This is a genomic window from Paenarthrobacter sp. NPDC058040 (assembly GCF_042885775.1).
Classification (GTDB): Bacteria; Actinomycetota; Actinomycetes; order Actinomycetales; family Micrococcaceae; genus Arthrobacter.
On the sequence record NZ_JBHVRN010000011.1, the window covers coordinates 57,672 to 170,950 of the forward strand.

General features: G+C 64.2%; 108 protein-coding genes, 1 tRNA gene and 3 riboswitches (2 of these 112 cut by a window edge). Of the genes, 28 read left to right on the forward strand and 81 right to left on the reverse strand.

The features are described 5' to 3' along the window. Positions 1-2,436, forward strand: the 3' portion of a protein-coding gene (locus tag ACFVSJ_RS16270; protein ID WP_387437964.1) for a chitobiase/beta-hexosaminidase C-terminal domain-containing protein. The gene continues 462 nt to the left of window position 1, outside the view; 2,436 of the gene's 2,898 nt are visible here — the last part of the coding sequence; its start codon lies off the left edge, out of view; the stop codon is at positions 2,434-2,436. Positions 2,437-2,716: 280 nt separating this feature from the next. Here ACFVSJ_RS16270 and ACFVSJ_RS16275 read toward each other — a convergent pair whose 3' ends face one another. The 4 genes from ACFVSJ_RS16275 to ACFVSJ_RS16290 form a co-directional block, all read right to left on the reverse strand. After that, positions 2,717-3,739 carry a Gfo/Idh/MocA family oxidoreductase gene (locus ACFVSJ_RS16275; protein WP_387437965.1) on the reverse strand — a complete coding sequence of 341 codons (1,023 nt, stop codon included), beginning with the start codon at positions 3,737-3,739 and terminating at the stop codon, positions 2,717-2,719. Next, positions 3,736-4,650 carry an ATP-binding cassette domain-containing protein gene (locus ACFVSJ_RS16280; RefSeq protein ID WP_387437967.1) on the reverse strand — a complete coding sequence of 305 codons (915 nt, stop codon included), beginning with the start codon at positions 4,648-4,650 and terminating at the stop codon, positions 3,736-3,738. The genes ACFVSJ_RS16275 and ACFVSJ_RS16280 overlap by 4 nt, the downstream gene beginning before the upstream one ends. 12 nt (positions 4,651-4,662) lie before the next feature. Beyond that, positions 4,663-5,721, reverse strand: a complete 1,059-nt coding sequence (locus tag ACFVSJ_RS16285; RefSeq protein WP_387437969.1) for an ABC transporter permease — start codon at positions 5,719-5,721, stop codon at positions 4,663-4,665. A 65-nt stretch (positions 5,722-5,786) separates the two neighbouring features. Further along, positions 5,787-6,782 (reverse strand): substrate-binding domain-containing protein, encoded by a 996-nt coding sequence (locus tag ACFVSJ_RS16290; RefSeq protein WP_387437970.1) that lies wholly within the window; start codon positions 6,780-6,782, stop codon positions 5,787-5,789. A gap of 316 nt (positions 6,783-7,098) precedes the next feature. Between ACFVSJ_RS16290 and ACFVSJ_RS16295 the strand changes: the two genes are divergently transcribed. Together ACFVSJ_RS16295 and iolB are read left to right on the forward strand one after the other, a co-directional pair. Further along, a complete protein-coding gene (locus ACFVSJ_RS16295) occupies positions 7,099-7,839 on the forward strand; it encodes a GntR family transcriptional regulator (protein WP_387437971.1) in 741 nt (246 codons plus the stop codon). Positions 7,840-7,855: 16 nt separating this feature from the next. Further along, a complete protein-coding gene (gene iolB / locus ACFVSJ_RS16300) occupies positions 7,856-8,749 on the forward strand; it encodes a 5-deoxy-glucuronate isomerase (RefSeq protein WP_387437972.1) in 894 nt (297 codons plus the stop codon). A 57-nt stretch (positions 8,750-8,806) separates the two neighbouring features. On the opposite strand, the gene ACFVSJ_RS16305 is transcribed toward iolB, so the two are convergent. From ACFVSJ_RS16305 to ACFVSJ_RS16370, 14 genes are all read right to left on the reverse strand, one after another. Further along, complete coding sequence (locus ACFVSJ_RS16305; RefSeq protein ID WP_387437973.1) at positions 8,807-9,676, reverse strand: sugar phosphate isomerase/epimerase family protein; 870 nt, start codon at positions 9,674-9,676, stop codon at positions 8,807-8,809. 10 nt (positions 9,677-9,686) lie between these two features. Beyond that, positions 9,687-10,700 carry a Gfo/Idh/MocA family protein gene (locus ACFVSJ_RS16310; protein WP_387437974.1) on the reverse strand — a complete coding sequence of 338 codons (1,014 nt, stop codon included), beginning with the start codon at positions 10,698-10,700 and terminating at the stop codon, positions 9,687-9,689. A gap of 42 nt (positions 10,701-10,742) precedes the next feature. Then, positions 10,743-11,660: a sugar phosphate isomerase/epimerase family protein gene (locus tag ACFVSJ_RS16315; protein ID WP_387437975.1), complete on the reverse strand. Its 918-nt coding sequence runs from the start codon at positions 11,658-11,660 to the stop codon at positions 10,743-10,745. A gap of 27 nt (positions 11,661-11,687) precedes the next feature. Then, positions 11,688-13,199: a CoA-acylating methylmalonate-semialdehyde dehydrogenase gene (locus tag ACFVSJ_RS16320; RefSeq protein ID WP_387437976.1), complete on the reverse strand. Its 1,512-nt coding sequence runs from the start codon at positions 13,197-13,199 to the stop codon at positions 11,688-11,690. A gap of 52 nt (positions 13,200-13,251) precedes the next feature. Beyond that, entirely contained in the window at positions 13,252-15,201 is a 1,950-nt protein-coding gene (gene iolD, locus ACFVSJ_RS16325) for a 3D-(3,5/4)-trihydroxycyclohexane-1,2-dione acylhydrolase (decyclizing) (protein WP_387437977.1), read from the reverse strand. Between the two features lie 6 nt (positions 15,202-15,207). After that, positions 15,208-16,164: a deoxyribose-phosphate aldolase gene (locus ACFVSJ_RS16330; RefSeq protein WP_387437978.1), complete on the reverse strand. Its 957-nt coding sequence runs from the start codon at positions 16,162-16,164 to the stop codon at positions 15,208-15,210. Beyond that, entirely contained in the window at positions 16,161-17,183 is a 1,023-nt protein-coding gene (gene iolC / locus ACFVSJ_RS16335; RefSeq protein ID WP_387437979.1) for a 5-dehydro-2-deoxygluconokinase, read from the reverse strand. The genes ACFVSJ_RS16330 and iolC overlap by 4 nt, the downstream gene beginning before the upstream one ends. Before the next feature lie 163 nt (positions 17,184-17,346). Further along, complete coding sequence (locus tag ACFVSJ_RS16340; RefSeq protein ID WP_387437980.1) at positions 17,347-17,751, reverse strand: tautomerase family protein; 405 nt, start codon at positions 17,749-17,751, stop codon at positions 17,347-17,349. Between the two features lie 174 nt (positions 17,752-17,925). Then, entirely contained in the window at positions 17,926-18,828 is a 903-nt protein-coding gene (gene sucD, locus ACFVSJ_RS16345; RefSeq protein WP_387437981.1) for a succinate--CoA ligase subunit alpha, read from the reverse strand. A 12-nt stretch (positions 18,829-18,840) separates the two neighbouring features. After that, positions 18,841-20,010 carry an ADP-forming succinate--CoA ligase subunit beta gene (gene sucC, locus ACFVSJ_RS16350; protein WP_387437982.1) on the reverse strand — a complete coding sequence of 390 codons (1,170 nt, stop codon included), beginning with the start codon at positions 20,008-20,010 and terminating at the stop codon, positions 18,841-18,843. Between the two features lie 265 nt (positions 20,011-20,275). After that, positions 20,276-20,965 (reverse strand): hypothetical protein, encoded by a 690-nt coding sequence (locus ACFVSJ_RS16355; protein ID WP_387437983.1) that lies wholly within the window; start codon positions 20,963-20,965, stop codon positions 20,276-20,278. Between the two features lie 23 nt (positions 20,966-20,988). Beyond that, positions 20,989-22,377 carry a putative Ig domain-containing protein gene (locus tag ACFVSJ_RS16360; RefSeq protein ID WP_387437984.1) on the reverse strand — a complete coding sequence of 463 codons (1,389 nt, stop codon included), beginning with the start codon at positions 22,375-22,377 and terminating at the stop codon, positions 20,989-20,991. Positions 22,378-22,504: 127 nt separating this feature from the next. Continuing rightward, positions 22,505-25,027, reverse strand: a complete 2,523-nt coding sequence (gene pcrA, locus ACFVSJ_RS16365; protein ID WP_387437985.1) for a DNA helicase PcrA — start codon at positions 25,025-25,027, stop codon at positions 22,505-22,507. 87 nt (positions 25,028-25,114) lie between these two features. Continuing rightward, the gene (locus ACFVSJ_RS16370; RefSeq protein ID WP_387437986.1) at positions 25,115-25,960 is read right to left on the reverse strand and encodes an inositol monophosphatase family protein; all 846 of its coding nucleotides are present in this window, start codon (positions 25,958-25,960) and stop codon (positions 25,115-25,117) included. 33 nt (positions 25,961-25,993) lie between these two features. Between ACFVSJ_RS16370 and ACFVSJ_RS16375 the strand changes: the two genes are divergently transcribed. Beyond that, the gene (locus ACFVSJ_RS16375) at positions 25,994-26,641 is read left to right on the forward strand and encodes a hypothetical protein (protein WP_387437987.1); all 648 of its coding nucleotides are present in this window, start codon (positions 25,994-25,996) and stop codon (positions 26,639-26,641) included. Here the strand turns inward: ACFVSJ_RS16375 and ACFVSJ_RS16380 are convergent. Next, a complete protein-coding gene (locus ACFVSJ_RS16380; protein ID WP_387437988.1) occupies positions 26,607-27,398 on the reverse strand; it encodes a DUF998 domain-containing protein in 792 nt (263 codons plus the stop codon). The two genes, ACFVSJ_RS16375 and ACFVSJ_RS16380, sit on opposite strands and share 35 nt — an antisense overlap. A 199-nt stretch (positions 27,399-27,597) precedes the next feature. Further along, positions 27,598-28,362 carry a DUF998 domain-containing protein gene (locus tag ACFVSJ_RS16385; RefSeq protein ID WP_387437989.1) on the reverse strand — a complete coding sequence of 255 codons (765 nt, stop codon included), beginning with the start codon at positions 28,360-28,362 and terminating at the stop codon, positions 27,598-27,600. A gap of 108 nt (positions 28,363-28,470) precedes the next feature. On the opposite strand from ACFVSJ_RS16385, the gene ACFVSJ_RS16390 reads away from it, so the two are divergent. From ACFVSJ_RS16390 to ACFVSJ_RS16400, 3 genes are all read left to right on the forward strand, one after another. Beyond that, a tRNA-Arg gene (locus ACFVSJ_RS16390) sits at positions 28,471-28,543 on the forward strand. 1 nt (position 28,544) lies between these two features. Next, positions 28,545-28,988, forward strand: coding sequence for a DUF6314 family protein (locus ACFVSJ_RS16395; RefSeq protein WP_387437991.1), 444 nt, complete (start codon positions 28,545-28,547; stop codon positions 28,986-28,988). Then, positions 28,985-29,383: an NUDIX domain-containing protein gene (locus tag ACFVSJ_RS16400; protein WP_387437993.1), complete on the forward strand. Its 399-nt coding sequence runs from the start codon at positions 28,985-28,987 to the stop codon at positions 29,381-29,383. Before ACFVSJ_RS16395 ends, ACFVSJ_RS16400 begins: the two co-directional genes overlap by 4 nt. A gap of 1 nt (position 29,384) precedes the next feature. On the opposite strand, the gene ACFVSJ_RS16405 is transcribed toward ACFVSJ_RS16400, so the two are convergent. Together ACFVSJ_RS16405 and ACFVSJ_RS16410 are read right to left on the reverse strand one after the other, a co-directional pair. Continuing rightward, positions 29,385-31,298, reverse strand: coding sequence for an ABC transporter ATP-binding protein (locus ACFVSJ_RS16405; protein ID WP_387437994.1), 1,914 nt, complete (start codon positions 31,296-31,298; stop codon positions 29,385-29,387). Further along, entirely contained in the window at positions 31,295-32,962 is a 1,668-nt protein-coding gene (locus ACFVSJ_RS16410) for an ABC-F family ATP-binding cassette domain-containing protein (RefSeq protein ID WP_387437996.1), read from the reverse strand. Before ACFVSJ_RS16410 ends, ACFVSJ_RS16405 begins: the two co-directional genes overlap by 4 nt. A 205-nt stretch (positions 32,963-33,167) precedes the next feature. Here ACFVSJ_RS16410 and ACFVSJ_RS16415 point away from each other — a divergent pair, with 205 nt between their 5' ends. The 5 genes from ACFVSJ_RS16415 to ACFVSJ_RS16435 all read left to right on the forward strand — a co-directional run bounded on the left by ACFVSJ_RS16415 (position 33,168) and on the right by ACFVSJ_RS16435 (position 37,102). After that, on the forward strand, positions 33,168-33,890 hold the full coding sequence (locus ACFVSJ_RS16415; RefSeq protein ID WP_387437998.1) for a hypothetical protein: 723 nt from the start codon (positions 33,168-33,170) through the stop codon (positions 33,888-33,890). Beyond that, positions 33,887-34,594: a hypothetical protein gene (locus tag ACFVSJ_RS16420; protein WP_387437999.1), complete on the forward strand. Its 708-nt coding sequence runs from the start codon at positions 33,887-33,889 to the stop codon at positions 34,592-34,594. The genes ACFVSJ_RS16415 and ACFVSJ_RS16420 overlap by 4 nt, the downstream gene beginning before the upstream one ends. Before the next feature lie 242 nt (positions 34,595-34,836). Continuing rightward, positions 34,837-35,655 (forward strand): amino acid ABC transporter substrate-binding protein, encoded by an 819-nt coding sequence (locus ACFVSJ_RS16425; RefSeq protein WP_387438000.1) that lies wholly within the window; start codon positions 34,837-34,839, stop codon positions 35,653-35,655. After that, positions 35,656-36,315 carry an amino acid ABC transporter permease gene (locus ACFVSJ_RS16430; protein WP_387438002.1) on the forward strand — a complete coding sequence of 220 codons (660 nt, stop codon included), beginning with the start codon at positions 35,656-35,658 and terminating at the stop codon, positions 36,313-36,315. After that, positions 36,302-37,102 (forward strand): amino acid ABC transporter ATP-binding protein, encoded by an 801-nt coding sequence (locus ACFVSJ_RS16435; RefSeq protein WP_387438004.1) that lies wholly within the window; start codon positions 36,302-36,304, stop codon positions 37,100-37,102. Before ACFVSJ_RS16430 ends, ACFVSJ_RS16435 begins: the two co-directional genes overlap by 14 nt. Positions 37,103-37,137: 35 nt before the next feature. Here the strand turns inward: ACFVSJ_RS16435 and ACFVSJ_RS16440 are convergent, their stop codons facing one another. From ACFVSJ_RS16440 to ACFVSJ_RS16485, 10 genes are all read right to left on the reverse strand, one after another. Then, positions 37,138-40,164: an alpha-mannosidase gene (locus tag ACFVSJ_RS16440; protein ID WP_387438006.1), complete on the reverse strand. Its 3,027-nt coding sequence runs from the start codon at positions 40,162-40,164 to the stop codon at positions 37,138-37,140. 148 nt (positions 40,165-40,312) lie between these two features. Continuing rightward, positions 40,313-41,209, reverse strand: a complete 897-nt coding sequence (fdhD, locus tag ACFVSJ_RS16445; protein WP_387438007.1) for a formate dehydrogenase accessory sulfurtransferase FdhD — start codon at positions 41,207-41,209, stop codon at positions 40,313-40,315. Between the two features lies 1 nt (position 41,210). Beyond that, positions 41,211-43,517: an FdhF/YdeP family oxidoreductase gene (locus ACFVSJ_RS16450; protein WP_387438009.1), complete on the reverse strand. Its 2,307-nt coding sequence runs from the start codon at positions 43,515-43,517 to the stop codon at positions 41,211-41,213. Between the two features lie 55 nt (positions 43,518-43,572). Continuing rightward, a complete protein-coding gene (locus ACFVSJ_RS16455) occupies positions 43,573-44,928 on the reverse strand; it encodes a molybdopterin molybdotransferase MoeA (RefSeq protein ID WP_387438010.1) in 1,356 nt (451 codons plus the stop codon). Beyond that, positions 44,925-45,812, reverse strand: coding sequence for an NTP transferase domain-containing protein (locus tag ACFVSJ_RS16460; protein ID WP_387438012.1), 888 nt, complete (start codon positions 45,810-45,812; stop codon positions 44,925-44,927). The genes ACFVSJ_RS16455 and ACFVSJ_RS16460 overlap by 4 nt, the downstream gene beginning before the upstream one ends. Positions 45,813-45,854: 42 nt before the next feature. Next, positions 45,855-46,355 (reverse strand): HNH endonuclease, encoded by a 501-nt coding sequence (locus ACFVSJ_RS16465; protein ID WP_387438014.1) that lies wholly within the window; start codon positions 46,353-46,355, stop codon positions 45,855-45,857. A 231-nt stretch (positions 46,356-46,586) separates the two neighbouring features. Continuing rightward, the gene (locus ACFVSJ_RS16470) at positions 46,587-47,360 is read right to left on the reverse strand and encodes an NlpC/P60 family protein (protein WP_387438016.1); all 774 of its coding nucleotides are present in this window, start codon (positions 47,358-47,360) and stop codon (positions 46,587-46,589) included. A 97-nt stretch (positions 47,361-47,457) separates the two neighbouring features. Further along, positions 47,458-48,189 carry a C40 family peptidase gene (locus tag ACFVSJ_RS16475; protein ID WP_387438017.1) on the reverse strand — a complete coding sequence of 244 codons (732 nt, stop codon included), beginning with the start codon at positions 48,187-48,189 and terminating at the stop codon, positions 47,458-47,460. A 4-nt stretch (positions 48,190-48,193) separates the two neighbouring features. Beyond that, a riboswitch (cyclic di-AMP (ydaO/yuaA leader) is annotated at positions 48,194-48,352 on the reverse strand. A 146-nt stretch (positions 48,353-48,498) separates the two neighbouring features. After that, positions 48,499-49,329, reverse strand: a complete 831-nt coding sequence (locus tag ACFVSJ_RS16480; protein ID WP_387438018.1) for a M23 family metallopeptidase — start codon at positions 49,327-49,329, stop codon at positions 48,499-48,501. Between the two features lie 4 nt (positions 49,330-49,333). Next, a riboswitch (cyclic di-AMP (ydaO/yuaA leader) is annotated at positions 49,334-49,575 on the reverse strand. Positions 49,576-49,805: 230 nt separating this feature from the next. Beyond that, on the reverse strand, positions 49,806-50,501 hold the full coding sequence (locus ACFVSJ_RS16485) for a metal-dependent transcriptional regulator (protein ID WP_387438019.1): 696 nt from the start codon (positions 50,499-50,501) through the stop codon (positions 49,806-49,808). 301 nt (positions 50,502-50,802) lie between these two features. On the opposite strand from ACFVSJ_RS16485, the gene serC reads away from it, so the two are divergent. Further along, positions 50,803-51,933, forward strand: coding sequence for a phosphoserine transaminase (gene serC, locus ACFVSJ_RS16490; RefSeq protein ID WP_387438020.1), 1,131 nt, complete (start codon positions 50,803-50,805; stop codon positions 51,931-51,933). 88 nt (positions 51,934-52,021) lie between these two features. Here serC and ACFVSJ_RS16495 read toward each other — a convergent pair whose 3' ends face one another. Both ACFVSJ_RS16495 and ACFVSJ_RS16500 read right to left on the reverse strand, forming a co-directional pair. After that, positions 52,022-52,660 (reverse strand): DUF3027 domain-containing protein, encoded by a 639-nt coding sequence (locus ACFVSJ_RS16495; protein ID WP_387438021.1) that lies wholly within the window; start codon positions 52,658-52,660, stop codon positions 52,022-52,024. 7 nt (positions 52,661-52,667) lie between these two features. Beyond that, a complete protein-coding gene (locus ACFVSJ_RS16500) occupies positions 52,668-53,051 on the reverse strand; it encodes a cold shock domain-containing protein (protein WP_347109968.1) in 384 nt (127 codons plus the stop codon). A 191-nt stretch (positions 53,052-53,242) separates the two neighbouring features. Between ACFVSJ_RS16500 and ACFVSJ_RS16505 the strand changes: the two genes are divergently transcribed. The 5 genes from ACFVSJ_RS16505 to ACFVSJ_RS16525 all read left to right on the forward strand — a co-directional run bounded on the left by ACFVSJ_RS16505 (position 53,243) and on the right by ACFVSJ_RS16525 (position 60,417). After that, positions 53,243-53,458 carry a hypothetical protein gene (locus ACFVSJ_RS16505; protein WP_387438022.1) on the forward strand — a complete coding sequence of 72 codons (216 nt, stop codon included), beginning with the start codon at positions 53,243-53,245 and terminating at the stop codon, positions 53,456-53,458. Between the two features lie 111 nt (positions 53,459-53,569). Next, positions 53,570-56,035: a helicase-associated domain-containing protein gene (locus tag ACFVSJ_RS16510; RefSeq protein ID WP_387438023.1), complete on the forward strand. Its 2,466-nt coding sequence runs from the start codon at positions 53,570-53,572 to the stop codon at positions 56,033-56,035. Between the two features lie 25 nt (positions 56,036-56,060). Next, positions 56,061-57,722 carry a DNA repair helicase XPB gene (locus ACFVSJ_RS16515; protein ID WP_387438024.1) on the forward strand — a complete coding sequence of 554 codons (1,662 nt, stop codon included), beginning with the start codon at positions 56,061-56,063 and terminating at the stop codon, positions 57,720-57,722. 208 nt (positions 57,723-57,930) lie between these two features. Further along, entirely contained in the window at positions 57,931-58,401 is a 471-nt protein-coding gene (locus ACFVSJ_RS16520; protein WP_387438025.1) for a hypothetical protein, read from the forward strand. 12 nt (positions 58,402-58,413) lie between these two features. Continuing rightward, the gene (locus ACFVSJ_RS16525; RefSeq protein ID WP_387438026.1) at positions 58,414-60,417 is read left to right on the forward strand and encodes a multicopper oxidase family protein; all 2,004 of its coding nucleotides are present in this window, start codon (positions 58,414-58,416) and stop codon (positions 60,415-60,417) included. Between the two features lie 19 nt (positions 60,418-60,436). On the opposite strand, the gene ACFVSJ_RS16530 is transcribed toward ACFVSJ_RS16525, so the two are convergent. Together ACFVSJ_RS16530 and ACFVSJ_RS16535 are read right to left on the reverse strand one after the other, a co-directional pair. Beyond that, the gene (locus tag ACFVSJ_RS16530; protein ID WP_387438027.1) at positions 60,437-60,655 is read right to left on the reverse strand and encodes a hypothetical protein; all 219 of its coding nucleotides are present in this window, start codon (positions 60,653-60,655) and stop codon (positions 60,437-60,439) included. A gap of 80 nt (positions 60,656-60,735) precedes the next feature. Beyond that, entirely contained in the window at positions 60,736-61,647 is a 912-nt protein-coding gene (locus ACFVSJ_RS16535) for a LysR family transcriptional regulator ArgP (protein WP_387438028.1), read from the reverse strand. Positions 61,648-61,715: 68 nt separating this feature from the next. Here ACFVSJ_RS16535 and ACFVSJ_RS16540 point away from each other — a divergent pair, with 68 nt between their 5' ends. The 4 genes from ACFVSJ_RS16540 (at position 61,716) to ACFVSJ_RS16555 (ending at position 64,993) form a co-directional block, all read left to right on the forward strand. After that, a complete protein-coding gene (locus ACFVSJ_RS16540) occupies positions 61,716-62,345 on the forward strand; it encodes a LysE/ArgO family amino acid transporter (protein WP_387438029.1) in 630 nt (209 codons plus the stop codon). 93 nt (positions 62,346-62,438) lie between these two features. Then, positions 62,439-63,149 (forward strand): response regulator transcription factor, encoded by a 711-nt coding sequence (locus ACFVSJ_RS16545; protein WP_347109954.1) that lies wholly within the window; start codon positions 62,439-62,441, stop codon positions 63,147-63,149. A gap of 2 nt (positions 63,150-63,151) precedes the next feature. Further along, positions 63,152-64,597: an ATP-binding protein gene (locus ACFVSJ_RS16550; protein ID WP_387438030.1), complete on the forward strand. Its 1,446-nt coding sequence runs from the start codon at positions 63,152-63,154 to the stop codon at positions 64,595-64,597. A gap of 105 nt (positions 64,598-64,702) precedes the next feature. Beyond that, complete coding sequence (locus ACFVSJ_RS16555; protein WP_387438031.1) at positions 64,703-64,993, forward strand: WXG100 family type VII secretion target; 291 nt, start codon at positions 64,703-64,705, stop codon at positions 64,991-64,993. A gap of 66 nt (positions 64,994-65,059) precedes the next feature. On the opposite strand, the gene ACFVSJ_RS16560 is transcribed toward ACFVSJ_RS16555, so the two are convergent. From ACFVSJ_RS16560 to ACFVSJ_RS16580, 5 genes are all read right to left on the reverse strand, one after another. After that, complete coding sequence (locus ACFVSJ_RS16560; protein WP_387438032.1) at positions 65,060-66,091, reverse strand: RNase H family protein; 1,032 nt, start codon at positions 66,089-66,091, stop codon at positions 65,060-65,062. Positions 66,092-66,233: 142 nt separating this feature from the next. Continuing rightward, on the reverse strand, positions 66,234-67,859 hold the full coding sequence (gene groL, locus ACFVSJ_RS16565; protein WP_387438033.1) for a chaperonin GroEL: 1,626 nt from the start codon (positions 67,857-67,859) through the stop codon (positions 66,234-66,236). A 297-nt stretch (positions 67,860-68,156) separates the two neighbouring features. Further along, positions 68,157-68,360 carry a cold-shock protein gene (locus ACFVSJ_RS16570; protein WP_217376272.1) on the reverse strand — a complete coding sequence of 68 codons (204 nt, stop codon included), beginning with the start codon at positions 68,358-68,360 and terminating at the stop codon, positions 68,157-68,159. A 156-nt stretch (positions 68,361-68,516) separates the two neighbouring features. Then, on the reverse strand, positions 68,517-69,137 hold the full coding sequence (locus ACFVSJ_RS16575; RefSeq protein ID WP_387438034.1) for a LytR C-terminal domain-containing protein: 621 nt from the start codon (positions 69,135-69,137) through the stop codon (positions 68,517-68,519). 49 nt (positions 69,138-69,186) lie between these two features. Next, positions 69,187-69,522, reverse strand: coding sequence for a DUF3263 domain-containing protein (locus ACFVSJ_RS16580; protein WP_387438035.1), 336 nt, complete (start codon positions 69,520-69,522; stop codon positions 69,187-69,189). Between the two features lie 131 nt (positions 69,523-69,653). Here ACFVSJ_RS16580 and ACFVSJ_RS16585 point away from each other — a divergent pair, with 131 nt between their 5' ends. Both ACFVSJ_RS16585 and ACFVSJ_RS16590 read left to right on the forward strand, forming a co-directional pair. After that, positions 69,654-70,421, forward strand: a complete 768-nt coding sequence (locus ACFVSJ_RS16585) for a uracil-DNA glycosylase (RefSeq protein ID WP_387438036.1) — start codon at positions 69,654-69,656, stop codon at positions 70,419-70,421. Positions 70,422-70,604: 183 nt separating this feature from the next. After that, a complete protein-coding gene (locus ACFVSJ_RS16590; RefSeq protein WP_387438037.1) occupies positions 70,605-71,444 on the forward strand; it encodes a siderophore-interacting protein in 840 nt (279 codons plus the stop codon). Here ACFVSJ_RS16590 and ACFVSJ_RS16595 read toward each other — a convergent pair. The 9 genes from ACFVSJ_RS16595 to ACFVSJ_RS16635 all read right to left on the reverse strand — a co-directional run bounded on the left by ACFVSJ_RS16595 (position 71,441) and on the right by ACFVSJ_RS16635 (position 83,768). Then, positions 71,441-72,928, reverse strand: a complete 1,488-nt coding sequence (locus ACFVSJ_RS16595) for a threonine/serine exporter ThrE family protein (RefSeq protein ID WP_387438038.1) — start codon at positions 72,926-72,928, stop codon at positions 71,441-71,443. The genes ACFVSJ_RS16590 and ACFVSJ_RS16595 overlap by 4 nt on opposite strands. A gap of 19 nt (positions 72,929-72,947) precedes the next feature. Beyond that, a complete protein-coding gene (locus ACFVSJ_RS16600) occupies positions 72,948-74,267 on the reverse strand; it encodes a peptidoglycan bridge formation glycyltransferase FemA/FemB family protein (RefSeq protein ID WP_387438039.1) in 1,320 nt (439 codons plus the stop codon). Positions 74,268-74,364: 97 nt separating this feature from the next. Next, positions 74,365-75,453, reverse strand: coding sequence for a lipid II:glycine glycyltransferase FemX (locus tag ACFVSJ_RS16605; protein WP_387438040.1), 1,089 nt, complete (start codon positions 75,451-75,453; stop codon positions 74,365-74,367). A gap of 132 nt (positions 75,454-75,585) precedes the next feature. Beyond that, positions 75,586-76,407 carry a DNA/RNA non-specific endonuclease gene (locus ACFVSJ_RS16610; RefSeq protein WP_387438041.1) on the reverse strand — a complete coding sequence of 274 codons (822 nt, stop codon included), beginning with the start codon at positions 76,405-76,407 and terminating at the stop codon, positions 75,586-75,588. Positions 76,408-76,841: 434 nt separating this feature from the next. Then, positions 76,842-78,254, reverse strand: coding sequence for an L-serine ammonia-lyase (locus ACFVSJ_RS16615; RefSeq protein ID WP_387438042.1), 1,413 nt, complete (start codon positions 78,252-78,254; stop codon positions 76,842-76,844). Between the two features lie 203 nt (positions 78,255-78,457). Next, the gene (gcvH, locus tag ACFVSJ_RS16620; protein ID WP_387438043.1) at positions 78,458-78,844 is read right to left on the reverse strand and encodes a glycine cleavage system protein GcvH; all 387 of its coding nucleotides are present in this window, start codon (positions 78,842-78,844) and stop codon (positions 78,458-78,460) included. 33 nt (positions 78,845-78,877) lie between these two features. Next, on the reverse strand, positions 78,878-80,011 hold the full coding sequence (gcvT, locus tag ACFVSJ_RS16625; RefSeq protein ID WP_387438044.1) for a glycine cleavage system aminomethyltransferase GcvT: 1,134 nt from the start codon (positions 80,009-80,011) through the stop codon (positions 78,878-78,880). A 9-nt stretch (positions 80,012-80,020) separates the two neighbouring features. After that, positions 80,021-82,867, reverse strand: a complete 2,847-nt coding sequence (gene gcvP, locus ACFVSJ_RS16630) for an aminomethyl-transferring glycine dehydrogenase (protein WP_387438045.1) — start codon at positions 82,865-82,867, stop codon at positions 80,021-80,023. A gap of 169 nt (positions 82,868-83,036) precedes the next feature. Further along, a riboswitch (glycine riboswitch) is annotated at positions 83,037-83,133 on the reverse strand. A gap of 95 nt (positions 83,134-83,228) precedes the next feature. After that, the gene (locus ACFVSJ_RS16635) at positions 83,229-83,768 is read right to left on the reverse strand and encodes a TetR/AcrR family transcriptional regulator (RefSeq protein ID WP_387438046.1); all 540 of its coding nucleotides are present in this window, start codon (positions 83,766-83,768) and stop codon (positions 83,229-83,231) included. A 72-nt stretch (positions 83,769-83,840) separates the two neighbouring features. Between ACFVSJ_RS16635 and ACFVSJ_RS16640 the strand changes: the two genes are divergently transcribed. After that, a complete protein-coding gene (locus ACFVSJ_RS16640; protein WP_387438047.1) occupies positions 83,841-85,394 on the forward strand; it encodes an MFS transporter in 1,554 nt (517 codons plus the stop codon). Positions 85,395-85,444: 50 nt separating this feature from the next. On the opposite strand, the gene ACFVSJ_RS16645 is transcribed toward ACFVSJ_RS16640, so the two are convergent. Beyond that, entirely contained in the window at positions 85,445-86,260 is an 816-nt protein-coding gene (locus ACFVSJ_RS16645) for a sigma-70 family RNA polymerase sigma factor (protein ID WP_387438048.1), read from the reverse strand. Between the two features lie 224 nt (positions 86,261-86,484). Between ACFVSJ_RS16645 and ACFVSJ_RS16650 the strand changes: the two genes are divergently transcribed. Then, entirely contained in the window at positions 86,485-86,982 is a 498-nt protein-coding gene (locus ACFVSJ_RS16650) for a flagellar protein FlgN (protein WP_387438049.1), read from the forward strand. A gap of 129 nt (positions 86,983-87,111) precedes the next feature. Here ACFVSJ_RS16650 and csrA read toward each other — a convergent pair whose 3' ends face one another. From csrA to ACFVSJ_RS16780, 26 genes are all read right to left on the reverse strand, one after another. Continuing rightward, positions 87,112-87,354, reverse strand: coding sequence for a carbon storage regulator CsrA (csrA, locus tag ACFVSJ_RS16655; protein ID WP_387438050.1), 243 nt, complete (start codon positions 87,352-87,354; stop codon positions 87,112-87,114). Positions 87,355-87,358: 4 nt separating this feature from the next. After that, entirely contained in the window at positions 87,359-88,267 is a 909-nt protein-coding gene (locus ACFVSJ_RS16660) for a hypothetical protein (protein ID WP_387438051.1), read from the reverse strand. Further along, positions 88,245-90,290 carry a flagellar biosynthesis protein FlhA gene (locus tag ACFVSJ_RS16665; RefSeq protein WP_387438052.1) on the reverse strand — a complete coding sequence of 682 codons (2,046 nt, stop codon included), beginning with the start codon at positions 90,288-90,290 and terminating at the stop codon, positions 88,245-88,247. The genes ACFVSJ_RS16660 and ACFVSJ_RS16665 overlap by 23 nt, the downstream gene beginning before the upstream one ends. Next, a complete protein-coding gene (locus ACFVSJ_RS16670) occupies positions 90,287-91,372 on the reverse strand; it encodes a flagellar biosynthesis protein FlhB (RefSeq protein ID WP_387438053.1) in 1,086 nt (361 codons plus the stop codon). The genes ACFVSJ_RS16665 and ACFVSJ_RS16670 overlap by 4 nt, the downstream gene beginning before the upstream one ends. Next, entirely contained in the window at positions 91,372-92,130 is a 759-nt protein-coding gene (locus ACFVSJ_RS16675; protein ID WP_387438054.1) for a flagellar biosynthetic protein FliR, read from the reverse strand. Before ACFVSJ_RS16675 ends, ACFVSJ_RS16670 begins: the two co-directional genes overlap by 1 nt. Before the next feature lies 1 nt (position 92,131). Continuing rightward, positions 92,132-92,407: a flagellar biosynthesis protein FliQ gene (fliQ, locus tag ACFVSJ_RS16680; protein ID WP_387438055.1), complete on the reverse strand. Its 276-nt coding sequence runs from the start codon at positions 92,405-92,407 to the stop codon at positions 92,132-92,134. Next, the gene (gene fliP, locus ACFVSJ_RS16685) at positions 92,407-93,261 is read right to left on the reverse strand and encodes a flagellar type III secretion system pore protein FliP (protein ID WP_387438056.1); all 855 of its coding nucleotides are present in this window, start codon (positions 93,259-93,261) and stop codon (positions 92,407-92,409) included. The genes fliQ and fliP overlap by 1 nt, the downstream gene beginning before the upstream one ends. Beyond that, entirely contained in the window at positions 93,258-93,761 is a 504-nt protein-coding gene (gene fliO / locus ACFVSJ_RS16690) for a flagellar biosynthetic protein FliO (protein ID WP_387438057.1), read from the reverse strand. Before fliO ends, fliP begins: the two co-directional genes overlap by 4 nt. Beyond that, positions 93,761-94,465 (reverse strand): flagellar motor switch protein FliN, encoded by a 705-nt coding sequence (gene fliN, locus ACFVSJ_RS16695; protein WP_387438058.1) that lies wholly within the window; start codon positions 94,463-94,465, stop codon positions 93,761-93,763. Before fliN ends, fliO begins: the two co-directional genes overlap by 1 nt. Then, positions 94,462-95,346 (reverse strand): flagellar motor switch protein FliM, encoded by an 885-nt coding sequence (locus tag ACFVSJ_RS16700; protein ID WP_387438059.1) that lies wholly within the window; start codon positions 95,344-95,346, stop codon positions 94,462-94,464. Before ACFVSJ_RS16700 ends, fliN begins: the two co-directional genes overlap by 4 nt. A gap of 52 nt (positions 95,347-95,398) precedes the next feature. Further along, positions 95,399-96,220 carry a flagellar motor protein MotB gene (locus ACFVSJ_RS16705; RefSeq protein WP_387438060.1) on the reverse strand — a complete coding sequence of 274 codons (822 nt, stop codon included), beginning with the start codon at positions 96,218-96,220 and terminating at the stop codon, positions 95,399-95,401. Further along, complete coding sequence (locus ACFVSJ_RS16710) at positions 96,217-96,990, reverse strand: motility protein A (RefSeq protein ID WP_387438122.1); 774 nt, start codon at positions 96,988-96,990, stop codon at positions 96,217-96,219. The genes ACFVSJ_RS16705 and ACFVSJ_RS16710 overlap by 4 nt, the downstream gene beginning before the upstream one ends. 49 nt (positions 96,991-97,039) lie before the next feature. Next, positions 97,040-97,321, reverse strand: coding sequence for a flagellar FlbD family protein (locus ACFVSJ_RS16715; protein ID WP_387438061.1), 282 nt, complete (start codon positions 97,319-97,321; stop codon positions 97,040-97,042). A 78-nt stretch (positions 97,322-97,399) separates the two neighbouring features. Next, on the reverse strand, positions 97,400-98,572 hold the full coding sequence (locus ACFVSJ_RS16720; protein ID WP_387438062.1) for a flagellar hook protein FlgE: 1,173 nt from the start codon (positions 98,570-98,572) through the stop codon (positions 97,400-97,402). 39 nt (positions 98,573-98,611) lie between these two features. Further along, on the reverse strand, positions 98,612-99,034 hold the full coding sequence (locus ACFVSJ_RS16725; protein WP_387438063.1) for a flagellar hook assembly protein FlgD: 423 nt from the start codon (positions 99,032-99,034) through the stop codon (positions 98,612-98,614). 18 nt (positions 99,035-99,052) lie between these two features. Continuing rightward, the gene (locus ACFVSJ_RS16730; RefSeq protein WP_387438064.1) at positions 99,053-100,882 is read right to left on the reverse strand and encodes a flagellar hook-length control protein FliK; all 1,830 of its coding nucleotides are present in this window, start codon (positions 100,880-100,882) and stop codon (positions 99,053-99,055) included. A gap of 23 nt (positions 100,883-100,905) precedes the next feature. Continuing rightward, the gene (locus tag ACFVSJ_RS16735) at positions 100,906-101,523 is read right to left on the reverse strand and encodes a C40 family peptidase (RefSeq protein WP_387438065.1); all 618 of its coding nucleotides are present in this window, start codon (positions 101,521-101,523) and stop codon (positions 100,906-100,908) included. Beyond that, positions 101,520-101,945: a flagellar FliJ family protein gene (locus ACFVSJ_RS16740; RefSeq protein WP_387438066.1), complete on the reverse strand. Its 426-nt coding sequence runs from the start codon at positions 101,943-101,945 to the stop codon at positions 101,520-101,522. The genes ACFVSJ_RS16735 and ACFVSJ_RS16740 overlap by 4 nt, the downstream gene beginning before the upstream one ends. Next, positions 101,942-103,261, reverse strand: a complete 1,320-nt coding sequence (locus ACFVSJ_RS16745; RefSeq protein WP_387438067.1) for a FliI/YscN family ATPase — start codon at positions 103,259-103,261, stop codon at positions 101,942-101,944. Before ACFVSJ_RS16745 ends, ACFVSJ_RS16740 begins: the two co-directional genes overlap by 4 nt. Beyond that, a complete protein-coding gene (locus tag ACFVSJ_RS16750; RefSeq protein ID WP_387438068.1) occupies positions 103,258-103,857 on the reverse strand; it encodes a hypothetical protein in 600 nt (199 codons plus the stop codon). The genes ACFVSJ_RS16745 and ACFVSJ_RS16750 overlap by 4 nt, the downstream gene beginning before the upstream one ends. Next, entirely contained in the window at positions 103,847-104,869 is a 1,023-nt protein-coding gene (fliG, locus tag ACFVSJ_RS16755; protein ID WP_387438069.1) for a flagellar motor switch protein FliG, read from the reverse strand. Before fliG ends, ACFVSJ_RS16750 begins: the two co-directional genes overlap by 11 nt. Then, positions 104,866-106,500, reverse strand: a complete 1,635-nt coding sequence (gene fliF / locus ACFVSJ_RS16760) for a flagellar basal-body MS-ring/collar protein FliF (RefSeq protein ID WP_387438070.1) — start codon at positions 106,498-106,500, stop codon at positions 104,866-104,868. The genes fliG and fliF overlap by 4 nt, the downstream gene beginning before the upstream one ends. Then, positions 106,500-106,799, reverse strand: a complete 300-nt coding sequence (gene fliE, locus ACFVSJ_RS16765) for a flagellar hook-basal body complex protein FliE (RefSeq protein ID WP_387438071.1) — start codon at positions 106,797-106,799, stop codon at positions 106,500-106,502. Before fliE ends, fliF begins: the two co-directional genes overlap by 1 nt. Further along, on the reverse strand, positions 106,799-107,191 hold the full coding sequence (locus tag ACFVSJ_RS16770; RefSeq protein WP_387438072.1) for a flagellar basal body rod protein FlgC: 393 nt from the start codon (positions 107,189-107,191) through the stop codon (positions 106,799-106,801). The genes fliE and ACFVSJ_RS16770 overlap by 1 nt, the downstream gene beginning before the upstream one ends. After that, positions 107,188-107,532, reverse strand: a complete 345-nt coding sequence (locus ACFVSJ_RS16775; RefSeq protein WP_387438073.1) for a flagellar basal body rod protein FlgB — start codon at positions 107,530-107,532, stop codon at positions 107,188-107,190. The genes ACFVSJ_RS16770 and ACFVSJ_RS16775 overlap by 4 nt, the downstream gene beginning before the upstream one ends. A gap of 146 nt (positions 107,533-107,678) precedes the next feature. Next, the gene (locus tag ACFVSJ_RS16780; RefSeq protein ID WP_387438074.1) at positions 107,679-108,320 is read right to left on the reverse strand and encodes a cyclodeaminase/cyclohydrolase family protein; all 642 of its coding nucleotides are present in this window, start codon (positions 108,318-108,320) and stop codon (positions 107,679-107,681) included. Between the two features lie 501 nt (positions 108,321-108,821). Between ACFVSJ_RS16780 and ACFVSJ_RS16785 the strand changes: the two genes are divergently transcribed. Both ACFVSJ_RS16785 and ACFVSJ_RS16790 read left to right on the forward strand, forming a co-directional pair. Beyond that, a complete protein-coding gene (locus ACFVSJ_RS16785; protein ID WP_387438075.1) occupies positions 108,822-109,025 on the forward strand; it encodes a 4-oxalocrotonate tautomerase family protein in 204 nt (67 codons plus the stop codon). Between the two features lie 251 nt (positions 109,026-109,276). Beyond that, entirely contained in the window at positions 109,277-110,491 is a 1,215-nt protein-coding gene (locus ACFVSJ_RS16790; protein WP_387438076.1) for an amidohydrolase, read from the forward strand. Positions 110,492-110,600: 109 nt separating this feature from the next. On the opposite strand, the gene ACFVSJ_RS16795 is transcribed toward ACFVSJ_RS16790, so the two are convergent. From ACFVSJ_RS16795 to ACFVSJ_RS16810, 4 genes are all read right to left on the reverse strand, one after another. Then, positions 110,601-110,882, reverse strand: a complete 282-nt coding sequence (locus tag ACFVSJ_RS16795) for a hypothetical protein (RefSeq protein ID WP_387438077.1) — start codon at positions 110,880-110,882, stop codon at positions 110,601-110,603. Then, positions 110,872-111,300 (reverse strand): flagellar export chaperone FliS, encoded by a 429-nt coding sequence (gene fliS, locus ACFVSJ_RS16800; RefSeq protein ID WP_387438078.1) that lies wholly within the window; start codon positions 111,298-111,300, stop codon positions 110,872-110,874. The genes ACFVSJ_RS16795 and fliS overlap by 11 nt, the downstream gene beginning before the upstream one ends. A gap of 2 nt (positions 111,301-111,302) precedes the next feature. Further along, the gene (gene fliD, locus ACFVSJ_RS16805) at positions 111,303-112,685 is read right to left on the reverse strand and encodes a flagellar filament capping protein FliD (RefSeq protein ID WP_387438079.1); all 1,383 of its coding nucleotides are present in this window, start codon (positions 112,683-112,685) and stop codon (positions 111,303-111,305) included. A 90-nt stretch (positions 112,686-112,775) separates the two neighbouring features. Further along, on the reverse strand, positions 112,776-113,279 hold the 3' portion of the coding sequence (locus tag ACFVSJ_RS16810) for a flagellin (protein WP_387438080.1). The gene runs 333 nt beyond the window's last position; only the last 504 of its 837 coding nucleotides appear in the window; the start codon falls outside the window, past its right edge; its stop codon occupies positions 112,776-112,778.

Consider the following 113,279-nt stretch of genomic DNA (forward strand, 5'->3'; position numbering starts at 1 on the left):
CCCGATGGTTTCCCTAATGGCGACGGCAGCGCTGCCTACAACGACCAGAGCATCCTCAAGCTCTGGGACGGGCGGCTTTCCTCCATCCGGCCCGTGGACAACGCGGCGACGTTCACCAAGACGCAGTTCCAGAACGCCCTGAACCGTTTGGTGGCCAACTTCCAGCCCACCACCTTCCGCACGCAGGACTGGACCGGAAACTTCAACAGCCCCTACGACCACAGCGACCACTGGGCCACAGCCAAGTTCGCCCAACTGGCTACCCGTAGCTACACCGGGCCGCACACGTCCATCGCCTATGACGCGTACGTGATCGACGAGTACCCGCAGAACGTGACAGGTGCTGAGCTGACGGCCAAGGTGGATACCTTCGTGCGGTTCGCCGATTTCGATATGTACATCTGCAGCAGCCCAGGCGAGGGCTGCCCGGATTCACCGTACGATGAGTGGCTCAAACGCCAATATGTCACAGCCATTGAGTGGGTAGGAAACGCTGCCAAATCAACGGGAGCCACTGTTACAGCGTCATCGCAGAAGGCTGCTGCGCAGAGCCCGGAAAAGGCACGCGACGGCTATTTCTGGGGAGCGCCCATGGACGCTTCCCGCGAATGGGTTACGGCCGGCGAGAAAGCAGGCAGCTGGATCCAGTACAACTTCTCCCCCACCCGCACCATCAATTCCGTGACCCTGGCGGACCGTCCGATCCTCAGTGACCAAGTCACAGGCGGCAACCTGCTGTTTTCCGACGGAAGCACAGTTGCAGTTCCGGCACTGCCAAACAACGGCTCCGGGCTGACAGTCAATTTCCCTGCCAAGACCGTGAGCTCAGTGCGCTTCAACATCACTTCGGTCAGCGCCAGCACCACCAATGCCGGGCTCGCGGAGTTCGAGGCCTACCTGGCGGCGGATACTGTAGCCCCCGTGGTCACCGCAACACCACCGGGCGGAACGTACACCGCAGGCCAGGCCATCACGCTCGCAGCCAACGAGACCGCAACCATCTACTACACGGTGGACGGCAGCACGCCCACCACGGCAAGCCCGAAGTACACAGCGCCGATCACCCTTAACGGGGCAATGACGCTGAAGTACTTCGCGGTGGATGGTTCGAACAACTCGTCCGCCGTGGCCACCCAGACCTACTCCACCGGGCCTGATGTCACCAAGCCCGTAGTGACGGCGAACCCGGCCGGTGGCGCCTATGCCGCGGGGACAAAGATCGCCTTGACGGCCAACGAGCCCGCCGAGATCCGGTACACCACCGACGGCACGGATCCGCTGACCGCAGGCCTCGTCTACAGTGCACCCATCACCTTCAGCGGACCCGGTCCCATGACGCTGAAGTACTTCGCCAAGGACACGGCGGGCAATACCTCCGACGTCGCCACCCAGACGTACACGGTGCCGCCGGACACCACGGCTCCCGTGGTCTCGGCCAGCCCCACCGGCCGTGCCCTGGCCAGCGGCGCCACCATTTCTCTCAGCGCCAATGAGCCGGGCAGCATCTACTACACCACCGATGGCAGCACTCCCACGGCGTCAAGCACCAAATACACGACGCCGATCGTCATGGGCAGCTCCACGCTGACGCTCAAATACATCGGGGTGGACACGGCTGGAAACACCTCGGCCGTGGGAACCCAGACCTACACGGTTCCCGCAGCCGGACCGCCGTCGGCCCATGACTTCAACGGCGACGGACGCGCCGACGTCCTGGCGGCCGATACGGCAGGCAACCTCTACCTGTACCCAGGCAACGGTTCCGGCGGGTTGCTGCCACGGCAACTGTCCCTCGCAGCTCCCGCATGGTCCTCCATCACGGACACCATCACGCCAGGGGACTTCAACAGGGACGGCAAGAATGACCTGCTGGCCCGTTCCGGCGACATCCTGTACTTCTACCCAGGCGACGGGGCAGGCAGTTTCGGGGCGCGGGTACAAGTGAGCACTGGCTGGAGCACCATGACCCAGCTCTTCTCCCCCGGCGATTTCAGCGGCGACGGAATCCCTGACTTCATGGGGCGGCGCAGCAACGGCGAGCTCCGGCTGTACGAGGGAAACGGAACCGGCGGGCAGCGCACGCCGTACACCGTTGGCACCGGCTGGGGCATCATGAATGCCATCTTCAGCACCGGCGATTTCAACGGCGACGGCAAGGCAGACGTACTGGCGCGGCGCACGGATACAGGCGCATTATGGCTGTATCCGGGCAATGGCTCCGGTGGCTGGCTGCAGTGGAACCAGATCGCGACGGGTTGGAGTACCCGCACTGCACTCGCCGGTCCCCGGGACCTTGATGGCGACGGCAAGAACGACGTCCTGGGCCGCATAGGAGACAACTTGTGGCTCTACCCCGGATCGGGAGGCGGAACTCTGGGAAACGTGCCGCCGATCAGCCTGGGCACGGGTTGGCAGGGGATGAAGGTCATCGCCTGAGCAACCCCCTATGAACCTGGCGCGGGTCGGAGTTTTCCCCCAGACTCATCCGGCCCGCGTCAGCCACGTCCAACGCTCTCTCACCAAACCACCCCTTCCCACCGACCCTCTCTCACCAAACCACCCCTTCCGGCCAACGCTCTCTCACCGCCACGACGGCCGACGGCGGCACTCGCGCGGGTGCCGCCGTCGTGCGGGACGGCAGGTGATAGAGCATCGGGTTGAAGGTGCGGTTTGGTGAGAGAGCGTCAGGGTGAAGGTGCGGTTTCGTGAGAGAGCGTCAGGGGGTTACTTTGACGGGGACGCCCGTTTCGAGTGACTCCTGGGCTGCGTCCGCCACGCGCGAGGCAGCCACCGCATCTTCCGGAGTGCACGGGTTCTTCCGCTGTCCCAGGATCACTTCCACGAACGCGGCCACCTCCGAACGGTAGGCCTGGTGAAAGCGCTCAGCGAAGGTCTTGTGCGCCGCGCCGGCAGGAAACGCGATCCCCAGTTCGGCGGAACGGACGGCCATCTGATGGTCCATGCCCACCAGGATGGAACCCTCCGAACCCTGGAGTTCCAGCCGGACATCATGGCCGGCACCGTTGTAACGGCTGGCCGAGACCGTTCCTACCGTGCCGTCGTCGAACGTCACCACTGCCAAAGCGGTATCGACGTCGCCAACCTCGCCGATGGCCGGGTCGCCGTTGTTGGAACCCTTGGCGTAGACCTCAACGATTTCCTTGCCGGTCAGCCAGCGGAGGATATCGAAATCGTGGACGGAGCAATCCCGGAACAAACCGCCGGATGTGGCGAGGAACTCCACGGGTGGCGGGGTCATATCGCAGGTGACGGCGCGCAATGAGTGGATCCACCCGAGCTCGCCGGCGTCGTAGGCCCGCTTGGCTTCCAGGTAGCCCGCGTCGAAGCGGCGCTGGTGGCCGATCTGAACCGTACCGCCCTTCTCCCGGATGTACTCGAGCACCGGCAAGGACTCGGCCACATTGACAGCCACGGGCTTCTCGCAGAACACCGGGATCCCCGCGTCCACGCCGGCACGGATCAGATCCGGATGCGTGGCCGTCCCGGTTGCGATGACCAGGCCGTCGATGCCGGAGGCAATCAGTTCCTCCACCGTGGCCAGGAACTCCGCCCCGAAATCCGCGGCAACCGAGCGGGCATGCTCCTCGGCGACGTCCGTCAGCTTGAGCCGAAGCTGCACGCCGTCAGGGTTGAGGACCTCGTTCAATGCGCTGATGTTCCTGGCGTGCATGACGCCGATCCGGCCCACACCTACCAGGCCGAGCGTTACTTCCTTCATGGTTTCTCCGGGGCGGCTTCTGCCACGTCGGCTACTTCGGCTTTGACCTCGTTGAGGGCTTCAGTGTGTCCGCCGAGTTGTTCGAGCTCGTGGGCGAGTTCGGCCAGTTCGGCGCCGCCTGCCATTTGGGCGGTGAGTTCCTCGAGGGTGATGTCCTTCTTCTCGTAGTAACCGATGGACTTACCGCGCTTGAGCAGCAGGAACCGGTCACCGACGGGGAACGCGTGGTGGGGGTTGTGGGTGATGAAGATGACGCCGAGGCCGCGGTCGCGGGCCTGCAGGATGTAGCGGAGTACGACGCCGGACTGCTTGACTCCCAGCGCGGCGGTGGGTTCGTCGAGGATCAGGACCTTCGCGCCGAAGTACACGGCGCGGGCGATTGCCACACACTGGCGTTCACCGCCGGAGAGCTGCCCGATGGGCTGCTCCACGTCGCGCAGGTCGATGCCCATGTCCGCGAGTTCCTTCTTAGTGATGTCCTTCATCTTCTGGACATCCATCCGGCGGAACGGGCCCACCCCGGTGGTGAGTTCGGAGCCGAGGAAGAAGTTCCGCCAAATCGGCATGAGCGAGACGACGGCGAGATCCTGGTACACCGCCGCGATGCCGGCGTCGAGCGCCTCACGGGGTGAGCCGAGCTTGCGGTCCTCGCCCATGATCTTGAACGAACCCTCATCGTGCTGGTGCAGGCCGGCGATGATCTTGATCAGCGTTGACTTGCCGGCGCCGTTGTCACCCAGGACGCACGTGACACGGCCGTTGTCCACGGCCATCGTTACGTCCCGCAGGGCGATGATGTTGCCGTAGTGCTTGCCCACGGCTTCGAGGGAAAGCAGGTGCACGGGCGTGTGGGTCAAGGGGTCCTTCTCGTCTTTCAGCAGGGTTTGCTGGTCGATCTGTTGTGCATTCATTGGTCCGGCCCCTTACTTCAGCTCTGCCCGGCGTTTGACGATGAGGTTGACGATGGTGGCCAGCAGCAGCATCAAGCCCAGGAAGAACTTGAACCAGTCCGGATTCCATTGTGCGTAGACTATGCCCTTGTTGGCCATGCCAAAGATGAAGGCACCGATCGCCCCACCGACAGCCGAGCCGTAGCCACCGGTCAGGAGGCAGCCACCGATCACTGCGGCGATGATGTAGAGGAACTCGTTGCCCACGCCTTCGCCGGACTGCACGGCGTCGAAGGCGAACAAATTGTGCATGCCCAGGATCCAGCCGCAGAAACCAACAGCCATGAACAGGCCGATCTTGGTCTTGGTCACCGGGACACCCACGGCGCGGGCAGCGTTGGCGTCGCCACCGACCGCGAAGATCCAGTTACCGATCCGGGTCCGCAGGAGCACCCAGGAAGCAATCAAGACCAGGACGATCCAGAAGAAGACCGTGATCTTTACTTCCACGCCGCCGATCCTGATGGAGGAGGCAAAGACCGCGCGGGCGGAGTCGAAGCCGTCCAGTTTGGAGATCGACGGCGACGAAACAGAGCCGCCGATAAGCCGGGTCAGTGCCAGGTTCAGGCCGGTCAGCATGAGGAACGTGGCAAGGGTGACGATGAAGCTGGGCAGCTTGGTCTTGACCAGGATCCACCCGTTGATGAAGCCGATGCCCAGGGAGACGACCAAAGCCAACGCCACGCCAACCCATGCGTTCATGGAGAAGTACCAGCTGAACAACGAGGCCGTCAATGCGGAGGAGATGACCGCAACACCGGTGGAGAGGTCGAACTCGCCACCGATCATCAGCAGCGACACTCCAACGGCCATGATTCCGATCGTCGAGGAACCGTACAGGACCGTGGCAAGGGCGTTCGGCTGCGTGAACGTCTGGGAGACCGATGCGAAGAAAATGAAGAGGACGACGGCTCCGACGAGGGCGCCGACTTCAGGACGGGCCAGGAACTTCTGGAACGGATTGCGGCGTCCGACCCGTTCATCACCGGGCGCCGAAGCCGGTGCCGGTGGCAGGGTTGCTGTGTTTGCCATAGGAATGACTCCTTGTTGGTCTGGCTGCGCGGCGGGGCGACCGCCGCGCAGCCGGATTCCTGGTTCTAGCGGACGCCCTGCTGGGCGAACTTGAGGACGTCGGAAGCGTTGGACTTGTCCACGATGGTGGGTCCGGTCAGGACGGGCTGGCCGCCACCGATCTTGAAGCCGCCGCGCTTGGCCTGCCACAGGGCGTCAACGGACATGTAGCCCTGGAGCCACGGCTGCTGGTCGACGGTGAAGATCACGTTGCCATCGACGATTTTCTGGGCGAGTTCGGCGTTGAGGTCGAAGCTGGCCACCTTGGCCGAGCTGCCGGCATCGGATACCGACTTCAGGAGGGTGAGCGTGATGGGCGCACCGAGGCCGATGATGACGTCGGCGTCCTTGGAGGCCTGGAGCTTGGCCGTTGCGGTGGACTGCACGGCGGTCATGTCCTTGCCGTCAACGTAGAGGATTTCGGTTGCGGGAACCTTGGCCTTCACACCGGCACAGCGGGCTTCGAGGCCCACGTGGCCTTGCTGCTGGATCACACAGACGGGGTGCTTGTAGCCTTCGGCCGCGAGCCTGGTGCCGACTGCCTCACCGGCGAGTTGTTCGTTGGAACCGAAGTGGGTGAACGCGCCGAGCTTTGCCGAGACGGATTCGCCTGCGTTGAGGCTTACCACTGGGATGCCTGCGTCCGTGGCCTTCTTCAGTACATCCTTGAGGGCGTCCGGGGTTGCGATGGTCACGGCGATGCCGTCCACCTTCTGGTCGATGGCCTGCTGGACCAACTGGGCCTGGCGGCCTGCTTCGGGGTCGGACGTGTACAGGAGTTCAACGTTGTCCTTCGAGGAAGCCTCCTCCGCACCCTTGCGGACGATGTCCCAGAAGGTGTCGCCTGCCGCGGCGTGGGTAATCAGGGCGACCTTGATGCGGTCCGTGGAGGCTGCCTGGCCGGCCGCGGCACCGCCGCCGCTGTCTGCGGGCTTTCCACCCTGGCTCGAACAGGCGCTCAGTGCTATCAGGGGAACCACTGCTGCGGCGAGTGCCGCTTTGCGCCACGAGAATTTTGCCACCGTTATCTCCTTTGATGTCAGCTTGGGTGTCCGGAGACTCGTATCCGGATCAGCCACTACTCAGATCATGGTGACTGACCTCACACTTTGTCAACACTTTGTCCTGACATTAGGATGTTTTTACGTAAATGCTTCTTAATGACGGCGCCCCACACCCAGACGCGCCCCTTTCCTTGACGGCCGCAACCCGGCTGCTATGATCAAAAAAGGCAGTATGTCCTATCAAGAGAACATGAGCGGACAAACTCATCCATCCGGCAGAGGAGCCGAGACCCTGCTCCCCGGTCGGCCTTTCGCAGCCGTCTAGGAGAAACCAGTGGCGAACCAACTCAGCCTCAGCATCGATCGTTCGTCCCCAGTGCCTCTCTACCACCAAGTGGTCCAGGGCATCGAGGCCGCCATCCACAGCGGCCTCCTGGAACCGGGCAGCCGCCTCGACAACGAGATCGACCTCGCGGCACAGCTCAACCTGTCGCGTCCCACCATGCGCAAAGCCATGGATGAGTTGGTCCGCGCGGGCCTCCTGGTCCGCAAACGCGGCGTGGGCACGCAGGTCGTGGCAAGCCAGGTCCGGCGGCCACTGGAGCTCTCCAGCCTCTTCGACGACCTCAGCAACAACGGCAAGAAACCGACCACCGACGTCCTGAGCTTCTCCCACGTGGAGGCAGACGCTGCCACGCTCGCGGCCCTGCAGCTCCCCGCCGGATCGAAGGTCTACCACTTCACGCGCCTGCGCAAAGTAGGTGGCAAGCCTTTGGCCCTCATGGAGAACTGGGTCCGCGACGACATCACCAGCATGGACGAGGCACAGCTCTCCAGCGAAGGCCTCTACGCCATCCTGCGGCGCGGCGGCGTTAACTTCCGCCTCGCCTCGCAGCGGATCGGCGCCATGATCGCCAACGACTACCAGGCTCCCCTCCTCGAGGCCGAGGTGGGATCGGCCCTGGTCACCATGGAACGCACCGCAGTGGACGACACCGGACGTATGGTCGAAACCGGCCACCACGTCTACCGCGCCGATTCCTACAGCTTTGAAATGACCCTCGTACAGCGCTAACGCAAGGACTTAACTTATGGCCAACTGGGTATACCCGCTGGGAACCGCCTCCGACGGCAAGTGGGACGTCTCCCTCGGCACCTCCGATTCGAGCCTCGCGGTTGACGGCTGGGCCCATACGGGATTCAAGGCCGCAACGCTCGCCCCGGGTGCCGCCGTCGAACTTTCCGCCGCCGCCGAAGAGCGCATCGTGGTGCCGCTGAGCGGCTCCTTCACGGTAACGGTCGACGGCGAGGCGTACAGCCTCGCTGGCCGGCAGTCCGTTTTCCACGGCCCCAGCGACGTCCTCTACACCGGTATCGACAAAGCGGTCACCATCAGTTCGAACGACGGCGGCCGGGTCGCCGTCGCGACCGCCCCCGCCAAAGCCGCGTACCCCACCAGGCTGGTCACCGCCGCCGAGACCCCCGTGGAACTGCGCGGCGCAGGCAACTGCTCCCGCCAGGTGCACAACTTCGGCACCCCGGCAGCCCTGGAAGCCGACCGCTTCATTGTCTGCGAAGTCATCACCCCCGCCGGCAACTGGTCCTCCTACCCTCCGCACAAGCACGACGAGGAAAAAGAAGGCGAAACCAGCCTCGAGGAAATCTACTACTTCGAAACCCGCGTGGCCCCCGGCTCACCGGCTCCGGAAAACGCCGACGCGTTCGGCCACGCCCGCGTCTACGCCTCCGACGAACGTCCCATCGACGTCTCCGCAGAAGTCCGCACCGGAGACGTGGTCTTGGTCCCCTACGGCTGGCACGGCCCCGCCATGGCAGCCCCCGGTTACGACCTCTACTACCTCAACGTCATGGCCGGCCCCGGACGCGTCCGCGACTGGCTCATCAGCGACGACCCCCACCACGGATGGATCCGCCAGACCTGGGAAGGCCAGGACGTAGATTCCAGGCTCCCGTTCACTGCCTGATTCCGAACACAAAGAAAGCCCCTGCGATTCGCAGGGGCTTTCTTATCGTGTCGGCTACTAGGCCTGGGCGATGTAGTCCGTCATCGTCTTGAGCTGGTAGCGGGACACGTCCTCAGCATTCTCGTCCTCGGCGAAGACGCTGGAGACCATCACGGTGTTCTCCTTGTCCAGGAAGCCGATCTCCTTAAGGCCGCCGAAGAACTCGTCCCAGTTGACGTCGCCGTCGCCGATCTTCAGGTGCTGGTGGACGCGTACGGCATTGCCGGGCGGGTTGGTGATGTAACGCAGGCCGTGGGAAGCGTGGTGGTTCATCGTGTCGGAAACGTGGACCAGGCGAAGCTTGTCACCGGCCGCCCGCATGATCTCCAGCGGCTTGTTGCCCATGTGGAAGGTGTGCGAGGCAACGTAGACCATGCCGATGTTCGGGGAGTTCACGCCACGGATCACACGCAGCGCGGCCAGGCCATCTTCCACGAAGTCGTCGGGGTGCGGGTCGATCAGCACGTCAAGGCCCTCGCGCTCGATGATCGGCACGAGCTCCTCCATGGAACGGTAGAAGGCCCGCTCGGATTCCTCGGCCTTTTCGGGGCGGCCGCTGAACTCGGTGTTCATGGTCTGCACGCCAAGGTCCACCGCGATCTGGATGGCGCGCTTCCAGTACCGGACAGCGGCTTCGCGGGCGTCCTCGTCCGGGCCCGACCAGCGCAGCACGGGCAGCACCGAGGCGATTTCGACGCCGGCATCCTTGCATGCCGCTTTCAGCTTGCCCACGAGTTCGTCGTCGGCTTTGGGGTGGTTGAAGAACGGGATGAGGTCCGCGTGCGGGGTCATCTGCAGGTACTTGTAGCCGAGCTCGGCCGCAACGCGCGGGAATTCCAGCAGGCTGTGGCTGTGATGGAAGGGTGTGGGATCCAGGGCGATCTTCATGGTCAGTCCCCTACTTGTAAAGGTCCGGCTTGGTGTTGAGCTGCACCTTGACCTTCTCGCCCGACTTCTGAGCCTCGACGCCGGCCTCGCAGCAGGCCGCGGTGGCGTAGCCGTCCCAAGCCGTCGGGCCGCCGATGTCGCCGCGAAGTGCCGCGTCAACCCAAGCCTGCACCTCGACGTCGTAAGCGGCACCAAAACGGTCCTCGAAACCGGGGGTGACGTTGCCGCCCCACTTGCCCGCGGACTGTACATACGGACCGCTGTCACCGCCGATGCTCACGATGCCGTCTTCGAAGGACGCCTGCGTGGCCACCTGGTAGCCGAACTTGGCGTTGACGTAGATTTCGACGTCGGCCAGCACACCGGATTCGGTCTCGATGAGGACGTGCTGCGGATCGTGCTGGCCGTTCGGGGCGTTGCGCGTTGCCTTGCCCAGGCGGACCTGAACGGACGTGATTTCCTCACCCGTGAAAAAACGGATCGCGTCGAACTCGTGGACCACGGAGTCGTTGATCAGCATCTCGTTCGTAAAGCCCTCGGGCGTTGTGGGGTTCCGGTGCTGGTGGTGCAGCATCAACAGCTCCCCCAATTCGCTGTTGCGGATGATGGAACCCAGAGCCGAGTATTCGGCGTCGAAACGGCGCATGAACCCCACCTGGATACGCTTGTGACCCAAGGCCCGCTCCGCCTGGACAACCTTCCAGGCGCTCTCGGCGTCCGGGGTCAGCGGCTTTTCGCACAGGATGGGGAAGTCCTTCTCCAACGCCTTGTAGAGGATCTCCTCGTGAAGGAAACCGGGCGTAGCGATCAGCACGGCGTTGACGTCGCCGTTGTTGAGGGCCTCGTCGGCGCTGGCCAGGGCCACCGCACCGTCAATGCCTTCGATGGCGGCTTGCGCACGGGCCAGGTCGACGTCGACGACGGCGGCCACTTCAGCGCCGTGGATGCGCGTGCTGAGGCGCTTGATGTGGTCCGCACCCATGCGGCCTGCGCCGATGACGGCAACGCGGAGAGTGTTAGTCACTGTTTCTATCCTTTGGTGAGTGTGGTTGGCTACGGGTCGCTGCTACTGGACGCGGGTCCGGGAGCCGCAAGAGAGCAGGTAGTTGCGGGTGCGCTTCGCAATGGGCATCGGCACATCGAAAGCAACCGGATACATGTCCTGCTCCACGATGCCGAAAATCGGCTTGTTCAGCCCTTCGACTGCTTCGATGACTGCACGCAGGTCCGGGAGGCCATTCGGCGGTTCGGTCATGACGCCAGCCAGGTTGGCGGCTGCCCAGGTCATGTTCTTCTCGTTGACCTCGGCCAGGACCTCGGGGTTGATCTGCTTCAGGTGCAGGTAGCCGATGCGGTCCGGGTAGTTCTTGATGAGCTCAAGGCTGGAGGCTCCGCAGTATTCGGCGTGGCCGGTGTCCAGGCAAAGGTTCAGGTACTCCGGATCCGTGGCGGCCAGCAGGGTTTCAATGTCCTTCTGGGCTCCGACGTGCGAGTCCGCGTGGGAGTGGAACTGCTGGTGCAGGCCGAAGTCCTCCAGGAGCACCTTGCCCATGCGGTTGTGGCCCGCGAAGAGGTCAGCCCACTGCTCGTCGGTCAGCTCGCCGTTCTCCACGGCCTCACCGGTGACGTCGTCCCGCCACATGGCCGGGATGACGACGATGTGCTCGCCGCCCATGGCCGCGGTCAATTCAGCGACCTTGCGCGCCGGCTCCCACGCTTCGTCGTATTGCTTGGCGCCGCGGTGGAAAGCGGTGAAGACCGTTCCGGCGGTGACCTGCAGATCGCGTTGCTTCAGTTCCTCAGCGAGGCGGGTGGGATCGTTCGGCAAGTAGCCGTAGGGTCCCAGTTCGATCCACTTGTAACCGGACTCGGCAACTTCGTCCAGGAAACGTTCCCACGGTGTCTGCTTGGGGTCATCCGGAAACCAGACACCCCAGGAATCGGGGGCGGTGCCAATGATGAGCTTGTTCTCGACGTCAGTCATGACAGCGTTGTCTTTCTCTGCAGCGGTTCAGTTGGAGGGGAAGTTGTAGGAGGCGCCGGAGGCGTGGTGGGTTTCGGGCCAGCGGGAGGTGATGACTTTGCCGCGGGTGTAGAAGGAAACGCCTTCGGGGCCGTAGATGTGCTTGTCGCCGAAGAGGGAGGCTTTCCAGCCGCCGAAGGAGTGGTAGGCCACCGGGACGGGCAGGGGGACGTTGATGCCGATCATGCCCACGGTGACCGAGCGCTGGAACTTCCGTGCCGCGGCGCCGGAGGAGGTGAAGATCGCGGTGCCGTTGCCGTAGGGGTTGGAGTTGATCAGCGCGATGCCCTCTTCCAGGGTGTCGACCCGGACGACGACCAGGACGGGCCCGAAGATCTCTTCCTGGTAGGCGCTCATTTCGGTCTTGACGTGGTCGATCACGGTGGGGCCTACCCAGAAGCCTTCTTCGTGGCCCGGGACGACGAGGTCGCGGCCGTCCACGACCATGGCAGCACCAGCTTGCTCTGCTTCGGTGACGATCTTCAGGATGCGTTCCTTCGAGGCCGGGGTGATCACCGGACCCATCTCGGCGCCGGGCTCGGTGCCGTTGGTGACCTTCACGGCCAGGGCACGTTCTTCGACCTTCTTCACCAACAAATCGGCGGCGTCCCCGACGGCCACGGCAACGGAGATCGCCATGCACCGCTCACCCGCGGAACCGAACGCGGCAGCGGCGAGGTGGTCCGCGGCGTTGTCCAGGTCAGCGTCCGGCAGCACGATCGCGTGGTTCTTCGCCCCACCCAGGGCCTGGACCCTCTTGCCGTGCTTGGTAGCGGTTTCGTGGACGTACTGCGCGATCGGGGTGGACCCCACGAAGCTGATACCGTCCACGTCCGGGTGGGTCAGGAGGCCGTCGACGGTTTCCTTGCCGCCGTGCAGGACCTGGAACACACCATCCGGCAGGCCGGCGTCCTTCCAGAGCTTGGCGAGCAGCAGAGACGGGGACGGGTCACGTTCGGAGGGTTTGAGGATGAACGCGTTGCCCGTGGCGATCGCCATCGGGGCCATCCACAACGGCACCATGACGGGGAAGTTGAACGGGGTGATACCGGCCACCACACCGAGGGGTTCGCGGAAGGAGAACACGTCGATGCCGGTGGAGACCTGGTCCGAGTAGTCCCCCTTGAGCAGCGACGGGATGCCGCAGGCGAACTCGATCACTTCCAAGCCGCGGCCGATCTCGCCCTTGGCATCGGAGAGGACCTTGCCGTGCTCGGCCGTGATCAACTCGGCCAGTTCGTCCACGTGCGCTGCGACGAGCTCACGGAATTTGAACAGGACCGCGGTGCGCTTTGCCAGGGAAATATCACCCCAGGAATCAGCGGCTTTGCGGGCAGCGGCCACGGTGGTGTTCAGGTCGTTCTCGTTCGCCAGGCGCAGCTCGGCGGTGACCTGCCCGGTCGCGGGGTTGTAGACCGGCTGCGTGCGGTCGCCCTCGCCCGTGGTTTCGGCACCGTTGATGAAATGGTTGATAGTGGTCAAAGTGGTCGTCGTCGACATGTGTGGACTTCCTTGTCGGTAGAGCTGTCAGGGCTGAAGTGTGCGGGGTTGCTTAGCCGAGCAGTTTGCGCTGGCGGTTCTTGTGGTCGGTGTAGGTCTTGAAGGCCTGTTGCGTGGATTCCAGTTCGGAGACCTGCGAGACCGGCACGTCCCACCAAGACTCGGAGGACGGTGCGTCCAAGAGCGGGTCGGACTCGACGTGGATCACGATCGGTCCGGTCTCCTCCGAAGCTGCTTTCGCGTCGCGGATGGCCTGTTCGAGTTCGGCGATGACCTTCTCGCCCGGTTCGATCCGGATGACCTTCGCACCCAACGATTCGGCATTGGTGGCCAAATCGATGGGCAGGTTCTCGCCGGCGTCGAAGGAGTGCTGTTCCTTGTCCAGTACCCGGTACTGGGTACCGAAACGCTGTGACCCGAGGGATTCGGACAGGGATCCGATGGAGGCGTAGCCGTGGTTCTGGATCAGGACCACGATCAGTTTGATGCGTTCGGCGACGGCGGTGACCAGTTCGGTGTGCATCATCAGGTACGAGCCGTCCCCGACCATCACCACGACGTCGCGTTCCGGACCGCCTGCCGCGGCCTCGGCCAGCGCGGCGCGCTTCACGCCCAGCCCACCGGGGATTTCATAACCCATGCAGGAGTACGCGTATTCGACGTGGTAACCGAAGGGGTCACGGACACGCCACATCTTGTGCAGGTCACCGGGCAGCGAACCGGCTGCGCAGATCACCACGTCCTGGGCGTCCATGGCCTTGTTCGTGGCACCGATAATCTCGTTCTGCGCCGGCAACGGCGTGTAACGGGTCTCGAAGGCCTCATCCACAATGCCGTTCCAGCGCTGCTTCTCGGCGGCGACCTTTTCTTCGAGGTCAGCTCCGACGCGGTAGCCGCCCAGGGCCTGGTTCAGCTTGACCAGGGCCTTGCGCGCATCGGCCACGATCGGCAGGTGCGTGCCGTGCTTGTAGGCATCGATCGCGGCGACGTTGATGTTCACGAACTTCACGTCAGGGTTCTGGAACGCGGTCCGGGACGCCGTGGTGAAGTCCTCGTAGCGGGTTCCGATACCGATGATCAGGTCCGCCTCGGCAGCGATGGCGTTCGCCGCCGTCGTGCCCGTGGACCCGATCGCACCCAAGGAGTGCTGGTGGTCCCACGGCAACACACCAACACCGGCCTGCGTGTTGCCCACCGGAATGCCGGTCAACTCCGCGAACTTCGCCAACTCATCATTCGCGTAGGCGTAGAGCACGCCACCGCCAGCGATGACCAGCGGCCGCTTCGCAGCCCGGATGGCCTCGACGGCGCGGCGGATGTCATCATCCTCGGCCTCCGGGCGGCGGATCCGCCACTCACGCTCGGCCAGGAACTCCTCCGGGACCTCGAACGCCTCGGCCTGGACATCCTGCGGCAGCGAAATCGTCACCGCACCGGTTTCGGCCGGGTCCGTCAGAACACGCAGGCCGTGATGGAACGCGGAGAACAACTGCTCCGGGCGGGAGACCCGGTCAAAGAACTTGGACAACGGCCGGAACGCATCATTGACCGTGATGTCATACGCATACGGCAACTCCAACTGCTGCAGCACCGGGTCAGCGGCACGGGTCGCGAACGTATCCGAAGGCAGCAGCAACACCGGGAGGCGGTTGGTGGTGGCCAACGCAGCACCGGTCAGCAGGTTCGAGGAACCCGGCCCGATCGAGGTGCTGATCGCGAAGGTCTGGCGGCGGCGCGTGTGCCGGGCATACCCCACGGCCTGATGCACCTGGGCCTGCTCGTTCCGGCCCTGGTAATACGGCATGATCGTGGGATCAGCGGCCTGGTACTGCTTCAACGCCTGGCCCACACCTGCCACATTGCCGTGACCGAAGATACCGAACGTGCCCGGAATCAGGCGCTCACGGAACTCCACACCATTAACCGAATCAACGGTGTACTGCTTGGACAAGAACTCGACCACGGCCTGCGCCACAGTCATCCGACGGGTTACGGATCCCATTGGTAGCTACTCCGATACTTTCACGGGAATACGGTCTGACGAGATGTGCCCGGCCGCGGCAGCGGGCGACGCGTTGTTCAGCAGCGAGGCGGCCGTCGCTACGGCACCTGCCACGTCGCCGTCGTGCGGGTAAAGCAGCGTGCGCCCAACGGTGAGGCCCTGCACGCCCGGGAGGGCCAGGGCTGCTTGCCAGGAAGCGAACACTTCGTCCTGGCTGCCGTCCGGGTCCCCGCCCAGCAGCACCGTGGGCAGGGTGGTGGAAGCCATGACCCGTTCCATCTCGGCCACCACGGGAAGCTTCATCCAGGTGTAAGCACTCGTGGATCCGAGGCCCTCGGCGATGCCGACGGACTTGATCACGGCGTCGGCACGGAGGTCGTTGCGGACCTTGCCGCTGGCGTCACGGACGGACAGGAAGGGCTCCACCATGGCGATGAGCTTCCGCTCGGCCAGGGAATCGATGGCCTTCGCGGTTGCCTCGAGAGTGGCCACCGTGTCCGGGTCGCCCAGGCATATACGGGTGAGCATCTTGCCACCATCAGCACCCAAGGCTTCAAGAGCGGCAGCGGTGTGACCCGTGAAGCGGTCATCGAACTCGTTCACCAGGCCGGCGAGTCCGCCACGGTTCATGGAACCGAACACGAGTTTGCCCTCCAAGGCTCCGAGGAGCAGCAGGTCGTCCATGATGTCCGGGGAGGCCAGGATGCCATCCACCGCAGGATTGGCCAGGGCGATCTGGAGCCTGTCCAGCAGGTCCCGGCGATCGGCCATGGCCATCGGATCGGTGCCGACGGAGAGGGCGCCACGGGCCGGGTGGTCGGCGGCGACGATGAAGTTCTGCACGCCGTGCTTCAGGCCAGGATGACGACGGCGGGTGGCGGCTGCGCGGGCAACGGCCTCCGGGTCCTCCAATCGGATACGGCTCAAGTGTTCGTAGCGGCGGGGGTCATCGTTGATGCTCAACGCACTGCTCCTTCTTCGACGGGGACGGCTGCGCGGGTGGCAGGAGCGCCAGGGACGGGACGGCCACGCTCAGCCAGCAGCGAGGTGACCTCATCCGGCGTCGGCATCGCATCGGCGCAGGACAAGCGCGAGGCGACAATCGCACCCGAGGCGTTCGCGTAGTCGAGAACCTCCGACAGCGGCCAACCGGAAAGCAGTCCGTGCACGAAGGCTCCACCAAAGGAGTCACCGGCGCCCAGTCCGTTGACCGTCTCCACCGGAACGGGAGCAGAAACTACGCGCTCGGTGCGAGTCTTCGCCATCACACCTTCGGGTCCAAGCTTGACGACGGCGATCTCCACCCCGGCGGCCAGGAGGCGGTCCGCCTGCTCATCAGGGGTCCCCTCCCCCACAGCCACCGCGCATTCCTTGTCATTGCCGATCGCGACCGTCACGTGCGGCAGGACCTTGGCCACCTCGGCGCGGGCTTCCTCTTCCGAAGCCCAGAACATGGGCCGGTAGTCCAGGTCCAGGATGGTGAACTGCCCCGGCTTCAGCCCGGTACGTGGGCGGGCCTCATGCGCCGCGATGTGTGCGCTGCGGGACGGCTCCTGGCACAGGCCGGTCACGGTGGACCAGAAGATCCCGGCGTTCTTGATGGCGTCCAGATCCAGTTCCTCGGCCTTGATCTGCAGGTCCGGGGCTGTGGGGAAACGGCCGTAGAAGTACAGCGGGAACTCGTCCGTGGCCGGCTTGATCGCACAGAAAGTGGCCGGCGTTTGTCCCGGCGCGGGCGAGACGAAGGAATCGTCCACGTTGAACTTGCGCAGTTCGCGGTGCAGGAAGCTGCCGAAAGGATCATCGCCGGTCCGGGTAATCACACCTGTGCGGCGGCCATGGCGGGCGGCGGCAACGGCCACATTCGACGGCGAGCCTCCGAGGTACTTGCCGAAGGACGTCACGTCCTCCAGGTCGACTCCAATGTCGTTCGGGTAGATATCAACGCTGATGCGCCCGATCGTGAGCAGTTCGTGGGTCACGGTACTCGTGGACCTTTCTCTTATGAACTCTGAACCTTTGAGCGCTGGGCCCCAATGCCTTGCTACCCCTCAGTGAGCGGGGCCACATGACTACTTTGCACCAGATTTAATGTCCTGTCAAAGGTTTGTACTGACATATTTACAACGTGACACACTCCACGTTTCACTTGCTCGGAACAGCCAACTCGCCCGTGACATATTGGCTGCGTCCGAAGCCGAAGGACCAGTCACTTGCAGTGTTCTCCACGTACCCGATGAAGACGTCCTCACCGGCAATCCCAGCGTCGGCCAAGCCGGAGCCGATGGCCTCAAACAGCGAACTCTTGGCCACTTGGCTGCGTCCACCCTGCGTGAAGATCTGGATCATCACCACCGCGGAACTCCGCTCAAAACCCAGTCCGGCATCCTGGGCAACAATCTGCCCCTGCGGATGCTCGGTGAGGATGTGGAAGTAGTCCCGCTCCGGGATTCCATATTCGTTCAGGATGGCGTCGTGGATGGTCCGGCTGATGGCGGCCAAATCCTCGGGCGAGCGGCCTTGGTTGACGTCGATGCGAACAAGAGGCATTGCGGATCCTTTCCAAGCACTTTGTCCTAACATACTAACAAACTTGCGCGATTCTGGATACAGCAAAGTCCCGCCGGAAGCTCCCGACGGGACTGACATGCTTAAAGTACGACGGCGGCCCGGCACCTTCCGCGGGGAAGGTACCGGGCCGCCGTCGAGCGTTGTTTGAAAAACCTAGAGCGCTGCGAAAACCTCGCGCAGCAGCGTAGCGGTCTCGGACGGCGTCTTGCCGACCTTCACGCCTGCAGCTTCGAGGGCTTCCTTCTTGGCCTGGGCCGTGCCTGCGGAGCCGGACACGATGGCGCCTGCGTGGCCCATGGTCTTGCCCTCAGGAGCTGTGAAGCCGGCAACGTAGCCAACAACCGGCTTGGTGACGTTGGCCTTGATGAAGTCGGCTGCGCGCTCTTCAGCGTCGCCACCGATTTCGCCGATCATGACGATTGCCTTGGTCTCCGGGTCGGCTTCGAACGCAGCCAGGGCGTCGATGTGCGTGGTGCCGATGATGGGGTCGCCACCGATACCGATCGCGGTGGAGAAGCCGAGGTCGCGGAGTTCGTACATCATCTGGTAGGTCAAGGTACCGGACTTGGACACGAGGCCGATGGGGCCCTTGCCCGTGATGTTTGCCGGGGTGATGCCAACCAGGGCCTCGCCCGGAGTGATGATGCCGGGGCAGTTCGGTCCGATGATACGGGTGATCTGCTTGCCTTCAGCGTCAACCTTGGACTGTGCGAGGGCCCAGAATTCAGCGGAGTCCTGGACCGGCACGCCTTCGGTGATCACAACAACGAGGCCGATTTCGGCTTCGATGGCTTCAACCACGGCGTCCTTGGTGAATGCCGGCGGAACGAAGACGATGGAGACGTCTGCGCCGGTTTCAGCGATGGCTTCCTTGACGGTGCCGAAGACATTGATTTCCTTGTCGCCGTGCAGGACCGTGGTGCCGGCCTTACGGGCGTTGACGCCACCAACAATGTTGGTGCCAGCCTTGAGCATCAGGGCAGTGTGCTTGGTGCCTTCGCCGCCGGTGATGCCCTGAACGATGACCTTGGAGTCTTTGTTGAGGTAGATAGACATTGTCGCGTCCCTTTACTTAGCGGCGTTGGCGAGCTCGGCGGCCTTGTCGGCGCCCTCGTCCATGGTGGCGGCCAGGGTAACCAGCGGGTGGTTGGCCTCGGTCAGGATGCGGCGGCCCTCTTCGACGTTGTTGCCGTCGAGGCGAACAACCAGCGGCTTGTTTGCGGAGGTACCGAGCTCTGCCAGTGCACCGACGATGCCCTTGGCGACTGCGTCACAAGCGGTGATGCCGCCGAAGACGTTCACGAAGACGCTCTTGACCTGGGAGTCGCCAAGGATGACGTCCAGGCCGTTGGCCATGACCTCGGCGGAAGCTCCACCACCGATGTCAAGGAAGTTGGCGGGCTTCACGTTGCCGTGGTTCTCGCCGGCGTAGGCAACGACGTCGAGGGTGGACATCACAAGACCGGCGCCATTGCCGATGATGCCAACTTCGCCGTCCAGCTTCACGTAGTTGAGGTCCTGCGCCTTTGCCTTGGCCTCAAGCGGGTCAGCTGCGTCCTTGTCTTCCAGCGCACCGTGGTGCACGTGGCGGAAGTCGGCATTTTCGTCCAGGGAGACCTTGCCGTCGAGGGCAACGATGTCGCCTGCGCCCGTGCGGACCAAGGGGTTGACCTCAACCAGGGTTGCGTCTTCCTTCTTGAAGACGTCCCAGAGCTTCAGAATGACATCGGCGACTTTGCCGCGCAGTTCCTCAGCGAAGCCGGCAGCTGCGACGATCTCGTCAGCCTTGGCCTGGTCGATGCCTACAGCGGGGTCGATGGCGATCTTGGCCAAGGCCTCGGGACGCTCAACGGCCAGCTGCTCGATTTCCATGCCGCCTTCAACCGAGCACATGGCCAGGTAGTTGCGGTTGGCGCGGTCCAGGAGGACCGAGAAGTAGAATTCCTCGGCGATGTCCGCACCCTGGGCGATCATCACCTTGTTGACGGTGTGGCCCTTGATGTCCATGCCCAGGATGTTGGTGGAGTGCTCAAGTGCCTCGTCAGCAGACTTGGCAACCTTGACGCCGCCAGCCTTGCCGCGGCCACCAACCTTAACCTGTGCCTTTACGACAGTAACGCCGCCGATCTTTTCAGCAGCTGCCTTCGCTTCTTCAGGAGTGTGCGCCACGATGCCGGCGAGCACGGGTACACCGTGCGCTTCGAACATATCGCGCGCCTGATATTCAAACAGGTCCACGGTTTAGTGTCCTTCTACGTCGAAGTAGTTTCTGTCCAGCCGGAACCGCGATGACCGCGAATAGCCAGCTGCGGAGAGTACGCGGTAGACAACCAGGGTTCATACCCGGTCACATTGCGTAAGTTCCTCTCGGAACTTTAGTCCTTTGAGGAGTCCCGCCACTCCCACAGTACCGGTTAAGTGAGTAAGCTTACACTTCTATCGGACGTAGAAAAACCGCAGGATTGCGCGGTTTTTTGGCCCGCGGCGGCGCGCATGCTGGCGATCAGGACGCCTCCTTCAAGTTCCCACGGACGGTCTTCCCGCCGTCGGAAATCAACTGGTAGCCCTCGCGGCTGACGAAGAAGGCCACACCCCCTGAGACGTTTCCGCAGGCAACGCCGTCGTTGTACGCGGAGCACCGCAGTCCGTTGCGTTCAATGTTCTGGCCATCGGCCAGTTCGCGAAGCTTGGAGACAGGACCGTTCCGCGTCCCTTTCGGCCCATACTCGGACTCCATTTGTGTTACGCCGGATCGACACGAGCCATAGACGGCCTTGTCCGGCGACAACAGCACCGTTCCGCCCAGATATCCCAGGCCGGTGGCGGCGCAATCGTCGGCAATGTCATCGGCTGCCGGCTTGGCATACGCGGCGAGCTCGCAGTGCACAACAGGGACCACGGCGAACTTGTTGTTGGCTGCGTCCGAGTACGTGTTGGGCTCGTAGGGCAGGTTGAGGTGGCCGCCCCTCGACGATGTCATGGAACACACGATGTTCCGGTCAGGGGTCACGAACGCCGTCACGTCATCGCCCGCGGCGAGCGAGGTCTGTTCCGTGACTGGCACCTGCCTGAGCTGTTCCAGTGGAGGCAGCGGCGCCGGGGGAACGTAGTTGGGGTCCTTGGTGGAGAACGAACAAGCCGTGCTTGATACCAAGAGCAAGGCGGCAAGAATCCCCAATACAGTCCGTCGCATGGCACCAATTATGCCGTGGTGCTTCAGGCGGCCCTGCCATGCCTCCAGCGGCGATGGGCTGCAACGGCGATCAGCGAGCCGGCCGCAAGGAGACCTCCGGCAGTCCATAGGAGCGCGTTGAGGGTTCCGGCTTGCAGGCCGGTCGCCGCCAGTTCACCGTACGACGCCGGCTGCACCCCGCCTGCCGGCAGCACCGCTGCCGGAGCTGCTCCGCCAGCGGCCGGCGGTTGCGTTACGGGCGGCTGCTCGACGGCGGGTGGCCGGGTTTCGAGGACGGTCACAGTGGTCCAGAAAATGTCCTGCGTCAAGGCGTCGCCGTCGCGGACGTACACGCGGATCCGGAAGGTACCGGCCAGGGTTGGTATGCCGGAAAGGTACCCATTTGCGTCAATGTACAGCCCGTCCGGCCCAGGGTCACTTGAGCTGAGGCCGCCGGCAAAGTGGCGCTGCGTCGCATACCCAAATACATAGGGCGCCACGCCGCCACTGGCCGATGCGATCTTGGCGGAGTAAGGCTCGCCGAGGACTGCCTGTGGCACGGGATATCCTGCCGTCTCCATGCCCAGCGCATGAACAATGATGGTGAACGTCATATCCCTGAAGCCGTACCGGTCCTGGACCCTGAGCGTGAAGTTGTAGGTGCCAGCCGACGTGGGCACGCTGTGAACCCTTTCCGGTGCCAAGTTCAGGCCGGGCGGGAGCTGACCTGAAAGCAGTGAAACCGTGGTGTTCTCAAGGTCGGATCCGGTGTAGCCGAGTGCAACCTCGTACTGCCTTCCCACCACCCCGTCAGGAAAGCCCGCATATCCGGGTGGCAACTCACCATAAGCCGGGTACACCGAGGGTTCCCAGTAAGTAGCGACGTCGATGTAAACGTACGTCTCCACCGTCTGCTGAGGTTGCGAAGAATCAGTCACCGATATGGTCACCAGGGACCCTGAATTGGTGGGCGTACCCGAGAACGACAGAGTTGCCGGATCGAAAGACAGGCCTTCCGGGACGTTGTCCGCTGACGCCGTGTACGGAGCGCTCCCTCCTGAAATCGTCACCGACGCTTCGAAGCTTATGCCCTCAAACGCGCGCAATCTGGTGGGTGACACGGTGATGGGCTCTGCTGCTTCTGCCGCATTGTCGGGGTGGGGCGTCTCCGGAAGTGGCACCACTTCCGTCGGAACGGCTTCGGGCGGCGCGGGGGTGGATTCTGGTGCCGCTTCGGTGGCGGTGGGTTCAGGCGACGGGATGACGGGGGTGGATGCTGATCCCGGCTCAGTGACGGTCGGTTCCGGCGCGGGCTCGCTGGCTGCGACGCCGGGAGAGGCCAGCTGCAGTGCCAGTCCACCGGCCAAGGCCGCAGCCAGGACCAGCCTCCCCATTTTGCCGACAAATCCACGTTCCCCAAGCATGGCGCCCATGCGCGTCCTCCCCCAAAAGAATGCGAAACCCCCAAGCGCAGCGCCCTCCGGGACCAAACCACCGAAAGCGCAAACGCCCGGCCAGTCTAGGACGCCCTAAGGTTCCTGACAATGGGCAGGCTGTGCCTCAGGCATCAAGTTTGGTCAGCGGGGCGTAACGCAGCAGCAGGCGCTTCTCGCCGACGTCGAACTTCACCTTGGCCACTGTCTTGTCGCCAGCGCCTTCGACACCGAGCACCACGCCGTTGCCGAAGCTGGTGTGGTTGACCTTGTCCCCCACCGACACCGATATGACTTCCTTCTGTGGCTGGACCCTGGTGCGTGCGACGGCGGCAGGAACGTCGGCGTCAAACCCGGCGGTTGGGCTGGCGGCAGCCCCCCGGGAAGTCCCGGCACCCCAGAACGAACCACCGTAACGGTTGGAACCAATCGGCGCTCCACCCCAGCCACCGGCTTGGCGGCTCATGCCTTCGCGTTTCCAGTCCAACAACTCGGAAGGGATTTCTTCCAGGAACTGGCTGGCCGGGTTGTACTGGCTTTGGCCCCACATACTGCGGACTTCGGAGCGCGTTACATAAAGGCGTTTGCGGGCACGCGTCAGGCCCACGTAAGCCAAGCGGCGCTCTTCTGCCAGTTCCTTGGGGTCCGTGGCCGAGCGCTGGTGCGGGAAGATCCCGTGCTCCATGCCGGTCAGGAACACCACGGGGAACTCGAGTCCCTTGGCCGTATGCAGGGTCATCAGCGTGACGACGCCCAAGCGCTTGGCTTCGGCAACGGCGGCATCGATGTCGGCTCCGGGGGCATCAGGGATCTGGTCGGCGTCCGCCACCAGGGAAACCTGCTCCAGGAACTCCCCCAACGAGCCCTCTGGGTTGTCGCGTTCGTATTCGCGCACCACGGCAACGAGTTCGGCAAGGTTCTCCACGCGCGACTCGTCCTGGGGATCGTTGCTTGCACGCAAGCCTGCCAAGTAGCCGGTTTGTTCCAGTACAGCTTCCAAGGCCGCTGAGGCTCCGGACCCGGAAGCGACCTCGGCAAGGTCGTCGAGCAACTTCACGAAGCCCAACACGGCATTTACCGAGCGGGTGGCCATGGCGGGAGCCTGTTCGGCGCGCCGGGCAGCATCCATGAAGGACGTCCGGTCCCGTTCGGCAAGCGCGGCGATGGCGCCCTCAGCCCTGTCACCGATACCCCGCTTGGGTTCGTTCAACACACGGCGGAGGTTGACGTCGTCGTCCGGGTTCACCAGCACGCGCAGATAGGCAAGGGCGTCCTTGATTTCCTTGCGCTCGTAGAACCTGGTGCCGCCAACAACCTTGTACGGCAAGCCCACGCGGACCAGGACGTCTTCAATGGAACGCGACTGGGCGTTGGTGCGGTAGAAGATGGCGACGTCGCCGGGACGCAGCCCCTCCTCATCCTGCAGCCGGTCGATCTCCTTGGCGATGAACTGGGCTTCGTCGTGCTCGTTTTCACCAACGTAGCCAACGATCTTCTCGCCGTCGCCTTCGGCCGTCCACAACCGCTTTTCCTGCCGGTTGGGGTTCCTGGAGATCACCGAGTTGGCGGCGCTGAGGATGTTCTGGGTGGAACGGTAATTTTGCTCCAACTTGATGGTCCGGGCATTGGGGTAATCGTGCTCGAACTCCACGATGTTGCGGATGTCCGCGCCGCGGAAGGCGTAGATGGACTGATCGGAGTCGCCGACCACGGTGAGTTCGCTCGGCTGCACCTCGGTGTCGGTACCCAAGCCCACGATTTCCCGAACCAGCGCGTACTGGGCGTGGTTGGTGTCCTGGTACTCGTCAACCAGGACATGGCGGAACCGCCGGCGGTACGACTCTGCGAGCGCGGGGAAGGCCCGGAACATGTACACGGTCTGCGCAATGAGGTCGTCGAAGTCCATGGCGTTGGCCTGCCGCAAGCGCTGCGTGTAGCCCTTAAAGACCTCGGCGACTGCGGTTTCAAAAGGCTCGTTGTAGTTGGCTGAGGACGCAAAGGAATCGTCGTCAATCAACTCGTTCTTGAGCGCGGAAATCTTGTGCTGGATGGCCTTGGGTGGGAACTTCTTGGGGTCGAGGTCCAGGTTCTTCGCCACGAGCGTGATGAGTCGCAGCGAGTCCGCGGAGTCGTAGATGGAGAAGTTGGAGTTCAGCCCCACGTTGGCGGCCTCGCGCCGAAGGATGCGCACGCAGGATGAGTGGAAGGTGGAAATCCACATGGCCTTGGCCCGGCCGCCAACCAGCGCTTCGATGCGTTCCCGCATTTCGGCAGCGGCCTTGTTGGTGAAGGTAATGGCCAGGATTTCCCCGTGGTGCGCACGCTTGGTGGCAATCAGGTAGGCGATCCGGTTACTGAGCACGCGCGTCTTGCCCGAACCCGCTCCTGCGACGATCAGCAGCGGACTCCCGGAGTGCTTGACCGCCTCTTCCTGCTGGGGGTTCAGGCCTTGCAGCAGGGCGTCGGCCGATGGCAGGCCGCGCGAGTCATGATGGCCCCATCCACCGGAACCCGGCCCACCGTTGTCCTCGCCCACCGTGGCACGGCCAGCACCTCCGCCGGCGTGCGAAAGCTCCGGGGCAGCCTTGACTGCGGCCCGCGGGCCTGCGTTGAAGGGTCCGTCTGCGTAGGGGTCAAACAACATATCCATGGTGCCTACCAGTCTAGGCGGTGGGTCTGACACTCCTTCGACCGGCGCCCGGGATGCGGACCCCAGTCCCGGTCAACGCGCGAGCAACTAAGCGAACTGCGGCACCGAGGTGAGGGCCGCGCTCAACTCGCGGACCGCCGTCGTACCTCCCGCGACGAACCAGTTCAGTCCGTTGACCTGCACGACGGCGGTATCCCCGCCGGCCGCACGGACGATCGCCTTGCCGGGCAGCCAATCCCATTCCGGGCAGCTGTGCTGGAACCAGCAGCCGAGCTCGCCGTCAGCGACGCGTCCAAGGTCACACGATCCCGAGCCGAACATCCGCAAGGAGGCTGCCGTGATCGCTGCGGCGTGCCACGGCATGGCCGTGCGGGGATCGGCGAGCCACGTCGGGTGGATGTACGTGGCGGCACACAGTTGGCCCACCTCGGCGTCCCCGGAACCGGAAATGCGTTCCCCGTTGAGCGTTGCGGGGCGCGCTTCGCCGCCAAGCCAGAGCTTGTCCGTTTCAGGCTGGTAGATGGCTCCGAGCACCACCGAGGGATCCACCACGGGGTTGCCTCCGCGGTCCGAGTCGTCGCGCTTGAGGGCAATCGCGGAGCACCAATATGTGGAGCCATGCAGGAAGTTGTACGTGCCGTCCACGGGATCGATCACCCAGGTCCGGCCGCTGGTACCGGCAACGGAAGCGCCTTCCTCGCCGAGGATGCCATCGTCGGGGCGGCAGCGGCGGAGCTGTTCCAGGACGTAGGCTTCGGCGGCCCGGTCGGCGGCGGTCACTACATCCGAAACAGAGGTCTTCCGCTCACCCTGCAAACCGCCCATTCGCATGAGCAGCGCCAGTTGGCCTGCCTCCCGCACCAGGGCGCTGGCCAGTTGGTAATCGTCGAGGGATGGGTCCAGTTCAGTTGCTGTGTGCCTGCCGATGGTCATGGGTCCAGCTTATGTGGCGGGATAATGAATCACATGGCCAAGACCCCAGCGCAGCGCATCAAGAAGCACGGAGCCAAAGCGGCAGTCCCGGAACACTCGCTGCCGCCCGTGATCAATCCGACAACCCAGCGGACTCCACAGAAGGCGCAGAGCAACTCACGGCTCATCGTCATCGCCGGCGTCGTGGCCAGCGTATTCCTTTTCTGGTACCTGCACCTGCTGACGCTCAACCAGATGACCCAGCTGTCCGGTGGGCTGGCCATGCCGGATTCACTCATCGGCGGCTTCTCACAGGACTACATTGCCCAACTGCGCACCGCCATGGACGACGCCGCCCGGGGCCAACTGAACTACGTCCACAAAACGGCCGGAACCCTGTTCCCGCTGATTTTCGGATTCAGCTGGCTGTTGCTGATCGGAACCAACGTGGCCCGCAAGTCATGGCGTTGGGCCATGTGGGCAGCCCCGTTGCTGTTCGCCGTGGCGCATTTGTGGTCGAACGTCGCCATCGATTCGGTGCTGGCCGCTGAAACGCCCGACGCCGGTTCGGTGGCCGTGGCCTCGGCCGTGACGGTTGCGTCGTGGGTACTTTTCCTGCTGAGCCTCTTGTGCGGTGTGGCGGCGGTGTTCCTTGGCCGCAAGGGCGCTAAGGAACGGAAGGACGCCGCCCCAGCGTCCTGACGGCTTTGCGTTCCCTGGTAACCCGGTGGGCGACAATGAGCCCCACCAGGGACAGGCCAAGGATGATCGGATAGGCCATGGTCCGTTCAATGGCGCCAGCTTCATCCACCCTTAACCGGGCGGCGAGCACGTAGATCGTCGTTCCGAGCGAGACCACCCCGAACAGCAGGACCATCCAGGACATTTGCGTGTGCCCGCGCCACACCAGGCCCAGGACCACCAAGGCGATGGGGCCTGCGATGAAGTACATTCCAGCGCCGGTCAGATGCAGCGCCAATTCCGTGTCCTCGGGAATCAGACCCACCATGGCTTGTCCGATCCCGGCGATGAGGATCAGCACGCGCACCGCCCCCGCAGCAATCCAGGGGAAGGCCTCCGCGGACCTCGTTGCCATGGCAGGCCGGATGCCGCGTTGGCCGGGCTCCGCGGCCACGGACAGTACCGCCGAGCTGACCAGCACTGCACCCAGGACCATGGCCACCCCCTGCAACACGAATGAGGCGTTCATCAGCCAGTTCAGCGGCGAACATACCTCGTAGCCGTTGAAAGGTCCGCAGTGGGCAGCGCCGAGGTCGCTGATCACGTGCTCCCGGCGGTCATAGGGCGGGTTTCCACGCCAGGCGGCCATGGCGATTGCCTCCACAACGAAATAGTGGATCAGCGTGATCGCAGCCCAACCCCCAACAAGTTCGCGTCGCCCTGCCAGGTCGGGCAGGAGCCCTCGGTCACCGCCACGCGGACCAGCCGCCGTCGTCATAGCGCCAGAATAGACCCGCCGCAGTCCGCGGCGCAGCCCCGACTTACTACCGACCCCAGCCCCGACGCTCTCTCACCAAACACCCCCTTCCCGCCAACGCTCTCTCACCGGCCGCGAGCGCGGGTGAGAGAGCATCGGGCCCAAGGGGCGCTTACGTGAGAGAGCGTCGGACCCGAAGGGGTGCTTACGTGAGAGAGCGTCAGACCCGGAATCGCCTTTCGCGGTGCACGCGCTGGGCGATCACCAGGCCCGCGGCTGCCAACCCGATGGTCACGGGGTAGGCCATGAGGCGCTCAAGAAGTCCTGGCTCAGGGACGTCCATGTGGGTGAGGCCGCCAACCACGAGCGCACCGACGCACAACGCCCCGCAGGCAGCCAGGAACCAGCTCACCGGAGTCTGCCGGAGCCACAGGATTCCCAACAGGATCAGGGCGAACCCGCCTCCGATGAAGAACATCAGGGCACCCGCGAAATGCCAGGGCGAGCCGAAGTCCTCCGGGACCAGGCCCACAAGGACCGTGCCAAGCCCCGACACTCCCGTCAGGATCCGGATGGCCACGGCAAGGATCCAGGGTTTGGCCAGCACCCGCACACCATTGCCGTGGAATCGTCGTGCCGGGACTCCGGGCCGCGCGGCAACGCACAGCAAACCGGCTGTCAGGAACAACGCCCCCAGAACAAGGGCGAGTCCTTGGACAACGAACGAGGCATTCATCAGCACATGCGCCGGGGAACAAACGTCGCGGTCCTGGTAGATCCCGCAGCTCACGGCACCAAGGTCGCTGATGTACCCCGTGGCCCTGCTGTACTGGTCCGGTCCCGCCCACGCGTCGATCACGGCGGCCTCGGCCACGAAATACTGGACGACGCTCAACTGCGCCCAACCACCGATGGCCGCACGGATGCTGCGGACGTTGGGAAGGAACGTGCCTGCCGATGCCGGTGCTGTCGCGTGCCCACTCATGTCCGCCAGCCTAACCGTGTTCTGGCACCAGCCCGGCAGCTTGTATGCTTATAGTCGTGTTCGGGCCGGACGGCTCCCGCCAGGGACCTCGACAGCCCATGAACATGCGCCCTCGTAGCTCAGTGGATAGAGCACGGCTCTCCTAAAGCCGGTGTCGTTGGTTCGATTCCAATCGAGGGCACTTGAATGACCAGCAGCCACGGATGGACTTGCGGGCCTACCTGGCCGGCGAGTGGAACGTGGAGCGGACCCTCCTTGATCGCGCCACCGGCACCCGCGGAACCTTTTCCGGCGTCGTGCGTTATACCGGGAACCGCGACGGCGGCCTGGACTACCGCGAAGACGGAACCATGCACTGGCCAACCCATTCGGGCCCGGCCTTCCGCGAGTACATCCTCAAGCCCGGCGCCAGCGAACAGAGCATGGACGTGTTCTTCCCGGACGGCCGCCCGTTTCACGTGATGAGCTTCGCGGCGGACTCAAACCAGGACAAGCACTGGTGCGATCCGGACGACTACTACGTCAACTACACCTGGCAGGGCCCGGACGCTTTCAGCTTCACGTGGGACGTCCACGGGCCGGCGAAAGACCTGCTGCTGGAATCGCAGCTCAGGAGGAACACATGAACGTGATCGTGGTCAGCGCGGTCTGCGTCTACAACCAGGCCGGCCAGCTCCTCACCGTTCGCAAGCGCGGCACGGACAAGTTCATGCACCCCGGCGGAAAGCCCGAGGTTGGCGAGACCGCAGCACAGGCAGCGTCACGGGAGCTGCTGGAGGAGGTGGGCATCGACGTGCCGCCGGCTGAGCTGGAACCCATGGGTGTGTGGCACGCCGTCGCCGCCAACGAGGAAGACACCACCATCGAAGCCACGGTCTTCACGGCACCTGGCACATGGGAAGCCCACCCGTCAGCCGAAATCGCGGAGATCAGGTGGCTGGACCTGGACGCCGAGCTGCCCGGAGACCTCGCTCCCCTCTTGACGGACCACGTCCTCCCGGCGCTCGCGTCCCCCAAGTAGGTCAGAACTCAGGGACGGCTTCGTGCGCAACCGTGGCGGCTTCAGCGAACTGGGTCCGGTAGAGCTCGGCATAGCGGCCATCGGCCGCGAGCAACTCGGTGTGCGTACCGCGTTCCACGATCCGGCCGTCCTCCACCACCAGGATTGCGTCCGCGGCCCGGATGGTGGACAAGCGGTGCGCAATAACGACGGCGGTACGTCCCGCAAGCGCTTCGCCCAGGGCTTCCTGGACGGCGGCCTCGTTGGTGGAGTCGAGCGCGGCGGTCGCCTCATCAAGAATCACGACCCGCGGTTGCTTGATCAGGAGCCGGGCGATGGTGAGGCGTTGGCGTTCGCCACCGGAGAGCCGGTACCCGCGCTCCCCAACCACCGTTTCGAGCCCGTCGGGAAGGGAACGGATCATGGGCTCCAGCCGTGCCCGCCGCAAGACGTCCCACATCTGTTCCTCGGTGGCGTCCGGCCGGGCCAACCTCAAGTTGGATGCGATGGTCTCGTGGAACAAATGACCGTCCTGGGTAACCATTCCCAAGGTGTCCCGCAAGGAATCGAAGCGGAGGTCCCGGACATCCATGCCCGTGCCGGCACCGTGCCCGCCGAGCCGTACGGTGCCTGAATCGACGTCGTAAAGCCTGGAGAGCAGCTGGGCCACGGTGGATTTGCCCGCGCCTGAGGATCCCACCAGCGCAACCGTCTGGCCGGGCTCCACACGGAAACTCACCCCGTGCAGGACTTCCTCACCACCACGGGTGTCCAGCGTGGCCACGTCTTCGAGGGAAGCAAGGGAGACCTTGTCCGCCGAGGGGTAGGAGAACCGTACGTCGTCGAATTCCACGGCAACGGGTCCAGCCGGGACAGCGGCTGCGTCCGACTTTTCGGTGATGAGCGGCTTCAGGTCCAGGATCTCGAAGACCCGTTCAAAGCTGACCAGCGCACTCATGACTTCAACGCGTGCGTTGGACAGGGCGGTCAGCGGTGCGTACAGGCGAGTGAGCAGGAGGGCCAGCACCACAACATCGCCGGGTGCCAACTGTCCTCCGATCGCCAGCCAACCTCCGAGCCCATAGACCAGGGCCAACGCCAAGGCCGAGACCAGCGTCAGCGCCGTCACGAACGTGAACTGCAGCATGGCCGTGCGGATCCCGATGTCCCGGACACGGCCGGCGCGGGCTGCGAACTCCCGGGATTCCTCGTCGGGGCGTCCGAAGAGCTTCACCAACGTGGCACCGGGCGCGGAAAAGCGCTCGGTCATTTGGGTACCCATAGCGGCGTTGTGTGCTGCGGCTTCGCGGCGAAGGTCAGCCAGTTTGGAGCCCATGCGCCGGGCCGGGACCAGGAAGATCGGCAACAAGACCATGGCCAGCACCGTCACCAGCCACGAGGTGTTGAGCATTACCGCCAAGGTCAGCGCCAAGGCAACCACATTGCTGACCACGCCGGAGAGTGTCCCGGCAAAAGCCGACTGCGCTCCGATGACGTCGTTGTTCAGGCGGCTGACCAAAGCGCCCGTCCGGGTTCGTGTGAAGAACGCGATGGGCATGCGTTGCACGTGGTCGAAGACGCGGGTACGCAGGTCCACGATCACGCCCTCGCCGATGGTCGAGGACAACCAGCGGGTCAGGAGGCCCACCCCGGCCTCGCCCACCGCCACGAGCGCGATCAGCAAGGCAAGCCAGATGATGGTTCCCGCTCCGGATTTGCCGATGATCGCATCCACCACCTGGCCGGCCAGCACCGGCGTGGCAACTGCCAGCACTGCGCCGGCGATCGAGGCGATCACGAACGCAATGAGCTTGCCCTTGTGCGGGGCAGCGAACCCAAGGACGCGTTTCAGGGTCTCCTTGGAGAACGGCTGGGAGCCGCTCTGGGCGCGGGTGAGTTTGTACAGCGAGCTCCAGGCAACGCCATCCATGCTCATGCTTGTTTCTCCTGGCCTGGTATGTGGTGCAGCTCCTGGACACGGCCGTTTTCCAGGTGCCAGCGCGAATCGAGCCTGACGTTCTCCAGCAGCCTGCGGTCGTGGGTGACCAACAGCAGGGCACCCTCATAGCTTTCCAAGGCTTCCTCGAGCTGTTCGATGGCCGGAAGGTCAAGGTGGTTGGTGGGTTCGTCCAACACCAGCAGGTTTACACCGCGGGCCTGCAGCAGCGCCAGGGCGGCCCGGGTCCGCTCCCCCGGAGACAGCGAATCCACCGTACGGGACGTGTGGTCCGCCTTAAGGCCAAACTTCGCCAGCAGCGTCCGGACGTCCGCGCTGTTCCAATCAACCAGCACCGCTTCCACAGCGTCACCCAGCGGTTTGCCGCCGTCGAGCATTCCGCGGGCCTGGTCGATTTCGCCGATGGCGACGGAGGCACCCATGGAGGCATCGCCGTCGTCCGGCGCGCGGGTGCCAAGCAAGAGCCTCAGGAGGGTGGATTTGCCGGCCCCGTTGGGTCCGGTAATGCCGATGCGTTCGCCACCGTTGAGTTGCACATTGACGGGTCCCAGCGTGAAGTCTCCCTGGCGGACGACGGCGTCGCGCAAGGTAGCGACGACGGCGCTGGAGCGGGGTGCCTGGCCGATGCTGAACTGCAGCTGCCATTCCTTCCGCGGTTCCTCCACCTCCGTGAGGCGGGCAATGCGCGACTCCATCTGTCGGACCTTCTGCGCCTGCTTCTCGGAGGACTCGGTGCTGGCGGCCCGGCGGATCTTGTCATTGTCCGGGTTCTTCTTCATTGCGTTCCGGACGCCTTGGGAGCTCCATTCGCGTTGCGTGCGCGCCCTGGCCACCAGGTCTGCCTTGGTGGAGGCGTATTCTTCGTAGCGTTCCCGAGCGTGCCGCTTCGCGACGGACCGTTCTTCCAGGAAGGACTCATATCCGCCGTCGTAGACTGCAACGGAGTTCTGCGCCAGATCCAATTCCACCACTGTGGTGACGCAACGGGCCAGGAATTCACGGTCGTGCGAGACGAGCACCACGCCGCCCCGGAGACCTTGGACGAAAGCCTCGAGACGGGCCAAACCGTCCAGGTCCAGATCGTTGGTGGGCTCGTCCAGAAGGACGACGTCGAAGCGGCTCAGCAACAGCGCGGCGAGCGCAACGCGGGCCGCCTGGCCACCGGAGAGTCCGGTCATGAGCGCCTCGGCGCCCAACTCCAGGCCGAGATCGGCAAGCACTGCTGGAACGCGCTCTTCGAGGTCCGCGGCGCCGGAGGCCATCCAGCGGTCGAAGGCCAGGGAGTAGGCGTCATCAGCTCCGGGCGCACCGGATCCGAGGGCCTCGGCCGTGGCTTCCATCTCAACGGTCGCCTGGGCGCAACCGGTCCTGCGGGCAATGTAGGCGGCGATTGTTTCGCCCGGTGTCCGCTCATGTTCCTGCGGCAACCAGCCAACGAACGCGTCGGACGGGGCCAGGCTCACGGTGCCTTCCTGCGGCTGGTCAACGCCGGCGAGGATGCGCAGCAGCGTCGATTTGCCCGCTCCGTTGGCGCCAACCACGCCCACCACGTCGCCGGGCGCCACAGTCAGGGACAGCTTCGAAAAGAGCGTTCGGTGGCCGTGACCACCGGCAAGGTCCTTGGCTACCAAGGTTGCAGTCATTCGTTTGATCCTCTCGCAGCCTGCGCATTCCGTGCAGGCATGGAAAAACCCGCCGGTCCGGACTTGGGGGGTGTACGGACCAGCGGGTTCAAGAATCAAGCATAATTCAATGTGGCGTCCGCGTAAAATCGTTTCGTACTCCCACTTCCAGCAAACTTACGAGCGAAGCTGGAGCCGCCCCCTTGAGAGATACAGAAAGTCCTCCATGCCCTTACAGTCCAAGGCGTTCCAGCGCTGGCTCCATGGCGTTGCGCCGGACGCCAGCATCGCCGACGTCTGCAGGATCTCGGGGATCAAAAGGACTACGCTCGCCCAGCAACTGGTGCGCGGCAAGGTGGCGGAGTCCACCCTGGTCAGCATCAGCCGGGCGTACGACCTCAACCCCGTCCAGGCTTTGGCTACCTTCGATCTCTACGCAGACCTCCGTGGTGACCCCGTCCCGCCGACTCCTGCGGAGCTCGTCAGCCAGATCGCGACGATCGACCTGCTGCGCGCGGTTGTGGAGCGCAGTGACCCGGGCAGCGTCCCAACCTTGGGGCTCACAGCCACGCCGCACCCCACCGCCGTGCGGAACTGGGTTGACGCGATCGACGACGGCGAGTTGCGGCACCGGGTCAGCGAAACCACGGGGATCGCTCCCCAAAACTTCTCCGCCCACCTGACGGCCAACCGGCTCCCTCCCGAACTGGCGATTGCCACCTCACGGGCGGCCGGCGTCGGACCGGCGGGCGGGCTGATCGCCGGTGGGCTGATCACGGAAAACGAAGCAGGCTGGACGCCGCACGGACGCCAGGACGCCTTGGACAGGATGACGCTGGGCGAACTGGTGACACTGTCCGGTGAGCGTCTCCAGGCCCTGGGCAAGACCCTGCGCCGGCAAGAACAAGACCACGAACGAACTGAACGAATTTGGGAGAACCTCGGATGACGGCTGTCCTGCCCTGGGCAACGCTGATTATTTGCCTGGCCATTACTGTGGCGCGCATCCCCAGTGCGCTGCGCGGGGAGAACCGCGTGGTCTTCTACATTTTTGCCCTGATGACCATGGACATCCTGCTCAGCATCGAAGGGCCTTACCTGGCCATCGACGCCGTGCTCGGGGGAATGAACCTGACCAACCTGATCCTGCGCTTCCTGCTGTATGGAACATTCCTGCTGATGGGCATCAAGATCGCCACGGGTTTTGGCTCCAGATCCGCCGTACGCGCCATCCGGGGCCCGTGGGGCCTCACCGTGCTCGCGATCGTCGCGGCGCTGACGGCTTTCTTCTTCTTCATCACCGACACCCGGGGTTCCACCGTGGGCATGACGGGGTTGACGTGGGGACCGTCCATGGAGGCGTACGCGGCCCTTGGCCGGTTCTACCCCGGCTTTGTTTCGGCCTGCCTGCTCCCTGCCATCTGGCGGACCGTCACGGGGCGTTTTCCCACGTTGTTGCGCGCCGCCTCGGCTTTGCTGTTCGTTGGCCTGACCCTGCTCCTGGTCTCCCAACTCTTCCCGTTGATTCCACTGGTCCACCTCTGGTTGCGGTCCCTGATCAACTATTCGGCAGTCCTGGCGACGGCCATTGGGCTGGCCGGAATATGGTTCTCGAAAGCGTATGCCAGGCGCAAAGCACGTCGCACAGCGTAAGACTTTCACAAAAGCATTAGATCGTGGCACAATCATGAATGTGTGAATGAGGCTTGCAGCCTGACAGCGGAATCAGAGAACGGGTTTCCGGTGGATGTGGCGCCCTCATGATCACAATTGGGGGGATGAGTGGTGGCGGGCTGTTGGGGACCGCCCCCACTCAGCCTTTTTAACGGCACTTTTGCGGCCTCGCCCGCGTCGGCGCAATGAGCCAGACAGGGGCCGTGGCTAAGATGGCTTTCATGACCAGTCTCCGTTCCCGTCGCTCTGTCCTGGCCGCTACCATGGCTTCTGTGGCCCTCGCCCTCTCCGCCTGCGGCGGTGGCGGATCCACTCCGTCCCAGTCGGGTGGCGATACGTCCCTCTCCGATGTGAAGTCCAAGGGTGAACTGGTCATCGCCACCGAGGGCACCTACCGTCCCTTCAGCTTCCACGCCAACGGCGCGGGCGAACTGACCGGGTACGACGTCGAAATCGCCAAGGCAGTGGCGGAGAAGCTTGGAGTGAAGGCAACGTTCCAGGAGACGCAGTTCGATGGCATTTTCGCCGGACTCGACGCGAAGCGCTTCGACACGATCGCCAACCAGATCTCCATCAACGAGGACCGCAAGGCCAAGTACGACTTCTCCAGCCCGTACACCATCTCCACGGGCGTCGTCGTAACCAAGTCGGACAACTCGAGCATCAACAGCTTCGCGGACCTCAAGGGCAAGACCACGGCCCAGTCCCTCACCAGCAACTTCTACAAGATGGCCGTGGACGCCGGCGCCAACGTGCAGGCAGTCGAGGGCTGGGCCCAGGCGGCAACGTTGGTCCAGCAGGGCCGCGTGGACGCCACAGTCAATGACAAGCTCACGTACTTGGACTACGCCAAGACCACGCCGGACTCCGGACTCAAGGTGGCCGCCGAGGCCCCGGACAAGACCGAGAGCGCCTTCGTCTTCCGCAAGGGTTCCACTGAACTGACCAAGGCCGTGGACAAGGCCCTTGCCGACCTGCAGGCTGACGGCACCCTGGCAAAGATCTCGGACAAGTACTTCGGCGCGGACGTCTCCAAGTAGATGAACTGGGACCTCGTCTGGAGTTCCTTCGGGCCCATCATCACGGGGGCCGTCACGGGCACCATTCCCCTGACCCTGCTGTCCTTCGCTTTCGGTTTGGTGCTGGCCCTCGTGGTGGCATTGATGCGGCTCAGTCCGAATTGGCTGCTCTCGGGCATCGGACGCTTCTACGTGTCCGTCATCCGCGGCACTCCCCTCTTGGTCCAGTTGTTCGTGATCTTCTACGGCCTCCCCAGCATGGGGGTGAAGCTTGATCCCTGGCCCAGCGCCATCATCGCGTTCTCGCTCAACGTGGGCGGCTACGCGGCCGAGATCATCCGTGCGGCCATTCTGTCCGTACCCAAGGGCCAATGGGAGGCCGGGCACACCATCGGCATGTCCAGCAGGCAAACCCTGGTTCGGATCATCCTCCCCCAGGCCGCCCGGGTGTCCGTCCCGCCGCTGTCCAACACCTTCATTTCGTTGGTGAAGGACACCTCGCTCGCTTCGCTGATCCTGGTCACCGAACTGTTCCGCAACGCCCAGCAGATCGCCGCATTCAGCCAGGAATTCATGGTCCTGTATCTGCAGGCGGCCTTGGTCTACTGGGTGATCTGCCTTGTCCTTTCCACGGCACAGTCCGCCGTGGAACGGAGATTGGACCGCTATGTCGCCCACTGAGACTCCGCACCCCCGTCCGGTTCCGGTCCTGACGGCCCGAAACCTTGCCAAAGCCTTCGGCAGCAACGTGGTGCTGCGCGACATCGACATCGACATCCGCCGCGGCCAGGTGGTTGCCCTGATCGGTCCGTCCGGTTCGGGCAAAACCACCGTCCTCCGCTCGCTCAACGGATTGGAAATTCCCGACGCCGGCACGGTCGCCTTCGGGGACGACGGCGCCGAGGGCGGCCTCTCCATCGACTTCAGCACCAAGGTGGGCAAGAAGGACATCGCCGCGCTGCGGGACCGCAGCGCCATGGTTTTCCAGCACTACAACCTGTTCCCCCACATGACCGTGCTGAAGAACATCATCGAGGGCCCCGTGCAGGTCCAGAAACGTCCCCGCGCCGAGGCCATCGCAGACGCGGAGCGGCTGCTGGACCGGGTTGGCCTGGCCGACAAGCGCGATGCCTACCCCTTTGAACTCTCCGGTGGCCAGCAGCAACGTGTCGGCATCGTCCGCGCGCTGGCGCTCAAGCCGCAGCTGTTGCTCTTCGACGAGCCCACCTCGGCGCTCGATCCCGAGCTGGTGGGCGACGTCCTGGGCGTCATCAAGGAGCTCGCCGAAGAAGGCTGGACCATGGTGATCGTGACGCACGAGCTGGCTTTCGCCCAGCATGTCGCCGACGAAGTCATCTTCATGGACGGCGGAGTGGTGGTGGAACGCGGTCCCGCAGCCGAAGTGCTCCGGGCGCCCCGGCAGGAACGCACCAAGCTCTTCGTGAAGCGGCTCCAACACGACGTTTAGGCTGACGCCAGGGCGGCCGGCCCTGGCGTCACGCGTTACGCCTCGCGCGAGAACCGCAGCGTCACCAGCTGGAACGGCCGGAGCGTCAACTCGGCCGCGCTCGGCGAACATTCCACGCCACGTGCTTCAACGGGCCGCTCAAGCAGGTCCGTTGCCACTGCGCCGACCGATTCGAAGTTGGCCAACACCGTGCCCTTCGACCGTTGCCCCAGGGATTCGTACAGCCGCACGATCACATCGCCGGAGCCGTCCTCGGCAAGCTTCACGGCTTCCACCACGATCGCCGGGTTGGACACCGCCACCAGCGGTTCCACTGCATCTTTGCCGCGGACGAATCGCGGCTTGAGGTTTGTCCGGTACCCCTCTTCCACGGCATCGGCGATCCCGGCGCCGGGCCTGATGGAAACATCCAGGGTGTGCTGGCCACGATCTGCCTCGGGGTCCGGGAACTTTGCCGAGCGCAGCAGCGAGGTGCGGACCGTCGTCGTCGTTCCACCGTCTTCGCGCACGGCCCGGGTGACATCGTGCCCGTAGCTTGAAGAATTGCTGACAGCCACTCCGTACCCGGGCTCTGCAACGTGGATCCACCGGTGGGCACAGATCTCGAATTTGGCAGCATCCCACGATGTATTGGTATGGGTGGGCCGGAAGACGTGGCCAAACTGCGTCTCAGAGGCCGATTGGTCCGCCCGTACGTCCAGCGGGAAGGCGATCTTCAGCATCTTTTCGCGTTCCTGCCAATCCACCTCGGTGGAGATGCCCAGCGACTCCGCACCGGCATCCAAGGTGACGCGCTGGGTGATGGTCGATGCGCCAACGGCCCGTTTAACTACGACGACGGCGCCGCTCGCCGTGCGCTCCAGGGCGATGCTTTCGACGTCGGTCAGCCGGGTAACGTTGCGCCGGTAGAACTCCTCGATGTCCCAGGCGTCCCACTCGTTCGGGGTGTCCCGGAAAAGCTCCAGGAGGTTGCCCGCCTGGCCGGGTGCAATGGCGTCCCGACCACTGGCGTGGTCGATGAGTGAGGTCAGCAGGCCACTGGCGTCGAGGACGGCGCGGACCACGCCGTTATCCAGGACATAGCCACCGGACTCCTCCGTCGCCTCCACCACGGCCTCCGGGCGGATGGATTCCGCCACGCCCAGCGCCGGCACCCCGTGCCGCTTGTGGGGTGCCGCGTTGAGCAGGAACTCCGTGTCACCCTGGCCCACCAGTGCCCGTGCAGCTTCGGCGATGAAGGCTTCAAGATCCCGGGCGATCGCCTCATAGTTGCGTTCTGCATCCTGGTGGACCCAGGCGATGGAGCTGCCCGGCAGGATGTCGTGGAACTGCTGGAGAAGTACCAGTTGCCAGAGCCGCTTGAGCTCCGCCGCCGGGTAAGGGTGGCCCACACGGACAGCGGCCGTGGAGCACCACAGCTCAGCCTCCCGCAGGAGGTGTTCGCTGCGTCGGTTCCCTTTCTTGGTCTTGGCCTGGCTGGTGTAGGTTCCCCGGTGCATCTCCAGGTACATCTCGCCCACCCAGACGGGGAGGTTGGTGTACTCCGCTTCGGCCTTGGTGAAAAAGTCCTTGGGGGTGCCCATCCGCACCTTGGGCGAACCTTCCAGGTCTGCCGTGCGGTGCGCGGCCGCCACCATTTCGCGCGTCGGCCCACCACCGCCGTCGCCATAGCCGAACGGCACCAGGGACATGGTTCCCCGGCCGTGATCGCGGTAGTTGCGCTCTGCATGGGCGAGCTCCCGGCCGTGCAGCTCCGCGTTGTAGGTATCCACGGGCGGGAAGTGCGTGAAGAGCCGGGTTCCGTCGATTCCCTCCCACGTGAAGGTGTGGTGCGGCATCCTGTTGACCTTGTTCCAGGAAATCTTCTGCGTCAGGAACCACCGGGACCCGGCGGACTTCACGATCTGCGGCAAGGCCCCGGAGTAACCGAAGGAATCAGGCAGCCAGGCTTCCTCGCATTCAACATCGAACTCGCGCCTGAAGAAGCTCTTGCCTTCCACGAACTGCCGGGCCATGGCCTCACCGCCGGGCATGTTGGTGTCCGATTCCACCCACATGCCGCCTACCGGAACGAATTGGCCGGCTTTGACCTTCTCCCGGATGCGGACAAAGAGCTCCGGGAAGTACTCCTTGATCCACGCCATCTGCTGGGCCGAAGAGCAGGAGAAAACGAAGTCGGGGTCCTCATCCATGAGAGCAACCACGTTGGAAAAGGTTCGGGCACACTTGCGGATGGTTTCCCGGACCGGCCACAGCCACGCGGAATCGATGTGGGCGTGGCCAGTGGCCAGCAGCTCGTGGGCCGAGGCGTACGCGGGGCGCTTCAAGACTTCTGCGAGCACGGCCCGGCCCTCGGCGGCGGTTCCGGCGATGTCGTCCGGATCCATGACATCCAGCATGAGCTCCAGGGCCCGCAGGATCTCGTGGCGGCGGGGCAGCTCCATGGGAAGTTCATGCATGAGGCCGGTGAGGGTCCAGACATCCTGGTTCAACTCCCAGACGGCCTCGTTGAGTTCGGCGATGGCGATGCGGCCCAGCCGGTAACGGGGTGCATCACCGGAGGTGGCCTTGTCTCCCAACGGAGTCGGAGCGAAGGACCACCCTTGCGCGACATCCGGGTTGGCGGCGGCTTCAACATAGAAGTCCACGGACAGCCCGCCACCCAGAAGTTTGAGGGGGACGTGATAGTTGCGCGGCGAGATTGCCTTGATGATGCTTCCGTCAGCGCGCCAAGCGGTCCCTTCGCACTGGAATCCCGGGGCGTCGCTGTTGAAGCCAAGGTCCACGATGATCTCCACCGTGGTGTCCTCGGAGACACCCCAGCCCTCGGGAACCTCGCCCTGGAGCCGGAGCCACTTGGTGCTCCATGCTCTGCCCCACGCCGCACCGGGCTCCTGGGGCGTGAACATCTGGCGCAGCGCTTCAGCGGCCGGGACAGGTTCGCCCGGCGCATCCCAGCTGCTCAGTTCAAGGGGCACGGACCTGCCATAAATGGCCGGAAGAAGGCGTTCCCGAACGAATCGATCGAGACGCTGTTCAGTGATCCGACGGTCGTCGTGCAATTAAATCCCCTTTGGCATGAGCTGGGCGGCGGGACTGGTTGGCGGCGGGACTGGACCCGTCAAAGAGGTGACGTTCCGGGCCCACCGGCGATTCCATTCGATGGATAAAATCTACGTTGTTCCAGCGCAATAGCCAAGTGATGGGAGTCTATCCCTGATGGGCCAGGCCTCCTGCTGCGGGAATGGCTGCGTCCTGGAGAATGCGCTCAACTCCCGCGTACACGTTGATGCTGTGGCCGCGGCTGAATCCTGCCAACGTGACTCCCGTTTCCGCTGCCAGTTCCACGGCAAGGCTCGAAGGTGCGCTGACGGCGGACAGCACGGGGATGCCGGCCATGGCTGCCTTTTGCACGAGCTCGAAGGATGCCCGTCCGGAAACCTGCAGGACCGTGCCTTGGAGGGGCAGCTTGCCGGCCCGCAAGGCCCAGCCGATGACCTTGTCCACCGCGTTGTGGCGACCCACATCTTCCCGCAGGCAGAGCAGCTCGGAGGTGCCGTCGTCGTGAATCCGGAAAAGTCCGGCAGCATGCACCCCGCCCGTCTTGGCAAAAACCGCCTGGGCTTCCCTGAGCCTGTCCGGAAGGGCCGCCAATGACTGCACCGGCACAGTCACGGGATCTTCCTTGGGGCTGTGGTGCGAGGACTTGCGGACGGCCTCGATCGAGTCCGTGCCGCAAATGCCGCACGAACTTGAGGTGTACACGTTGCGGCCCGTCTCAGGACGTTCGACGTCGGGACGCAACTGGGCGTCCACCACGTTGAACGTTTGGACGCCGTCCTCGTCCTCCCCCGCACAGAAGCGCTCCGAGACCAACTGCCCGGGCTCCCAGATGACGCCTTCGGAGACCAGGAACCCGGCCACGAGGTCAAAGTCGTCGCCTGGAGTCCGCATGGTCACCGAGAAGGACATCTCCCCCAGCCGGATTTCCAGCGGCTCCTCCACGGCAAGGACATCCTCCTTGTACCGGACGGGATGCTCCAGGGCCTGGGGTGATCCGTCCAGGACGAACTTGTGCAGTTTGCGGCGTTGGGTAACGCGTCCCATGTCAGGCTTCTTCCTCGTGATGCGGAACGAACCGCACGGTCATCGCCTTGTAGCCCGGCGTATTGGACTCCCGCGCCACGAGTTCGCGGTGGACCAGCGCATTGGCCTCCGGGAAGTAGGCGGCTGCGCAGCCCTTGGCCGTCGGGTAGGCGACGAGGCGGAACTTGTTGGCCCGCCGCTCGGTGCCGGCAAACGTGGAAATGACGTCCACCAGGTCGCGGTCCCCGAATCCGAGCTCCGCGAGGTCCTCCTCGTGGACCAGGACCACCCGGCGGGCCTCGGATACTCCGCGGTACCGGTCATCCAGGCCATAGAACGTGGTGTTGTACTGGTCGTGGCTGCGCACTGTTTGCAGGATCAAGTGACCCGCGGGCGCTTCCAAGTACTCCAGCGGGCTTACCGTGAAGCGGGCCTTGCCGATGTCCGTAGCGAACGTCCGGGTATCGCGCGGCGGGTTGGGCAGGACGAAGCCGTTCTTGGTCCGCACCCGGGTATTGAAGTCCTCGAAACCGGGAATGACGCGGGAAATGTGGTCCCGGATCACGTCGTAGTCCTCGGCCATGGCGCGCCAGTCCACCTCGTGGTCATCCCCGAGCGTTGCCTGCGCCATTCGGGCGACGATCACGGGCTCGCTCAGCAGGTGTTCGGAAACGGGTTCAAGCCGTCCCTGCGTCTTGTGGATCACGGACATGGAGTCTTCCACCGACAGGAACTGCTTGCCTTTGGGGTGTTTGTCGTCCGTGTCCGTCCGGCCCAGGGTGGGAAGAATCAGGGACGTCTTGCCGTGGACAACGTGGGCCCGGTTTGGCTTGGTGGAAATGTGGACCGTGAGGCCCGCAGTCTTGAGTCCGGCCTCCAGCGCATTGGTATCAGAACCCGCCGCCGCAAAGTTTCCGCCCATGGAAACAAACACGTCCACGTCGCCCTTTTCCAGGGCGTGCTGGGTTTCCACCGAGTCGTAGCCGTGGTCGCGTGGCATCCGGAATCCGAACTCTGTGTCCAAGGCGGCAAGGAACTGTTCCTTGGGCTTTTCCCAGATGCCCATGGTGCGGTCGCCCTGCACGTTGGAGTGGCCGCGCACCGGGCAGGCACCCGCGCCGGGCTTACCGAAGTTTCCCTGGAGCAGGAGCAGGTTGATGATCTCCTTGAGCGTGTCCACGGAGTGCGGCTGCTGGGTCAGTCCCAAGGCCCAGCAAATGATGGTTGCCTTGGAGGCGGCCATCATGCCTGCGATCTTGGTGATTTCTTCACGGGACAACCCCGTTGCCCGTTCGGTTTCGTCCCAATCGAGCACGGAGCGGGCCCTTACGTAGGCTTCGAAACCCTCTGTCTGCTTGCCGATGAACGACTTGTCGACGACGGTACCCGGGTTGCGCTTCTCCTCTTCCAGCAGCAGGTGGCCCAGCGCCTGGAACAGGGCCAGGTCGCCGCCCACCTTGATCTGCAGGAACTCGTCGGCGATGGTGGTTCCGCCGCCGATGACGCCGTTGAGGGACTGCGGATCCTTGAAGTTGAGCAGCCCGGCCTCGGGGAGCGGGTTGATGGCAACAACCTTGCCCCCGTTGTTCTTGCAGTCACGCAGTGCCGACAGCATGCGGGGGTGGTTGGTGCCTGGGTTTTGTCCCACCACGAAGACGAGCTCCGAATGATGGATGTCCTCCAGGGATACCGTGCCTTTGCCGATGCCGATGGTCGGGTTGAGTGCACTCCCGGAAGACTCGTGGCACATGTTGGAGCAGTCCGGCAGGTTGTTGGTACCCAGGCTCCGTGCAAACAGCTGGTACATGAACGCGGTTTCATTGGCCGTCCGGCCCGACGTGTAGAAGGCACAGCGATCAGGCGTGGAAGCGTTGATGTGCTCCCCGATCAGCGAAAACGCCTCTGTCCAGCTGATCGGCGAATAGTGCGTGTCGCCAGGGCGGATGACTACGGGTTCCGAGATACGGCCTTGGCTGCCCAGCCAGTATTCCGTCTTGTCTTCCAGATCCGCGAGGGAATGCTTCGCCCAGAATTCCCCGCCGACGGTGCGGGTGGTGCTTTCCTCCGCGATGGCCTTGGCGCCGTTTTCACAGAATTCCGCGGGGCTTCGCCGTCCCGTAATGGATTCGGGCCAAGCGCAGCCCGGGCAGTCGAAGCCGTCCCGCTGGTTGACCCGGAGCATGGAGCGGACGGTGCGGGCGACCCCGGCCTGGGAATAGCCGCGCTCCAGGGCAACGCTCACGGCCTTCAGGCCGGCGGCTGCTCGTTTGGGCGGGTGGATTTGCAGGTCATCCTCGTTGATGTCCTGTTCTGGGGCATGCCTGTTCATGTGTCCATCATTACAAGCCGGGCGGCAAAGTCGCCACCCGGGTCCACGGACAGCGTCAGGCGTCCAGCGCACTCCAGTCAACAGGCCCCGTCGGCGCCTTCCTCTGTGGGCGGACCGGCGGCTTGCGGGCTTTGTCATCGGCAGCTTTGGGCGTTGGCAGCGGCTTCCCCCACGGCAGCGGGAACGCCGGAACCAACTCCCCCATCTGGACTCCATGGGGCGGCACCACCATGACGCCGTCCGCTCCCGCCAATCCGCGCATCATTCCGGGCCCGGCGTGCTGCGTAGGCGAGGCCAGTCCATAAACCAGCTTGAACGGCATCAAGCGCGTGCGGCCTGGATCGGCGTCGATCATTGAACCGCACGGTACCTCGCCCACATCCCCGAGGCGGCCGTGGCCCAAGGCTGCGAGCAGCGGACCGCCCACCGTAAACAAGGCCATCATGGCGGCGAGCGGGTTCCCCGGCAGGCCGAGGATAAAGCGGCCATCCGGCAGTTCCGCCAACACAGCCGGATGCCCCGGACGCATGGCGATCCCGTCGATCAGCAACCGTCCGCCCAGCTCACCCACGGCTTTCCGGAAGTGGTCGGTTCCCGAGCGTCCGGTCCCCCCGGTGGTAATAACGACGTCGGCAGGCGGCTCTGCCTCGAACGGCAGTTCCGTGGGACCAGCCTTGCCGACTGGCTCGGCGTCCTGCAACGCTGACAGCCAGTCGTCAAAGTTGTCGCCCACCCGGAATTGCCCGCCGGCAATCCCGCCAAGAAGCTCCACCACTGATCCCAGTTGCGGCCCGAAGGTGTCCCTGACCTGGCCGGGTGCAGGGACGCCCTGCTCAACCACTTCGGACCCGGTCAGCAGGAACCTCACCACGGGCTTGCCCAGGACAGGCAGTTCGTCCAGGCCAGCCAAGGCGGCGACGGCAAGGTGGGCAGGGTTCAGCACCGTTGCCTTCTTCAGCAGGACCTCACCCGCGGCGGCTTCCTCCGCCGCCTTACGGATGTGTTGTCCGTTGCGCGGCTCCCCCGGCTTGGCGGTGCCGCCAAGCGCCAAAACCGGCAAGCCGTCGTCGTCGGTGGTGATGACGCCACTTTCGCTTCGAAGGACGGCTTTGGCTCCCGGTGGAACGAGGCCGCCCGTGACGATCGGGCTGGCTTGGTGTGGCGCCAGGCGCTGGCCAGGCTCATTGAGGATCCACGGTCCGCTGCCATTGACCGCCCAACCGTCCATGGCCGAGGACGCATAGTGCGGCATGTCCTGCAGCGCGAGGACGTCCTGGGCAAGGGTCCGCCCCAATGCTGCGCGCAGCGGAACAGGGCTCGGGGGTATGGGGGTGGCGACGTCGAACGCACGCTGCCGGGCCTCTTGCCAGGTATGCGCCGAATGGTGGCCCTGTTCGGGGGCCTCCGTCATTCGGTTTCGGCCTCGGGCTCCGCGTATTGCTTGGCCAACCGGCGGGCAAGGTCGAGGGCGGCCGCCATGGCGGCATCATCGTTGGCCTGGCCGATTCCCCGGGCCATCCCGGCCGCGTACCCCGCAATGAACGTGGTCAGCGGGGCTGCGGGACGTACCACCGAATGGGCTGCCACTCCCGCTACGGCAAGGATTTCGTTGACGTCCACGTCGACGCCTTCAAGCTCAAAGGCCTGCAGCAAGGTGCGGCACCATTCCTCAAGTGTCTCGTCCTGGCTCTTCACGTCTGCCTCCAAGTGGTTGTCAATGCCCAAGGCCGCTGCGTCCTCCCACGTATCCACGTCGTCCGTGGAGCCTTCCGGAACAGCTACAGCCAGCACATTCAGCCTAGCAAGCAGCCGGAAGACTGACGCGTTCGTTAACCCCGAACCTTCCTTGGCCAAAGCGACTTCCCGTTCCAGCGCACTGGTGCTGTAGATGCCGAGCAGGGGTTGCTGGCGGCCGTCTGAAGAGACGGCCATGGCTCCTTCGGTGCCTTGGTGTCCCGCCAATTCCCTCTGCAGGGTTTCCACGCCCGCGGAAGCATGCGGCATGTCGCAGGCAACCACCAACGTCCACGGCGCCGGGCCCGCGCCGGCAAGGACGGCCAACCCGGCAGCAATGGCCGCAGCGGGTCCTGCATACGCGGGTTCTTCACGGGCGGACAGGACTCCGTCGGGAAGACCCTCCTGACCTGGGCCCACCACCACGATCTCCGAAGCACCCCGGGCGGCGTCCAGCGCATGCGAAAGGAGGCTGGCGCCGTCGTACCTTAACGCGGGCTTGGGCACGCCACCGAGGCGGGTGGCCCTGCCACCCGCCAGGATCACGGCGTTGAACTCCATCCGCCCAGATTACCTGTACGGGTGGAGGGCAACAGAAATCGATCAGGCAGCGGATTCCGGCAAAAGGAACGGGTCCCAGTCCGGCGCAGGTTTCTCGAGTTCTTTGATCTGCCACATGGTCCCCTTGGGAACGCCGGGGGTGAACCGAAGTTTCCAGCCCATCTCGGCGGGGGTATGGTCGCTCTTGGCGTTGTTGCATTTCAAACACGCCGCAACCAGGTTTTCCCAGGAATCCGCGCCGCCCCTGGATTTGGGGTGGACGTGGTCTATGGTGTGCGCTGTTTTACCGCAGTAGGCGCAGCGATGGCCGTCACGGCGGAGTACACCGCGGCGGCTCACGGCAGTGATCCTGTTGTACCTGGGGCGGATGTAGCGGTTGAGGAGGATCACGGAGGGGCGTCCGAGAATCTCCTGTGGCCCGACGACAGGCTCGTCGCCTTCGGCCACTACGCTTGCTTTCCCAGTCAGCACAAGGACCAGCGCCCGGCGGAATGTTATTACCGCCAGCGGTTCATATCCAGCATTCAGAACGAGTGTGCGCATGCACGTACCTCTTCACGGCCGCACCCGTCAGGGGCACGAGGGCCGGCTGCCCTCTGCATGTACGGGCTGTGGATCGACACCATAAGGGTAAGCACTTATATGCCGTATCAACGAATTTTCGGGCCGGTTCCAAGGCAGTGTCGGCGAATGTTCACGTGCGGGACACCTCTGGGGCCTTAAATGCGGAACGCCCCGCAGGGATTCCTGCGGGGCGTTCCTGTTGAAGCTGTGTCAGCCGTTCACGCGGATGAAGACCGGACCGGAGCCCACGTTGACGCTGAAGAGTGCGGTGGTGGATCCGTTCCATCCACCGTGCACCGCCATTCCGTTACCCACGTAGACGGCGATGTGCGCCATTCCACCGTAGCCACCGTTGGCGTAGTAGGCGAGGTCGCCGGGCTGGGCTTCGGCGGCGCTGACGGTGCGGCCCAGGGAGAGGTAGCCGGCAGGCCAGTCGTGGAAGTGGATGCCCACGGCGGCCAACGAGTTGGTGACCAGCATGGTGCAGTCCTGGGTCACGCCAAGCTGGGCGTAAGCCGCAGCGGCGATGGCGGCACCGAGGCCACTGGAAGCTGCGGGAGCCTTTGCGGCGGCAGCTGTGTTGTTGACTGCCAGCGTGGCGTTGGCACCGGAGGCGTTCGATCCGGATGCTGTTGAGGCTTCCGCCTTCGGGGCCGCCTTCTCCACAACGGGAGCCGGAGCCTCCACCGTGGTGACAACCGGGCTCTCGTAAGAGATGGCCACGGTGGAATCAGCGGCGATGGTGGACTGCGCCACGGCTTGGACGTCAAGGGCCGTGGTAGCCGTGGACTCACGCTGGACGTTGGTATCCGCAGCGTTCGCGGCAACGCCACTGGTCAAGACCAGTCCGGAAGCAGCAGCGATGACCGCTGCCTGGCGACCGACGCCACCGGCGTTGTCGCTGACAGCCTTCGCGATCACGGCGAGCGAGCTGGTCTTGGGTGCCTCAGCTCGGTGCCGTGCAACCTTGTGTGCACTGGTCATTTTTAATCTCTTTTCGTTTCCGCGAGCGGTTGGGGACACACGCGGTTTGTGGGCAAGCCAGCACTTGGGGGGCATGCTGGCGTACCCCGAACGGGTTTTAGCGGAGGGTGAAGAATGAAGACGTGCCAGTGGAAGCCACCGAGTGGAGCAAGGTTCCCTGGCTCGGGTTGAGTGCGCTGATCATCATGCCGTTGCCGACGTAGATACCAACGTGCGCGCCGCCATTCTGCATGACCAGGTCGCCCGGCTGCGGGGTACTGGTGGGCTTCATGGCCGTCCAGGCGTTGACGCGGGGGATGCTGATGCCGGCCTGGGCGTAGACCCACTGGGTGAAGCCGGAGCAGTCCCAGCCGTTGGGGGTGGTGCCGCCCCAAACGTAGGGGTGGCCGATGCCCGTGTAGGCGATGGCGGCGAGGCCGGATGCTGCGGCGCTGGAGGCCGAATCCTTGGCTTCGGAGGACTGTGCGGTGATGGCGCCTGCGGCCTGGTCACCGGTGCTCTGGGAGCGCTGGGTTGCCTGCGAAGCGCGCTGGATCTTCGGGGCTTCCTTGGTGGCCACGACGGGGCTCTCGAAGGAAACGGTGGCGGTGGGCTCTGCAGTGACAACCTCGGTGGTGAGGAGCTGCTGCGTGCTCGTCTCGGCCTTGGAAACGTCCGTGTCAGCTGCCTGGGCCGGAAGGCCGACGCTGAGGACGAGGCCGGAGGCTGCGGCGAGAACTGCGGCCTGGCGGCCAACGGTTCCGGCGTTGGTTGAAACAGCCTTCGAAAGAGTGTTCAACGGGTGAACCGTCGCGGCGCGGTGGCGCGCAGGGGTAGTGCGTGATGACACGTAGGTAGCCTCTCCCAATGCCTGCGAGGTGAGCTGTCGGATTCGGATGGGAGTCATCCGGCCACGAGCTTCGGGAAGCTTTGTGACTTAACCCCAAGGCCTTCTTTCGAAGACCAAAAGTGGTTCCCCCGCCCCTGCCAGACGAATTTTGCGAACGGATCCTGAGTGGTGGCAGAGCTAGGCAATCCACTCAAGTGCATCGGCCCCCTAAAAAGCCGATGCGCTTTAGACGGTACAACAGTTGAACGTGAATGTCACATTCAGGTCACGGGGTGTGTCGAGAATGCGATAGACGACCATCGACTTTGCTTAGAGCCAGCCCATGGGGTCCACGACTTCGCCGTTGACCTGGACCTCGAAGTGCAGGTGGCAGCCCGTGGAAGCCCCTGTAGTGCCACTCAGGGCCACAACATCGCCGCGGCTGACGGTCTGCCCTACTTTGACATTGAAGGACGACAGGTGGTTGTACGTGGTCTCGAGGCCGTTGCCGTGATCCACTACTACGCGGTTACCGCCGCCGTACTCGTGCCAGCCGGCGAACGTGACCTTCCCGGCCGCAGCCGCGTGGACCTGCGTACCGCACTGGGCCACGAAGTCCTGGCCGCGGTGGAAGTCCCCGGTACCGCCTGTCAAGGGGCTGACCCGGTAGCCGAACGGCGAGGCCGTGGTCAACGTATCCAGCGGGCTGCCAAGGGTGCCCTTGGACGAGCTGGCCTGGATGCTGCCAACAGACTGGGCGCTGAGCAGTTGCTTAAGCTTGCCGTCGGGATCGGCCTTGGTGGCCACCGCCGCGCGGCTGAAGTCGATTTTTGCCGAGGCCGCCGCGGAAACTTCAGGCTGGCTGCCACCGGCTACCGCAAGCGCGGCTTCTGTTTGGCCCGACTCGGAGGTGGCCATCACGGGGCTCGTGGCCGGCAGACCGACAGTGAGGGCAAGGCCCGTAGCGGCCAAGGCCACTCCGGCTTTCTGCCCTACGCCACTGGCTGCGGCGAAATCGGCAACCTGGCGCAACGGGCTCTTACGGCGGCGCACCTGACGCTGGGTGTCGCGAGGCCGGATCTCCGTTACTGCGCGGGCTGGCCGCAGCTCAGCAGCGGGGCCGGACGCGCGTCGGCGGCCCCTGACGTTCTGCGATGTCAAACTCTGTTCCTCTCTTGAAAGCCTGCGAAGTTAGCTGTCGGATTCGGATCAGAGAGTGCAAAGACCCGGCCCGCACACAGCGCATACGGCACACAGGTATCCCGGGAGGGAATTGCGTAAGTAGGCACTGCTGCTGCGGACTTCACCCCAAGGCTGCTTCTTCAGGCAGCCGATTGTGGTTCCCCCGCCTCTGCCAGTAGTGGATAACACCCCTGATCTGCTGGCAGAGCTCGGCTCCAGATCAGGTAACGCTTTGGTATCGGCGCTAGTAGACAACTATAGGCGATTAAAGCCTTCGGTAATAAATTCGTTATCTTCTGTCACGCCGTTTTCCTGCCGATGCCCTTATCACTTTTTGGCGGAAACCGCAGGTCACACCGTTCCGCCCGGCAGCCGGAGTGAGATGTGACACTCCAACATGGAGGAAACAACAGAGGCACCCGTCCTTTCGGAAGGGTGCCTCAAAAGTTCTACGTTCAGCCAACCGCCACGAAGACGTGGGCTGCGACCTCGGGCGGGAGCTCGAGTGCCCCCTCGATGCCGGGGACGCGCACCGAGATATACTCCCCTACCCGCTCCAAGGAAACTGCCGCTCCCGGCCGGATCCCACCCTCATCCAATTGGGTCAGCAGTTCGGGTTCAACCTGGATGGGTTCCGCCAGCCTGCTCACCACGACACGTGAGTCCGAAGCGTAGGAGTCCATGGCCTGAAGGAGGTTGACATCGCCACGCAGGGAGACCTGGGTGGCAAGTCCGCCGAGCGCTTCGAGGCCCGGAATGGGGTTGCCGTAGGGCGACTCTGTGGGGTGCTCCAGCAGCTCGTACAGCCGGCGCTCAACCCGCTCGCTCATGACGTGCTCCCAGCGGCAGGCTTCGTCGTGGACATAGGCCCAGTCCAAGCCGATGACGTCGGCCAGGAGGCGTTCTGCCAGGCGGTGCTTGCGCATGACCTCAGTGGCACGCTTCCGGCCAACCTCGGTCAGCTCCAGGTGGCGGTCGTTGGACACGATTACCAAGCCATCGCGCTCCATGCGGCCGATGGTTTGGGAAACGGTGGGACCGGAATGGCGCAGGCGCTCGGCAATGCGTGCCCGAAGAGCCACGATGTTCTCTTCCTCAAGCTCCAAAATGGTCCGAAGATACATCTCAGTGGTATCGATCAGATCCGTCATCCAGCTCAGCTCTCCTCGAACGCAGTTCTCGCGTAGTGTCCACCGTACCGCGTCCAGTCGGGGCGGCCGGTCCCTTGGCGCCGCCCCATGACGCCTCCTCCAGCTTAGCTTATTTGGAATTACTCTGAATAATCCCCCACCCCGGCTCCCTGCCCAGGCAAACGGCACCGTCCCACGTGGCGGACTATGACAGCCGCAGGTTCCTGCCCGCGCGCCATGTCAGGCAGAATTGGGGAGTCGAAGGGGCAGCTGATGCCACCTGCCACGACCCATCTTTGACCGATACCCATTGGAGCCACCCGTGAGCGACAACAGCATCACCATTCCCGCCGACCTGCTGCCCAAGGACGGACGCTTCGGCGCAGGACCGTCCAAGGTCCGCCCGGAGCAAGTCGAAGCCTTGTCGGCCGCGGCCACCACCATCCTCGGTACATCGCACCGCCAGGCTCCGGTCAAGAACCTCGTGGGTTCGGTCCGCGAGGGCCTCAGCCAGTTCTTCCGCGCACCCGAAGGCTACGAAGTTGTGCTCGGAGTCGGCGGATCCACCGCGTTCTGGGACGTTGCTGCGTTCGGCCTGGTGGAAAAGAAGGCCCAGCACCTCTCCTTCGGCGAATTCGGTTCCAAGTTCGCGTCCGCCACCAACAAGGCCCCTTTCCTGGACGAGTCCTCCATCATCAAGTCCGAGCCTGGAACGCGCCCCACGCCCAAGGCAGAGGCCGGTGTGGACGTCTACGCCTGGCCGCAGAACGAGACCTCCACCGGCGTTGCCGCCCCGGTCAAGCGCGTGGACGGCGCCGATGAGGGCTCACTGGTCCTGGTGGATGCAACCTCCGCCGCCGGTGGCCTGGACGTGGACGTCTCCGAATCCGACGTCTACTACTTCGCACCGCAGAAGAATTTCGCTTCCGACGGCGGCCTGTGGCTTGGCCTCTTCTCCCCCGCCGCCCTGGAGCGTGCTGCCCGGGTCAAGGCGAGCGGCCGCTGGATCCCCGATTTCCTAGACCTGCAGACGGCGATCGACAACTCCAAGCTGAACCAGACCTACAACACGCCTTCGCTGTCCACGCTGGTCACGCTGGATGCCCAGGTGCAGTGGCTCAACAACAACGGAGGCCTGGACTTCGCGAGCAAGCGCACGGCGGATTCCGCCAGCCGCGTCTACTCCTGGGCCGAGGCCTCCGAATACGCCACGCCGTTTGTTGCCAATGCAGACGAACGCTCCAACGTCATTGCCACCATCGACTTCGACGATTCAATCGACGCAGCCGCCATCGCCAAGGTGCTGCGCGCGAACGGCGTGGTTGATACCGAGCCTTACCGCAAGCTGGGCCGCAACCAGCTCCGGATCGCCACGTTCGTGGCCATCGAGCCGGACGACGTCTCGGCACTGCTCGCCAGCATCGACTACGTCGTTGGCGAACTGAAGAAGTAACGGTTCCACGGCCCAACGCCGGAAACGAACAAAGGCGCCTGCCGGGAATGAACTTCCCGCCAGGCGCCTTTTCTGTGTTCCGTTGAAGCTAGCCGTCTTCGCCGGAGCCGTCCGCGTCCTCGTCAGCCCCAATCTCTTCGGCGTCGTCCGCGTCCTCATCCAGCTGGGCGTCGTCTTCGGCCGCCTTGACCGCTTCCTCGGCGACGTCTTCCTCGGTCTCTTCAACCAACGGAGTCTCGTCCTCCGGACGGACCCGTTTGGCCCACGGCACCCATTCCGGCGCGAGGATGGAATCTTCCGAGGGCAAGAGCCCCAGCTCGCTGACGGTCACGATCTTGGACCTGGAGTTGCGGGTGACCACGGCATACCATTGCCAGCCGCCGTAGCCTGCGAGCTTGGATTCGAAGAGGTGGGTCACCACCCGGTCGCCTTCCGATTTGGCTCCGAGGTGGGCACCTACTTCCCCACGGTTCGCGATGCCTTCCACTGCCTGGCGTGCAACCTCGACGGCGGCAGCCAGGAAGGCGTCCGGCTTGCCGGTGCGCCACACGGGAACGCCGGAGCGCGGCTTGGGAGCCGCGACCTTGGGTTCGGCGGGCGTCCGCACGGGGGCAACCCTGTTGGCAGGGGCGTCTCCGTTTGCAGGAGCCTGGGCTGCGGAGTCTTCGGCAGGGGCTTCCTGCGCGTCCCTCCCGGCCTGAATTTCCTGTGCGGATTCCGATGTCATGGCGGTCCTAGGCTTCCAGCTCGTCGGCAACCTTGCGCAGCGCCATTCCGATGGCCTTGGCCTTGTTGCCCTCCGGGTACTTTCCCGAAGACAACGTACCGGACAAGTTGTCCAGGACAGAGACCAGGTCCTGCACCAACGGTGCAAGATCACGGGCGTTCATGCGCTTTGCCTTGGCAATGGACGGGGTCTTGTCCAGGACCCGCAAGCCCAGGGCCTGGGCTCCGCGACGGCCGTCCGCAACGCCGAACTCCACGCGGGTGCCGGCCTTCAGCTCGGTGACGCCTGCGGGCAGGGACGTCTTGGGCAGGAATACTTCCTGGCCGTCTTCGGCCGCGAGGAATCCGAAGCCCTTTTCCTTGTCATACCACTTGACCTTGCCGGTGGGCACGTAATCAACCTTCTTCGTTCTTGCGTGGAAACACGTCGGGCCGCCACCGCATCCACAGAGTCCTGCGGGATCGAGGGTGACAGCCCTGTCCGTGTGGGTCTGTTCCTTCAAGGTTATCCTGCCGGACACCCTAATCCCGCTTCCAACGTCCGGCGTAGCGCCGCCTGCCGGCGAACAGCTAGCGTTGAGCCATGACTTCCCCGGGTTACCGCCGCCCCCTCACGATTGCCGCCGCTGCCGTTGCCATCATTTCCCTGGCCGCTGTTGCCGCCGTCATGGCCATTGCCTTCAACGGAGGGATTGCGCCCGTGTGGATTACCTCCACCGCGCTGTACGGACTTCCCGTGGCCTTCATGCTCGCCGTTGTTCCCGTGGTGGATGCCGTCCGCCAGCGCCGTCGTCATTAGCCGACCCCCCCGCGTTGCGAGGCCCTCTCTGCGTGCCAAAACACGAGCCAAGGACGCAGAGCGGGCCCCGCAACGGTGGAGACCGGCCCAGGTGGCGGTAAATTTGGAGTGATGTCCCTCATTCGCGCGCTCAGCAAGGAACTTGAAACGCGCAGCGACGCCTCGCTGCGGGCTCTGTTTGCCGCGCGGCCGGACCTGATCTCGCCCATGGCGCCTGATTTCGCAGCCCTGGCGGCGCGGGCAAGTGCCCGCGTCAGTGTGCAGCGGGCTTTGGAACGCCTCACCAAACCTGAGATGCAGGTCCTGGAAACCCTCCATTTGTGTACCAACACGGACACTGGCCACAGTGTTTCGGCCGCAGGACTGAAGAGAGCCATTGCCGGGTCCACGCTCTCCGCTTTGGAGCCCATCCTGGCCAAGCTGCAGGAACTGGCGCTCATCCATCGCGCGGAAGCGCCGCCAGCCACCCATCCTCCTGCCAGTTCACGGCAAAAGTTCTATCTTCCCGTTGGAAGCCTCAAGGACGTCATCGGCATCTACCCCGCAGGACTCGGGCGCAGCTACACCGAACTCGTCAGGCTCCAGCCGGCGTTCGCGCAGCGCGTGGTCCAACTGGTGGGCGAACTCCATCACAGCGGCCTGGGTGTCCATCCGGCCAGCACGCCCATGGACGCCGCCCTCTCGCTGCAGCGCTGGACCTCCACGCCGGAAGGCGTCCACCAGATCCTGGCCGGCGCACCTGAAAGGACCACCGGACTCCTGGACAAGTTCGGCAGCTGGGCAATGGGCGCCGTGCCCCAAGCGCAAAGGCGTGCCTCCGTCACCCACGAGAGCGCCGACGTCGGGCCTGTCGACTGGCTGCTGGCCCGCGGCCTGCTGGTTCCCCTGGATGCCGGGCACGTGGAGCTGCCCCACAGCGTGGGAATTGCCTTGCGGGGCGGCGCCATTGTTGACGATTTCACCCTGACGCCGCCTGTTCCGGAACTCGGGCACACGAGCGCGGCCCTGCGGCGCAACGCGGCCATGGGGGCCATTGCCGAAACTCTGCGCTTGGCCAACGAGCTGCTCTTTGCCGTCCGGGAGCAGCCCTTGGCCACGCTGCGCAGCGGCGGCGTTGGCGTGCGCGAGTTGCGGCGGCTCGCGGAGTCCATCCGCTGTGGGGTGCACCAGACCGCCATCCTGCTGGAACTCTGCGCCCTCGCAGGACTGTTGCGCCTGGATGTGGACAGTTCCACCTGGGTTCAGCCGCCATCGCTTGAATGGCTGACGTTGCCGCGTCAGGAGCAGTGGCTGTGGCTGGTCAACGCCTGGCTGGCCAGTGAGCGTGCACCATCGTTGGTGGGCCAGCCCCTGGCAGGCAGCACCCCAAGCAGCCATCAGGGCGCCGCCGGAACCACCATCAACGCCTTGTCCGCCGAAGCACAACGGCCCGACGCGCCCGTGGTCCGCCGAAGGATCCTGGAAATATTGCACGAACTCACGGTTGAAGCCGCCGCCCCCGATGGCAAGGCGCCCGTCCTGGATGCCCGTGCCGTGTTGCAGCGCGCAGAATGGACCCAGCCGAGGATGTCCCGGCGCTTCAGTTCCCTGGTCAAAGGCATCCTCGAGGAGGCCACGCTTCTGGGGCTGATGGGATCCGGGGCCTTTACGCAACTTGGTTCGGCCCTCGCCACAGGTCATCCCGAAGAAGCGTTGACCATTCTTGGCGAGCACCTGCCCGCGGCCGTCAACCACATCCTGCTGCAGGCGGACCTGACGGCGGTGGCGCCGGGCTACCTGGCGCCGGAACTCAGCGAGACGCTGCTGCTCATGGCCGACGCCGAGGGGCAGGGACCAGCGTCCATCTACCGTTTCTCTGCCGAGAGCATCCGCCGGGCGCTCGACGCCGGACAGGACGCGGAATCGCTGTTGGTTTTCCTGCGCGAACATTCGGCAACGGAAGTGCCCCAGCCGCTCGCTTACCTGGTTCAGGACACCGCATCCCGGCATGGGCGGCTCCGCGTCAGCACGAGTGCAAGCTTCATCCAGAGCGACGACGAATCAGCCATTGCCGAGCTCCTCTTGGAGGCCCGGACTTCGGTTTTGAGCCTGGTCCGCATCGCTCCCACGGTCCTCACCTCATCCGCCAGTCCCCGCGAAACGGCGCGCGTGCTGCGCGAGCTGGGACTGTCGCCCGCCGTGCAGGAGGTGGAACCCGCCGTCGTGCGTTTCAAGCGGACCACAGCGGTGGCGGGCAGCGCGCGCCCGGTATACACGGCACCGCGAACGGCACCGCCGGACGACGACGTCGAGGCGCAGTTGTCCATTCTTCGGCAGCACCGCAGCGTCCCGGCGGACGGGACGGGAGAGGCGTCAACACAGCTCGGCCTGGAAACCCTGCAGAAGGCGATCAGGCTCAAGCAGGCCGTCACCATGAACGTGGTGGACAGCCTGGGCAACTCGAACACCGAAACTGTGGTGCCGGTATCCGTCTCCGGAGGCAGGGTCAGGGTGTTCGATCCCGGCAAGGACACCGAGCGGGTGTTGTCCATCCACAGGATCATTGATGTGGAGCCCGCCGGAGACCGGCACAAGTGAGTAACGCAGACGTGAGGAATCAAGAGTGACCGACGGTCCCCTGATCGTTCAAAGCGACAAGACCATATTGCTGGAAGTCGACCATGAGCTGGCCACCGAGGCCCGCCATGCCATTGCGGCGTTCGCGGAGTTGGAGCGCGCGCCGGAACACATGCACAGTTACCGCCTCACTCCCCTGGGACTGTGGAATGCGCGTGCCGCCGGACTGGATGCGGAACAGGTGCTGGACACGCTGCTGAAGTACTCGCGTTTCCCCGTCCCGCACGCCTTGCTGATCGACATCGAAGAGACCATGTCCCGCTACGGCAGGCTGCGCCTCGAGAAGGATCCGCAACACGGACTGGTGATGCGGACCGATGATTACCCCGTGCTGGAGGAAGTGATCCGGGCCAAGAAGATCGCTCCACTCCTCGGGCCGCGGATCGACGGGGAAACCGTGGTGGTCCATTCCTCGCAGCGTGGCCAGTTGAAGCAGCTGCTCCTCAAGCTCGGGTGGCCTGCCGAAGACCTGGCCGGGTATGTTGACGGCCAGCCACACCTGATCATGCTGGACGAAACCGATTGGCAGCTGCGTCCGTACCAAAAGGTGGCCACGGAGAACTTCTGGGCCGGCGGCAGCGGCGTCGTCGTGCTTCCCTGCGGTGCCGGCAAGACGCTGGTGGGGGCTGCAGCGATGGCAACGTCCTCCACCACCACGCTGATCCTCGTGACCAACACCGTCTCGGCCCGTCAGTGGCGGGACGAACTGCTCAAGCGGACCTCGCTCACCGAGGATGAGATCGGCGAATACTCGGGTGCAGTCAAGGAAGTCAGGCCCGTCACCATCGCCACGTACCAGGTGCTGACCACCAAGCGCGGCGGGCTGTATCCGCACTTGGAACTCGTGGACGGCCACGACTGGGGCCTGATCATCTACGACGAAGTCCACCTGCTTCCCGCACCGATCTTCCGCATGACCGCAGACCTGCAAGCCAGGCGAAGGCTCGGCCTGACCGCCACCTTGGTCCGCGAGGACGGCCGCGAAGGCGAAGTCTTCAGCCTGATCGGGCCCAAACGGTACGACGCTCCGTGGAAGGACATTGAGGCCCAGGGGTACATTGCACCGGCGGATTGCGTGGAAGTCCGGGTAGACCTGCCCCGCGACGAACGGGTGGCCTACGCCATGGCCGACGACGCGGACAAATACCGCCTGTGCGCCACCTCGGAAACGAAGACCGCCTTGGTGGAACAGTTGGTGGAGGCCCACAAGGGTGAGCAACTGCTGGTGATCGGCCAGTACATCGACCAGCTTGACGAGATCGCCGAGCGCTTGGACGCGCCCTTGATCAAGGGTGAGACGAGCGTCAAAGCCCGGCAGAAGCTCTTCGATGCTTTCCGCAAAGGCGAGATTCAGACCCTGGTGGTCTCCAAGGTGGCCAACTTTTCCATCGACCTCCCGGAGGCGTCCGTGGCCATCCAGGTCTCGGGCTCGTTCGGGTCCCGCCAAGAGGAAGCGCAGCGGCTGGGACGCCTGCTGCGGCCCAAGCAGGATGGGCGGGCGGCGCGGTTCTACTCTTTGGTTGCCCGGGACACGCTGGACCAGGACTTCGCCGCGAAGCGCCAGAGATTCCTCGCGGAACAAGGCTATGCATACCGCATCATGGACGCGAAGGACATCGGAAAAGACGTGGGCACGGAACAGGGCTGAGCTGTACCGGCCGGCGTATTGGGCGCAGTGCCCTTGCTATTTATCTCCAGCAATTTTACGATTCCAAGTGAAGCTCTCCGCCCTGATGGGTTGCCCTTGGTCCAGGCAGCCTGGCGGCCAGTCGTCGGCGGTGGGGGCAGCCCGCAGCCAGGGAGCCGGCGATTCGAAGGCCTAGACGAATCCGTGAAGTTTTGTCCGAGGATTCCCCATGCGTAAGACCCTCCTGGTCCTTGCGGCCATCATCCTGCTCTCATCACTTGCCCAACTGTTTTTTGCCGGTTACTTCCACTTCCAAAACACCATCGAAGCCCAACGTGAGGCAGGCGTTTATCACGTAGTCAACGGCCAATACGTGCTGCGTTATGTTGCGCTGCTGGCCGTCATCGTGGCCGCCATCGCCCGGGCGGGATCCCGGACTATTTGGCTCGCGGCCGGCATCTTCCTGATGACGTGGGTCCAGTTGTTCATCTTCATCATCGGCGGCATGCTCACCGGCTCGTCGGAGGACTTCATCACTCCCTCCGGATCGTGGGTAGCAGCCATCCACCCGATCACCGGCCTTCTGATCATCTTCATGTCCTACTGGCTGTTCAACCGGGCGCGGGCCGTGGCCCTCAATCCGCAACCGCTCCCGCCGAAGTCCGCATCATCGGATGCCTCTGCTTCCGCTGCCGCCTGACCACCATCAGCTGTGAACAGCTCACAGCTGATGGCCGTGGACCTGGTGCTGGCCGTCCTAGCCGCCGGCACCTGGATCGCCGCCGCCTGGCTGGCCTCGTCCCGCAAGGCACCGCGTCGCGCGATCGACGCCGCTTTGCTGGCCGTCGGCGTTGCTCTCCTGGCGACGGCCGGTCGCTACGCTCTGCTCCCTGCCTTGGTGGCAGGCAGCTGGTGGTTTGCGAATGAACGCATAGCCATCAGCCTGCCGTTGACCGCCATTCCCGCGGTTGGGGCCGCGATGGCCGGTGTTCCGTATTTGCTGAGGAGGCGGAACACCGGCTCACAATCTGCCCGGGTGCCGGCGGACCGCGGTCATCAAGGGGCCGTTCTGTCCCTCGTGGCCGCCGGGGCTGCGGCTGTGGGGTCACTCGGGCTGGTGTTCATCCTGGGCCCGTTTCCCAGTGTCTGGGCGCTGGCGGTCCTGCTCCTTTTGGTGGCCGGCGCCGTACTGCTCGCCAAGCTGGCCCTGTTTCCCCTTGCCCGCCGGGCGTCAGTGAACCGGGGCAGGCGCACGACGGCGGTCTCGGCAGTCGCGGGGCTCATGGCTTGTACCGCTTTGGGTTCGGGAGTCTTCACCTGGCTTGGCAGCCGGGCGGCAGACGGGACCGCGATAGCCACGGCCGTGGGACACCACCAGGGCGGCGTGACGGTTCCGGGGGCAGCGACGGTTCCCGTGACCAAGCTGCTGGGCAGCCCGCCGCCGGGTGCCGTGGTGCGCCACTACGATCTCACCGCCCGCGTGGAACAAGTGACCCTGCCGTCCGGGCAATCGATCGAGGCATGGACGTTCGGGAGTCTTCCGGGACCCACCCTGGAAGCACAGCAGGGAGAAGTGATGGAGGTGGTGCTGAACAACCGGGATGTGGCTGCCGGGGTCACGCTCCATTGGCACGGCTATGACGTCCCCAACGCCATGGATGGGGTTGCCGGCGCAACGCAGGATGCGGTGATGCCCGGGCAATCCATGACGTACCGTTTCACAGCTACGCAAGTGGGTACGTATTGGTACCACACGCACCAGGATTCTGCCGAGGGGGTCCGTAAGGGCCTCTACGGCGTATTCGTCGTGCACGGCCCCTCCGATGTCCGTCCTGGCACGGACATTGCGGTAGCCGGACACGACCTCGGCGGTCTGGGGATGCTGGGCTCCTCAGACCGTAGCAGTGCGTACACGGCCAACCCCGGAACCACTGTGCGGGTCCGCCTCGTTAACACCGATTCACTGCCTCAGCGGTACTTGGTGTCCGGAACCCCTTTCACAGTTACCGCTGTGGACGGTACCAACGTGAACGAACCCGGAGAAGCAACGGGAAAGCTGCTACGGATCGGCGCAGGCGGCAGGAACGACGTCCTCTTCACAATGCCTGCCACACCGGTGACCGTTCGCTCGGATTCAGCTGCGGATGCGGTGGTGGTGGTCGCGCCACCGGGCTGGGCCGGGACTCCGGAGAAGCCGGCAGCAAGTGTTTATGCAACGACTCCGGTGCTGGATCTCCTGGGCTATGGCAAGCCCGCGTCCACGCAGGCGCCCGTTCCCGCGGCCAACAGGGAAGAAGTGGTGGTGCTGGACCGGCAGTTCCGTTTTGTGGATGGAATCCCCCGTTACGCTTTCACCGTCAACGGCGCGGCATATCCGCTGGTGCCATCAATGGAAGTTGGCGAGGGCGATGTCCTCAAGGTGACAATCGTCAACCGAACGGCCGAACCCCACCCCATGCATCCCCATGGCCATCATGTCTTGGTCCTGAGCCGGAACGGATTGGTACCCGCAGGATCGCCCTTGATACTCGACACGGTGGACATCCAGCCAGGAGAAGTTTGGGAAGTGCAGCTCACCGCGGACAACCCTGGGATCTGGATGGATCACTGCCACAACCTGGACCACGCTGCCGAGGGCATGATGATGCTGTTGCAGTACCGTGGTGTCTCGTCACCGTTCGTGCACGGAGGTCATGCGCACAACAAACCGGAGTAGCGCTGGCGACTCGGGCGACTTATGCGACCAGGCGAAGGTCCCCGTGGATTTCCACCTGTTCCACGATCGCCCAGCACTCTTCCGTGCGGAGTTGCACTGCCGCGAATCGTTCGGCGGCCGCGAGATTCTCAAACTCTTCGACCTGGACGCGCCCGACTTCGGAGTCGAGGTAGCTCACGCGGTACTCCACCTCAGTGGAGGTCTGGACGGTGCTGACGGATGCTGTTTTCTGTGCCATGTTCCCAGTGTGGAATGGGGCACTGACATTTTTGGAAGCATCGGCGGGCGTGTTCCGAATCCGCCAGGAATCAGGGCCAGTCACGGCTTCCGCAGGAATTCCGCGGAGGCTTCCCGGACGGTATCACTGACAACATCCAGCACCTTCGACGCTGTTTTCCAGCGCTGCCAGTAGAGAGGTACGTCAAAGGGCCGCTCCGGGGCGAGTTCCACCAACCGGCCATCCTCGATGTCAGGCCCGCACTGTACTTCCGGAATCAGGCCCCAACCCAATCCGAGCCTGATGGCATCCCCGAAATCATGGGAGGCAGGGACGTAGTGCCGCGGCCCCTTCCGGTCGGGCGTTGCCGTCGCCATCCCCGACCACGACCGCACGAAAGCCCACTGGTAGGTGTCCTTCCGGTCAAAATCAACGGTGGGAGCGGTGTTGAGCTTCACTTGGTCCACGCCGTCGGCAAACCAGCGCGCGGCGAAGGCAGGTTCCGCCACTGCCCGGTACCTCATGACGCCCAGCGGCTCCACGCGGCAACCCTGCACCGGAACCGGGGTAGCGGTCACGGCCGCCATGACTTTCCCGGAGCGCAGGAAAGACGCGGAGTGTTGTTCGTCGTCCCGGTGGAGATCGAAAGTGACGTTCAGCTCCGCGGGAATGCGGGCGAGTGCTTGGAGGAACCACATGGACAAGGAATCCGCGTTAACCACAATCGGGATGGCCAGCTGCGGCCCATCGGAGCCCAGCCCCAGTTCGGTGCCTGCGTCCGCCTCCAGTTGCGCCACCTGGCGGGCCAAGCGAAGCACCACCTCGCCGGCTTCCGTGGCCTGGGTCGGATTGCTGCGTTGCAGCAGGACCCTGCCCGCCGATTGTTCCAGGGCTTTGAGGCGCTGGGACACGGCGGACGGCGTGACGTGGAGCTGCCTTGCTGCCGCCTCCAGCGTCCCTTCGGAGAGAACGGCGGCAAACGTCTGCAATTGCTCGGAAGGAAACTGGGACATTAGAACATCTTATGCAGCTTTAGAATCTTTAGCTGGTCTAAAGATTGGCCGCTTCATAGTTTTGAAGGGTGAATACCGCTGACATTTTCAACACCGCTGGCCTTGGCCTGGCCACCGGGCTCGCCCTCATCGTCGCCATCGGCGCCCAGAATGCCTTTGTGCTCCGGCAAGGAATCCGCGGCCAACATATTGGCCCCATCGTTGCGATCTGCGCCTTGTCGGACGCGGTCCTTATCGCGGCCGGCGTCCTCGGGATCGGCGCGCTGATCGCGGCGGCGCCTGCCGCCGTCGTGATTCTTCGCTTTGTGGGCGCTGCGTTCCTGGTGGGCTACGGGGCGATGGCGGCCCGCCGCGCACTGCGCCCGAAGGCACTCATCGCCGGCGACGGATCCGGGCACCCCGGCACTCGTGGGCTTGCCGCCGCCATCACCACCATGCTGGCGCTGACCTGGTTGAACCCGCACGTGTATCTGGACATCGCTTTGCTGGGATCAATCGCCAGCGCGCAGGGGACGCAGTTGCAGTGGTGGTTTGGCGCCGGGGCAATGCTGGGCAGTGTGTTGTGGTTCTCCGCCCTCGGCTTCGGGGCGAGGTTCCTCCGCGGGTTCTTCGCCAAGCCACTGGCGTGGCGGTTCCTCGACGGGGGCATCGCCGTGACCATGGTGGCCCTTGGCGCGGGTCTGGCACTGGGCGCGTAGGGCCCAAGCTTTGACCGGGCACCTGCGCAGCACGCAGTTTCCTCCCATTGAGCGTCCAGATAACTCCCAGAATCTGGGAGCATTATGGGTGTCATGAAAAAGAACGGCCCCGAAGCCAAGCTCCTTGTCGTCGACGACGAACCCAACATCCGCGAGCTTCTCTCCACGTCCCTGCGCTTCGCAGGCTTCGAGGTCGTAGCCGCATCGAATGGTCGCGAAGCCCTCGCCGCGGCTGATACCCACGCTCCCGACCTCGCAGTGTTGGACGTCATGCTGCCTGACATGGACGGATTTACGGTGACCCGCCGCCTCCGCGCGGCCGGCAAGCACTTCCCCGTCCTTTTCCTCACGGCGAAGGACGACACTGAGGACAAGGTCACAGGACTGACCGTGGGCGGGGACGACTACGTCACCAAGCCATTCAGCCTGGACGAGGTTGTGGCGCGCATCCGCGCTGTCCTCCGCCGGACCCAGCCGCTTGAAGACGACGACGCCGTGATCCGCGTGGACGACCTCGAACTCGACGACGACGCCCACGAAGTCCGCCGCGGCGGGACCGTGATCGAACTGTCCCCCACCGAGTTCAAGCTGCTGCGCTACCTCATGCTGAACCCCAACCGTGTGCTGTCCAAGGCCCAGATCCTGGACCACGTATGGGAATACGACTTCAACGGAGATGCCTCCATTGTTGAGTCGTACATTTCCTACCTGCGCCGCAAAGTGGACATCGATCCCGACGCCGCCGCCCTGATCCAGACCAAGCGCGGCGTCGGCTACGTCCTGCGAACGGCAGAGAAGCGCTGACCTTGCTGCAACGCTGGAAATCGGCGTCCCTGAGGTCGCAGCTCGTTGCCATCATCATGGGGCTGCTCCTCTTGGCCTTGGCTGCCACCGGGGCGGGAACGCTGACGCTCGTCAAGAGCTACCTGCAAGGCCAGGTGGACGACAAACTCAAGGCCGCCGTGGCCCTTGCCCAGGACCAACAGTCGTTCGACAAGCTGTCCGAGTACAACCCTGCAGTCCCCACTGACTACTCGCTGACCCTTTACGTCTCGGGCCTCTCGCCGTACCCCTTTGGTGGGAACGCCAACGACCGTCCCGCCATCGCCAACATCACTCCTGCCGAAGCCAAAGCGCGCGGCAATGCACCGTTCCAGGTCAACGGCACTGCGGGAACCAACTGGCGGGTTGTGGCAGTCGGAGTGGTAGCGAACGGCCAAAACGGTGTTGTCATCATCGGCCTGCCACTGACTCCCGTGGACAAGGTCATGGAGCACGCCGTACTGGTAGTGGTAGGCGTCGGTCTCCTGACCCTGGTCCTGGCCTTCTTCATAGCCACCTGGACCGTGGCCCGGTCCTTCCGGCCGCTGGCACGCGTTGAGAAAACGGCGGCTGCCATCGCCGCCGGAGATCTGTCGCGGCGCGTCGAGATCGACAATCCGCACACCGAAGTGGGGCGCCTGGGCGGTTCATTGAACGCCATGCTCGCGCACATCGAAGCCTCCTTTGCGGCACGTGCAGCCTCCGAGGCCCGCATGCGCCGGTTTGCCGCCGACGCGTCCCATGAACTCCGCACACCCCTGGTCACCATCCGTGGTTTCTCCGAGCTTTACCGCCACGGTGCCCTGACCTCCCCGGACGATATTTCCACGGCGATGGGGCGCATCGAGAGCGAAGCAAAGCGTATGGGGTCCATGGTGGAGGACCTGCTGATGCTCGCCCGGCTGGACGAGCAGCGACCCTTGCACCTCAAGCCCGTAGATCTGCAACTCCTGGCGAACGACGCCGTGGTGGACACGCGCGCGGCATCCGGCGACCGCACCATCAGGCTGGTTGGCTTGGACGGTTCCTCCCCCGGCCCTGCCCCAGTCCAGGGAGACGAAGCAAAGCTGCGGCAGGTCATCGGCAACCTGGTGGGAAATGCCTTGCGGTACACGCCCGAAGGCAGCCCCATCGAATTGGCGGTGGGCGTACGTACAGCTCCGGAAGGTTCCTGCTCTGCCATTGAGATCCGCGATCACGGACCGGGCATTCCCCAGGAAGAGACCAACAAGATCTTCGAACGCTTCTACCGCGCGGACACCTCACGGACGCGCGAGACCGGAGGCAGCGGCCTGGGACTGGCCATCGTGGCCGCAATCGTCGGAAGCCACGGCGGGACTGTCCGGGTCAAAGAAACCGACGGCGGTGGGGCCACTTTGGTGGTCAGCCTGCCGTTCCACGAGGAACCCGCAGAGGTGTTATCCACATAGCGGCGAACCCCCATTCTGCGTGCTTGAGAAGCTGCCTAGGCTCGATGTTGTGGCCCACGCTTCCACCGCGAGCACGCGGAACAACTTCGTCGAAAGGCATCACCCATGAGCGTTATCTCCGTAGATACCGAACTTCTGCAGCTCAAGGCGTCCAACGTCAAAGCAACAGTGGACCGCATCAGCACCGACGTGCAGGCCATGAAGCAAGGCCTCGATGAACTGCAAGCGACATGGAGGGGTTCTGCAGCAACCAACTTCCAGTCTTTGGTCCTCGAATGGACGCTGACCCAGAACAAGGTGGAGGCCTCGCTCGCATCCATCAACGTCGCCTTGGCGGCTGCAGCGGCAAACTACGCCGAAGTTGAACAGGGCAACACCCAGCGTTTCGCCTTCTAGGGCCCACCCCTAAAGCTCCTGCGGGGCGGGCCGTCTTCCCCCTGTGCGGCCGCCCCGCAGGTCTATCTAGTTTTCCGGGGTTCCTTGGTGGAACCGCAGCCTCCACTGGCCCCGATCAAGCAGCCATACCGAACTGCGGAGGGCCGAGCCCGCGTGGGACAAGCTCCGGTAGTTCAAAAGGATGGTGTTCTCGCTGAGGCGGTCCGCACTGAGGAGTTCCAGCTCCACATGTTCACCGGGGTCTTCTTCCAGGGCCACCATCATCGCATCGCGGGTCCAGAACCTGCCTGACTGACCGATCTCGGCGAACTCGGGATGAAGCAGTACTCCGATCCTCCCGATATCGGCACGAACGTCGGGCCGGAGCAGTTCACGCTCCAAGGCCACCACCACTTCTTCGGCTGACAGCTCAGGAGTCGAAGCGTCCTCAAGTTCACTGAAGAGATCTGCCTGGCCGAAGATCCCCGACTCGCCAAACAGCGTGGGCTCGGAATGCAGGCGGGGGGCACGCTCCAGCTTTGAAGCGGGGAGCGGACTGGAGGGAGGCGCAGCGGTGACAGCTACCTGGTCGGCGGAAGCCCCTGCAGCGCTCGGGACGGGAACTGGAACGGGCTCTGCGGCAGTTCCAGCGACTCCCGAGAAACCAGGGCCGCTGGGGGCCGCTACGCCCTGCTGATAGGCAGTTGCCACGGCGCGGGCGCGTTCGTCCGCAGCTTCGTTGAGTTCGTGACCGGCATGGCCCTTCACCCACTCGAACGTGTATTTGCGGCCAACGATCGCCTGGTCGATGTCCTTCAGGAGGTCCACGTTGAGAACGGGTTTGCCGTCCGCCTTGCGCCAGCCTTTCCGCTTCCATCCGGGCATCCACTTGGTGACGCAATTGATGACGTACTGGCTGTCGCAGAGGATGCGCAGTTCCTCGTGGGGAATGTGGGCTGTGGAACGAAACAAGTCCAGCACAGCCATGAGCTCGCCCATGTTGTTGGTACCGTGAGGCCAACCTCCCGCGCGCCAACAGGAATCGTCAACATACCAGGCCCAACCGGCCGGCCCAGGATTACCGAGGGCAGAACCATCGGCGGCAGCAATAATCGTCATGCATTCAATCCTGCCAGACCCCACAGACACTGAACCCCGCCCCAGCACCCAACCCGCCCAACACAACCAAGAACGGCGGCCCCCACCAAAAGGTGAGGACCGCCGTCCTACGTGCTAAGCGTGATGCCGCAGTACAGGAGGCTTAGAAGCCGCCCATGCCGCCCATCTCGTCGCCACCGGCAGCCGGAGCGTTCTTCTCAGGCTTGTCGGCAACTACAGCCTCGGTGGTCAGGAACAGACCAGCGATGGAAGCAGCGTTCTGGAGAGCCGAACGGGTGACCTTTACGGGGTCGTTGACGCCGGCAGCCAGCAGGTCTTCGTAAACACCCGTTGCAGCGTTCAGGCCGTGGCCGGAAGGCAGGCCGCGGACCTTGTCGGCAACAACGCCCGGCTCGAGGCCGGCGTTGAAAGCGATCTGCTTCAGCGGAGCGTCGATGGCAACCTTGACGATGTTGGCGCCGGTTGCTTCGTCGTTCTCGAGGTTCAGGTTGGCGAATGCCTTGGCACCGGCCTGGATGAGGGCAACGCCACCACCGGCAACGATGCCTTCTTCAACGGCAGCCTTTGCGTTGCGGACAGCGTCCTCAATGCGGTGCTTGCGTTCCTTGAGCTCAACCTCGGTTGCGGCACCGGCCTTGATGACTGCAACGCCGCCGGCCAGCTTGGCCAAGCGCTCCTGCAGCTTCTCGCGGTCGTAGTCGGAGTCGGAGTTCTCGATCTCGGAGCGGATCTGGGCAACACGGCCGGCGATCTGCTCGGCGTCGCCGGCACCTTCAACAATGGTGGTCTCGTCCTTGGTCACAACAACCTTGCGGGCGGTGCCGAGGAGTTCCAGGCCAGCGTTCTCCAGCTTGAGGCCAACCTCTTCGGAGATGACCTGGCCGCCGGTGAGGATGGCGATGTCGGCGAGCTGTGCCTTGCGGCGGTCACCGAAGCCCGGAGCCTTGACGGCAACGGACTTGAAGGTGCCACGGATCTTGTTGACGATCAGCGTGGCAAGGGCCTCGCCTTCGATGTCTTCGGCGATGATCAGCAGCGGCTTGTTGGACTGCATGACCTTCTCCAGGACCGCAACGAGTTCCTTCACGTTGGAGATCTTGGAGTTGACGATCAGGATGTACGGGTCTTCGAGGACCGTTTCCTGGCGCTCAGCGTCGGTGACGAAGTAAGCGGAGATGTAACCCTTGTCGAAGCGCATGCCTTCGGTGAGTTCGAGCTCCAGGCCGAAGGTGTTGGATTCCTCGACCGTGATGACGCCTTCCTTGCCCACCTTGTCCAGGGCTTCAGCGATCAGGGCGCCGATTTCCTGGTCACCGGCAGAGATGGAAGCCGTAGCGGCGATCTCTTCCTTGGTTTCGATTTCCTTGGCGGAAGCAAGCAGTTCGCTGATGACAGCTTCAACTGCCTTTTCGATGCCGCGCTTCAGGGACAGCGGGTCGGCGCCGGCGGCAACGTTGCGCAGGCCTTCCTTGACCAGTGCCTGGGCGAGGACCGTAGCGGTGGTGGTACCGTCGCCAGCGACGTCGTCCGTCTTCTTGGCAACTTCCTTGACCAGCTCGGCGCCGATCTTCTCGTAAGGATCGTCCAGCTCGATCTCCTTGGCGATGGAAACACCATCGTTGGTGATCGTGGGGGCGCCCCACTTCTTTTCGAGGACGACGTTGCGTCCACGCGGGCCGAGGGTGACCTTGACGGCGTCAGCAAGGGTGTTCAGACCCCGCTCGAGGCCGCGGCGTGCCTCTTCATCAAATGCAATGATCTTGGCCATAACGGCGGTAGTCCTTTCGGGACAGTCGTTAAGAAGGTACCTGTCAGGTGGGATGCCCGCGACGGACGGTCCTTTGCTTGCGGCCTCTGTATGCCCCGCGCTCCAGACCTCACCCCACCAGGGTGTTTCTTGATCCCCCCGGCACCGACTACCTGCGGCGCCGTGAACGGACCGTAATTAGCAGTCAATGCGTGGGAGTGCTAAATCAATAATTAGCACTCGACCGTAGAGAGTGCAAGCAGAAGCGCCACCTTGCGCCTCAGACCAGGACGCTTTCAGCCGAGAGCTGACTTCACGTCAGGCCACGCGGACACTCTCCGCCTGCGGGCCTTTCAAGCCTTCGCCAAGTTCGAACTCAACGCGCTGGCCTTCTTCGAGGGCGCGGAAACCGTCCATCTGGATGGCCGACCAATGCACAAAGACGTCATCGCCGGAATCGTCCACCGTAATGAAGCCGTACCCTTTTTCGGCGTTGAACCATTTGACGGTTCCCAAAGCCATGATGCCCACACTTTCACAGTTGCCAAGACCGGTTGCCGGGATCTCCGTACCGGAATCAATCCACTGTAACCACAGTCACGCCCCCTGCGCTCCCGCCCGAAGGCGGGGCAGCATTTTTGTTATTGAGGCTTAACCGGGAGGGCTGGAAGGCCGGAATTACTGGTAGCCAGGTCCCACAACAACCACGAGCGGCTGCTGGACTTCGGGCGACTCGACCACGGATGTGATGCGCAGGAGGGCGGCAACCGCCTCGGCGTTGGCCTTCTGCGCCGGTGCGTTGTAGAAGACCACGGATGTCTGCTGCGGCAGCCCGCCCCAGTTCCCGACGGTGCCAAGCGTCCAACCGTCGCCCTGGACGATGCCGGCCACGCGGCTGGCGAGTCCCGCCGTCGCAGTACCGTTGTAGACGGCCACGGCCGTGGTCTTGTCCACGGGCGCGGCGGAAGGTGTGGCGGATGGCGATGCGGATGGCGATGCGGAGGGGGTCGGCTCACCCGAGGCAATGGGGGCACTGCCCGACTCGGACGGAGCTGCCGACGGCGACGCCTCACTCTGTTGCGGCGCGGGCGCAGAGGTGCTGGACGAGGCGACAGGAGCCACGAAACCGAGCCGCGGAAGGATCAGGAACGCAACCAGGCCCAGAACCAGGGCAACAGCTCCAACGGTCAGTACAGGCCACAAAGTGGGGCGGGCTGTCTCCGTGGAGTCCCGGTGCACGCCCTGCCGGGACCCGTTCTGCGGCACCCGGTCGAATTCATCCTTGGCAAATTTGGTCATGGTGAAGCGTTGTCCTTGCTGGTTGCTGCTGACAGATCAGCCTGGCGATTTACGCGTCCGACCCCAAGCGCCGCGCTGTCCGCGCGCGTTGGCGGGACGTACGTAGTCTACGCAGTCTCTTGACCAGCATGGGATCGTGAGCCAATGCGTCCTCGGTATCGATGAGGGCATTGAGGATCTGGTAGTAATGCGTGGCAGAGAGGTCGAAGAGTTCGCGGATGGCCTGTTCCTTGGCTCCCGCGTACTTCCACCATTGCCGTTCCAAGGCCAGCATTTGCTGGTCCCGCTCGCTTAACGGGGAGTCGCTGCGGACGCCGGCTGCAAGGTCCTCAAGGGCAAAGCCCGTTGCCTGCGGCGCCATCGGTTCCGGTGCTGGTTCGGCCACGGCACACTCCTTCGACGCTTGTTGGGGAAAATGTCCTACCCCTATGTTACGGGCGAATAACAAGGCTGTCATTCGCACGCGCGGCGTTAGCCCATTCGCACGCGCGGCGTTAGTCAAGGGACAATGGCGGAGTGACTGGCGAGGATGCACTCTTTGACCTTGAACCGAACGATACTGGCGACCAGGACTTCGCCGGATTGTTGGACAGGCCCCTGGAGGACCTCATGGCTCCCGACTGGGCCGATGCACTCCGCCCTGTGGAACCTCAACTACGCGATGCACTTCGCTTCGTCGCCGGCCAAGCCGGGCTGGGAACCCAGGTCCTTCCTGCGGCCCCCAATATTCTGCGGGCCTTCCAACGGCCACTGGCCGACGTCAAAGTCCTGCTGCTCGGCCAGGATCCGTACCCAACGCCGGGACACGCCGTCGGACTTTCCTTTGCCGTGTCCCGCGAAACCCGGCCCATCCCGCGGAGCCTGGCCAACATCTACCGCGAACTCCAGGACGATCTCGGCTTGCCGCCACGCGTCCACGGCGACCTCACGGCATGGGCAGACCAGGGCGTCCTGTTGCTCAACCGCGTCCTGAGCGTCGCGGCCGGCAACGCCGGTTCACACCGCGGCAAAGGCTGGGAGGCAATTACGACGGCGGCAGTCACCGCCGTCGCAAACCGCACAGACGGCGGTGGCAGGCAGAAACCGCTCATCGCGATCCTGTGGGGTAAGGATGCTGAAGCGGTGGGTCCGTTGCTGAACGGCGCTCCGTCGATTGTGTCCGTTCATCCGAGTCCGCTGTCCGCCTCCCGTGGATTCTTCGGGTCCAAGCCGTTCAGCCGGACGAATGCGTTGCTTGCGGAGCAGGGCGCCGGGCCGGTCGACTGGGAACTCCCGGTCCTCTAGCCCCTCCCGACGCTCTCTCACCAAACACCCCCTTCCGGCCGACGCTCTCTCACCAATGGTTGGCCGGAAAGCCGGCAGTGAGAGAGGGCCGGGCACAAACGGCCGTTTCGTGAGAGAGCGTCGGGTTGTAACGTTCGACTCATACCCAGCCGGGGCACAGCGGATTAGCTTAGGCTTGCCTTCATGGCTGCCCTTCCCGTGACGTCGTCCGCTACCCGCCAAACCCGGCCCCAGGTGAACCTGACCGTGCTCCGCAAGGAACGGCTCTCCCCGCATATGGTGCGGATCGTGGCGGGTGGATCTGGTTTCAGCGACTATGCGAACAACGAATTCGTGGACCGGTACGTGAAGATCGTCTTCCCGCAGCCTGGGGTGAACTACGAACTGCCGCTGGACCTGTGGGCCATCCGGGAAACCATGCCCCGGGACCAGTGGCCGCACACCCGGACCTACACCATCCGCTGGGTTGACCTGGAGGCCCAGGAGTTGGCAATCGACTTTGTGGTTCACGGCGATGAGGGACTTGCAGGACCCTGGGCGGCTGCTGCGGAACCTGGCGATTCCCTCGTCTTCACCGGGCCCGGAGGCGCGTACAACCCGGCCCTTGACGCTGACTGGCACCTGTTCGCGGGTGATGACGCGGCCATCCCAGCCATCGCGGCTTCCATCGAAGCCCTGGCGCCGGACGCCCGTGGATTCGCGTTCCTGGAAGTGGACAGCGACGAGGACATCCTGCCCATTTCGGCCCCGGCCGGCGTGGAAGTGACGTGGCTGCAGCGCAATGGAGTGCAGGCCGGGTCCAGCGAGCTCCTGCTGAACGCCCTGCGAGGCCTCGAATGGCCAGAAGGGCGTGTGGATGTCTTTGCCCACGGTGAGCGTGGCTACATGAAGGGGCTCCGGGAGATCTTCTTCGTGCAGCATGGCCTGGAACGCTCCCAAGTCTCACTGTCCGGCTACTGGGCACAGGGTCGTGTGGAGGAAGTGTTCCAGGCCGAGAAGAAGCTGCCCGTGGGGAAGATCTAGCGGCGCCGCACCCTTCGCCGTTCGTTGCTGGACAGGCCCTTGGTCAGTGGCCTGGCAAGATTGTCGCCCAGCACGATGCCTGCAGCGACTCCAAGGACAATGGCACCGGCGTTGAGCATGCCGCCCGCACCGGCCAGGAAGTCGCCGCCCTCAACAGTCAGGGCATACATCGACCGGAAGATCGTGAGGCCTGGCAGCAGGATCAACGCCGCAGGAACTGCGACCACCAACTGCGGGGCACCGAGCTTCAACGCGACCACACGGCCCAGCAAGCCGATGACCACCGCCGAAATGGCCGGCGACAAGCGGTCGCCAAGACCAAGTTCGCCAACCCCCCACAAAACGAAGAAGCCCACCAAGCCGACTGCCGCCGTCGGGAGTAACAACCGCATCTGTGTTTGTTCGGTGACGCCGATAGCCACCACCGCTATGGCGATCAGGATCGCTTGTCCCCACAGCGGATAGGCAGGCGGGAAGGTGTTGGTGACGTCCAGGACTTGGCTGCCCATCAGGGTTCCCACCACGACGGCGACACCGATCCCTGCCACGATTGCGCCGAAGGTGAGCAGGGTCGAGAGGAAACGCCCGGCCGCGGTGACCGGGAAGCCGTTGATCGCATCCTGCACCGACGAGACGAGCCTGCCCGTGGGGAGCAGCAACAGGATCCCGCCGGCCACCACAATGGACGGAGCGATGTCCGCACCCGCCCAGCGGAGCATCAGCGCAACGAAAGTTACCACGAACGAACTCGCCATGGTCACGAAGAAGTCGGGAGTCCGCCAGCGAATCAGCTGGCGCGCCAGGAGGCTGATCAACATGTTGGACGCGAACGCGAGTGCTGAAGCCCCCGGACCGCCACCAAGCACCCCCACGAAAACAGCAGCGAACACGCCGAAAGCCACGGTGACCATCCACCGTGGGAATGGCTTGGCGCTCCGGATGATCTCATTCAGCCGACGGACAGCCTCGTCTCGTCCTACTCCCCCGGCGACAATTTCCGAAACCAGTTGGTGCACCTGCGCCAGCCCGGCGTAGTTATTGGTCCACGAGCGCACCACGCGGAGCAGCGTGATGGGTGTCTGTTCCTTCGGCGCGTAGTTGATGGCCACCGACTGGTTGGTGATGTCCACCTCGATGTTCTTCAGCCCCAGCGCAGCGGTGACCGCGATCATGCTGGTCTCCACCTCCAAAGCGCCGGCCCCATAACGGAACATCGCCTCGGCCAGGTGCAGGGCGAAGTCGATGGTCTTGCGGGCGGAAGCGTCCACACCCGCCACCTGGATGGTGGGGTTGGCATACGGGCTCCCGGCCAGCCTGTCCACGATGCTCATGGGCGCCGTTGGTGGACTGTCGCCTTGGACCAGCCGCATCAACATGCGTTTGGCGTTGGCATTCTGCCGCACCTGCGATGGCCGCAGCGGCTGGGTCTTGGGCAAGCCGTCCGTGTGAGGCCTGCCGCCGGTCCCGTCAGGGCGTTCTGTCACGCAGCATTCCTCCTTTGAGTCACTTCTTCTTGAGGAACTTTCCTATGACCGGCAATTGTGCCGGTTGCAGCAAGTTTCCCAAAATGGTCTGGGCGGCTCCTGCGAGCTTCCTGACCGTGCGGTAGGCGGTGTACTTGACGGGGCTGACCGGAGCCACGAAATCGCCCAGCAACTGCACCACCTCGCCGCCGAAGCCCTTCTTGAACTCGTACCCGCCGTGGCCGGTCTCGTCCTGGCCCTGGATGCCGAACGTGCCGTAGAAGTTGTAGCGCGAATAGCCGTTGTTCAAGGCGTGCAGCAGCATGCCCCAGTAGAGGGACGTTGCACCGTTGAAATAGATGTAGTCCTGCACCGTTCCACCGATGACGCACGTGAGTTCATCACCGGAGCAGGCAAAGTGGATTGCGGCGACCGTGGCCACACCGACTGAATCCGGGAAACGCTTAATGTCCTTGAGGCTGCGTTCGTAACTGTCCACAAGGTCCTGGACGACCTTGACCCGGTTGGCTTTCTTCTTGCTGCCGGTTTCCTCGACCTCTCGTTTGAGGTCTGCGAGCGTTGTCGACTCCGCTTCGAGGCGCTCCGTGATGGAACGGCGGTATTCCGGGATGTTGATCCTGGCCATCATGAGCTTGGTGAACTCATCGGAGGTATTGCGGAGCAGTTGCTCGTAGTACTCCCGTTCCCGGTACGTGAAGCCCTTCTCGTCGCCCGCGGTCTTCAGGGCATTGTAGAAATCGTCCAGCGTTTCCAGCGTGGCCTGTTCCAGGTAGACGCCGTTCTTCTCGGCCTTCCGGATGGCCTTGCGAGTGCGGTAATTCATGCCCATGATGAGCTCTTCGGAGTCCGCAACCCCGTCCAGGGTCTTGATGAACATCCAGTTGATGTTGGCAAAGTTCATGTCGAAGCCCTGGTGCTTGAACCCGAGACCCTCAAGTTCCTTCAGGAGCGGCCGGTTATCTTCGAGCTCCGGGTGCTCCGCGCCGTCCTCGTCGCGTGCGATGTACTTGACGTTGGGCGAGATGCGCAGCTCGGCTGCCTTCTTCGATGCGGCGTGCTTCTTCAGAAGCTCGACGACGGGCCTCACCGCTGCGGCGTCGCTGTAGTCCATCAGTGGTCCCTTGGCGCAGTCTGCGACCTTATAGCCAAGGCGGTTGCTCGTGTACACGATCTTTCCGGCAGCAATCAGGCTGCCACCACGGGTGACTCCGAAGAGTTCCACCTCCTGGCCGCGGGCACGCTGGAAACGGGTGAGGTCCATGGATTGAATAAAGCTCGCTTGTGGGTGTCCCTTGGCGAAGGTCGCGAAATCAGCGTCGCTGAGAATTGCGAATTCCATGTCGGTTCCAGCCTCGATCGGAGTCAAAAAAAATTACCTCATCTTGTTGGATGTGCACCCGTTGGTGGCCGGGGCGGGCCGTGCGTCGTGTTGCCGTCTAGTAGAACTGTCCGCCGGTGCGCATGGTTTCGAGTCGGCGGAAGACCTTCTCCCCACCCTTGAGCCAGAGCTTGTACCGAAGCGGGCTCAAGACCAGGTCATAGCAGCCCACGAAATCCGTCACCGTCTTGGTGAAGCTCGTCTTGAACGATCCCAAACCGTACAGGGGGTGGGACTTGTCCTTGATGCGGGCCGCACTCGGAGTGCCGCAGAAGTCGTATTCAACGCAGCCAAGTTCCTGCATGCGCTGGATGGCTGCCCACTGCGTCAGGTGTGAGTCGCCGTACTGCTTGCGGTTCTGGGTGGAACCGCCGTCCTTATAGGTTGCCTTGGAACCGTAGTTGATCACGAAGGCGCCCACGCTCGGCTGGCCGTCCTCGTAGACGAAGAAGAAGTGCCCTTGGCCGCGGCTGCTGAATTCGTTCCAGAACTTGGCGTAGTAGTCGTAGCTGCGCAGGGGCATGGCCCCCTTGGCGTTCATGGTGTTCTGCATCAGCGCGTAGAGCTTCTTGTAGCTGGCTTCGCCGGCCTCTTCCTCGAGCACTTCGCAGCCTTCGCGCTCTGCTCTCCTGACCGCGTTGCGGGCCCTCGACGAGATGCTGCGAAGAACCTCGTTGCTTGGCTTGCCGATATCCAGGATCGCAGTGGAGTCGTTGGACTGGATGTTGGGGGCCTTAACCAGGCCGGCCGCCTTCAGTTCCGCAGTCACCTCAGGTGAGTCCACGACGTCGGGCTCTATCTTGATGGTGAAGACGTTCAGGTTCTGTTCCCTCGCCAGCTTTGCGGTGGCCTTGAGCATAGGGCTGACATCCTCGACGGCGGCAGCGTCCGGCCCCTTGATGAGGTACCAGAGCCGACCCAGAACGGGGAACTTCTTCTCCAGCAGCAGGTTGTAGCTGGAATACTCTTTGGTCTCTATGACCAGCCGGCGGACCAGCCACCCGTTGCCGTCCTTCACTGCCGCGTAGGCATCGGACTGCAGCATGTTGCCGCCATTCGGGTTGGCCGTCACGTGCTTGTCCCAGTTATCGATTTCCTCGGCGGTGGCAAAGCGGGCGGTGAATTCTCGCAAGGTGGCCGTGTCCAATCTCAGGGTTCAGTACAGTGTTCAAAGCTTGAGCGCATGCGGGCATGCAGGTTCCAGTCTATCGGGGTATGCCTAAACACCCGATTTCTACTTATATATCGGGATCTTCTCGCCGATGGAGATATGTGAATACTAGAGCCGGATCTGCTCCATGCTCTCCAACTGGATGGCCTTCGGCGCCTTCCCGAGCTCACGCTGGCCACTGGCCAAGCGGTCGGCGTTGGTAAGCCGGCTTAGGCTCAGCCCGGTCAGGTCGGCGATCTCCCCGATGGGAACTTGGAAGGTCCGGAATGGACCCAGTGGAGGAGGTTCGCCTTCGAGGAGGCGTTCTGTGATCGCCTTCTTCAACTCCACTTTTCCGAGCAAAGGTGACTGATCCAGGATGAAACCAGCTGCACCCAGCTTGGCATCGTTGGTCCACGCTGCGATCTTCCAAAACTTGCGGGGCACCTGGACGCCCCGGTAGGGAGGGTCGTCGTCCAGAAGCACAGGGCCCGTGAATACGCTGAGCTTGGCATCAAAAGTATCCGCATGCTCCAGGACGTGGTCCTCCAGTCCCACCCAAAGCTCTTTGCCTTGGTTGAAGTCGTCCACCTGCGGTGCAGCGTTGGTAAAGGAGAAGGTCTCCTGGTTGGCTTTCTTGGCCGTAGCAGCGTCGCCCCACACCGGGTCCAGCCGCCGAACCAGGTGTCCCCGGTCGAAGGCATTGTTCTTGTAAACGTCTGGTCCGGCCTGCTGCTCCTTGGGAACCCGCTCGTCAAAATGCCAGGTACCTTCGCGTGCCAAGGGGTTCAGTTCGCTGCCGCTAATGTTGACGCCCACGATCGCCGCGAGCTTCCGGGCCGTCCGGAAGCGCACGGAGAAGTGCGTGTAGTCCAACAAAATCGTCGTCGCCGACGGACTGGGCAGCTCCAGGCGTGCCCGCAAGAAATCCCGGTCATATCCCCCGCTCATGCATACAGCATGGCACCAGGGACTGACAGCGAACAGAGACTTCCTGCGTTGCGGGGCCTGCTTTGCGCGCTTCGCGAGCGTCATGGGGCGCAGAGCGGGCCACACAAGATTGAGTGCGGGGGCGCTTCCTGCGTTGCGGGGCCTGCTTTGCGCGCTTCGCGAGCGTCATGGGGCGCAGAGCGGGCCACACAAGATTGAGTGCGGGGGCGCTTCCTGCGTTGCGGGGCCTGCTTTGCGCGCTTCGCGAGCGTCATGGGGCGCAGAGCGGGCCACACAAGATTGAGTGCGGGGCCGCTTCCTGCGTTGCGGGGCCTGCTCTGCATCCCCACCGCCTCCCTAACCTCGCAAGCTCGGCCAGGGAACCCGGGCAGTGTGGGCCCTGTTTTGGAATGGGGCGCAGAGCGGGCCACACAAGCTTTGCTGGAGTCAGGTATTCAGCATTCGACGACGTTGACGGCGAGGCCGCCCATCGCGGTTTCCTTGTACTTATGGGACATATCCTTGCCCGTCTCACGCATCGTCACGATCACCTCATCAAGGGACACCCGGTGCGTGCCATCACCCCACAACGCCATCTTCGCCGCATTGATCGCCTTCGCCGCAGCAATCGCATTCCGCTCAATACACGGAATCTGCACCAAACCCCCAATCGGATCACACGTCAGCCCAAGGTTGTGTTCCATCGCGATCTCCGCCGCGTTCTCCACCTGCGCCGGCGAACCACCCATCACCTCAGCCAACCCCGCAGCAGCCATCGACGACGCAGACCCCACCTCACCCTGACACCCCACCTCAGCACCGGAAATCGAGGCCTGCTCCTTATACAACACACCCACCGCACCAGCAGCCAACAAGAACCGCACCACCACATCATCCCGATCAGCCTGGGACGCTTGATCCATCCCCGGCGCATAATGCAACGCGTAATACAACACCGCCGGAATGATCCCCGCCGCACCATTCGTCGGAGCCGTCACCACCCGGCCACCGGACGCGTTCTCCTCATTCACCGCCAGGGCGATCAGGTTCACCCACTCCTGCCAATACTTCGGATCATTCCGGTCCTTGTCCTCCTTCAACAACCGCTCCAACCAATCCGGCGCACGACGACGGACCCGCAACCCACCCGGCAACACACCCTCACGCCTCAAACTGGTCTCAACACAGGCCTCCATCACCGCCCAGATATGCAGCAAACCCTCCCGGATCTCCTCCTCAGACCGGGACGCCCGCTCATTGATCAACATGATCTCGGAAATCCCCAGACCCTTCGACGAGCACCGGCCCAACAACTCCGCCGCCGTCCGAAACGGCAACGGCAACTCCGCCTTGGACTCCTCCAACTCAGCCCGCGCCGCGGACTCCTCACCCTCCCGGACAATGAACCCACCACCCACCGAGAAAAACGTCGCCTCCCGCAACACGTTCCCCTCAGCATCAGACACGGCAAACTTCATCCCATTCGTATGCCGCGGCAACACCGTCAACGGATGCAACACCATATCCTCAACCGCATACGGCAACTGGACACCATCACCCGAAGCCCCAGCCAGGTTCAAGATCCCCGTCTCAGCAATCATGGCAAGCCGTTCCTCCACTTCCTCGGGAAGGATCAACTCGGGGTGGTAGCCCTCCAAACCCAACAACGTCGCCGTGAAAGTGCCGTGCCCCTTACCCGTCGCAGCCAAGGAACCATACAGATCAACCCGCAACGAAGCCACCGCGCCCAGGACACCAGCGTCCTTCAACTCACCAGCGAACACGGCCCCGGCACGCATCGGCCCCACAGTATGCGAGCTTGACGGGCCAATGCCCACAGAGAACAGATCGAAAACACCAACAGCCATAGCCGGGATCCCTTTTATACAGCTTGAAAACGGTCCGGCAGATGGTCCTGCCGGATGGCCTCCCCCGCTCTTGACGGCAGGCGACCGAAGCACGACGCCGGGCGGCCCCCTCAGGCGGCAACCCGGCGTCGCAAGTTCATTCAGTTATTACAACTCCACGCTACGCCACCCGGCGCGCGTGGTGCCCGCCAGAACGGAGCTGCCTAGGCGAGGTCTCCGCCGTTCTTGGAGGCGTACTCTTCGGCGGAAAGCAGCGGGCCGTCGGACTCTGCGGCGACCTTGAACAGCCACCCCTCGCCGTAGGGGTCGTTGTTGATGAGGGCGGGGTCGGACACCACGGCGTCGTTGATCTCGGTGACCTCACCAGTGACCGGCGAATACAGGTCGGAAACGGACTTAGTGGACTCCACCTCGCCACAGGTCTCCCCCGCAGTCACAGTCGAGCCGACCTCGGGCAGGTCGACGTAGACGATGTCGCCCAGTGCGTCGGTGGCAACCTCGGAAATACCAACGGATACAAGGTTTCCCTCGCCCCGGGAGACCCACTCGTGTTCGTCGGAGTACTGAAGTTCGGGCGCTACTTTGGGCATTCTGTTTCCTAACTATGGGTGATCAAAAACTGCTTAGCGGGACCGCTTGTAGAACGGCAGCGCGACGACTTCGAACGGCTCGGCCTTGCCGCGGAGGTCCACGTCGAGGGCAGTCCCGGGCTCGGCCAGGGCAACATCGACGTAAGCGAGAACCACGGGGTACCCCAGCGTCGGGCTCGGCTGGCCGGAGGTCACTTCACCCACCACGGCACCGTCCTTCAGCACCGGGTAGTGCGAACGGCCGGCACGGCGGCCCAGGCCCTTGAGGCCAACGAGCTTGCGGCCAGTGGAGGCACCGGCGCCGGACTCCTTCAAAGCAGCCAGGGCTTCCTTGCCAACAAAGTCGCCTTCCTTGGACAACGCAACGACGGGACCGAGGCCTGCGGCGAAGGGATTGCCTTCGCGGGAAAGCTCGTTGCCGTAGAGCGGCATGCCGGCTTCAAGGCGCAGCGAATCGCGGGAAGCCAGGCCGGCCGGTACGAGTTCGCCCTCGGAAGCCACGGCGGAAATGGCCTGCCACAGTGCAGCGGCGGATTCGTTGGCTACGAAGATCTCGAATCCGTCTTCGCCGGTGTACCCGGTGCGCGCCAACAGCAGGTCCTGGGTGCCGCCGTCGAACGTGAACGGAACCTCAACGGCCGCATAGTACTTCAGTTCGGTGACCAAAGCATGCTGCTCGGCCGGGACCAGGCGCAGGAGGATGGCTTCGGCGAGCGGGCCCTGGACGGCGATGAGCGACGTCTCGGAAGAGGCATCCTCAACAACGACGTCAAAACCGGCTGCGCGCACAAGGAGCGCTGCAGCGACTACCGCGGCGTTGCCGGCGTTGGGTACCACCAGGAACTTCTCCGGGCCACGACGGTACGTGATGAGGTCATCGATGATCCCGCCGTCTTCCTGGCAGATCAGCGAGTACTTGGCCTTGCCCTCAGCCATCGCGGAAATCTTGCCCACCAGCGCGTAGTCCAGGAAGGCGGCCGCGTCGGGGCCGGTAACCCAGACTTCGCCCATGTGGGAGAGGTCGAACAGGCCTGCGGACTTCCGGACTGCATGGTGTTCAGCCAGTTCGGAGGTGTATTTGAGCGGCATCTGCCAGCCACCGAAGTCGGTGAACGACGCGCCGAGCTTCTTGTGCTCTTCGTAGAGGGCTGTGAATTTCCCAGTCATGACCAGTCCTTAGTTCTCGAAGTCTTCGATCGGCGGGCAGGAGCAGACGAGGTTGCGGTCGCCGGCCGCGCCGTCGATGCGCCCTACCGGCGGGAAGTACTTGTCCTGCTTCAGGTGGTGGACAGGGAAAGCGGCCTGCTCACGTGGGTAGGCGCGGTCCCAGTCGGAGCTTACGACGGCGGCTGCCGTGTGCGGCGCGCGGCGAAGCGGAGAATCCTGCACGGAGAAGTCGCCGGCCGCAACCTGCTCGATCTCTGCCCGGATGGTGATCATGGCCTCGATGAAGCGATCGATCTCCACGAGGTCCTCGGACTCCGTGGGCTCCACCATGAGTGTGCCGGCAACCGGGAACGCCAGGGTGGGTGCGTGGAAGCCGAAGTCGATGAGGCGCTTGGCCACATCTTCAGCCGTAACACCGGTACGGGCAGTGAGTTCACGCAGGTCCAGGATGCACTCGTGGGCCACGAGTCCGCCTTCGCCCGTGTAGAGCACCGGGAAGTGCTCGTTGAGGCGGGAAGCGATGTAGTTGGCCGCGAGGAGCGCCGACTTGGTGGCTTCGGTGAGGCCCTGGCCGCCCATGAGCTTCACGTAGGCCCAGGAGATCGGCAGCACGCCGGCCGAGCCGAAGCGCGAAGCCGAGATCGGAACATCGTTGCCTTCGGTCCATGACGTGGCGTCACCGGGCATGAACGGAGCCAGGTGTGCCTTGGCAGCAACAGGACCAACACCGGGCCCGCCGCCACCGTGCGGGATGCAGAAGGTCTTGTGCAGGTTCAGGTGGGACACGTCGCCGCCGAACTTGCCCGGCTGGGCGAGACCAACAAGGGCGTTGAGGTTGGCGCCGTCGATGTAGACCTGTCCGCCGGCTTCGTGGACGGCGTCGCAGACCTCGCGCACGTCGGCGTCGTACACACCGTGAGTGGATGGGTAGGTGATCATGATGGCCGAGAGCACGTCGCGGTTGGCTTCGATCTTCGCAGCCAGGTCAGCATGGTCGATGGTGCCGTCAGATGCAGTAGCCACGACGACGACCTTCATGCCTGCGAGCACGGCCGAGGCCGCGTTGGTGCCGTGGGCGGACGCCGGGATAAGGCAGACGTTGCGCTGCTGGTCGCCCCGGGAGTGGTGGTATCCGCGGATCGCGAGGAGACCCGCGAGCTCGCCCTGGGAACCGGCGTTCGGCTGGATGGAGACCTGGTCGTAGCCGGTGATCTCGGTCAGCTGGGATTCGAGGTCGGCGATGAGTTCACGCCAGCCGGAGGTCTGGGAGTCCGGAGCGAACGGGTGGATCGAAGCGAACTCCGGCCAGGAGATGGCTTCCATCTCGGCCGTAGCGTTGAGCTTCATGGTGCAGGAACCCAACGGGATCATGGTGCGGTCCAGGGCCAGGTCCCGGTCCGAGAGCTTGCGGATGTAGCGGAGGAGCTGCGTCTCGGAACGGTGCGTGTTGAACACCGGGTGCTGCAGGTATTCGCTCGAGCGCTCAACGGAAGCCTCAAGTGCGAAGCCTTCCACGGACTCGAGTACCGAAGCGCCGAAGACGGCCGCTACGTCGGCGACTACCGCCGTCGTCGTGGTTTCATCAACCGAGATACCAACAGTGTCCGCGTCGATGCCGCGCAGGTTGATGCCCTTGGCCTCCGCTGCAGCCACGAGCTCCGCGGCACGGCCTGGCACGCGAACGGTGACGGTGTCGAAGAAGGAACCGTGGAGGACCTCGACGTCGGCGGCCTTCAGCGAGGCGGCGAGGGTACGGGCGTGGTTGTGGGCAGTCTCGGCGATGGCCTTCAAGCCCTCGGGGCCGTGGTACACCGCGTACATCGAAGCGACGATCGCCAGGAGTGCCTGTGCCGTGCAGATGTTGGAGGTGGCCTTCTCGCGGCGGATGTGCTGCTCACGGGTCTGCAGCGCCAAGCGGTAGGCGGGGACACCGGCGTCGTCCTTGGAAACGCCAACCAAACGGCCCGGCATGGAACGCTCGAGACCCTTCTGGACGGCCATGTACGCGGCGTGCGGACCGCCGAAGAACAGCGGCACACCCAGGCGCTGGGCAGAACCGACGGCGATATCAGCGCCCTGCTCGCCCGGAGGAGTGATGAGCGTGAGCGAGAGGAGGTCGGCTGCGACGGTGACCAGGGCACCCCGCTCTTTCGCCGCAGCGATCACGGCGGAGTGGTCGAAGACGCGGCCGGAAACACCGGGCTGCTGAAGGACGACGCCGTTGATGGCGCCTTCCGGAAGACCGTTGGCGAGATCCGCCACCTCGACTTCAAAGCCAAGAGCCTCGGCGCGGCCCTTCACGATGGCGATGGTCTGCGGCAGGCAATCGGCGTCGAGGACGGTTTTGCCGTCCTGGGCGGCCTTGTTCTTGTTGGCGCGGCGCATCATCAGCACGGCCTCAGCTACGGCAGTTGCTTCGTCCAGCAGGGAAGCATTGGCGATGGGCAGGCCAACGAGGTCCTGGACCATGGTCTGGAAGTTCAGGAGTGCCTCGAGGCGGCCCTGGGAGATTTCCGGCTGGTACGGCGTGTAAGCGGTGTACCAGGCCGGCGATTCAAGGATGTTGCGGCGGATCACCGGGGGCGTGATGGTGTCGAAGTAGCCCTGGCCGATCATCTGGACGGCCGTCTTGTTCTTCGCTGCAAGCTTGCGGAGCTCTGCAAGGACCTCAACTTCGCTCAGCGCGTTCTGCAGGGTCAGGGCAACGTCCTGGCGGATGTCGTTGGGAACCGCGGTGTCCACGAGGGAATCCACGGAGTCGTATCCAACCGACTTGAGCATGGTGTCAATGTCGGCCTGGCGGCGGGCACCGATATGCCGGTCGACGAAGGTGGTGGAGGCTGAACTAACCGTCACGAAGGAACTCCATTACTTGGGCGGCGCTTGGGTACGCCACAGTGGCTCGGGTTCCTCCCCGCTCTGTATTGGACCTGAGAGTTTCCGCGTGTTGCCTGCACAACGCCGCTTGCACCGTCGGTGAGCATAACAACCGTGGCACCGGTTGCCTGCTGCTTTCCAGAGTTGCCTAACCGCGGCGGTGCATGGGCCTGAGAGATTCCTGGGGAGGATTTGCTCCTACGGCGCCTGCATCTCGTACTGCAGGACTCTCCCGCCGCAGATCATAGGCTTTATGCAATTGTTCGCGGCCCGCCGGAAAGGCGCACCACAGTTGTTAATTGTCCTATGACCGCCGCGCGGCGGCAAATGGAAGGCCGCGCTACTTCCGCAAGCGATCCAGGACCGTCAGGAGGACCTCGACGTCGGCCTCCCGCCCTGCAGTGCCAGCCTCCTGCCCGCCTTCAAACATCGCGTTGAAATAGAGGCCATCGCCCATATAGCTGACAGCCTTGGCAACCTCAGGCCCAACATCCCCGGCCAGCACGTCCAGCCACCGTTGCTGGATCGCGGCGAACCGACGGCGGGTTTCTTCGTGGGCCACCTCGGCCAGACGGGTTGCTGCGACGAAGGCCCGGTCCATGGGCGTGTCCGCCCAGAGGGATGACCGGATGAAGTAGGCAGCCGCACCATCCGGGGCCGCTTTCATCTGCTCGGTGTCCTGCTTCGCCAACTCGTCCAGGCGTTCCAGCACCGCGCTGATCAACGACTCCTTGTTGGGGAAGTGGTAGAGCAGGCCGCCTTTTGACACTCCCGCACGCTTGGCGACGGCGTCCAGCGTGGCAGCACGCTCCCCCACTTCGATCAGGAGTGCTTCAAAGGCATCCAGGACAGCATCCCGGGCAACTGGTTTTCGCGGCATGGATCCATCATTCCCTAAAGCTGGGTCGGGTTGTATTTGAAACTATACCGTCTGGACGGTACAGTAAAAAACATGTTCTCGCCGTCCTCAACCCACGCTCCCCGTTCCTCCGTGCGCCCGGTCCCGGGCAAGACTGCACCGTGGCGCGACTGGACGGCCCTGGCACTGCTGATGTTCCCGGTGCTGCTGGTGGCCGTCGACAACACCGCGCTCACCTTTGCCCTGCCGGAAATCGCCCGTTCACTGGACGTCGGAGGCATCCAACTCCTGTGGATCGTGGACGCCTATCCGCTGGTCCTGGCGGCGTTGCTGGTTTCCATGGGCAACTTCGGCGACAGGATCGGACGACGGCGGCTGCTCCTGATCGGCAGCACGGGTTTCGCGGCGGTGTCGGCTGCTACAGCGTTCGCGCCGTCGGCGGAATGGTTGATTGCCGGACGCGCCGCACTTGGTGTCTTCGGCGCCATGCTGATGCCCTCCACGCTGTCCCTGATCCGGAACATCTTTACCGACCCGAACCGTCGCCGGCTCGCAATCGCCGTCTGGGCTGCCGGGTTCTCCGGTGGCGCCGCCCTGGGCCCGATCTTCGGTGGCTGGCTGGTGGAGCACTTCTGGTGGGGTGCCGTGTTCCTCGTGGCGACGTTCCTGCTGCTGCCCCTGCTTGCCTTTGGGCGGGTACTCATTCCCGAATCCAAGGATGCCAACCCGGGCCGCGTGGATGTCCCGAGCATTGCCCTGTCCGTTCTGACCATGGCCCCCTTTGTGTACGGGATCAAGGAATTCGCCGTGCACGGCTTTGGCCCTTCGGCGGCGGCGTTCATGACCTTCGGCCTGCTCATGGGTGTGTTCTTTGTGCGTCGGCAGCAACAGCTTTCAGGTCCGATGCTGGACGTCCGATTGTTCAGCAACAAAGTGTTCAGCACGGCGATCGTGGCAAACGTGTTGTCCCTGTTCTCCATGACCGGGTTCATCTACTTCTTCGCCCAGCACCTGCAGTTGGTGGAAGGGCAGTCCCCCATGGAGGCCGGGATCGCGATGATTCCCGCGCTCCTGGCAACAGTGGTGGCCGGCCTCTTGGTGGTGCCACTGGTCAAGCGCATCCGCCCGGGCTACGTGGTTGCCGGCGGACTCTCGCTCAGCGCCGTTGGTTACTTCGTGGCCATGGCGGGCGACCATGGAACCGGACCCGTGTTCCTGTTGTCCGCATTGACCGTCCTGGCCGTGGGGGTAGGAGCGGCGGAGACCATCTCCAACGACCTCATCCTGGCTTCCGTTCCGGCCGACAAGTCCGGAGCCGCCTCGGCGATCTCCGAGACCGGTTACGAACTCGGTTCCTTGCTGGGGACAGCTGTGCTCGGCTCCATCCTCACGGCCTCGTACCAGCAAAACCTCGTGATTCCGGACGGTGTGTCCGCCGAGGCTGCGGGCAAGTCAGGGGAAACGCTGGCTGGAGCCGTAGATGCGGCTGCAGCCCTCCCGGCCCCACTGTCGGAGGCGTTGACCCAGGCCGCACGGGTTGCCTTCGAATCGGGCGTCCACATCACCGCGGCGATTGGGCTGGTACTGATGGCCGGAGCGGCAGTGCTTGCCGCCGTCGTACTTCGAGGCGTTCCCAAGGCGCAGTAGCCGTAACGCAGGAAGCCCGGGCCACTCACGCGGCCCGGGCTTCCTCCTGTTTAGACGGCCTGGTTGAGCGTGGAACCGAGGCCCAACGTGCGGGTGATTCCGCCAGTGGTGGCAGTGGCCAACGCGGAAAGATAGTCGTTCCGGCGCCGGGCGGTGATGCGCGATTCGGGTTCGAAGGCCCTGTCCGGGTTGTCTGCATAGTGGGTGGCCAGGCCATCGCGCATGAGGCGGATGCCTTCGGCGCGCTGCTGGGATACCGCAGCGTGCGTGGAACCCAACTCCTCGGCGAGTTCCTTCACGGAGCGGCCCGCCAAATAGATTTCCTGGATGACGAAGCGCATCTTCTCCGGCAAAGCGTCGACGGCGGCACGCAGGTATTTGATGCGTTCATCGGCCAGCACGGAGTTTTCCGGAGACGGCGTGACTGACGCCACCGTGTCCACGACCACCTCGTCCAGTGACGTCAACGTCCTTGCGGCGTCGGCCATGGCGGCCTCGACGTGGCTTCGCTCGACACCGAGCGCCGATGCCATTTCGGCGATGCTGGGGTTCCTGCCCAGGGCACCCGTGAGGGTCTCCTGGATGGCCATTGTTTCCTTCATGCGCTTGCGGGCGGAGCGCGTGGCCCAGTCCCCGGCACGCATCTCGTCCGCGAACGCACCGATGATGCGACGGCGGGCAAATGCGCCAAAGGGGACGCCAAGATCCGGGTCAAAGGAATCAGCTGAAGTAATGAGCGCCAGGGAACCCACGGAAGCAAAATCATCGCGCGACAAATGAGATGCGCGCGCGCAAAGGTCAGAGACCAAGTAACCAACGAGCGGAAGGTGCTGCAACACCAACTCGTTGCGCTGTTCGCGATTCAAATTTAAGTCCCCCCATGAGACCGGATTATTGAGTTGCCATAACCTTTGACCGCAAATTCCGGACGGCGCCTAGAGACCAATCACAGCGACGATTTGGGACTTCGTTTCAGGTACGTGTTCAGTGAACATACCACCTGAAAACGTCTCTGCGTGTACGCTCGACACAAGAAACTCAAAAGCCTGCTGAAACGTGATTTTGCTGGCCATCAATGGATTGGGGAACCGTGGGGGCGGACGAGCTATCGGCAACGCTGTGGCGCGAGCGCGGGCGACTCGATTTCCTGCTTTTCCTGCTCGAAACGCAGCTTCTGCACCTGCACGCCGGTCATTGGCACCGGCTCAACTTCACTGCGTCCGAGCTCGAAAAAGTCCTGGAGAATCTCCGATTTGAATCCCTGGCCCGGGGTGTCGAGGCTTCTGCTTTGGCCGCCGAATGGAAGGCGCCTGATCAATTAACTTTGCCTTCATTGGTTCGAATTGCGCCGCCGGGTGTTTGGGCTGGACTTTTGGGCGAACACCGCGAGGCGATGATTTCACTCGTGGAATCAATTGACGAAGCAATCGACGCCAACGTTTCCGCCCTCGCCGATGGACCTGTTGTGGATGTCCCTGGCGCTGACGAGCTGGCTTTGGTGACGCGCGAAGCCAACATCCAACGGGCCCTGGCCGCAGTCCATGCTGCCGCGCTCCCATCGCTCCGGGACTTCCTCGGCCTCCCCTAGCCCCCTCCCCCCGGCCGATCCCCTCTCACGAAAACGCCCCTTCCCGGCGACCCTCGCTCACTGATCCCGCGGCCACAAGCCAGTTGGTGAGAGAGCGTTGGGGTGAAGGGGCAGTTTCGTGAGAGAGCGTCAGGGGGTTTGGGGGGTTGGTGGGCGGAGGGCGGCCAGGAGTTCTTCTGCTTCGGGGCCAGCCTGGGTTGCCGCGAGGTTGGCAGCAGCGATCGCCTCCACCACTTCGCTGCGCTGGATGGACACCCCCCGGGGAGCTTCGATTCCGATCCGGACACCGTCGCCACGGCCCTCCATGACGGTGATGACAATATCGTCGCCAATCATGATCTTTTCGCCCGGCTTGCGCGTCAGTACCAGCATGAATTCAATGTACCTTTCCGAGGACGGGCGTGCTTGCGGGCTTGCCGTCCACCCAACCCACGGGGATGCCCAGCACATCGACGGTTTCCGGGCTGGCCGTTTCCGACGCACCGATGACGGCGAGCGCCGTGACGCCAACAACCCCGTGATCGAGCAACGATTGAAGCGCCTGCACCCATGCAACCGTGTCCTCGGCCTTGCGCCGGGCATCCACCACCACCCAAAGCTGGTCGGCCGACAAGCCAGCGATGTGGGCAGCATGTGCCGGCACATCACGCGCCGCGCCCAACCCATAGGCGACCACGACGCCCTGGCCAGTGAGCACCGCCTGGGCGCGCGCCGCCGTCGCACTTTGGCGCCCCTGAACGTGCAGGTGACCGAAGGCGCTCAACTCCCCGGCGGTGCGGACATCCGAACCACCCGCGGCGATGGACATTTCCAGCGCGGGTCCGAGCGCGTCGTCGCCGAGGCCGAGAAGAATCACGAGGTTGCCGGCACCGGTGAGCGGTACAGGTACAGAGGGTGCAGCAACCGGGCTGGCTTCGAGTTCCTTGCCAAGCTGCTCCAACAGGCCCGCAAAGTCGGGCGATGCCGTGGAGACGGGAGCGGGCTTGTGCAGTTCCAGTTCCGCCGCGTCGGCACGTTCGAGGAGGGCGGCGATGGCCGGACCGTGCAACTCGTGGGCGGCAGTGGGAGCAACAGAGGGAGCAGCGGCTATCGGCTCCTTGCCGACAACCGGCACCTCCCCCACCTCCACCGTGGCCTCGAAGCGGGCAGCGGCGAACAACCCAACAATCCCGGGATTGGTGACCTTCTCGGCGGCAATAATCCGCGCGCCGGGTCCATATTGCTGCAGCGCCTTCTCGCGGATGGCGTCCAGGGACACGCCCCTAAGCTTGTAGCGCTTCTGCATAGCGCACCACCCCCACGGTTTCGATCCGGATGTTGGCCGAGGTCACTTCCCTGTACGAAAGGACAGGAACGCCGCCGTCGGGAGCCGCCACGAGGCGACGGATCGCCGGACGCAAGGCCGGAGCGCAGACCAGGACCGCCTGCCGTCCAGTAGCAGCGGCGCCGTCGAGGGCCGACTTAAGGGAGTTCAGCACGCCGTCGAGCTTTGCCTGCCCCATCACGATCTGGGCGCCGCCCTCGGCCGGCCGCATATCCTCCAACATCGACTGCTCCAGCAGCGGATCGATCATCACCACGGGGAGCACGGAACCATCGAGGTACTTGGTGGCCAGCACGGGGCCCAGGGCGTGCCGTGCGGACTCGATCAGCGCCTCGGGATCTGTGGACACCTTGGCCCGCAGTGCGAGTGCCTCGTAGATGCGCGGGAGGTCGTTGATGGGAACCTGCTCGTCGAGGAGGCCTTCCAGGACACGCTGGATTTCGGCAAGCGAGAGCAGTCCAGGCGTGAGTTCCTCCACTGCGGACGGGCTTTGCTTGCGGACGCCTTCGGTGAGCACGCGGACGTCTTCCCGGGTCAGCAGGCGTGCGGCGTTGGCGCTGATGATGGAGGAGAGGTGCGTGACCAGCACGGAAACGCGGTCGATCACCGTGGCACCCGTCATTTCGGCGCTGTGCCTCATCTCGGTGGGCACCCACTTGCCCTTCAGGCCAAACACGGGTTCCACTGTTGCGGTTCCGGGCAGGGCGTCCAGGAACTCGCCAAGGGCCAGGAGCTTGCCCGACGGCGCCACTCCCCTTCCGGCTTCGACGCCGGCTATGCGGATGGCATAGGTGGAAGGCGGCAGCTCCATGGCATCGCGAGTCCGGACCGGCGGGACCACGAGCCCGAGTTCCATGGCGATCTTGTGCCGAAGTGAGCGGACCCGGGCAAGGAGATCGTCGGAAGCGCCCGAGACGATGTCCACCAGGTCAGGGGCCAACAGGATTTCCACCGGATGGACGCGCATGTCTTCCATGAGCCGTTCATTGGGGTCTTCCTCGGCCGCCTCCGCGGCGCTGTCCGCTGCCTGCGCTGCCGCGGCCGCCTTTTGCTGCGACGCCACACGACGCGATGCGATCACCAGCAAAGCTGCAACGAGGAGAAACGGAAGGATGGGCATGCCGGGAATAACGGCCATGCTCGCAGCGGCGAGGCCCGCGATCAGCAGGGCGTTGGGCGACTGCATCAGCTGCGAGGACGCCGTCCGGCCCATGTCCTCCTCGGCGTTGGAGCGGGTGACGATCATGCCCGTGGAAACGGCCATGAGGAGTGCCGGAATCTGGGTGACCAGGCCATCGCCCATAGTCAGCAGGCCATAGGTATTCAGGGCGTCGACGGCTTCTTGCCCACGCTGCAGCACACCGATGGCGATGCCGCCCACGAAGTTGATGATGATAATGATGATGCCCGCGATGGCATCGCCTTTGACGAACTTGGAAGCACCATCCATGGCCCCATAGAAGTCGGCCTCCGCAGAAACCTCGGCCCGGCGTTTCCGGGCTTCGGCGTCCGTAATGAGCCCTGCGTTGAGGTCCGCATCAATGGCCATCTGTTTGCCGGGCATGGCGTCGAGGGTGAAGCGCGCCCCGACCTCGGCCACGCGTTCGGCACCCTTGGTGACCACTACGAACTGGATGACCACCAGGATCAGGAACACGACGGCACCGATGATCAACGATCCGCCAACAGTGACCTTGCCGAAGGCCTCGATGACCTGGCCGGCGAACCCCTGCCCCAGGACCAACCTGGTGGAGGCAACGTTGAGGCCCAATCGGAACAGCGTGGCCACGAGCAGCAGCGATGGGAAGACGGAGAAATCCAGCGGCTTCTTCACGAACATGCTGGTGAGCAGGATGAGCAACGCCAACAGGATGTTGCACACGATCAGGAAGTCCAACAACGGCGCGGGCAGGGGAACCACCAACAGCAGCACGATCGCTACGATTCCTACGGGCACTGAAAGCCGGGCGAACTTGTTGTTCATGCCTGGAAACTCTCCTTCATGCGATGGATTCCCCGTGCTGTTCCCCGGGTCTTGAGCGACATCACGAACGCGAGGACGGCAGCCACGGCGCGGTACAGCTCCACGGGGATTTCCTGCCCCAGCTCGCAGGCCGCATGGACGGCGCGTGCCAAAGGAATGTCCTGGACCATGGGCACTCCCTTGTTCTCGGCTTCTTCCCTGATCCTGGCGGCGATGACACCCGCGCCTTTCGCCACGACGCGAGGCGCCGATTTGCCGGCGTCGTACTTCAACGCAACTGCCACGTGCGTCGGGTTCACCAGCACGACGTCGGCGTCCGCGATCGAAGCGATCATGCGGTTGCGGCTCATGCTCAGCTGGCGTGATCGCCGGTGGGACTTGACCAGCGGGTCGCCGTCGGTGTTCTTGTTCTCGTCCTGGACTTCCTTCTTGGACATCCGGGTCTTCTTGCGGTTGCGGCGCATCACAACGAAGATGTCGGCCGCGGCCAGAATGAGCCCGGCCACCACGGCGAACTGGATGAGCGCCCCGATGCCGCCCGCAGCCGCCGCAAGCACGCCGGCCACCGGCAGTCCTCCGGCGGTCAGGAGCACGGGCATCAGCCCCTGGATCACTGTGTACAGGACAAGACCCACGACGGCGGTCTTCAGCAACGCTTTGACGCCTCCCCAGAGTGCCTGGGCACCGAACATCCGTTTGAAGCCGGCGAGCAGGTTGAAGTGCTCAAACTCGGGGCGGAACTTCTTGAAGCGGATGCCACCCTGCAGTGCGGAACCGGCGAGGACCACCACCGTGACCACCAGGAGCAACGGGCCAAGGATCCCGGCGAGGGACCCCAGACCGGCTTCGAGCGCAGCCACTGCCTTGGCGGGGTCAGGATCGCTCATGACGCTCTTGACGGTGAAGAGTTGGTCCACGGCGGCGTTGGATGCGTGCTCGATGGTGGCCGGAAGCATCGCCGCGGCGCCGCCCACGGCAAGCCAGGCCATGAGGTCCTGCGACCTGGAGAGCTGGCCCTTCGCACGGACCTCGCGCATGCGTTTGTCCGTGGCTTGTTCGGTTTTCTCCTGTGAATCCGCCACTAGCCCACCCCCAGGACAGTCCGTGCGGCCAACTCGGCCAGGCTTGCAACGAGACGCGGAAGGGCCAGGAACAGGAAGCCGGCCAGCGCGAGGGTGATGAAGATCTTCAGCGGGAAACCGAGCGAAAAGGCATTCAGGGCCGGCGCCACGCGGGTGAGGAGACCGAGTCCGACGTCGGCCAGTACCAGTACCACCAGCAGCGGACCCGCAATCTGCACGGCGGAAATGAACATCCCGGTGATGGCCCCCACCATGGCATCCACTGGCTTGCTGAGGTCGATGCCGCCGGCGAGCGGCAAAGCGTTGAAGCTGCCGGTGAGGCCGCCAATGACCAGCTGGTAACCGTCGGAAGCGAAGAGCAGCGCAAGGGCAGCCATTTGGAATAAGCGGGTGAACTGGGCGCCGTTGACCATCATTTGGGGATCGAAGGCCTGGGCCATCTGGAAGCCGCTGAAGAGATCGATCAGGCTGCCCGCGGATTGGATGGCGGCGAACACAGCCATCACCAGGAAGCCGAGCACCAGGCCCGTGACCAGTTCCAGGATGACGGCGGTGATGAACCCCGCGGTGTCCTTGGGGATGGTGTCCGCGGAGAGCCGTTGCGAGACCGCCAAACCAAGGCCGATGCCCAGCATCGCCTTGATCCTGGCCGGGATGGCATGGTGCGCGAACGGTGGAGCCACCACCAGGAAGGCTGTCATGCGGACCGATGCCAGCAGCAGGACCTGGATCCACGACTGGTCGATGGGGATGTCCACCTCACGCGCCACCGATCAGTCCGGGGATGCGGGTGAAGAGCTCGTTGGTGAAGGTGACCATTTCCGAGATCATCCAATGGCCGCACACCACCAGGGCGATGGCCACCGCAACGGCTTTCGGGACGAAGGACAGCGTGGCTTCCTGCAGCTGCGTGATGGACTGCAGGAGGGAGATCGCCAAGCCCACCACCAACGCGGTGACCAGCGTGGGCGCGGCCAGTTTGGCGGCAACAATCATGGCCTGGAGGCAAATGTCCAGGACTGCGTTGGTATCCATCAGCCGCTCGAATAACTCTGGATCAAGGACGTGATCACCAGGCCCCAGCCATCCACCAAGACAAAAAGCAGGATCTTGAAGGGCAAAGAGATCATGACCGGCGGAAGCATCATCATGCCCATGGACATCAGCGCGGCCGAGACCACAAGGTCGATCACCAGGAAGGGAATGAAGATCACGAAGCCGATGATGAACGCAGCCCGGAGCTCGGAGATCATGAATGCCGGGACCAAGGTTTGCAGCGGGACGGCCTCTGGGTTGGCCGGGTTCTCCATATTGGCAGCCCGCGTCATGAGGGCGATGTCCTCTTCCCGGGTGTGGGCGAGCATGAAGTGCTGCAGCGGCGTCCAGCCCGCGGACATGGCTCCGTTGAAGTCCAGTCCGCCGTTCAGGTAGGGCTGCACCGCCACCGTGTTGATGTCCGAAACAACTGGCCACATCACGAACAGCGACAGGAACAACGCCAGCCCGGCCAAGACCTGGTTGGGCGGGATCGCCGGGAGGGACAAGGCGTTCCGGGTCATGGCCAGCACCACGAAGATCTTGGTGAAGGACGTCATCATCAAAAGCAATGCCGGAGCCACGGACAACAGGGTGATCCCGATGAGCGTAACCACGGCTGAAGACGGAGTTCCGTCCAGGCCATTGATGTTGATGCTGACGCTGCCACCGGATTCCGGAGCCGCCGGGGGCGTGGGCGGGCTGGGCTGCGTGGGGTCGATCGGTGCCGCGTGTGCCGCTGTTCCGAGCCACAACAAGACGGCTGTGAGCACGAGTGCCCACAGCAGCACAAGCCATGCCCGGGACGTCCGCGGGCCAACGCCCGTGACTCCCGGATCAGCGGAACGGATCAATTGCGGCGTCCCCTGAAGGCATCGGAGGCCTGCCGCCACGTGGACGCGGAAAGGATGGAACCGTGCAGCGGGTGGTCCTGGGCTGGCGTCCGCCTGTGCAGCTCGGCCCGACGACGGACCACGGGAATCTGCCCGGTGACCAGTTCGGTCCGGGGCACCGGATCCCCGGAGGCCTGCCGGAAAAGTTGCGCGAAGCTTTGTTCCTCGATGAGCTGCTGTGGCTTGGAATCGACGACGTCGGTGGCCACCACGGGAGCATCGCTGCTGTGGAGGACCGTGACATTGTGCTCCGTGACGCCCAACAGGAATCTCTTGTCCCCGGCGTCGACCACCACCACGGAAGCCTTCTGGCCCACGGCCTGGCGGCTCACCACCGTCAGGGTGGAATCAGCACGACGCCGGCCCTTGCCCTTGCCGAGCCGGCGCTGCAGGAGCCAAATCACCGCCAGCACTGCGCCGAGGGCCACGATCACCCGCAGCCCGAGGATGAATGAATCCACTAGAAGGTTCCCTCTGCCCCATCCAGGATGCGGGTGATCCGGACGGCGTAGTCCTGGTCCACCACCACAACCTCGCCATGGGCAATGAGGCGCCCGTTGAGCAACACGTCCGCGGGAGCGCCGGCCGAGCGGTCCAGTTCGATGACTTTGCCCGGCTCGAGCGCGAGGGCATCCCGCACCGACATCCGCGTACGGCCGATCTCCACGGTCAAGGCCATCTCCACGTTGCTGATGAGGCCCAGGCGGGCACCCAGGTCATCCTGCCCACCGCGGGAGGGACCGGCGTCGTTGTTCCGCACGCGGACGGCGAACCAACCAAACGGAGCATCGCCGTCGTTAAGTTCGAAAACGATAGTCTCGGGATCGGCCAGCAGCCCGGCCGCGTCTTCCTCCCGCAACTCTCCCAGCACACCGGCGTCGAACGCTGACGCTGCCTGCTCAAGGGCGGGACGGAGGACGTCGCCGGCAGAGAACTGGGCGCCCGGAACGGCGCCGCCGGCAGCGGCGAGGAAGGAGTTGTCCACCAGCAGGAGCGCGAAATCGACCGTGGACGCACCGACGAAAGTGGCGGTCACTGCTGGCGAGGCATGGCCGGCCGCGGATGCAGCCGGGACAATCCCCGCCACCTGCAACAGTGAAGAGCTCGGCAGGTGCTGGGCCAGACGCTCGGCTGCGGCTTCCTGCAGGGTCAGGGTGATGCTCATCGCTGGTGCTCCTCGGTTGTGACTATGACGGCGGCGGCGCGGGAGCCGTGCCTGGCGGCGGCTGCGGTAGCCAGGCGGGTGCCGTTGATGGCGACGTCGAACGGCCGGTTCTCCAGGTGCGGCAGCGGCAGGACATCGCCGACGGCGAGCGCCAGGATCTGCGCGGGAGTCACCTGGGCGGGCGTCAGTTGGATGGCGACGTCGACTGGCACTTGCGCGAGTTGGGTCCGGACCAGTGCCTCGTTGTCGATGCTGTGGACGGTGGGGTTCACGTCGCCAAGCTTTGTGAGCAGGACGTCGGCGGGAACAGCGAGGGTGGATGCGCACTGGGTCTCGCCGACATTCACGCTGAAGGTCGCGACGATCATCAGCTCGGACGGCGCAGCTGCCTGGGCGAACTGGGAGTTGTACTGGATCCCATCCATGGTGACGGACTGCGTCAGGAGGTTGCCGAGGGAGTATTTCAGGTCCTCGAGGACCTCCTCCACCATGCGGGAGATCAGGGCATGCTCGATCTGGGTGAACTTGCGCTCCGGAACCGTTGCGTCCGCGGATCCACCCAGCATGCGGCTGAGCCAGGACAACGCAGCGGTGGCCGGGAATTGGATCACCAGCCGTGAATCACTGTCTTCGATGCGGCACAACACCATGGACGTGACGGAGGGAAGCGAGGCGGAGTACTCGTCGTAGCTCTGCATGCTCAGCTGTTCCAGGGTGGCCGTCGACTTCAACCGGACCTTGGCCGTGAGCTGCGTGCCCCACTGACGGGCGAACGTCTCGAAGGCGACCTCCAGGACACGGCTGTGCTGACGCGGGAGGGTTGTGGGCCTGCGGAAGTCATAGACGTCCACGGCGCGTTGGCGGCCTTCTTGTTCTCCCACGGATGGCACTATCGGCCGTTAAGTTGCCGGCGTAAGGCTATTCTTCGTCGGGCTATTTCGCGGCTTTGGCCGCTGCCGCCGAGTCGTGGGTTTGCGCCTCAATGGCCTGCGGGATCAACGCCCGGATGTCCTCCGGACGGTTGGACACGAGCACCACGTCCACGCGCCGGTTCAGCTCCATGAGCTCCTCCGTGGAATCATCCGTGACCTGCCGGGCCGCACCGAACGCCACAGCCCCAATGCGGTCCGGCGGCATTCCGGACTGGTCCACGAAGTACCGGAGTACGTTCACGGATCTCGCAGCGGAAAGTTCCCACGTCGACGCGTAAGCCGTGTATCCCTTGGCTGCATGGCCCTCGATCATCACTTCAAGGCCGGAACCAACCACCGTGGGCGCGATCGCGTTGAGGATCTGCACGGCCTTTGGAGTCAGGTCCGGCATATCCGGTTGGAAGAAGGTCTGCGAGCCCACAAGCTTCACCGTGAGGCCGCGCTCCCCCACCACGAACTCCACGTTCTTATCCAGGCCCGCGGACTGGAGTTGGCCCTGCATGGCTCCCTGCAATGCAGTGAGCTTGTTGACCTCCTCCGTGGCAAGGTCCAACGGCGAGAAACCCTCGCCTTTGGCGGTGGTCAGCTCACCCGGGACCACCACGCCACTGGCGGTGTCCACCTTCTGGCTGATCTCGGTTCCGAAACCCGTGGCCAGGGAATTGCGGAGCTTCTCGAACTTGATCTGGTCCACGGAAGACATGGCGAAAAGGACGATGAACATGCACATGAGCACCGTGACCATGTCCATGTAGGAGGCCATCCAGCGTTCGTCGACGTGGTGCTCTTCGAGCTGCGCGCCACGTTTCCTGCGCGACCTCATGCTGCCCTGGACGCTGTCAGCTTGCCGGTCTTGCCGCCGTCGTTCGTTTTGTCCTTCGCATCTTTGGACTTGGCTTTGGGATCCGCCGGGACCATGGCGCGAAGGCGCTCTGCCAGGAGCAGCGGCTGGGTGCCGTTCTGGACCGCAAGCAACCCTTCCATGAGCAGGGTCATCCGCTCGATCTCGAGTTCGGAAAGGCGCTTGAGCTTGGAGCTGATCGGCAGCCAGATGAAGTTCGCGGACAGCAGTCCCCAAAGAGTGGCGACGAACGCGGCGGCGATCATCGGGCCGAGGTGGTCCGGCGAAGACAGGTTCTCCAGCACGTGGGTCAGCGACACCACGGTGCCGATGATGCCAATGGTTGGCGCGTATCCACCCAGGGCCGCGAAGAACTTGGAGGCCACGTGGTCGGCGCGCATGCGGGTATCGATCTCGTCCTCCATGAGGAGGCGGAGTTCCTCGGCGTCCGTGCCGTCCGCGATGTTTTGGAGGGAACGTGCCAGGAACGGGTCCTTGGCGTTGTTGGCTTCCTCTTCCAGGGACAGGAGTCCATCGCTGCGGGCCTTCTCCGCCAGACGAACCAGTTCGTCGATGCTCGCGCTGGCCTTCGCGGGCTTGCCCATGAAGACCTTGGGAACCTGCTTGAACGACTGGATGACGTCCGGGAGGGTATTGCCGGCCAACCCCACGGCGATGGTAGCTCCGAACACCAGCACCATGGGCGCCGGAAGGAGCAGGGACATCAGGTTGGCGTGTTCCAGGGTGACCATGACCACCACGGAGGCAAAGGCGAGCAGCAGGCCGATGATTGTCACGGGGCTATCTTCCGTTTCGGGGGTCGGTGGGGTTTTCCGGTTCTGTGGCAGCCGGTGGCACCAGGCTTAGCGGGTATCCGCTCACCCTCGGCAGGTCTTGTGCCCGTCGGAGCACACCCGCCCGGTACTCCGCGATCAGTTCCACCACCTCAACCAGCGATTCGCGCACGACGTAAGCGGCGCCGTCGAGCGTCACCAAGTGCGTATCCGGACTTTCGTGGATCCGCTCCAGGATGTCCGGATTGACGGCGAAGCGTGTGCCGTTAAGGCGAGTGACGACGATCATGTGTGTTCTGCTTTGGCTTGGGGTGGCTGTACCTCCTACTGTCGGCCGGGATGGGCGTGGCGTTAGGGGGTTGGGGGTTTAGCGCTTCAGGTTGCTCAGCTCCTGCAAGACCTCGTCCGAGGTGGTGATGATGCGGGCGTTGGCCTGGAAGCCGCGCTGGGCCACGATCAGGTTGGTGAACTCCTGGGACAGGTCCACGTTGGACATCTCAAGGGAACCCGAGCTGAGGGAACCCAGGCCTGCGTCGCCGGGAACGCCGAGCTGGGCCGCGCCCGAGTTGGCCGTGGCAACGTACGACGAGCCACCCGCCTTCTCCAGGCCCTCGGCGTTGGTGAACTTCGCCAAGGCCACCTTTGCCAGGACCTGTGTGCTGCCGTTGCTGAAGGCACCCACCAAGGAACCGTCGGCAGCAAGGGTGAACGACTCAAGCTTGCCGGCCTCCGCCCCGTTCTGGCCCGAGACCGTCAGCGTACTCATCTGCGCGAACCCGGTGACTGCGCCCAGATCTACGCTGATCCCACCCACGTTCAACGAACCGCCGGAGGTCAGTGCACCGTTGGCGAACGTGAGGTTGCCCGAACCGGTTGCCCCGTTCGCATCGGCTCCCGCTACGCTCCAGCCGGTGTTCGTGCGGCTGAAGGTGAGGGTGAGGGCCCGCTCTGCACCGTTGCCGTCGAATACCTTGACCTGGCGCTCCAACGACGTGCCCACTGCTGCGTCGGACGGCAGGTTCCCGCCGAGCGCTGCCGAGGTGGTTGCCACTGCCGGAGCCGTCGTGTTCGGGGACAAGGTGATCGGCCCCGTGAGTCCGCCAACGTTCAACGCGCCATTGGTGACGGACCAGCCCTGGAGGATGCCGCCGTCGGGCGTGGTCAAACGGCCCGCGGCATCCAACTGGAAGTTGCCCGCGCGCGTGTAGAACTGCTGGGTTCCCTTCGCCGTGACGAAGAAGCCCTCACCCGAAATCATCAGGTCCGTGCCGCGGCCCGTGCTCTGCGATGAGCCCTGGCCAAAGTTTGTGCTTACGCCGGCCACCCTGACACCCAGCCCCACCTGTGCCGGGTTGGAGCCGCCTGCGTCGGGCTGCGGTGCCGCGGCGCCCTGGGTCAGCTGGGACAGGGTGTCCTGGAACTGCGCGGACGAGGACTTGAAGCCCGTGGTGTTGACGTTGGCAATGTTGTTGCCGGTGACGTCGAGCATGGTCTGGTGGGCGCGGAGGCCGGAAATTCCGGAGTACAGCGAACGGAGCATGGTGTTGCCTTTCTTCGGGGTCTGGGTGTGTGCTGTGCTTTAGGCGGCCGGCGGTTTTGCCGTGATGCCGGTGATGCTGTCCAACGGCACCTTCTTGTCGCCGACGCTGACCAGCGGAACCCCGTCGGCAAAGGACACGGAGCTTGCCACGCCGTGGCCTTTGGTGCCGTCTGCCAGGGTGTAGCTCACTTGGGTCCCAATGATCTGGGCAGCCGCCGTGCGCATCTGCAGGGAAAAGCTCTCCTTGGAACCCGCGGTGAGCTCAGTCATTTTCTCCATCATGGACAGCTGGACCGACTGGCTCATCATCTGGTTGGTATCCATGGGCGCGCTGGGATCCTGGTACCGCAACTGAGTCACCAGCAACTGCATGAAGACCTCGGAATCCATCGCTTGGACAGGGGTTTTTGCCGTTTGGCCGGCGCCGGTCTGGACCGCACTGGGTATGGCTTGGATGGTCACGCTGTTCTCTCCTTCACGTCAGACGAGGATGTCGAGCCGGTTGGTGGTTGGTCTTGTCTCCCGGACTTCGGGGGATTCGCCTGCGACTGCTTTGCGCGGTCCCAGCGTCTGGGCCTCCGCCTGGCGCGGCTCGCGCTGGCCTCGTCCGGGGTCCGGGCTGTTGTCGGGGCTGGTGTCCGCGCGTGCGTCCTGTGGGCTGTTCTGCGACGACAGGCTCAGGCTCGCCCCGGAATCCTCCAGTCCGCGGCGCAGTTCCGGCAGCACGTGGCGGACTGCTTCCCGTCCCGCGTCCCCAGCGGCGAACAGCTCGATCCGCACACCCGAGCCGTCGATGTGCGCACGCACCGTCAGCGGCCCCAGGTCCTCCGGCGAAACCCGCAGCGTCATCACGTGCTCCCCCGGCTTGGCCGAGGCCAGCGCGAACAGGGGTTGGGTGAGCTGGTGGGCCAGGGGCTGGGGCGGGGTTGCGGGCTGGGGCAGGGGCTGCGCAGCTGGCGGCGGCGCGGCTTGCGCGCTGACGTGCAGTTGGGCATGAGGTACGACGGCGGCGCCGGGCAGCGCTGCTGCGTCGGCTCCCGGTGTGGCGGGCTGAGGGACGCCGGGCGCAGGGTTGCTTGGAGCTGAGCGCACCGATTCGATGCCTTGCTGCGTGCTAGACGGTAGGAAACGTCGAATGGGCAGGGTGTCGTCTAACCGGTCGGACGCTGTGCCCAGCGAACCGACAGCCAAGAACTCCCCAGACCCCGCAACACTCTGCTCCGATTCGATGCCCTGCTGCAGATCATGCCGCGCGCCCGGCACACCCTGCAGCGAACCCACGAACTGGCCCGTCACGGCTTCGGCTGAGCCCGGCCCGGCCGGTGCTCCTGTAACTGCGGCAAGGGGTACCTCCGACGAGGCCCCCACCGATTCGATGCCCTGCTGCGTGTTAGACGGTAGGAAACGTCGAATGGGCAGGGAATCGTCTAAACGGCCGGACGCTGTGCCCAGCGAACCGACAGCCAAGGACTCCCCGGACCCCGCAACACTTTGCCCCTGTTCGGTGCCTTGCTGCAGATCATGCCGTGCGCCCGGCACACCCGGCAGCGAACCCACGAACTGGCCGGACGAAAGTTGGACGGAACCCGCGTCCGGACCGGTTACGTACCCGCCGCCAGCGGTACCCGAAGTGGAGCCTGCCCCGGTGGCCTCGGCGTCATCTTGGCCACCTCCGGCCACGGGATCCCCGCCGGCAATGCCCGGGCGCAGGGCAACTCGACCGCCCATTTGGATGGCTTGCTGCGTGTTAGACGGTAGGAAGCGTCGAATGGGCAGCGAGTCGTCTAAACGGCTGGACGACGTGCCCGGCGATCCGACAGCCAAGGACTCCCCAGCCGCCGCAACACGCTGCTCCGGTTCGATGCCTGGCTGCGGATCATGCCGTGCGCCCGGCACACCCTGCAGCGAACCCACGAACTGGCCAGTCACAGCCCCGGCTAAACCAACCCCGTCACGTGCTCCCGCAGCCAGCGGCACGGGCACACCCGTGGATAGTCCCTCCGTTTCGATGCCTTGCTGCGGGTTAGACGGCAGGAGTCGTCTAACCCGCAGCGAGTCGTCTAAATGGCCGAGCGATGGCGATCCGGCAGCAGATGGCTCCACGAATTCGGCAACAGACGCCTCCCATTCGATGCCCAGCTGCAGATCATGCCGGGCGCCCGGCACACCCTGCAGCGAACCGTCGAATTGGTCAGCAGGCGAGGCCGCAACACCCGACCCCGGCTCCAGCATCCCGCCCAGGACGGCATCGAAGGACCCAGTTCCTGAAACGTCCGCAACACCCGGAGCCGCGGCCAAGGAAACACGCAAAACGCATCCGCCAACCACCTGCATCATGCACCCCCGGCCGGGACGATCCTGCGAATGGACGTGAGGTTGGAGTATTTCTCCCACGCATCACGGATCTGGATGGTCTGTCCGGGCACGGGGGCATCGATGGCCTTGCCATTGCCCAGGTAGATGGAGATATGTTCGCCGCCGTAGCTCACCAGGAGATCCCCGGGTTTGGCTTCAGCGAGGGAAGCAACAGGAGTGCCATTCTGCATCTGGTCGCTCACCACCCGGGGCAGCTCAACGCCCAGGTCCTTGAACACGCGCTGCACAAAGCCGGAGCAATCCATGCCCGTAGCGGGGTTGGTGCCACCCCACACGTAGGGCACACCGATGTACTTCTTGGCTGCAGCAACCACGGCGTCACCCGTGGCTCCCCCGACAGTGCTGGACGCAGCAGGAGAAGCCGCAACCGCCGTCGTGCTTCCGACGGCGGAGAGCAGGCTGGCAACGTCGGAAGTCCCGGCAGTGGCCGACGTTCCCATGGCCGTGTTCAAGGCCGACGCGAACGACGCTGCGCCGACCGAAGATGACGATGCACCAGTCGAAGACCGCTCCGCCAACTGCTGCAGCGACGCCTCAATGCTCTGGATCCGGCCCATCGCTTCAACCATGCTCATGAGCCGGCCTTCCTATGCCATGCGGCCGAAGCGATCTCGTCCAGGGCGCCTTGCTCAGCCCGGAGTTCCGAGGCCGCAAACGCGTCGTCGTGGCGGGTTTCGAGCTTCTCCAGACCGACGGCACGACGCCTCGCCTCGGTGTACTCCGAGCGGGCAGCCGCGGCTTCGAGCTCCGCAGCAGCGGCCATGGCATCAAGCTCCGCAAGCATGCTCTGGGAGGACGCACGTGCAGCCGCCACCGCCAAAAGGGACGAGGCATCAACAACCGTTCCGGCGGAATCGGCGATCGCTGACCGTGCTTCGGCCCGGCGTTCACGCAGCGAGGAGGAGCGCGTGTTCGCTGCAGCCAGCCCGGTTTCGGCGGCCTTCTGCTCGGCCTGCCGCAGCCTCAACAGCCCGGCGAGGGAGAATTGTCGGTTCACGCGGCTCCTTCGGCAAGGTTTCCAAACTGGGTGGCAAGCCTGGACAACAGTGCCCACGACTCGGCAAACGTGGACGACTCCCCCATGCCCTGGCGGAGGAAGTGGTTGATGGCGGCCTCGTTGTCCAGCGCTGCGTCCACCAAGGGGTTGCTGCCGTGCCGGTAGGCACCGACGTCGATCAGGTCCTGGGCAGCCCGCCGGGCCGCAAGCACGCGTCGCAGCGCCACAGCGAGCCCGGTATGGGCAGCAGGGTTGACTTTCGAGGCCACCCGGGACACCGAACCCAGCACGTCCACGGAGGGAAAATGCCCCGTGACGGCGAGTTTCCGGTCCAGGACCACGTGCCCGTCCAGGATGGAGCGGGCGGCGTCGGCGATGGGTTCGTTATGGTCATCGCCATCTACCAGGACGGTGTAGATCCCGGTGATGGAGCCGGATTCGGCGGTTCCGGCGCGCTCCAGGAGCCTCGCCAGGACGGAAAAGGTCGACGGCGGGTAGCCGCGTGTCGCGGGCGGCTCACCTGCGGAGAGGCCGATTTCGCGCTGGGCCATGGCTACGCGGGTCAGGGAATCCATCATGAGCACCACGTCCTGCCCGGCTTCCCGGAATGACTCCGCGATCCGGGTTGCCGTGACGGCCGCGCGGAGGCGCATGAGGGCTGGTTCGTCGGAGGTCGCGACCACCACCACGGAGCGAGCCAGGCCTTCGGCGCCCAGATCGTCTTCGAGAAATTCGCGGACTTCACGGCCACGTTCGCCCACCAACGCGATCACGGACACTTGGGCGTCGGTTCCGCGGGCCACCATGGACAGCAGCGAGGATTTGCCCACGCCCGAGCCAGCGAACAAGCCGATGCGCTGGCCACGGCCCAAGGTGGTCAGCGTGTCCAGCACGCGGACCCCGGTCTGCAGGGGTGTGTCGATCCGGGCCCGGAGCATCGCGTTGGGGGCTTCCTGGTCCAACGGCACCAGGTTGGCAACGAACAGCGGACCCTTCCCGTCGATCGGCCGGCCCAGCGCATCAAGGACGCGCCCGAACAACCCTTCGCCGGTGGGAACCAGCACGGAACTCCCTGCAGCCCGTGCCGGAGCGCCCGCGGCAATACCGGTCAACCGGCCCAGGGGCATGCAACGCACTCCCCCGCTCACGGAGGCGACCACTTCGGCGTCGAGCGTTTCAGCCCCTGAACCGATCGTGACCAGTTCCCCGACTGCGCAATCCAAGCCGGCAATCTCGAGCCCGAGCCCCAGCACGGAGGTCACGGTGCCAACGCGTTGCGGTGCGGCGGCGGCCACGGCCCCTGCCAGGCCCCTCATGCCACGCCGCCCAACAGCGCGCGCCGCGCCCGTTCCAGGGCAGAGCCGAGCCGGGCGTCGATCCACCCCTGCGGGTATTCTCCGATCGCGTCCCCCGGGTTGAGGGCGGCATCGGCCGTGAGTTCAACGCCGGGAGGAAGCACGACGCCGGCCGCCGCCAAAGCGGCCAGGTCACCCGGGTGCAGGCGAACCGCAGTCACGGTTCCGTCAGGGTGTCCCAGGACCCGATCGAGTGCGGCGCGGGCAGTCCGTTCGGCGTGGCCAAGCTCGTAGCCCAGAATGGCCTCCGCGAGTTCGATGGCGCTGGCGGCCAGCACATCCTCCGCCTCGGCAACGGCAACTTCCTGGCGTTTCTGCGCCGCCTCAGTTGCGGTCCCCAAAACGGCGACGGCGCGCGCGATCGCGGAGCGGCCGGCGTCGAGCATGTCCGTATGCTCAGCCAGCAACTGTTCCCGCAAGCGGCGCTGCTCGGCCGCCGCGGCCTGCAACCCTGCCGCGTACCCAGCGGCGTGGCCTTGGGTGAAGCCCCGGTCCGCGGCGGAGTCCTCGGAACGCAGGGCCGGAAAAGTGACGCGCGTGTACGGCTCAGTAGACAAAGTCGTCCTCATCCCCGCGCCGGACAACAATGGCACCCTCGGCTTCGAGTTCGCGGATGGACCGGACGATGTCCGCCCGGGCTTCCTCCACCTGCGAAGCACGGACCGGGCCGGACGCGTTCATTTCCGATTCCAGGATCTCCAGGTTCCGGCCGGACATGTTGGCGCGGATGGTGTCCAGGACAACCGGCGGGGCGCCCTTCATGGCCACGGCCAGGACGCCGGCGCTGACCCCGCGCAGGATCTGCTGGATGTCGCGCGGTTCCAGTTTCACAATGTCCACGAACGTGAGCATCCGTGCCCGGACTTCGGTAGCGAGATCCGGATCCACCGTGCCAAGGCCGTCCAGCACGGACCGCTCGGTGTTGACGTCCGAGCGGTTGATGATGTCCACCAAGGGCTGGATGCCGCCAACAATCTCGTTGGTCTTCCGCTGCGACATGACGGCACCCGCACGGACCTTCAGGGTCTCGGCCACGATTCCCACAGCTTCAGGCGATGCCGAACCCATGGTCGCGATACAGCGCGCAACCTCGATGCGTTGGGCGTCCCCCAGCCCCGACATGACCGCGGAGGCCTTGCCTGGCCGCAGGTGGGCCAGGATCAGGGCGATGGTCTGCGGCAGCTCGCCGTCGATCAACGCCAGGATCTGCCCCGGATCCATCATCTCCAGGAACTCGAAGGACTTCCCGGCCATGGTTGAGGCCAGTCGGTCCATGAAGCCTGCGGCTTTGTCGGCGCCGAAGGACGCTTCAAGGAGTCCGACGGCGAATTCCTGGCCGCCGCGGGCCGTGCGGCGGCCGCTGACGGCCAGTCCGTGGAACTCGTTGATGACGTGGTCCGCAACCACGGAGGAAACACGGCGGAGTCGGACGATCTCGGCGGCAATATCCTCCGCCTCCGACTCGGAGAACTGGGCCATGACGGCGGCAGCACTGGCCGGGCTCATCTGCATGAGCACGACTGCCACCTTCTGCACGCCATTCAGAGCCGAGGCTTCCGGGAGGCTCACACCGATTGCCTTTCATCCATGAGTCCGCGAAGGTACTCGGCGGTCCGTGCCGGATTGTCCGCCACCATGGCCTCGATCTGGGCACGCTTGAGTTCGCCGTCCAGGGCCTCTGCCGCCGGAAGCGGGAGGGCGGGAGTGGGCTCCAGCGGGGCGGCCGGCTGGACGGACGTGAGTTCGATGGCCGTCGTGGGCGGGCCGGCAATGGCCGGCGTCGGGATGGCTTCCGGAAGGGCAACGTAGTCCAGGCGTTCGCCGAGGTCCACGGGTTCCCGCTGCTGGCGCCTCTTAAGGATGATCAGCACCGTCACGATCAGGGCAATCGCAGCGAGCAGGATGCTGCCGGCCATGATCAGCGTGTTCATGAGAGTTGCGTCCTTGGCTGACTCGGCGTCCGCCTGGGCAGCGCCGAGGGCCTGTGCCGCTTTGTCCGCCGCTGCAGTGCTGAACGGCAAAACCTCCACCGTGACCACGTCACCGCGCGCCGTGTTGATGCCGGCCGCTGCGGTCACCAACGACCGGACGGAGTCCACGTTCACGCCCCCTGCGGCGGACTGGTTAATGGCCACGGAAATGGTCTGGCGCTTCACCGCTCCCTGTGGAATGGTCCGGTCTTCCGTGACCTTGTTGACCGCATTGTTCTTGGTGGTGTCGCTGGAATCGTAGGATCCGTTGGCGGCAGTTCCACCGGGCACGGCAATGTTGTCCGGGCCCAGGACACCGGACGCGCCGCCGCCAGTGCCCGTGTACTTCTCCGTCTTGGTGGACTCGCTCAGCGCCGGAGTGTTGGTTGCAGGGGTAAAGGTTTCACTGCGCTGCTGGGCAGATTCCGCGGTGACGTCGGCTGCAACCGCCACGGTGGCGTTGCCCGGCCCCACGACGCTGTCCAACACGGACCGCACAGCATCCGAGGTACGTTGCTGGTAATCCGTGGCCTGCTTGGATGATGACCCCGTGGCGCCCCCGCCAACTGTAGAGAGGACGTTGCCCTGCGAATCGACCACGGAAACGTTGGTGGGCTTCAGGTTCTCTATGGCGGCGGACGTCAGATGCACAATCGCCTGGACCTTGTCCGAGGACAACGTGGTGCCGGGCTGGGTTTGCACGAACACCGACGCCGTAGCCTCGGGGGTGGTGGAAACGAACACCGACTTTTCCGGGATGGCGAGCTGCACGGCCGCGGACTTCACTCCGTCCATGGCCTGGATGGTGGTGCTGAGTTCCCCCTCCAAGGCACGCTTGTACGTCACGGACTGCTGGAACTCCGATGACGTGACGCCCAGCTTGTCCAGCAACGAATAACCCGTAGCCGCGGCGGTGGGCAGCCCAGCGGCGGCGGCTTTCAGGCGTTCGTCGTACACCTTGTCCTCGGGGACCAGGATGGTGGAACCGCCGTTGCTCAGCTCGTAGGGGATGTTGTCCTTGCGGAGCTGCTCCACGATGCTGTTTGCGTCCGTGTCCTTCAATCCGGAAAAGAGCGGTGAGTAGGCCGGTTTTCCCAGCCAGGCAGTCAAGGCCACACCACCCAGGACAAGCACGGCGACACCGAGGATCGCCAGGGTGCGCTGGGCAGGGCTGAACGCCTGGACGCCGTTGCCGAGCTTGCGGAAGAACTGGGAAATCGCCGGTGGCATCAGGCCTGCATCCTCATGATCTCGTTGAACGCGTCAACGCCCTTGTTCCGTACGGCGGCCACCAGTTCGAACGTCACTTGGGCGCGCGTGGCGGCCAGCGTCGCTTTGTGGATGTCATCGAGGTTGCCTGTCACCGCGGATACGGCAAGTTCCTTCGAGGCCGACTGCAAGGACTGCAAATCGTCGACGGCGCCAGTCAGCGCCGTGCCAAAGTCGCCGCCGGTGCTGGCTGGCTTGGCACTGCCCACATACCCGGTTCCGCTGACGCCTTGGACGCTCTCTATGGGACCCAGGGCCATCAGGACTTTCCTATCTCAAGCGCGGCAAGGTACGTTTCCCGGGCCCGGTCCACCACCTGTGCGTTGGCTTGGTATCCGCGCTGGGCGATGATCAGGGTTCCCATTTGTTCGGAGAGGTCGATGTCCGGGTATTTCACGTTTCCGTTCGCATCGGCCAGGGGGTGGTCCGGCTGGTAGACGATCCTGCCCGTGGCGTCGCCCAAGGGCGTGCTCTTCACGTAGACGCCCTGGCCGTCGTTGCCCTCGGCCGCCTCAATGTAGCGGGCACGGAACACCTGTCCGTCAGTGCGGGAAGCGTTGTTCATGTTGGCGAGGTTGTCGGACACAGCGTCCAACCACTTGCGGTGAACCGTGAGCGCCGAACCGGCGATGCCGATCGCGTCGAAAGTCATGAGTTGGTCCTCAGCGCCGTGCGCAGCGAGGTGAACTCGCCGGCCACGGCCCTCGCAGCAAACTGGTAGCGCAACACGGTGTCGATGTTGGACAGAGTCTCGGTGTCCAGGTTGACGTTGTTGCCGTCCGTCCTGGTTGGTTCATCGGAGGGCGAGATCGTGGCGTTGACGGTGCCGTCACCGGTGCGGACCGAAGCAGCCAACTGGTCTTCGAAGGAGACCCTTTTGGCCGTGTAATTGGGCGTGTTGACGTTCGCGATGTTGTTGGCGATGGTCCGCTGGCGCAAGGAGAGCGCGTCCATGGCGCTGGCCAAGGCGACGGATGTCACGGATTCAAGCACAAAGTCCTCACCTGGTGGTGTTCATAGGCCAATCCGTGGCCAAGCATCGAGCGATCCCTGCTCAGCAAGAGCTATCGACACCGTTCAAACGAGCGTTAGGAGAATCGCCAACAAATTTTGTAAACGCAGTGCGAGCAAAGCAGGCCTCACAACGTATCCGTCGGGGCGGCTTTAGTGTCCACTTGGGCGGTCAATTCGTCGATCCTGTCCATCGCCTCACTCAGCCGGCCCACTGTCTCCCAGAGCTTCGGATGCCGGGACCGGACCTCCTCCAGCGACGTACCATCCTTCGCAAGGGTCGCGAGGTCAAAACTTACATTGGTCCGCGCGCCAGCGATCGCGGCCCGCAGCGCTCCGAAGGCCACCACGACATCGGCAATCAACGCAGGGTTGCCGTTCTCGGCCAACCAACCCAGATCCTCAATGGCTGCGATCGCGTGGTCGCCCAGCAAGGCTGAAGCCTTTGCCGCCTCCACAGACGCCTGCTGTATAGCTTCTTCGCGTTTCGGACCCGGATCCAGGCGGAACGCCGCACCAAAGGCCTTGGAAGCAACCGCATCCTCGTCCGCCAAACGCAGGGCAGTCCGGCGCAGACTGCGCGCCCGATCCAACAGCCCCTCGTCCGCATTTTCCGAGTACCCGGCAACCATCGAGGTCAAGGATGCCGCGACCGCCAACATCACCCCAGTGCCTGCTCCGCCCCCGGGTGAGCCGGTGGACTCAGCCAAGGCCTCGGTCCATTCCTCAACCGTGGAGTGTTGCGTGTTGATCTTGTCGGAAGCAGCCATGCATCCCAGTCTGCATTGGCTGGCCGCAAACTGCGTCACAACAGGCACAGGGCTCAACGAGGCGGGTTTCAACAGGCACAGGTTTAATCAGGCGCAGCGGCCACAACACGCCCGGAATGCACCCAAAGGAAACCCAAGGCACCCGGACCCGGGGCCGCCGTCGTACGTTTTGACCCCTGAGCCGCCCGCAGGAAGCCCACCGCCGGCCCAATAGAGGCCCCCTGCCCTAGCCGCTCCTGCTGAACGCTGCATCCACCCACGGCTTTGAGCGTGTCAGCTTTCAGACCAGTGGGCTCAATATTCATTCACGAATAACCATCGAGCGGCTATATGCACGGCCGGAGAGGGTTGACAGACACGTCCAACGACGGCTGACGGCAGCGGGCGCGATACGACCATCTATTCCAGCTGCGGGAGGAATGGCCCATCTCGAGACGCCGCAAGCCCCGCGGGGGAACTGGAGTCCGCCCGTCATTGCAAGGAGGATGGCACAATCTGTGCATGCCCCTCATTCAAGTCTTCAATGCTTCCCCCTCGTCTACGGCAAAAAAGCGTGAGCTGCTGGCTGCTCTCACGGCCACCTACGCTCAAGTTATGGAAATCCGTCCAGATACGATCCGGGTGATTTTGCACGAGCTTCCGCGCGAGAATTGGTCCGTAGCCGGCGTCACCTTGGCCGATTCGGGACAGAACGAATCGGTCTGAACAGGAATGGCGCAATGCCAGCTAGGGGTCCGAGGCCGGATCCTCGCAATGCGGTCTACGCCGCGCAGCTGGTGTTTCGGCAGCTGGTCACCCAGGTGCCAGCGTCGCAGATTTCCAATCCTTAGGAGCCCACGACGGCACCCTCTAGTGGCCACGCAGGAGGGCCACCGGAACCCCACGCAGAGCAAGACGTCAGGGCGAGTCGATACACTGGCCCCATTCCCAGGCGTCGAACGGTAAGGGGTAATCCCGTGGGCATTGACCTTGAAGCACTCTACAAAGACCTGCACGCGAATCCGGAGCTGTCATTCCAAGAGGTCCGGACCAGCGGAATCGTCGCTGGGCATCTGGAAAGCCTGGGGCTGGAAGTCCACCGCAACATCGGCAAGACCGGCGTGGTGGGAGTCCTCGCGAATGGCGACGGTCCCGTGGTGATGCTCCGCGCCGACATGGACGCCCTTCCGGTCAAGGAAGCAACCGGTCTGGAGTACGCGAGCACCGCCACCGGCAAAGACCACGAGGGCCATGAAGTCCCGGTGATGCACGCGTGCGGACACGACGTCCATGTCACGTGCCTCCTGGGCGCCGTCGAGAAACTTGCCCAAGAACGCAACCAATGGCAAGGCACCCTCATCGCCGTCTTCCAGCCCGCCGAGGAATGGGGCGGCGGGGCCAACGCCATGGTCACGGATGGGCTGTACGAGAGGATCCCCAAGCCCGACGTCGTCCTTGGCCAGCACGTGGCACCCTTCCCGGCAGGCTGGTTCGGGCTCCGTTCAGGAGTTGCCATGGCGTCGGCCGATTCGCTCAACATCACCCTGCATGGCCGGGGTGGTCACGGTTCCCGGCCTGAAACCACCGTGGATCCTGTGCTCATGGCCGCCGCCGCAACCGTTCGGCTCCAGGGGGTCATAGCACGCGAAATCGCAGCCAGCGACTCAGCGGTAGTGACGGTGGGCCAGCTCCATGCCGGCACCAAGAACAACATCATCCCCGAGACGGCCACTCTGGGCCTCAGCATCCGCTCCTTCAGCGAGCCGACCCGCGAAAAGGTGCTGGCCGCCGTCGAACGTATTGTGCGCAGCGAGGCCTCCGCCTCCGGTGCCACGCAGGAACCGGATTTCGATTATGAGGAGCGTTTCCCGCTCACGGTCAACGAAGAATCAGCCGCGGACCGCGTCCGTGATGCATTCCGTAAAGCGTTCGGCGAACACCAGGTCATCGACCCCGGCCCGGTATCAGGCAGCGAGGACGTGGGAATGCTGGCGACGGCGGCAGACGCGCCGCTGGTGTTCTGGTTCCTGGGCGGCATCGAGCCGCACTACGCCAAGGAGTTCGCGGAGAAGGGCCGGCTTCCGGAAGACACACCTTCCAACCACTCCCCCTACTTCGCTCCGGTCATCCAGCCAACCCTCAGCATCGGCACGGATGCCCTGGTCACGGCCGCCCGCGAATTCCTCGCCTGACCCGGAAACGCGACTGACCCCGAAACCCAAGTAGGTCGCAGATCAGGTCGTTCCCAGCGCTGGGAACGACCTGATCTGTCACCCAGTTGGGCGGGCCCGCAGCGGAAGGTCAGCCGCGGACGTCGAGCAACAGCGGCCGCGCGGAACCCGGGCCGGGCGACACCGCAGCGAGGGCCGCGAGGTGGGCTCCGGCGTCGTGCTTCATGCCGGACACGAGGTCCATGGCGTCGGCCTGCGCATCAAGGACAAGAAGGGCCCGCGCCCCCAAGGCAACAGGCAGCGGCCCAAGGTCAGCAGGCGGTTCCCACGGCGCCGGGAAGCCCCCGGAGACGGCCAACGCGATGTCCGCCTCCAAACGGTCCAAAGCGACGGACCAAGCCTCAAGCGACACCGAGTGCCCGCCCCGCCAAAGGAGCAGCAGCGGCTGACAACTGTGCCGATGCCTCGTGCCACCCCTGCCGCAAGGGCTCCAACAGCTCGATGCACTCCTTGGTTCGCTCCACGTCACGGTAGATGTTGGCGCCGATGAGTGCCTGCATGGCGTACTCGTAAATGCTGGCAAGCGAAGCTGCCCCGTCCCAAAGATCCACCCTGAGCGTGGACTGCAGCTCGGCAACAATCGCCTGGGCGTGCAGCAGGTTTTCGCGGGCAGAGTCCCAGTTGCTGTTCTCCTGGGCCAGGCGTGCGCGCTTGAGGTCCAACAGCAAACGGTCGTACAGCATCGTGAGCAGGCGTGCGGGCGGTGCGGAGAGGACGGCGTCGTCGTTGTAGCGCGAGAGCTGCTGGGCGCGAAGGGCACTGTAGGTCATGGCTATTCTCCTGTGGACTGCTTCGGGAGGCTGGAAATCTGCCCGGACAACCAAGTGGACTGCGATTGGAGGCCGCCGAGCAGCACCTCCATGTTGGTGTAAACGGCCTGGAGGGTGGCGCGGCGCGTGGCGAGCCGCTGGTCCCAGTCGGCGATCCTTGTGCCAAGATCGCGTGCTTCGGATTCACGGCCCTTGATGAGGCTGGAGATTGAGCCGCTGTAGGGGTCTGAAGCGGCAGTCGCGGCTTCGGCCACACGCCCGGCCAAAGCCTGCACCGCGGCTTGCGTGGCTGCCGGGTCCGCGGTCAATGCCGCAGAGAACTTCGCGGAATCGAACGTGAAGTTGCCGTCCTTGGTGATGTTGATGCCGTATTCGGCGGGCGATTTCCCGTCGATGGGCCGTGACAGTGCCGCGAGCACTTGGTCATTGACCGCCCGAACACTGCTGTTGCCGGTCAGTATCCCGGCCTTCGGCACCGTGGCCCCGCTGGAATCGGTGGTCTTGGACACCGCGCTGTACATGGAGACGAAGCTGAGGACGTCGTTGACGGACGTCACCAGTTCTCCGGCCTTCTTGGTGATGCCCGGAACATCGCTGGACACCGTCACAGTGACCGGCGATGTTGTCACAGCGGACGCGGTCACGGAAACCCCCGGGAGGACATCCGTGAACGTGTTGGTGTTCGAGGTCAAAACCTGCTCAGCGGCAGTGCCCGCGTACAGGGTGGCTTTGGCGTCCTGGGCGGAGCGTACGACGGCGGCAGTCGGGTCAGCCATGAGGTCCACCGCCGTGCCGCCCGCCACTTGCGCTGCTGTGCCTTGGTAGGCGGTAAAGGCTCCGGCCGCGCCGGACGTAGACGCCGTAAGTTGCAGGCGGTAGGTGCCGTTGCCTGCCGGAACCTTCACCGCATGCGCGCCACCGGATGCTGCGTTGATGGCCGAAACCACGTCATCCAAGGAAGTACTCGCAGGAGCAATCTCGGTCTTCTTACCCGTGGAATCGACAATCGTCAGGTGTGCCGGCGCACCACCGTCGGTGGGCCAGGAGGCCATGGCCGCGGTGACGTTTACCTGCGTCTGGGCCAGCTGCGTCACGGTCAGGTCGATCGATCCGGCAGTGGCCGCCGTCGTGGTTTTTGCCGTGACGGAAGGGGCGCTGCTCGTGGCAGTGAACAGGTTCAGCGCGCCGGTGGCCGAACCCGCAGCGGAGAGATCCTTCAGCGCAGTGAGCTTGGTGTTGAGGGATTGCAGCGTGGAGATGACCGTTTGGTTGGAGGCCAGCTTGGTCTTGAGCTGGGTCTGCGGCAAGGCCTCGACGGACATCAGGGAGTTGATGATCGCGGTGGTGTTCAGGCCACTGGCGAGCCCGTCGATCGCGGTTGTCACAGGTTCTCCTTCCGGGTTGGTCAATCCCATGCCACACGACGGCCGGCCAGGATGGGGGCCCGGCCGGCCGCCGTGTCAGGCTAAGGGGTCTTAGCGCAGGAGCGAGAGAACGCCCTGGCCGGACTGGTTGGCCTGTGCCAGCATGGCCGTTCCTGCCTGGGACAGGATGTTGGCCTTGGTGTACTTGACCATTTCCGCAGCCATGTCCGTGTCCGCGATGCGGGACTGTGCTGCCTGCAGGTTTTCGCCCGCAACGTTCAGGGACTTGATGGCGTGGTCCAGGCGGTTCTGGCTCGCACCGAGGTCCGAACGCTGCGTGGACACTGCCTTGATGGCCGTGTCGATCGCCGTGATGGTGGTCTGGGCGTTGGCGTTGCTGGTGACGTCGAAGCCCGTTGCACCGGCGGCGCCGGCCAGCGTGCCCGTTGCCGTTGCGACATCGCCGAGGGTGACGGAGATGACGTCGTTCGCCGAGCCGGCAGTGCCAACCTGGATGTCCTTGGCGCCGCCCTTGAGGAGGTCGATGCCGTTGAAGTTGGTGGACTGCGTGATGCGGTCCAGCTCCTTGCCCAGCGAGTCGGCTTCCTTCTTGAT

What these genes read in the sequence shown, in the direction of transcription:
- fdhD (WP_387438007.1), bottom strand. Translation starts at nt 41,209, where the DNA reads ATGGGACGCGTTACCCAACGCCGCAAACTGCACAAGTTCGTCCTGGAC.
- ACFVSJ_RS16315 (WP_387437975.1), bottom strand. Translation starts at nt 11,660, where the DNA reads ATGACTGACGTCGAGAACAAGCTCATCATTGGCACCGCCCCCGATTCC.
- ACFVSJ_RS16735 (WP_387438065.1), bottom strand. Translation starts at nt 101,523, where the DNA reads ATGAGCATGGTTGAAGCGATGGGCCGGATCCAGAGCATTGAGGCGTCG.
- ACFVSJ_RS16555 (WP_387438031.1), top strand. Translation starts at nt 64,703, where the DNA reads ATGAGCGTTATCTCCGTAGATACCGAACTTCTGCAGCTCAAGGCGTCC.
- ACFVSJ_RS16560 (WP_387438032.1), bottom strand. Translation starts at nt 66,091, where the DNA reads ATGACGATTATTGCTGCCGCCGATGGTTCTGCCCTCGGTAATCCTGGG.
- ACFVSJ_RS16285 (WP_387437969.1), bottom strand. Translation starts at nt 5,721, where the DNA reads ATGGCAAACACAGCAACCCTGCCACCGGCACCGGCTTCGGCGCCCGGT.
- ACFVSJ_RS16380 (WP_387437988.1), bottom strand. Translation starts at nt 27,398, where the DNA reads ATGACGACGGCGGCTGGTCCGCGTGGCGGTGACCGAGGGCTCCTGCCC.
- ACFVSJ_RS16710 (WP_387438122.1), bottom strand. Translation starts at nt 96,990, where the DNA reads ATGGTCACCCTGGAACACGCCAACCTGATGTCCCTGCTCCTTCCGGCG.
- ACFVSJ_RS16660 (WP_387438051.1), bottom strand. Translation starts at nt 88,267, where the DNA reads ATGCAGAAGCGCTACAAGCTTAGGGGCGTGTCCCTGGACGCCATCCGC.
- ACFVSJ_RS16530 (WP_387438027.1), bottom strand. Translation starts at nt 60,655, where the DNA reads ATGGCACAGAAAACAGCATCCGTCAGCACCGTCCAGACCTCCACTGAG.
- ACFVSJ_RS16280 (WP_387437967.1), bottom strand. Translation starts at nt 4,650, where the DNA reads ATGAATGCACAACAGATCGACCAGCAAACCCTGCTGAAAGACGAGAAG.
- fliQ (WP_387438055.1), bottom strand. Translation starts at nt 92,407, where the DNA reads ATGGATACCAACGCAGTCCTGGACATTTGCCTCCAGGCCATGATTGTT.
- ACFVSJ_RS16340 (WP_387437980.1), bottom strand. Translation starts at nt 17,751, where the DNA reads ATGCCTCTTGTTCGCATCGACGTCAACCAAGGCCGCTCGCCCGAGGAT.
- ACFVSJ_RS16465 (WP_387438014.1), bottom strand. Translation starts at nt 46,355, where the DNA reads ATGCGCACACTCGTTCTGAATGCTGGATATGAACCGCTGGCGGTAATA.
- ACFVSJ_RS16745 (WP_387438067.1), bottom strand. Translation starts at nt 103,261, where the DNA reads ATGAGGGGCCTGGCAGGGGCCGTGGCCGCCGCCGCACCGCAACGCGTT.
- ACFVSJ_RS16275 (WP_387437965.1), bottom strand. Translation starts at nt 3,739, where the DNA reads ATGAAGGAAGTAACGCTCGGCCTGGTAGGTGTGGGCCGGATCGGCGTC.
- fliE (WP_387438071.1), bottom strand. Translation starts at nt 106,799, where the DNA reads ATGGCCCTGGGTCCCATAGAGAGCGTCCAAGGCGTCAGCGGAACCGGG.
- ACFVSJ_RS16785 (WP_387438075.1), top strand. Translation starts at nt 108,822, where the DNA reads ATGCCCCTCATTCAAGTCTTCAATGCTTCCCCCTCGTCTACGGCAAAA.
- ACFVSJ_RS16715 (WP_387438061.1), bottom strand. Translation starts at nt 97,321, where the DNA reads ATGATCGTCGTCACTCGCCTTAACGGCACACGCTTCGCCGTCAATCCG.
- fliF (WP_387438070.1), bottom strand. Translation starts at nt 106,500, where the DNA reads ATGCCACCGGCGATTTCCCAGTTCTTCCGCAAGCTCGGCAACGGCGTC.
- ACFVSJ_RS16495 (WP_387438021.1), bottom strand. Translation starts at nt 52,660, where the DNA reads ATGACATCGGAATCCGCACAGGAAATTCAGGCCGGGAGGGACGCGCAG.
- ACFVSJ_RS16430 (WP_387438002.1), top strand. Translation starts at nt 35,656, where the DNA reads ATGAACTGGGACCTCGTCTGGAGTTCCTTCGGGCCCATCATCACGGGG.
- csrA (WP_387438050.1), bottom strand. Translation starts at nt 87,354, where the DNA reads ATGCTGGTACTGACGCGCAAGCCGGGCGAAAAGATCATGATTGGCGAC.
- ACFVSJ_RS16780 (WP_387438074.1), bottom strand. Translation starts at nt 108,320, where the DNA reads ATGGCTGCTTCCGACAAGATCAACACGCAACACTCCACGGTTGAGGAA.
- ACFVSJ_RS16720 (WP_387438062.1), bottom strand. Translation starts at nt 98,572, where the DNA reads ATGCTCCGTTCGCTGTACTCCGGAATTTCCGGCCTCCGCGCCCACCAG.
- ACFVSJ_RS16455 (WP_387438010.1), bottom strand. Translation starts at nt 44,928, where the DNA reads ATGACGGAGGCCCCCGAACAGGGCCACCATTCGGCGCATACCTGGCAA.
- iolD (WP_387437977.1), bottom strand. Translation starts at nt 15,201, where the DNA reads ATGGGATCCGTAACCCGTCGGATGACTGTGGCGCAGGCCGTGGTCGAG.
- ACFVSJ_RS16705 (WP_387438060.1), bottom strand. Translation starts at nt 96,220, where the DNA reads ATGAGGTCGCGCAGGAAACGTGGCGCGCAGCTCGAAGAGCACCACGTC.
- ACFVSJ_RS16520 (WP_387438025.1), top strand. Translation starts at nt 57,931, where the DNA reads ATGCGTAAGACCCTCCTGGTCCTTGCGGCCATCATCCTGCTCTCATCA.
- pcrA (WP_387437985.1), bottom strand. Translation starts at nt 25,027, where the DNA reads ATGGATATGTTGTTTGACCCCTACGCAGACGGACCCTTCAACGCAGGC.
- fliS (WP_387438078.1), bottom strand. Translation starts at nt 111,300, where the DNA reads ATGACCTACAGTGCCCTTCGCGCCCAGCAGCTCTCGCGCTACAACGAC.
- ACFVSJ_RS16355 (WP_387437983.1), bottom strand. Translation starts at nt 20,965, where the DNA reads ATGCGACGGACTGTATTGGGGATTCTTGCCGCCTTGCTCTTGGTATCA.
- ACFVSJ_RS16470 (WP_387438016.1), bottom strand. Translation starts at nt 47,360, where the DNA reads ATGACCAGTGCACACAAGGTTGCACGGCACCGAGCTGAGGCACCCAAG.
- fliN (WP_387438058.1), bottom strand. Translation starts at nt 94,465, where the DNA reads ATGAGCATCACCCTGACCCTGCAGGAAGCCGCAGCCGAGCGTCTGGCC.
- ACFVSJ_RS16615 (WP_387438042.1), bottom strand. Translation starts at nt 78,254, where the DNA reads ATGGCTGTTGGTGTTTTCGATCTGTTCTCTGTGGGCATTGGCCCGTCA.
- ACFVSJ_RS16570 (WP_217376272.1), bottom strand. Translation starts at nt 68,360, where the DNA reads ATGGCTTTGGGAACCGTCAAATGGTTCAACGCCGAAAAAGGGTACGGC.
- ACFVSJ_RS16305 (WP_387437973.1), bottom strand. Translation starts at nt 9,676, where the DNA reads ATGAAGATCGCCCTGGATCCCACACCCTTCCATCACAGCCACAGCCTG.
- ACFVSJ_RS16410 (WP_387437996.1), bottom strand. Translation starts at nt 32,962, where the DNA reads ATGACTGCAACCTTGGTAGCCAAGGACCTTGCCGGTGGTCACGGCCAC.
- ACFVSJ_RS16450 (WP_387438009.1), bottom strand. Translation starts at nt 43,517, where the DNA reads ATGAACAGGCATGCCCCAGAACAGGACATCAACGAGGATGACCTGCAA.
- ACFVSJ_RS16320 (WP_387437976.1), bottom strand. Translation starts at nt 13,199, where the DNA reads ATGTCGACGACGACCACTTTGACCACTATCAACCATTTCATCAACGGT.
- gcvH (WP_387438043.1), bottom strand. Translation starts at nt 78,844, where the DNA reads ATGCCCAAAGTAGCGCCCGAACTTCAGTACTCCGACGAACACGAGTGG.
- groL (WP_387438033.1), bottom strand. Translation starts at nt 67,859, where the DNA reads ATGGCCAAGATCATTGCATTTGATGAAGAGGCACGCCGCGGCCTCGAG.
- ACFVSJ_RS16460 (WP_387438012.1), bottom strand. Translation starts at nt 45,812, where the DNA reads ATGGAGTTCAACGCCGTGATCCTGGCGGGTGGCAGGGCCACCCGCCTC.
- ACFVSJ_RS16370 (WP_387437986.1), bottom strand. Translation starts at nt 25,960, where the DNA reads ATGACCATCGGCAGGCACACAGCAACTGAACTGGACCCATCCCTCGAC.
- ACFVSJ_RS16415 (WP_387437998.1), top strand. Translation starts at nt 33,168, where the DNA reads ATGCCCTTACAGTCCAAGGCGTTCCAGCGCTGGCTCCATGGCGTTGCG.
- ACFVSJ_RS16420 (WP_387437999.1), top strand. Translation starts at nt 33,887, where the DNA reads ATGACGGCTGTCCTGCCCTGGGCAACGCTGATTATTTGCCTGGCCATT.
- ACFVSJ_RS16435 (WP_387438004.1), top strand. Translation starts at nt 36,302, where the DNA reads ATGTCGCCCACTGAGACTCCGCACCCCCGTCCGGTTCCGGTCCTGACG.
- iolB (WP_387437972.1), top strand. Translation starts at nt 7,856, where the DNA reads ATGGCCAACTGGGTATACCCGCTGGGAACCGCCTCCGACGGCAAGTGG.
- ACFVSJ_RS16610 (WP_387438041.1), bottom strand. Translation starts at nt 76,407, where the DNA reads ATGAGCGGGGGATATGACCGGGATTTCTTGCGGGCACGCCTGGAGCTG.
- ACFVSJ_RS16405 (WP_387437994.1), bottom strand. Translation starts at nt 31,298, where the DNA reads ATGAGCATGGATGGCGTTGCCTGGAGCTCGCTGTACAAACTCACCCGC.
- ACFVSJ_RS16375 (WP_387437987.1), top strand. Translation starts at nt 25,994, where the DNA reads ATGGCCAAGACCCCAGCGCAGCGCATCAAGAAGCACGGAGCCAAAGCG.
- ACFVSJ_RS16635 (WP_387438046.1), bottom strand. Translation starts at nt 83,768, where the DNA reads ATGCCGCGAAAACCAGTTGCCCGGGATGCTGTCCTGGATGCCTTTGAA.
- ACFVSJ_RS16505 (WP_387438022.1), top strand. Translation starts at nt 53,243, where the DNA reads ATGACTTCCCCGGGTTACCGCCGCCCCCTCACGATTGCCGCCGCTGCC.
- ACFVSJ_RS16400 (WP_387437993.1), top strand. Translation starts at nt 28,985, where the DNA reads ATGAACGTGATCGTGGTCAGCGCGGTCTGCGTCTACAACCAGGCCGGC.
- ACFVSJ_RS16425 (WP_387438000.1), top strand. Translation starts at nt 34,837, where the DNA reads ATGACCAGTCTCCGTTCCCGTCGCTCTGTCCTGGCCGCTACCATGGCT.
- ACFVSJ_RS16575 (WP_387438034.1), bottom strand. Translation starts at nt 69,137, where the DNA reads ATGACCAAATTTGCCAAGGATGAATTCGACCGGGTGCCGCAGAACGGG.
- ACFVSJ_RS16640 (WP_387438047.1), top strand. Translation starts at nt 83,841, where the DNA reads ATGTTCTCGCCGTCCTCAACCCACGCTCCCCGTTCCTCCGTGCGCCCG.
- ACFVSJ_RS16360 (WP_387437984.1), bottom strand. Translation starts at nt 22,377, where the DNA reads ATGGGCGCCATGCTTGGGGAACGTGGATTTGTCGGCAAAATGGGGAGG.
- sucD (WP_387437981.1), bottom strand. Translation starts at nt 18,828, where the DNA reads ATGTCTATCTACCTCAACAAAGACTCCAAGGTCATCGTTCAGGGCATC.
- ACFVSJ_RS16590 (WP_387438037.1), top strand. Translation starts at nt 70,605, where the DNA reads ATGGCTGCCCTTCCCGTGACGTCGTCCGCTACCCGCCAAACCCGGCCC.
- gcvT (WP_387438044.1), bottom strand. Translation starts at nt 80,011, where the DNA reads ATGACTGGGAAATTCACAGCCCTCTACGAAGAGCACAAGAAGCTCGGC.
- ACFVSJ_RS16485 (WP_387438019.1), bottom strand. Translation starts at nt 50,501, where the DNA reads ATGACGGATCTGATCGATACCACTGAGATGTATCTTCGGACCATTTTG.
- ACFVSJ_RS16545 (WP_347109954.1), top strand. Translation starts at nt 62,439, where the DNA reads ATGAAAAAGAACGGCCCCGAAGCCAAGCTCCTTGTCGTCGACGACGAA.
- ACFVSJ_RS16535 (WP_387438028.1), bottom strand. Translation starts at nt 61,647, where the DNA reads ATGTCCCAGTTTCCTTCCGAGCAATTGCAGACGTTTGCCGCCGTTCTC.
- ACFVSJ_RS16600 (WP_387438039.1), bottom strand. Translation starts at nt 74,267, where the DNA reads ATGGAATTCGCAATTCTCAGCGACGCTGATTTCGCGACCTTCGCCAAG.
- ACFVSJ_RS16385 (WP_387437989.1), bottom strand. Translation starts at nt 28,362, where the DNA reads ATGAGTGGGCACGCGACAGCACCGGCATCGGCAGGCACGTTCCTTCCC.
- ACFVSJ_RS16510 (WP_387438023.1), top strand. Translation starts at nt 53,570, where the DNA reads ATGTCCCTCATTCGCGCGCTCAGCAAGGAACTTGAAACGCGCAGCGAC.
- ACFVSJ_RS16770 (WP_387438072.1), bottom strand. Translation starts at nt 107,191, where the DNA reads ATGACTTTCGACGCGATCGGCATCGCCGGTTCGGCGCTCACGGTTCAC.
- ACFVSJ_RS16665 (WP_387438052.1), bottom strand. Translation starts at nt 90,290, where the DNA reads ATGAACAACAAGTTCGCCCGGCTTTCAGTGCCCGTAGGAATCGTAGCG.